This is a genomic window from Citrobacter sp. Cpo221 (genome assembly GCF_030332345.1).
Taxonomy (GTDB): Bacteria; Pseudomonadota; Gammaproteobacteria; order Enterobacterales; family Enterobacteriaceae; genus Citrobacter; species Citrobacter portucalensis.
The window spans coordinates 1-102,960 of the sequence record NZ_JAOWIA010000053.1; the positions used below are offsets into that span (position 1 = coordinate 1).

Consider the following 102,960-nt stretch of genomic DNA (forward strand, 5'->3'; position numbering starts at 1 on the left):
TCCCGGACGGTCGCTGGATAGATTTACGCCTGGAAATGCCGGACAGCAGTATCTGGAATCAGCGTCAGAAAGAAGCAATGGAAGCAGTAAAGGATACAGGTTCGTAAAAACGTACCCGAGAAACAAAGATGATGCACTATGCACATTTTATAAAAATTTACTGTGGGGATAAATAAGTAATGTTATGGCAGTCAGGGAATTCTGTGACTGCCTGACCATGTTAAAAAACTAATCTGGCGAATTGTCTAGAACTAAGAAAACAACCACATATCAGCTTCTTCAAACATTTCCTGGACAGTACGGCTTATCTGTTCCTTCTCATGCTTGCTGGCGTCAGTGTTGATCGCCGGCAGTGTCATCATCGGTTTAACCCGAACATCAGCGTCGGGGAAAATCCGGTGAACCCTCTTACTCAATTCGCCCAGGATGATATCTTTCGCACCGGGCAGACCATCAAAATTCCTTTTGTCATAAACGAGTTCAACGAACATGCTTTAACTCCTCTTTACTGTATGTAATCACAGTATATACTGTATATATGAACAGTATCAATATGAGTGAGTTTATCATGAAGTTTTATTCACCAACTGAGCTGAGCCAGATTGTAGCTCTCCCGTTGTTTAGCGATCCGGTGCAATGTGGATTTCCCAGCCCAGCGCAGGATTATGTTGAGCAACGTATTGATTTAAATAAGTTAGTAGTTCGGCATCCCAGCGCAACATATTTTGTTCGCGCCGCTGGGGATTCTATGAGTGGTGCGGGTATTAGCTCTGGCGATCTGTTGGTGGTGGACAGCGCTAAAACGGCCCAGCATGGGGATATTGTGATAGCCGCCTTCGATGGTGAATTCACGGTGAAAAGGCTACAAATGCACCCAACTGTGATGTTGGTGCCAGAAAACCCTGCGTTCAATCCGATTATGGTGGGCGGTGAGGATTCGCTGGATGTATTTGGGGTTGTTACCCACATACTGAAGACTGTCGACTGATGTTTGCTCTTGTTGATGCCAATTCATTTTATGCGAGCTGTCAGACAGCATTTCGGCCCGATCTCAAGGAAAAACCCGTCTGTGTTCTTAGTAACAATGATGGTTGTGTGATAGCTCGTAGTGCGGAAGCTAAGGCGCTTGGGATCAAGATGGGTACACCTTGGTTCCAGCTGAAAGATGCTCGTTTCCCACAAAGGGTCCACTATTTTTCTAGTAACTATGAATTATACGCGGACATGAGTTTGCGAATGATGACCACACTGGAAGAAATGTCACCGCGATGCGAAGTATATTCAATTGATGAATCTTTCTGTGATCTGACTGGTGTCAGAAATTGCCGCGATTTGACTGACTTTGGCCGGGAAATCCGTGCGACTGTACTTCAGCGAACACACCTGACCGTTGGTGTAGGAATTGCTCAAACCAAAACGCTGGCCAAACTGGCAAATCATGCTGCTAAGCAGTGGCAGCATCAGACTGGCGGGGTTGTTGATCTATCAAATGTAGAAAGGCAGCGAAAATTGATGGCTCTTTTATCCGTTGATGAAGTGTGGGGCGTTGGCCGACGTATTAGTAAAAAACTTGAAGCGATGGGTATTAAAACTGTGCTCCAGTTGGCGGATACTGATATCCGATTTATCAGGAAGCACTTCAACGTTGTCCTGGAGCGAACAGTACGAGAACTTAGAGGTGAGCCGTGTCTGGAGCTGGAAGAGTTTGCACCAGTGAAGCAGGAAATTGTCTGTTCCCGGTCGTTTGGTGAACGCATTACTGATTATGAAGATATGCGTCAGGCTATCTGCAGTTATGCTGTGCGCGCAGCAGAGAAGCTACGCGGGGAGCACCAGTACTGTAGGTTCATCTCTGCATTCGTCAAAACATCACCGTTTGCGGTAAGAGAGCAGTATTACGGTAATAGCACGTCAGTGAAATTGATTACCCCGACGCAGGATACTAGGGATATCGTTAATGCAGCCATGCGCTGCCTGGATACCGTATGGGAGAATGGTCACCGATATCAAAAAGCGGGTGTGATGCTCGGCGATTTTTTTAGTCAGGGTATCGCCCAGCTTGATCTATTTGATGATAACTCGCCGCGACAAAAGAGCACTCATCTGATGGAGGTCCTGGATCATCTCAACGCGAAGGGCGGTAGGGGCACACTCTATTTTGCCGGTCAAGGTATCCAGCAGCAGTGGAAAATGAAGAGGGATATGTTGTCGCCTCGGTACACTACAAGGTTAAGTGATTTGCTACAGGTCAGGTGATACCGTGATTAAACGTTTACAGCATATTGAAATTCGATACTGGTTAAGAAAAACTATTTTTGATTAACAGTTAGTTAGATGAAGTTGTAAGTTATATTTTAATAATTTAACTAAGGTACTATTCACTTTTTATTTTGCTCAGCTATAAATATTTATAGCATCTAATGCTTGGGGTTATCTTATGCAGGCTGAACTCAGAACATTTCCTTTTCTAATAGTCCTTGCTGTTCCTTGTTTTGCTATTGCAGACACTGATCCAATAACTGCAATAAATCAGGCTTTTATTAATGCGAAAGTAGAGATAACAAGGCAAAGAATGGTTGAGCATTATGAACGAACATGTTCCTGGAGCGGGGAGCCTGAGCCTGATAGATGCCACATGGAGAAAGTATTAAAACCAGAAAACTATAAAGAGGTTGCAACTGTAAAAAGTGCAGCCGTTGTTATTGTTAATAATTTCAAATTCCTAGAGTCTAAACAAGTAGCTTTACCGTCTACAGTTTTAATTAATGCTTATAGCTATAAAAATTGTGGGCCTCAAACAGTAACCGCTTCTGCAAACTTATCAGTATCAGGTGCGAAAGGCTGGAGTATCACGAAAACTCATAGTGTATCATCCTCCACGCAGGTAGGTATGAGCCAAACATTTACTGGCAAGACACCATTTGGTGGTTCAAATACAACATTTAGTATTTCTAAAACGTTTGGACTAAGTGACACAACATCTAATGGAGAAACATACTCAGAAACAGTAAGTCAGGGGAATAGCGTATCAGTTACCGCCATGAAAGGTGAATCAGGTTATGTACAGTTAATAGCATATCAAGTTGGGCTTGATATTCCATTTAAAGCAGACGTTGTATTAGATGGAGATTTGAGTAGTAATGTTGACGGAAAGAAAAAAGCAAGCGAGTTTCTTTCTCAAGAGCAAAGAACAGTTCCATTTGAGGGTGTATTGCATCTGACAGGTGTTACGAATGCAATTGTAAATAACTATGATACATCTCCTGCAAAATGTGATGATGGCAACAAGGTATTCTATGAAGATCAATATAATACTAATGTACCAGCAGATATATATAGAAAACCAAAATTCAAAGATGGGGCAAAAAAAATAAGAGGAGGTAAAAGTCAGGTTAGTTTATTAAGCTCTGATGAGGATGGGCCAGTTATAGGGGCACCTGATGGTATATCGTATACTGTAATATCGAGCTCACAAGCTGTTATTCCGTCGGCGGCGTGTGGCTACAATGATTTATCTATAGCCAATAACGCTAACTACACTATCGAAGAGAGGCGCTATGAACAGCATAATAAAGGAGTTTTAGTAGCATCTTGGAATGAAAGAGTTGAGATATTCAACGGTTGCGCATCTGGACCGTGATGGCACTATCGATCACCTTATATCAAGAACATACGTGAGATGATATGGAAAATTAATACAAAGGATTCTTTTACAATGTTGATACAATCAAAAGAATCCTGTTTTAAATGTGTACACATTTGAGTACATTTTAACAAATTAAAATTTATATAATTTCTTATTATTCATCGTGTTACTCTTTTCCAAACTCATATCCATTTAGATGCCAGGAACGCGGAGTTTGATGATTGCCCGGTGATGAATCACACTGGCTGTATCAGTTCGGAGCCCTGATTATTCACATTCCCTACGGCACGCGTCACGGCGTGCCATATAAAATTCTCAGCCGGTACGGAACCATCGGCCGCAATTTCCGCAGCTTCTTTCCCTCCAACGTCCTGCCTCATCCATTCGCGAGCAGCATCTGGTGACAGTACCAGTGGCCGCCTGTCGTGAATATCTACCAGTCCTTTGTCTGCAGCAGCCGTCACTATCAGGAATCCTTCTGCTTCATCTCCACGTTCGAATGGTGTGCTGCCGATCGCCGCCATGAAAATCGGCTGGCCATCGGCTCGATGAATAAAGTAGGGCTGCTGTATGTCACCTTCCTTTTTCCATTCGTACCAGCCATCAGCAAAACAGATTGCTCGGCCATGTTGCCACAGAGGCTTAAACATTCTGCTGGTGGCCGCAGTTTCAGAGCGTGCGTTAATTAGCGGTGGTTTATCCCACCATCCAGGGGCGTATCCCCAGATAACAGGATCAAGATGGAGTTTCTCGTCACGTTCACTCAGAAGTAGAACTTTGGTACCTAGTGCTACGTTGAAACGTCCGATCGGTTCAGGATCGTATGGAATGTCTCGTTCGATTTCGTCAGCGAGAAGGACGAGATAGTCTTCACGCGTCATCGACTGTGAAAAGCGTCCACACATAGAAACCTCCAGCCATATGTCAGACTGAAAGTATAGGGCAGGAAGAAAAAGTGGTGCGCACCGGTAATGATTTAAAAAGGAGCTTGTAAGGTAAGTCGGAATGATGGTTTTGTGAATTGATGAATTCTTAAAAATGGGTAGATGCTGGAACAATGCGATCCCGAATTTTTCCCGACGACACCACGAAACCAATAGCAACTGATTGATCTTGAATGGGTGCAATAGTAAGTATCAGGAGGTGTTTTTTAGTGGCTTTTTTGTGTTAAGTTATTGAAGTTTATAGATTATTACGTTTTGAGCTGTAAACAGGAATCGTATTCGGTCTCTTTTTATGTGGCGAATGCGATGCCATCCAGGGCAAAACACGGCGTATTGCATGCTGCATTCTCCATAAACCATACCATACTCCTGCCCACGATCGTCCAGGCTTTTTTACCAACATTGCTAAAATTATAATCAGGTACCCTTGTACTCTGGAGGCGACATGGGACGACCTGGCAATATCTATCAACGAATCGACGGTACGCAGTGGCGTCACGTCTGGGTGGTTGGGGATATCCACGGATGCTTCTCGATGCTGATGGCTAAGCTGCGCCAGTACCGTTTTGATCCCTGGCAGGATTTGCTGGTTTCAGTGGGGGATGTTATCGACCGTGGACCAGACAGTTTGCGTTGTCTGAAACTACTGCGTAAACACTGGATTGTCGCGGTCAGGGGGAATCATGAACAGATGGCGCTGGACGCGCTGGCGACGGGGGATCAATTCATGTGGTTTATGAATGGTGGCTCGTGGTTCGAGCAGGCGGAGCAACCGGCAGCGAAATTTGCTCTTGAAGGGGGTTGGCAGTTACCCTGGATTCTGGAGCTGCATTGTCAGAACGGTATACACGTTATTGCTCATGCCGATTACCCGGATGATGATTATCAGTGGCTAAAAGAGATCGATTTACAGCGCGTGCTGTGGGACCGCTCGAGACTGATGAACAGTGGTTGTGCGATTCGCGGCGCGGATCACTTCTGGTTTGGCCACACGCCGTTGCGCCATCGGCTGGATCGCGAGAATCTACACTATATTGATACCGGCGCTGTATTCGGCGGCGAGTTAACGCTGGTACAACTGCAATAATCAAAAATCGCTGTATTCCTGGGCCGGATGCCAGAAACTGTCGATGTAGTCGTCCGCAGGTAAACATCCGCCGTTACGAATACGTTGATCGTCCATCGATATCAGGCACTGCTGCTCAGTTTTGTAGACATCAACCACGATATCTTCACAACCGCCATCCAGATAGCACACAAAAAGAACCAGCGTGAACATTCCATCCTCAAATGGTAAAGCCATACCTGTAGTGTAGAAGATGTTGATAGATGAGGGAAATTAACCAAGAAATAACCCGTCTGGCGACGGGTTCTTTTTGAATCAGGCAAGGCGCATGATCCAGGCATCTGACTTACGATCGTAGTGTTCGCGAAATAGTACTGAATGTTCTCCGTTCAACAGGGCCGGGACGCTGGTGTCGGCATCCCAGGCATCCAGTTGCATACATAAATCTGGATCGGATTTACATGGAATGGTTAACATTCGGTCCCCCGGCGATTCGCCATGTAACTCGGCGTCGTCGATTTCAAAAGCGCCAATGCGCACACTGGTTTTCATCATCGTGCTCTCCGTTAATTTGCTGGTTGTGGTACGACCAGTTAGGCCGTCCATTTTTCAGCGTAGTCAACGTTAGCAAAAGCGCCAGTAAAAACGTGCGTTATCCCATAAAGAGTTTGCCATCCCGGACAAGATCGCGCGGATAGCTATTCTTCAGTCGCGATCCAATGCGTTTTGCCAGACCGATCGGCTGATACTGGAACGTAACCAGTACGTCGTCACTCGTCGGTGCGGTTTGCGGGTAAACATCTCTACCGCGATACCACTCTTCCGCTTCGGCAAGGGTCAGCTCGAATGCATGGCTGTGGTTCGGATCGGCGAGGGCGATAACGGCCTCATGCTGCCAGCGATACCCTTTATTGTGGGTTTCAGCCAGTTTGATCCCGAGTCGAGAAAAGCGAACCTTGCCAATCAGAGGTTCAATGTCAGTCGGGAACAGCCAGATCTCTTTATCGCGCTGCCACAGGCGTAAATTATCTTCCCACTGCAGTCCACAAGCGCTCGCGGCTTGCGCGACAAGCGCAGACTCGCGTCCCTTCAGCGGGCTAAACGGGAAGTTGCCGACTTTATATGTCGGCGCTGGTAGTGCAGGGATTGCAGCTGTTTTGCGCAAACGCGCCACGAAGAATCCTTCGCAATCGTAGATCTGCGGGAACACATGCAGGAACCCTTCCGGCGTCTGGGCGCGTTCGGCCTGCGGAAATAAATCGCCCAGAGGTAAAAACTCGACGGCATCCGGGTAAGTTTCAATCAACCACTGCATGATATTTTCATTTTCGTCACGATTAAGCGTACAGGTCGAGTAAACCAATGTGCCACCGGGACGCAGGGCGTGGAAGGCGCTGTCGAGTAGTTCGCGTTGGGTCGCGGCAATTTCCAGATTACTTTCTACAGACCAGTTTTTTAGCGCATCGGGGTCTTTACGCACCACGCCTTCACCGGAACACGGTGCATCGAGCAATATGGCATCAAATGATTCCGGCAACGCGGCACCAAATACGCGTCCGTCAAAATGGGTCAGGGCGACGTTGGCTATCCCGCAACGGCTGATATTGGCATGCAGGACTTTGACGCGACTGGCAGAAAACTCATTCGCCAGAATGGCACCTCGATTATTCATTTTTGCGGCAATTTGCGTGGTTTTGGAGCCGGGGGCGGCCGCAACATCCATTACGCGTTCCGGGGTATTGCCTGCGGCAAACAGCGCAGCGACTGGCAGCATTGAGCTGGCTTCCTGAATATAAAACAGGCCGCTTAAATGTTCTGCTGTGCTGCCGAGCGGCACTGACTCTTCATCATCGCGTTCGATCCAGAAACCTTCCGTACACCAGGGAATCGGAGTGAGAGACCAGTTGTAAGGTGCTGTCAGCGCGAGGAAATCGGCAACGGAGATTTTCAGCGTATTGACGCGAATGCTGCGGCGCAACGGGCGCTGACAGGCAGCGAGAAATTCATCGAATGAGAGCGTGGAAGGCATTGCTTCACGCATTTGAGTCAGAAAGGCGTCGGGAAAATAAGCCACTTGGTACCACCGGCAAAAAAACAGGTGCGCAGTGTAGCATAACTGCTCCGGCGTACGTACTCGCGCCGGAGCAGTGGATACATTAACGTGGCAGGGCGGTGCCCCATTCACGCCACTCTTTCGGTTCGCTTTCCAGCAACAGGAAGTGTTTACCTGCCTGTGCTTTAGGTGCCAGCGGTGTACCCGGTGGTGTCGCGAAGGCGATGCCGCCGCGGATGAACTGATTGAAGGTACCAGTCTTCACGACACCGCCGGTCAAACCGAAGTCGAGATTGTAGCCGGATGCCAGCCAGAACACGGAGTTGTTGCGTACCAGATGCTGATAGCGTTGGCTAATGCGCATGGCAACCATCACACGATCGGAAAGCGAGCCCAGCGTCAGCCCGGTGACGGTCCCCACTTCAATACCTCTGAACAACACCGGGGTTCCGATATTCAGCGAACCTGCTTCTGGTGCTTCAACCACAATACTCAGACCATCGAGGTAACGAGAGTCGGTAATGGTGGCTTCCTGCAGCTCAAAATCACGGCGCGGATTACCGCGTCCGGGTTCAACGTTGATATACGGCTGCAGGATTGTATCCAGATGCTCCACGCCCGCTGCCGAAATTTGTGGGGTGATCACAGAGAAACGGGTACCGCTTCGCGCAAAGGTCTGCACGTATTCCGGGTACAGAACCGCTTTTGCCTGAACTTCGTTACGGGCGGTGATCAGCTCAAGCGTTTGGATCTGGCCGATATCGATTCCCAGGTAGCGAATCGGCATGCCTGCAGCGAGTTTACCGGCATCGAACGCATGCAGCGTTATCTGGCCGCCGACCGCACGCGCCGCGGTTTCCGAAGCATACAGAATACGCTTGTCACCTTTGCGTTGGCTGGCGCTGGCACCGCTTAAATTATCGAAGCTGATCGCCCCTTTAAGCGCGCGTGAAAGGGGAGATGCCTGTACGGTTAATCCGCTGCCGTTAAGCTGAACTTTTGCTCCGCCTTCGGCCCAGAACACGCTGTTGCTGGTCAACAGGTTGCGATATTCCGGTTTGATATGCAGATCGATATCAAACGCATCGGCGCGAGGACGAACGCTAATCACTTCACCGACCTCGAATTTGCGGTATAGCACGACCGAACCGGCCTGCACATCAGGTAGCGTTTCGGCGCTCAGGCTGACCGTAGTGGTTGGCAGATCGCTCAGGCTGTTTTCAATGGCTTTCTCCAGGTTAGCGTAAAGCGGGTAGCTTTTTTTCATTTCGCCCTTGGTTCCGGGCAAAATACGAATGCCGCCGCTGAGCCACTCACTGGCGCTGGCGCCAAGGAACTCCACGCCATCAAGTCCAACTTTGACATCCACGCGGCTGTTCACCACGAACTTACTGTCACCCTGCACCAGGTCACGATGCTGTGGTTCAACAGCAACGGTAAATGAGACGCCTTTGCTGGAAAGCGTACGCTCAATCACCTGACCGACCTGTACGCCGTGAAGAATTAGCGGCTGGCCAGCATCAATACCGTAACTCTCCGGCGCTGTCAGCGTAAACGTCATGACGCCTGGGTCGTGTAACAACGACTTCTCAGCGGGGATAACGACAAACTGGTTACGCGGCTCGCCTTCGCCAGGTACCAGCTCGAAAGTTTTACCTGTCAGCAGCGAACTGAGATTCACATCGCTTAACGATAATTTAGGGCTGTGTAACTCAATTCGTGTGTTGTCACGCAGTAGCGTTACGACGCTGGGATCGACCGTCATTTCGCCGGTGACTTTACCGCCTGGGTTTAAATCCAGTTTTGTGAGCTGACCGACTTCTAATCCTTGATACATCAGCGATGTTGAGCCTGCTTTGAGTCCATCTCCGCTGGGTAAATCAAGCTTGACGATCACTCCACGTTGGCTGTGTGCGAGATCCTGATATAGACCAAACGTGTCGTCTGCCGCAGCGGGTTTTGAGTCTTCGGGTGAATCAAAAGCAATGGCGCCGTTGACCAGCGCCGCCAGACTCTCCAGTTTTACCTTCGCACCGCTAAGGCTGACATCCGCATCCACACCGGAGACGTTCCAGAAGCGGCTGCCTTTTTTCACCAGATTGGTAAAACGGCGTTCGATCAGCACGTCGATGGTTACACCTTGGTTATTTGGGTTAATGGTGTAGTCATAGACCCGGCCCACCGGAATCTTACGGAAATAAACCAGCGAACCGCTATTAAGCGATCCGAGATCAGGGGCGCGCAGATGCAGCATTAAATCGCCATTATCCAGGCGATACTTGGGCTGAGTGTCGAGGGCGACGAAATGATCCTCGGCCTCGCCAGTACCGGGCATCATGCCGATATAGTTGCCACCAACCAACGCATCCAGACCAGAAACTCCAGCCAGCGACGCCTTTGGCGTCACCAGCCAGAACTGGGTATCTTTGCGCAGAGCATCTTTCATGCTCGATTTGATGCTGACGCGAACTTCAATTTTGCGTAGATCTTTGCTGAGGTTGATATCCTGTACCGTGCCCACTTCAACGCCCTGATAGCGAACGGGAGTACGGCCTGGCACAATGCCGTCCGCAGACATAAAGTCAATGGTCACGGTATTGCCGCGATCTTCATAGCTTCCCCAGATAAGCCATCCTGCGATCATCAGCGCGATGAACGGCAGCAGCCAGAACGGGGAGATACGGCGTTTTGTTTTAATCTGCGCTTCAGTCTGCGAAGCGGGCGTTTCCTGACTCATGTGCATCCCAAAGTAAGCGGCTGTCCAGCCATTCCACAGCAAGAATAGTCAATATTACCGCTGCGCCGAAATAAAACGCAGCCGGTCCCATAGTAAAAGCAAGTATCTGATCGCGATTTATCAGCGACATGGTTAACGCGATAACAAAGAGATCCAGCATCGACCAGCGGCCAATCCAGGTCACCATACGCAGTAGTTTTATACGGGTGCGCAACCCTTGTTCACAATTAAAGTGGATGCTGAATAGCAACGTAAACATCACAATCACTTTGGTAAATGGCACTAATATACTGGCGATAAACACGATCGCCGCTACGCCGACATTACTGTTTGCCAAAGACATTATGCCTGACAGGATTGTGTCTTCCTGCCGGCCGCCGTTGACATAAATTACCGAGATGGGCAGCAGGTTAGCGGGTAAAAGCAGGACAATCGAGGCCAGCAGAGCCGCCCAACACTTTTGGATACTTTGATTTCTGCGCCAGCGCAACGGAATATGGCAGCGGGGGCAGCGACCGCGGGCGTCCGGATAACCTGTAAAATGGCAGCCAAGGCAGACGCGGAGCTTATCATCGGGCCGACGAGCCGGTCTTTGCGGGTAGAAACGGTCCCAAAGCTGTTCAACGTTAAGATGCGACAGCGTCAAAATACTGAGGATCACCAGCGCAATAAAAGCAAACAGCCCCACGCCAGGCTGCAAAAAAGCATAGTCCTGAACCTTGATTGATGCGACACCGATACCCACCAGGTAAATATCGAGCATCACCCACTCTTTGAGTCTTTCCAGCATCAGCAGCACCGGGCGCAGGTTCATCCCGAGAATATTACCAAACCACAGATAAGCGATTGAAGTCACAAGAATTAGCGGCGCACCAGCGACGCAAAAAAGCACGAAGGAGGCGGTAAGGGGGTCACCTTGTCGGGTCATTTGCCAGATGCCTTGCATCACATTGGCATCAATGCGCACGCCTAATAAATAGATGTGCAGAAGTGGCTCTCCCCAGGCAAAGGGCATCAGCAGCAACATGGTGAAAGCCATGGCCGCCAGTCGCGTTAACGACCAGTCGCGTCCGTCACGAATTTTTGCCTGGCAGCGTGGGCAAAAGGCACTTTGGTGCGAACGCATTTTAGGCAAGCTAAATATCAGGTCACATTCAGGGCAGCGATGATAATGTGCACGAGGTAGTGCCTCACCGATGGACCTGATGGCTATTTTTTTAGTTGGCGTGATGCGTGGTGTCGTTAAGGCCATGTATCGCGAATCAAATTGTTGAAGTAATGTTATCTTAACTCATGACGGGAATGATCTTGAGCATTAACGCATTTAATGTTTATTTTAGTAGGCTGCAGTTTTAAGTAAGACAACTAAGTGATTATATAATGAACAAAATAGAGCTATACACGGATCTGAACCGTGATTTTCAGGCATTGATGGCAGGTGAAACCAGTTTTCTGGCAACGCTGGCGAATACCAGCGCATTGTTGTACGAGCGTCTTGCAGAAGTGAATTGGGCCGGTTTTTACCTGCTTGAGGACGATACGCTGGTGCTTGGTCCCTTCCAGGGCAAAATTGCCTGCGTGCGGATCCCGGTAGGGCGCGGTGTGTGCGGTACCGCAGTGGCGCAGAACCAGGTTCAGCGTATTGAGGACGTACATGCTTTTGATGGGCACATCGCCTGTGATGCCGCCAGCAATGCTGAAATCGTCCTGCCGATCGCTGTCGACAATCAGATAATAGGCGTGCTGGATATTGATAGCACGGCATTTGGCCGCTTTACTGAAGAAGATGAACAAGGTCTGCGTACGCTTGTGGCACAGCTTGAAACCGTGCTTGCAACGACGGATTACAAAAAATTCTTTGCGCGCGTCGCAGGATAATCAACGGATAACGTAGCAATTACTGATGACGTCATTATAATGTCGCCTGTTCATGCCTGCGCTTGTTGGCTACGTCCGTTGTAATCAGGAAATTTCATGGAAAATCAACCTAAGTTGAATAGCAGTAAAGAAGTCATCGCGTTTCTGGCCGAACGCTTCCCGCAGTGTTTTAGTGCGGAAGGCGAAGCGCGCCCACTGAAAATTGGCATTTTTCAGGATCTGGTAGAGCGTGTTGAGGGTGAAATGAACCTCAGCAAGACTCAGCTCCGTTCTGCCTTACGTCTTTATACTTCAAGCTGGCGCTATCTGTATGGCGTTAAATTGGGCGCAACGCGTGTTGATCTCGACGGCAACCCTTGTGGTGAGCTGGATGAACAACATGTTGAACATGCTCGCAAACAGCTGGAAGAAGCTAAAGCCCGTGTTCAGGCGCAACGCGCAGAGCAACAGGCGAAAAAACGCGAAGCGGCCGCTGCCGCCGGTGAAAAAGAAGACGCACCGCGTCGCGAGCGTAAGCCGCGTCCTGCACCGCGTCGTAAAGAAGGTGCTGAGCGTAAACCTCGCGCTGAAAAACCAGCAGCAAAAGCACCGCGTGCTCCTCGCGAAGAACAGCATACCCCGGTATCTGATATTTCAGTACTGACGGTAGGGCAGTCTCTGAAGGTGAAAGCAGGAAATAATGCGATGGATGCCACCGTATTAGAAATCACCAAAGATGGCGTCCGTGTACAGCTGAATTCGGGTATGTCTTTGATTGTACGCGCAGAACACCTGGTGTTCTGAAACGGAGGCCAGGCCTGGCATGAACACTTTTTTTAGGCTTACTGCGTTAGCTGGTCTGCTTGCATTAGCAGGCCAGGCACTTGCTGTGGAAGACATCACGCGTGCCGATCAAATCCCCGTTTTAAAGGAAGAAACCCAGCATGCGACGGTAAGCGAACGTGTGACGTCGCGTTTTACGCGATCACACTATCGCCAGTTCGATCTGGATCAGGCGTTTTCGGCAAAAATTTTTGACCGCTATTTGAATTTGCTCGACTACAGCCACAACGTGCTGTTGGCGAGCGATATCGAACAGTATGCAAAAAAGAAAACGGTCCTCGGCGATGAACTGCGCTCCGGCAAGCTGGATGTCTTTTACGATCTCTATAATCTGGCGCAAAAACGCCGATTTGAACGTTATCAGTACGCATTAAGCGTACTGGCACGTCCAATGGATTTCACCGGTAACGACACCTTTAACCTCGACCGAAGCAAAGCGCCGTGGCCGAAGAGCGAAGCAGAGCTTAATGCGCTGTGGGACGGCAAGGTTAAATTTGACGAACTCAGCCTGAAGCTGACCGGTAAAACCGATGCGGAAATCCGCGAAACGCTGACGCGCCGCTACAAATTTGCGATTCGCCGTCTGGCACAGACCAACAGCGAAGATGTGTTCTCACTGGCGATGACAGCGTTCGCCCGTGAAATCGACCCGCATACTAACTATCTCTCTCCGCGCAATACCGAGCAGTTCAATACTGAAATGAGCTTGTCTTTGGAAGGTATTGGCGCGGTTCTGCAGATGGATGATGACTACACCGTCATTAACTCCATGGTGGCAGGTGGTCCGGCAGCCAAGAGCAAAGCGATCAGCGTTGGCGATCGTATTGTCGGCGTCGGACAGACGGGCAAGGGCATGGTCGATGTGATTGGCTGGCGTCTGGATGATGTCGTGGCACTGATCAAAGGGCCTAAAGGCAGCAAGGTACGCCTTGAAATTCTGCCTGCCGGTAAAGGTACCAAGACGCGCACCGTGACGCTAACGCGTGAACGTATCCGTCTCGAAGACCGCGCCGTTAAAATGTCCGTGAAAACCGTCGGCAAAGAAAAAGTTGGCGTACTGGATATTCCTGGCTTCTATGTAGGCCTGACTGATGATGTCAAAGTCCAGTTGCAGAAACTGGAAAAACAGAACGTCAGCAGTATCATCATAGATCTGCGTACCAACGGCGGTGGAGCGCTGACCGAAGCGGTTTCGCTTTCCGGTCTGTTCATTCCTTCCGGCCCGGTGGTTCAGGTTCGTGACAATAACGGTAAAGTGCGTGAAGACAGTGATACCGACGGCGTTGTGTACTACAAAGGCCCGCTGGTGGTATTGGTCGATCGCTTCAGCGCCTCAGCTTCAGAGATTTTCGCTGCGGCAATGCAGGATTATGGCCGAGCGCTGATCGTTGGTGAACCCACCTTCGGTAAAGGCACCGTTCAGCAGTATCGCTCCCTGAACCGTATTTACGATCAGATGCTGCGTCCGGAATGGCCTGCGCTGGGTTCTGTTCAGTACACGATCCAGAAATTCTACCGCGTAAACGGTGGCAGCACGCAGCGTAAGGGTGTTACGCCGGATATCATCATGCCGACAGGTAATGAAGAAACTGAAACTGGCGAGAAGTTTGAAGATAACGCGCTGCCGTGGGACAGCATTGATGCGGCGACCTACACCAAGTCAGATAATCTGACGCCGTTCGGACCTGAATTGCTGAAAGAGCACAATGCACGTATTGCGAACGATCCTGAGTTCCAGTACATCATGAAGGACATTGCGCGTTTCAATGCGATGAAGGATAAGCGCAACATCGCTTCTCTGAATTACGCTCAGCGTGAAAAAGAGAATAACGAAGATGACGCAATGCGTCTGGCGCGTATTAACGATCGGTTCAAGCGTGAAGGCAAACCGCTGCTGAAGAAACTGGACGATCTACCGAAGGATTACCAGGAGCCGGATCCATACCTGGATGAAACGGTAAAAATCGCGCTCGACCTGGCGCATCTTGAAAAAGAAAAGCCAGCGGAACAGCCCGCAACCAGTCAATAACCTCGAACAGGCACAAGAAATTGTGCCTGTTTTTTTAACAAGTGCATGAAGACGTCAGTCTGATACGATAAAATGTAAAGTTGTGTCTTTCTGGTGACTTAGCACCTATGGATGCTTGAAAATAGTCATAAGACCCATACGATATGGGTAATCGCATAGTGCGTTTTGTTAAATTGAGGTTAAAAGAGGATTATGATGCGAATCGCGCTCTTCCTGCTGACGAACCTGGCTGTGATGGTCGTTTTCGGGCTGGTATTGAGCCTGACAGGGATTCAGTCAAGCAGCGTTCAAGGCTTGTTGATCATGGCACTGCTGTTTGGTTTTGGTGGTTCCTTCATTTCGTTGCTGATGTCCAAATGGATGGCGTTAAAGTCCGTTGGCGGGGAAGTGATCGAACAGCCTCGCAATGAAAGAGAACGCTGGCTGATGAATACAGTTGCGAACCAGGCCCGCCAGGCCGGGATCGCTATGCCGCAGGTTGCAATCTACCATGCGCCAGATATTAACGCGTTTGCTACCGGTGCGCGCCGGGATGCCTCGCTGGTGGCTGTAAGTACTGGCCTGTTGCAAAACATGAGTCCGGATGAAGCCGAAGCGGTTATCGCGCATGAGATCAGCCACATTGCTAATGGCGATATGGTTACCATGACGCTAATTCAGGGTGTGGTGAACACCTTCGTTATCTTTATCTCACGTATTCTGGCGCAGATTGCCGCTGGGTTTATGGGCGGTAACCGCGATGAGGGAGAGGGTAGCAACGGTAACCCGTTAATCTACTTTGCGGTAGCGACGGTACTGGAGCTGGTATTTGGTATTCTGGCGAGCATTATTACGATGTGGTTCTCACGTCATCGTGAATTCCATGCGGATGCAGGCTCAGCGAAACTGGTGGGTCGTGAAAAAATGATCGCCGCGCTACAGCGCCTGAAAACCAGCTATGAGCCGCAGGAAGCGACCAGCATGATGGCGTTCTGCATCAACGGTAAATCCAAATCGTTGAGTGAGCTGTTTATGACTCACCCGCCGTTGGACAAACGTATTGAAGCGCTGCGCAGCGGTGAATACCTGAAATAATTGGCAGCAGACTAAAAATAAAAAGCGCGTCGACAGACGCGCTTTTTTTATGCCTGAACTCGCGGTTGTGTGATACGTAAGCCGCTCACGATTGCGGCCAGCGAAGCCAGAATACCCGCTGTTATCAGCGAGACGTGTGTTCCGCTGTCACCAAACTGATTTAGCATCAGCGCAACCAGTGCGGCCCCGGTACTCTGGCCCAGTAAACGCGCCGTTCCGAGCATACCGCTCGCGCCTCCGCTACGATCACGCGGCGCGGAGGTGATGATGGTGTGATTATTCGGTGACTGGAACAAGCCAAAACCCGCACCGCACAAAATCATTGGCCAGATGATATTAAAATCAGAAGGTGATGCGGGCAGCAACACCAGCGAAAACAGCCCACACGCCATTACTGCCATGCCCAGCGCGCCCAGCAGACCCGCATGAACACGTTCAATCAGATATCCCGCCAGTGGGGCCATCACCATGGTTGCCAGCGGCCACGGCGTCAGTAGCAGGCCCGTTTCAACCTCGCTGCGCCCGAGAACCGTTTGCATGAAAAAGGGGAGAGAAACCATTGCCAGCATTTGTGCGCTGAATGAACAGATTGAGGTGCAAATAGAGAGTGAAAACAGCGGAATGCGTAGCAGATCAACCGGCAATAACGGTACTGGCAATGCGAGTTGGCGGCGGATAAAGAAAAACCCTACCATGAGAAGCCCCACCAGTTCAGCACCAATCAATTTTAGCGACTGTCCCTGTGCAAACCCGCTGAGTGCCGTGATTAACAAACCGAATGTTAAGGCGTTCATTACTGCGCTGGGCAGATCAAAGCGCGGTTTATTGCTACGTGAAGAATTGGGGGGCAAAAAACGCATAGCCAGTAGCAGGGCGATGATCCCCAGCGGGACGTTAATCAGAAATAGCCATTTCCACGAGGCAATAGAGAGAATTGCCGCCGCAATAGTCGGACCCGCTGCCGAGGAGACTGCCACAATAAAGGAGTTAATACCCATTCCGCGGCCAAGCTGGCGCTGAGGATAAATGAGTCGGATCAATGCCGTATTAACGCTCATCAACGCCGCGCCCCCAAACCCCTGAGCCACGCGCGCTAACGTCAGCATATGTAGCGAGTCTGACAAGGCACAAAACAGCGACGCCAACAGAAACACGACCAGACCACACTTATAAATGCGTCGGTAGCCAAACATATCACCTAAAAAAGAGAGCGATAACAGAGAAACAACGATCGCAATTTGGTAGGCGTTCACAATCCAGATTGAGCTGGCGGGTGAGGCCTGAAGATCGGTGGCGATAGTGGGGAGGGCAACGTTCGCTATTGCGCCGTCGAGTACTGCCATAGAGATGCCAATAACAATGGTTAAAATTGCGCCATATCGCTGGGGCAATGGCAGACCATCGGTCTGAGTTTTTTCCATAGGAAGTCAATATTGTCGGAATTTATGATGAGAATAATAATTTTAGCATTGATATTCAGGCGTTAGGTCGCAGATTTGTAACTAAGTAAGCAAAGAGCGATTGCGAGGGCTGATACGTGAAATTATAATAAAAACCGGTTCTGATTTTTATAAAACACTCGAAAGGGGTGATAAATGGCAATCGCAGATCTGGATAAACAACCCGATTCTGTATCTTCCGTGCTGAAGGTTTTTGGCATCCTGCAGGCGCTGGGTGAAGAGCGCGAAATTGGTATTACCGAGTTGTCGCAACGCGTCATGATGTCAAAAAGCACCGTTTATCGCTTTTTGCAGACCATGAAAACGCTGGGTTATGTGGCACAAGAAGGGGAATCTGAGAAATACTCACTGACCCTGAAATTATTCGAGCTGGGTGCTCGCGCGTTGCAAAACGTCGATCTTATCCGTAGCGCTGATATTCAGATGCGCGAACTTTCGCGCCTGACCAAAGAGACAGTACACCTTGGCGCACTGGATGAAGACAGCATCGTCTACATTCATAAAATCGACTCCATGTACAATCTGCGCATGTATTCTCGCGTAGGTCGCCGTAATCCACTGTACAGCACGGCTATCGGTAAAGTTCTGCTGGCATGGCGTGACCGCGATGAAGTGAAGCAAATTCTGGACGGTATTGAGTACAAACGCAGCACCGACCGTACTATTACCAATACTGATGAACTGCTGGTACTGCTGGATAAAGTCCGTGAGCAGGGCTACGGTGAAGACAACGAAGAACAGGAAGAAGGTCTGCGCTGCATCGGTGTGCCGGTGTTTGACCGTTTCGGTGTGGTGATTGCAGGCTTGAGTATTTCATTTCCGACGCTGCGTTTCTCTGAGGAACGTTTGCACGAGTATGTGGCGATGCTGCATACGGCTGCGCGTAAAATTTCAGAACAAATGGGTTATAACGACTATCCGTTCTAATCTGGCGTAATAGCGTCAACATTAAAACCCCAGGTATTTTTGTATCTGGGGTTTTTTATGAACAGTCATAAAGTTAGTTGGTGCAAATAACGTAGCGTATGTATTGTTGCTATATTAACCGTTATCAATAATGACCGTACTTTTTCTTAACAAAGGGCAATCCGACAGGCCAATGATACCGCTGTTTGTGTGGACGTATTGTGCGGTGCTGGTTCCGCGGGCGGTCAGATATTGGCATTGCAAGCCCAGACCCGCTGCATTCTCCTTACTTCCAATCAAAATTCCATAGCCGCTCAGTAATAAACCGATCCAAACCAGAGCTAACAACACAATAGCGCGGATTATCAGACGCATTACAACCTCTTATCTTTTCTCGTTATTATTAGATTAGCCTGTACATGGGATGAAACAAGTGAATCATTCCTAAAAAGATTGAATGCCGATACAGTTAACGCTGGGTTTAGGTAACGCATGATAATTTATAGACATAAGATGTAGATTCGAAGAGTGGAGCTGGAGTGAAAAAAATTCGCTGGGTAGTGCTGATAGTTGTCGTGCTGGTATGCATACTGATGTGGGCGCAAGTGTTCAACATCATGTGCGATCAGGATGTACAATTTTTCAGCGGTATTTGTGCCATTAATAAATTTATTCCCTGGTAAGCGCATTTTTGCCACAGTTGATTACCTTCTTGTGTGGCAGTGGTAAACTACGCTGTCTACATTGAGGTGGTAAAATGAACGAAGTTTTGAATTCTGGCGCGTTGAGTTTGGCGTCTTTGGCTGTATCGGTGGTGATTCTGGTTGTCGGGCTTGTACTGTGGTTTTTCGTCAATCGGGCAAGTTCGCGTACTAATGAGCAGATTGAGCTGCTCGAAGCATTGTTAGATCAGCAAAAAAGACAGAACGCATTGCTCCGTCGCCTTTGCGAAGCTAACGAACCTGAAAAAGCGGCAGAGCCTGCTGCGGTCACAGCGAAGGATGAAGATGATGACATCATCCGCCTGGTAGCTGAGCGTTAAAAGTGGTATGACAGGGTGAAGATCTGTTGCTTTTGTTCTCAGATGCTTCATCCTGTCGCCAACGTGCCAGATTATTTTCTTCTGCACATGTCGTGTAATTAGCACTCTGATACGCGTGTAAACTCAGTATTTTCAGATGCTCCAACCAATTAATATCTTATCCCCGGTCTGATATAAATATAATTTCCCATACGATAAAAATATGATTATGTCATTTTTGTGATAGCGATCGTTTTATTAACAGCGAAACGTTTCTCTTACTTTTTTTGTGCATTGTCATCATTCTTTCATTATTTTGGTGCAAAAGCAGAAGGCGGATCTCATTTTTACGCTTGTGACATTTTATGCATTACTAAGCATAAAAAATGATATCCGGCACACCCTGTAACAGCTAATCTGGAATAACCGAAGCTATTGAGCTATGGTAGAAATGTCCCGGCAATGGTGCAAGCCAGGCGGGGGATGGGGCGAGCGGCGGGAATATAACACTACTCGGTGTGGCGCATAACTGTGCAGTTGCTGTTTGATGAACGACGGGATTTGTGCGACCGATCGAGACACGTTTAAAAATGGCTTGCCATTATTAACGTTGTATGTGATAACACGTTTTGGGTTAAACGAGGTACAGTTCTGTTTATGTGTGGCATTTTCAGTAAAGAAGTCCTGAGTAAACACGTTGACGTTGAATACCGCTTCTCTGCCGAACCTTATATTAGTGCCTCAAGCAGTAATGTCTCAGTTTTATCTATGTTATGCCTGCGGGCGAAGAAAATACTCTAAGGAATTTTGCAAATGGCAAAGATTAAAGGTCAAGTTAAGTGGTTCAACGAGTCTAAAGGTTTTGGTTTCATTACTCCGGCTGATGGCAGCAAAGACGTGTTCGTACACTTCTCCGCTATCCAGGGTAACGGCTTCAAAACTCTGGCTGAAGGCCAGAACGTTGAGTTCGAAATTCAGGACGGCCAGAAAGGTCCGGCTGCTGTTAACGTAACAGCTATCTGATCGACACCACTGATTTGAAGCGCATATGCGCAACCATCTCAGATATAAAGCCTCGCCTATGCGGGGCTTTTTAATTCAAAATACGTCTAAATATTTCTAAATGCCCTTCCATTAGCGCTTTGTTGCAAAGGCGTGATGTTCGTAGCATAGTTTTCCCCGCTTTCTTACGACATTTCTCGTTAAATCAGACACCTGAAAAACTATCTTGCTGGAGACCAGGTGAAAAAGAAAAACGACGGCGACGCGCGCAATTTTACTCCCGTACGTTTTGCCCTGCTTTGTGTGGCAATATTATTGAGTCTGGGATTGCTGCTGGGTCGGGTTGCGTGGCTGCAAATTGTCACGCCGACGAGTCTGGTGAAACAGGAAGACATGCGTTCGTTACGTGAGGTAACTATTGCCTCGCCGCGCGGGATGATTACCGATAGAGAAGGGCGACCGCTGGCGGTAAGTGTTCCGGTTAACGCCGTATGGGCCGATCCTAAGACCATCATCAGCAAGGGAGGCGTGGGTTACAACGAACGCTGGCAGGCTCTGGCAAGGACTCTGCATTTGTCACTTAGTACGCTGGCGGAACGCGTTAACAGTAATCCTGGCGGACGTTTTATTTATCTGGCACGACAAATTTCCCCTCAGCAGGCTGAGTGGGTCGATGATCTTAATCTCCCGGGCATCAACCTGCGCGAGGAATCCCGCCGGTTCTATCCCGCAGGCCACGTAGCGGCGAATCTCATTGGTTTTACCAACATTGATGGACAAGGCATTGAAGGGCTGGAAAAGAGCTTTAATAACCAGCTGATGGGTAAACCTGGCTCCCGTCTGGTACGTAAAGACAAATTTGGCCATGTCATCGAAAATATCACCGAAGTTACGCCTGTACCTGCACACGAATTACAGCTCAGCATCGACGAGCGTCTGCAGACGGTCACCGAAGATGCGTTGGACAATGCCGTTACGTGGAATAAAGCGGAATCAGGAGCCGCAGTGCTGGTCAACATTGCTACCGGTGAAATACTGTCCATGGCGAGCTTTCCTGACTTCAACCCCAATAATCGTGATGGCGCGGTACTGGATGATTTTCGTAACCGTGCAATTAGCGATACGTTTGAACCCGGTTCAACCGTTAAACCGCTGGTGATCATGACTGCACTCCAGCAGGGGATAGTACAACCCGACAGCGTGATTGATACCCATCCTTTTTACCTTGATGGGCATCGCATTCGCGACGTCGGATTTTACCCGGAACTGTCGCTGACCGGGATTTTACAGAAATCGAGCGATACCGGCGTGTCGCACCTTTCATTGGCTATGCCTGTCCAAAAATTGCTGGATACCTATAAAAGCTTTGGTTTTGGCGACCCAACCGGACTGGGATTAACCGGTGAAAGTAGCGGTTTAATGCCTCAACGCCGCTACTGGAGCGATTTGGATCGCGCGACCTTTGCATTTGGTTATGGATTAATGGTAACGCCGCTGCAGTTGGCGCACGTATATGCAACCATTGGTAGTTTTGGTATCTATCGGCCCCTTTCGATTACCCGTATTGACCCGCCGGTAATCGGTACCCGAGTGATGCCGGAGGCGCTGGTTCACCAGGTTGAACATATGATGGAAAGCGTTGCGTTACCCGGTGGTGGGGGAACTAAAGCCGCGGTCAGAGATTATCGCGTGGCGGTTAAAACAGGAACGGCAAAGAAAATTGGTGATGACGGTAAGTATGTCGATAAATACGTGGCCTACACGGCAGGTGTTGCGCCAGCGAGCGACCCGAAATTCGCATTGGTTGTCGTCATCAATAATCCGCAAAACGGTGCTTATTATGGTGGGGCTGTCTCTGCGCCTGTCTTCAGCCAGATAATGGGTGATGTCCTGCGTCTGGAGAACGTTAAACCGGATGGCATGCCTGCTGACTCCGATCATCTGCTGGTGATGCACGGCAGCAACGTATCCTCGCCGTCGCTGTAAGTTATTTTCCCAGGGCGCAATTCGCGTTACACTTGCGCCCTTAAGTCACCTGCCGGAGTTGTCATGTCGTTTTCCTGTCCTCTTTGCCACCAGCCTCTTACTCAAGCGAATAACAGTTTTGTCTGCCCCGGGCGGCACCAGTTTGACGTGGCGAAAGAAGGGTATGTCAACTTACTGCCGGTTCAGCATAAACGATCGCGCGATCCGGGTGACAGCGCTGAGATGATGCAGGCGCGACGGGCATTTCTTGATGCCGGGCACTATCAACCGTTGCGTGATGCGATTGTGAATGTGCTGAAAGAGAAGTCGACTTCAGAAGATGCAGCGATCCTGGATATTGGCTGTGGGGAAGGGTATTACACCCATGCGTTTGCCGACGCGCTGACGGGTTGTACAACCTTTGGTCTTGACGTCTCCAAAGTGGCAATTAAAGCCGCAGCCAGACGCTATCCGCAGGTGACCTTTTGCGTTGCCTCCAGCCATCGTCTGCCGTTCGCAGACGAGTCAATGGATGCCATCATCAGGATCTACGCGCCCTGTAAAGCGCAAGAGCTGGCTCGCGTGGTTAAACCGGGGGGATGGGTTATCACCGCCACGCCGGGACCGCGTCATTTAATGGAACTGAAAGGGCTAATTTATGATGAGGTGCGTTTGCATGCGCCCCATACTGAGCAACTGGACGGTTTTGTTCTGCAACAGAGTATTGCGCTGGGGTATCAGATGCAGCTTCAGGGCAGCGAGGCCGTTGCCTTACTGCAAATGACGCCGTTCGCCTGGCGGGCAAAGCCGGAAGTGTGGGAAACGTTAGCGGGGAAAACGACGTTTGACTGCCAGACCGACTTTAGTATTCATGTCTGGCAGCGCCTGAATTAACCGTGGAAGTGTGCCCAGAGGATCTGGGCACCGATACCTATCAGCACCACCCCACCCAAAATTTCTGCTCGTTTGCCCAGCATCGGGCCAATGAAACGACCGATCATCATGCCGAGCGTGGACATTATCAATGTGGCGCAGCCGATAGCCAGCGCGGTGGCAATAATGTTGACCTGCAGGAAAGCCAGACCCACCCCGACGGCCATTGCGTCAAGACTGGTCGCAATGGCGGTGGTAACCAGCAGCCAGAAACCGTGACGGCGCTGCGGCTCTTCATCTTCATCACCGTTGTCGCGAAAACCTTCGATTATCATTCGCCCGCCTAAAAAGATCAGCAGAATGAAGGCGATCCAGTGGTTCCACTCCAGCACGAATTTGCTGGCCAGCATCCCCATGCCCCAGCCAATCAGTGGCGTAAGTGTTTCAACTGCGCCGAATATCAGACCGGTGCGCAATGCTTCAGAAAATTTGGGTTTATGCAGGGTGGCGCCTTTGCCAATTGATGCGGCGAAAGCATCCATCGACATGCCGAAAGCGAGAAAAACGGTAGCGGTGAGATTCATAACAGCGTCCTGACCGGGGTATCCATAAAACACATCACTGCCCCCAGTAACCATGCACATAAGCTGGAATCACTGTAAATACAGCGCCATTCAAATATGCATTGCAGTTGATGTGCCTATGGTCTCGCCTGACTGAACCTGTAAGTTCAGTCCGTACGCGCCACGTTTTTCAACGAGTATGTTGACACGTACATTTCCGGAGTCTGGAAATCGGCTACTCCCCAACGACGGGCGCAACCTTAACATATTTTGAGAATATAAAACAAGAAACGCAGAAATAATATTTGACTTCTAATTGAAAACGATTTTCATTTGGATTTATTTTTAAATAAAACGTTAAAATAAATAACATTGCGGACAGTGAAGTATAGCCTTGGCTATGTTTACTTTTATGCTGATATATAAAAAACATAGTTCAGGCTATATTTATAACTTATTGATTTGAAATTAAAAGTTTATATATTCTCTCAAGATCGTCTATATTTCGTACGCGAATCAACAATCTTCGATGTTCTAATTGCATCACTAATACACCGTCTTCAGATAAATTCATCTCTTTAATGCGGTTATATTCAATCCAGACGTTGGCGAAGAAAAAACCTTTCTGCTTGAAGATGATTTTTGGCGTACGGATCCAGAACAGATACAACCCCATCAATACCAGTGCGCATAATAACCATGTGGTAAATTGCGCGCCGTGGCTGGTGATGTTGTTGTAGATAAGAATAGCTACCAAGCCAAGGAAGATAACGCTGTCGACTCTGCTGCGGGGAAGCAGGGCGACAGTAAGCAGAGTAGGGCCATTACGGCGGGGCATGATGAACTGATCGTAAATGGCATACGCCAGCAGCGAAAAGATAAATAGAACCAGCACCAGGTCCGTGATAGTCATGAATCCTCAACCCTCTAAATAGAAAAACCGGGGGCAAGCCCCCGGTGATGTACAACAGTCTTACAGGCCGAGCAGTCCGACAGCGTAGCCCGCGATACCGATGACGAAGAAGCCAACGATGATCCACAGCGGGTTCACTTTCTTACGCAGCAGCCACATACAGGCGAATGTCAGCAGCAGAGGAACCAGACCCGGCATCAGCTGGTCAAGGATAGTCTGCACGGTGGTAACACGAGTCTGACCATCCTGACCGGTGATAGTGGAAACCACCAGAGGGATGTTTACGTGCGTCCACTTGTTAACCAATGCTCCCATGACAAACAGGCCGAGGATTGACGCCCCCTCAGTCAGTTTCTGCAGGAAGCCGCCGCCCATATCTTTAACGATATCGACACCTTTACGGTAGCCATATGCCACACCGTAATAACGGGTTGCCAGACGAACCAAGTTAAACAGGATGAAGAACAGCAGTGGCCCCAGCAGGCTACCGCTCATCGCGATACCTGCGCCGAGTGCGGCGAATACCGGACGTACGGTACCCCAGAAGATCGGGTCACCGACGCCTGCCAGCGGACCCATCAGACCAACTTTGATACCGTTGATGGCACCATCGTCAATCTCTGCGCCGTTTGCACGCTGTTCTTCCATTGCCAGCGTAACGCCCAGTACTGGAGCCGCTACGTACGGATGGGTGTTAAAGAATTCCAGGTGACGCTTAATCGCTTGCTTACGTGCATCGTTGTTTTCCGGGTACAAGCGGCGGATAGCCGGTACCATGGAGAAACAGAAACCCAGCGCCTGCATACGTTCGAAGTTCCATGAACCCTGAAACAGGTTAGAACGAATGAACACGCCACGAATGTCACTCGGAGTGAGTTTTTTCTCGGTGGTAGTTTTAGTCATATCAACCATTTCGCTCACCTGCTAGTCCAGTTCGTTATCGAGATCGTTATTGCCAGCCGCCGCAGCAGGTGCACCGGCTACGCGGTTATATTTCGGGCTCAGCTGAATGTAGAGGATGGCCATGACTGCGCCAATCACACCCAGAGCAACCAGGTTGAAGTTAGTAAATGCCGCGGTGACGAAGCCGAGGTAGAAGAATGGCATCAGATAGCCTGCGCGCATCATGTTGATGACCATCGCATAACCAACCACTACGATCATACCGCCTGCGATGTTCAGACCACCGGTTACGACTTCCGGAATGGCGTTAAGCATGCTCTGAACTTCACTGGTACCAACAGAAATCGCTACGATTACCGCCGGGATAGCGATACGCATAGCCTGCAGGAACAGAGAGGATACGTGCAGCCAGGAGAGCGCCGTCAGGTTACCGTTTTCGGCCGCCTTATCCGCTGCGTGCTGGAATGCTACGGTGATAGTACGAACGATAATGGTCAGTACCTGGCCTGCTGCTGCCAGTGGGATAGCCAGCGCGATACCGGCACCAATGCTTTGGTGACCCGCGATAACCAGAACGGTAGAGATAATTGAGGCCAGCGCGGCATCTGGTGCAACCGCAGCACCGATGTTCATCCAGCCCAGGGCGATCATTTCCAGGGTACCACCGATGATGATACCGGTTTTCATATCCCCGAGAACGGCACCAATCAGCGTACAAGCCACCAACGGACGGTGGAACTGAAATTCATCGAGTACCGACTCCATACCCGCGATACATGCGACGATGAACACCAGCACAATCTGAAGAGTGGTAATCTCCATTGTACTTCTCCTATTGCTATACAGACTTAAGTGTGAAAACTAAGTAAATGCCAGGGAATTATTTCACTTTGGCAATCAAATCCATCATTTTCAGTTTCTGATCGGTAGAAACCTTACGGGCCTCAAGCTCAATACCGCGTTCGTTGAGTTTCTTGAAGGCTTCGATGTCTTTGTCATCGACAGAAATTGCGTTGTTTACCTGCGTTTTACCCTGACGGAAAGCCATACCGCCAATGTTTACGGAGGTAATTTTCACACCACCTTCAACGATACGTTCTACGTCGATTGGGTTGGTGAACAACAGCATCACACGCTCACCTGCATATTTCGGGTTGTTGTAGACGCGGATCATTTTCGCGACATCAACCACATGCGCCGTCACACCCGGAGGTGCTACCTGAGTCAGCAGCGTTTTACGCACGGTATCGGCGGCAACTTCATCACTGACGACGATAATGCGCGTTACGTTGGTTTCTTTGGTCCAGCGAGTTGCCACCTGACCATGGATTAAGCGGTCATCAATACGCGCCAGGCCGATCTGCATATAATCGTTCGGCCCCATCGGTTTCGCGGGGGTTGCTGCTTTCGGTGCCGCGACGGGGGCAGGAGCGGCTTTTTCCACCGGTTTTGCTTTCAGCGCTTTCACGCCTTCGCTACCGGTTTCAACGGCCAGTGCCACTAATTCATCGAAGCTCGGGTTGTCATCACGCGCCATGAAGGTCTCAACCAGCATGGGAATGTTCACACCGGCGATTACTTCGTAATGCTCTTTATCGACGACAATGCGGCTCGCAGCGTTAAACGGGCTGCCTCCCCATGTGTCAACGAGAAACAGCACGCCTTTACTGGTATCGAGTTTTGCCAACTGAGCGTTGTACTTTTCGATCAGCGTTTCAGCATTTTCGCCTGGAACGAAATCGATCCAGCCGACGTTTTCCTGCTCGCCTAACAGCATCTCTGCCGTCTTAAGTAACTGCTCTGCAGCCCAACCATGTGTGCCTATTACAATAGCAATGGTCACTTGCTACCTCCTTTATTATCGTTAACACATCAACGTGAAGATGTATTTGAATCGTCGTCCGCAATCGAATCGATTCAGATAAGGGTTACAAAGAAAAACCTATGATTTTCGTGAATTATTTTAGATATCGAAAAAAATATTTTATGTGATGAAGATCCGTAATTTAACTTCCGATAAAAAGAAATTTCGAAGGGTAAAATATCTCCGAAACAACTTATTGCAAAGGAAGGTAAATCTTTGCTAAAAACAGCTTCTCTCTGTTATGTTTAGCATCTGTTTAATTACTCAGGAGTATAGGGCAGTAGCCCACCATATGGATCGTCACCGACGTCATTTCACCTTCAGGCCGTATCAAGCCTGTCAGATTGGCACTTTTTGCCACAAATTTTCTCTGCATATCGCTTTAACGCCTGAGATCCTCAGCGCGCAGTTTGGTCATTCCTTAAGCAGGAGCTTGTCATGGAATTATTAATGGACCCGCAGATTTGGGTGGGTTTGCTCACGCTTGTCGTTCTCGAAATTGTTCTGGGTATTGATAACCTGGTCTTCATTGCGATCCTGGCTGATAAGCTGCCGCCGAAACAGCGTGATAAAGCGCGTTTAATCGGTTTGTCACTGGCACTGATTATGCGTCTGGGCTTGTTGTCCGTGATTTCGTGGATGGTGACGCTGACAAAGCCGCTGTTCACGGTAATGGACTATGCGTTCTCGGGGCGCGATCTGATTATGCTGCTGGGGGGTATCTTCCTCTTGTTCAAGGCTACGACAGAGCTGCATGAGCGGCTGGAAAACCGTGAACATGATGCCGGGCAGACGAAAGGGTATGCGAGCTTTTGGGTTGTCGTAACGCAGATTGTCATCCTCGATGCGGTGTTCTCGCTGGATGCCGTGATTACGGCGGTCGGCATGGTCAACCATCTGCCAGTGATGATGGCGGCAGTAGTGATTGCCATGGCCGTGATGCTGCTGGCCTCTAAGCCGCTGACACGATTTGTGAACCAACACCCGACGGTGGTGGTGCTGTGTCTGAGCTTCCTGTTGATGATTGGTCTGAGCCTGGTTGCCGAAGGGTTTGGCTTCCATATTCCGAAAGGTTATCTGTATGCGGCGATTGGTTTCTCGATCATCATCGAGCTGTTTAACCAGATTGCCCGTCGTAATTTTATTCGCCACCAGTCGACGCTGCCGCTGCGTGCACGTACTGCCGATGCAATCCTGCGTCTGATGGGCGGTAAACGTCAGGCCAGCGTGCAGATGGAATCCGATAACCCGGTGCCGGTTCCTGTCCCGGAAGGCGCGTTTGTGGAAGAAGAACGCTATATGATCAACGGCGTCCTCTCCCTGGCGTCGCGTTCGTTACGCGGCATTATGACGCCACGTGGTGAAATCAGCTGGGTTGATGCCGACCTGAGCGTGGCGGAAATTCGCGAGCAGTTGCTCTCTTCACCTCACAGCCTGTTCCCGGTGTGTCGTGGCGAACTGGATGAGATCATCGGTATCGTGCGTGCTAAAGAGCTGCTGGTGGCGCTGGAAGACGGTGTGGATGTGGCGGCGATTGCCTCTGCTTCTCCGGCTATTGTTGTTCCGGAGACGCTGGACCCGATCAATCTGTTAGGCGTACTGCGTCGTGCCCGCGGTAGCTTCGTTATCGTCACTAACGAGTTTGGCGTAGTGCAGGGTCTGGTCACGCCGCTGGACGTATTAGAAGCCATTGCCGGTGAATTCCCTGATGCCGATGAAACACCTGAAATTATTGCTGATGCAGGTGGTTGGTTGGTCAAAGGCGGTACCGATCTGCATGCGTTGCAACAGGCGCTGGACGTGGATACGTTAGTGAATGAAGACGAAGACATCGCCACGGTGGCAGGTTTAGTCATTGCGGCTAACGGCCATATTCCACGTGTAGGTGATGTTATCGAAGTCGCACCGCTGAGCATTACGATTGTCGAAGCGAATGACTATCGTGTGGATTTAGTTCGCATTGTTAAAGAACAACCCGCTCACGACGAAGACGAGTAACCGGGTTTAGCGAAACGGCATGACGGGCATACTGTGTCGCCCGTTATGTCGGGTGGGCGGCGGCGTGCTGCCCGCCAGCCATTTTGGGAAATCACGCAGCGGCATTGGCTTTGCGTACAAAAAACCTTGCAACAAATGTACGCCGTGTCGGCGCAAATGCTGAGCCTGCGCCTGGGTTTCAACGCCTTCCGCCACCAGTTCTATATTCAATTTTTTCCCCAAAGCGATAATGATGTCTGTGACGGTTGAGTTCACGGCGTCTGTTCCTATGGCCGAAGTAAATGATTTATCGATCTTCAGCACATCCGGGCGTAGTTTTTCCAGCCAGGAGAGCGAGCTGTTACCGGTACCGAAATCATCAATCGCCAGTTTTACGCCAAGCCGATTTAATTCGCGTACGACCCGATAATCCACATCCAGTAACGCATCGCGTTCGGTCAATTCGATAACCAACTGCTGGATTGGGTGCTGGCTGAACCAGTACTGATTAAGATCTTTTAGCAGCGTGCCGTTACGAAAATGGCTGGCGGCGACATTAATCCCAATATGAAACTGACTGCTCATCGGGAAAACGTGTCTTTGCTGAATGGTTTCTGCGATGACATGACGGGTTAGCGGCACAATCAGGTTGTGCTCCTCAGCGATGGGAATAAACACTTCCGGAGAGATCCAACCCTGGCGTGGGTTATTCCAGCGTAGAAGAATCTCCACGCCCATGCATTGCTGGGTTTGCGCATTAAGCAGCGGCTGGCAAAATAGCTCGAATTCCCGAGCAGCAAGGGCCAGATTAATCTCCCAGGAAAAACTCATTCTGCTGGCGGTCGCCAGCCATGCCAGGTAACCCACTAATAAACTTAGGATCACCGCCAGCGGCAGCTGTGTTGGCAGATGTTTAATCGCCAGTTCACTGGGACCGGGGCCGGTGACGCTAATGGTAAACGGGAAATGTTGAGATGACAGCTGGTAGCGTTTTTCATCATTTAGCTTAGGCAGAGTATCGACCACACCTTGATCATACAGTAGATGCCGATTACCAACGGTTAAGCTGGCATCGGTGATCTGCGGCGGCTGGGGTTCAAGCAACATAGACGACAATAAATCAATATTGACGATTTCCAGCACGCCATCTTCACCATCAGCAGAGGACGGGTACCACTGCGTCAAAATCGGACTCCCTTTAATCAGCGAATGGTCAGTAGACAGCAGCAGTTGCGGTTCCCGGCTGGGTAATTCGGGCTGTAGTTGACGAATGGGGACATTGCGATACCCAAAAATGCTGGAGCAATAGAGGATCCCGCTTTGAATCAGATTAATAGAACGCACCGTTTGCAGTCTTGCGGCATGTTTGCTTAAGGGTAAACGCGCCACTGAGCAGGGGAGGCCAATTAACGGCAGCAATACATCACGTCCGGTCTGTAAGGGTAAAAGCACGTCATCCAGTTCTTCTACAGCATGGTTGGCAAAGGTGACGATATTTCGGTGATTTAAATTACGCTCCGAAATAAATCGGACAGTTAATGTGAGGATGAGCGTCAGTAGTGCACATACTGTGCAGACGATTAAGCGATTCCGGCGATAATTTTTAATGATCCGTTGTGCTGTTTGCATGCGGGCCGCCCGATAAGCCGTTGGTCACAGAAGCCAACAGCAACAGAGCAAGTGTAGTGGGGAAAATTACAGTAGACGAGGGAGAGGGGGCAAATTCGCCCATCCGTCGCAGATGGGCGAAAATTAAGTATTAGTCACATTGAACTTTGATTGCCAGGCCACCGCGTGACGTTTCGCGGTATTTGGCGTTCATGTCTTTACCTGTTTCGTACATGGTCTCAATGACTTTATCCAGCGAGACGCGCGGCGCGCTGGTACGGCGCATTGCCATACGCGCAGCGTTGATCGCCTTCACTGAAGCAATGGCGTTACGCTCAATGCACGGAACCTGTACCTGACCGGCAACCGGATCGCAGGTTAAGCCGAGGTTATGTTCCATGCCGATCTCGGCAGCAACACACACCTGCTCAGGGCTCGCGCCCAACAGTTCAGCCAGACCAGCGGCAGCCATGGAGCAGGCTACGCCCACTTCACCCTGACAACCTACTTCTGCACCAGAGATTGAGGCGTTCATTTTGTACAACGCGCCAATTGCACCGGCCGCCAGGAAATAGCGGGTATAGATATCCGGGCTGACGGACTCGATGAAATGATCGTAATAGGCCAGTACCGCAGGCACGATACCGCAGGCACCGTTGGTTGGCGCTGTCACTACGCGACCGCCTGCGGCGTTTTCTTCGTTAACGGCCAGCGCGAACATGTTAACCCAGTCGATCACGTTCATCGGATCGTTGGATAGCTTATCGCTGGAAACCAGCATACGACGCAGAGCTGAAGCACGACGAGGAACGCGCAGCGGACCCGGCAACACACCTTCGGTGTTCATGCCACGATCGATACAGGCCTGCATGGTTTGCCAGACGTGGCCAAAGTACTCTTCAATCTCTTTTTTGCTGTGCAGAGCAAGTTCGTTCTGCATCGCCATGCCAGAGAGAGACAGGCCGGTGCTGTTGCAGTACTCCAGCATTTCAGTCGCGGATTTGAACGGATAAGGCACGCTGACCTCGCCCGCGGCATCCTGACCAAAATGTTCTTCATCAACGATGAATCCACCGCCGATGGAGTAGTAGGTTTTGCTATAAATGACGGTTTCGCCATTGTACGCATGGATCTGCATTCCGTTTTCATGCAGCGGCAGGTTGCCGTTGTGAAAACGCATCCCGTCATTCTGCGGGAAATCCACTTCGTGCTGACCCTGCGCAAGCAGCAGGCGTCCACGCGTTTCTACGTCGCGGATAAATCCGGGGATGCTATCAATATCCACGGTAGCAGGCTCATTGCCTGCCAGACCCATAATAATGGCGATATCGGTGTGGTGACCTTTACCCGTGAGCGACAGTGAACCATACACGTCGACGGCGACACGAGTAACGCTGTCCAGTAATCCTTTTTCGACCAGGTCATCGACGAACTGTTTACCCGCCTTCATAGGCCCTACGGTATGGGAAGATGAGGGACCAATCCCCACCTTAAACATGTCGAATAGACTAATCACGATAATACTCCTACAGGGCGACTGGGCTTTCCAGTAACGATGTTATAACTGCGCATAGTGTAAGAGGGAACGCGGCGATCGGCTTAACTATTCACATGAATTAAACTAATAGATAACCGCGGTTTTACTAATGTTGTGACCTGAGTTTCAAGTTGTCTATGGCGCGCGTAAAGATAAGTATAGTCAGGGCTTGACGCCAATTTGCAGCGCCAGCTCACGAATTATTCCGGCAGTCATTCCCCAGACGAAATATTGCTCATACCAGGAAAGCCATACGCGATGTGAATCGCCACGACGGTAAATATCCAACGGGTGGTAACGACCTAAATGCAGGGCCTGGGCCAGCGGCATTTCGAACACTGCTGAAACTTCATCTTCACTGGCGCGATACGGCAGATTAGGCGGGATAATGCCTACCACTGGGGTGACCTGGAAACCGGTCACGCTGTCGACCGGCGGCAGAACGCCGATCACTTCTACGCATGAAGGTGGGATCGCCACCTCCTCCTGTGCCTCGCGAAGGGCGGCGGCAATTAACGAGGCATCACTGCTATCCACCGCCCCACCGGGGAAGGCGACCTGTCCGGCGTGCTTGCGTAGGTGAACGGAACGCTGGGTTAACAACAACCCCGGCTGTGGACGACGCACGACGGGGATCAGTACGGCGGCCTGGCGCTGGTTTAACGCGGCATGATTGACCTGCGGACGCAGGAGTTGAAAGCGCGATAAGAAATCATCAAGCGTCAGGCTGCTGTATTCCACGTCTCAGTTCTCCAGTTGGTGCAAAATACGATTCACTTTATCAAATGTTTCCTGATATTCAGCGTCTTCCTGACTGTCCGCCACTATGCCGCCGCCAGCGGAACAATAAATTTGCCCGTTTGTGGCTGTCAGCGTGCGAATGGTGATGCTGGTATCCATATTGCCGCAAAAACTCAGATAACCGATGCTGCCACACCAGGCATTACGTCTTTGTGGCTCCAGTTCGTCAATAATTTCCATCGCCCGCACTTTCGGCGCACCGGTAATAGAGCCGCCGGGGAAGGCTGCGCGTAGCAGATCGGTGGCGTGTAATAACTCTGGCAGACGTGCGGTAATGGTGCTGACCAAATGATGAACGGCAGGGAACGGTTCTACGACAAACAGCTCCGGAACCTGTACCGAACCCGGTACGGCAACGCGGCCAATATCATTACGCATCAAATCGACGATCATCAGGTTCTCCGCACGATCCTTCGGCGAATTCGCCAGCCGCCGGGCCTGCTCACGATCGGCATCGGCATCTTCAAGCCTGGGCAACGTACCTTTAATAGGACGCGTCTGGATATGCTGATTCTCCAGCAGAATAAAACGTTCCGGCGAAAGACTGAGGATAACGCCTTCCTCAAGACGAATAAACGCGCTGAACGGGGCGCGGTTAGCGTGATTGAGTTTGACGAATGCCTGCCACTCATCTCCCTCGTAATGCGCTTGAAAACGCTGGGCAAGATTGACCTGGTAACAGTCTCCGCTGTGCAGATAGCCCTGCACCTGGCGGAATTTTTCGCCGTACCGGGCGCGGCTCATATTGGACTGCCACGCCGAGGTCAATGTAAACGGCTCACGCGTTGGCGGTTGTTGCGCATCGAGCCACTTCAGGCGAGCCTCGACATCGTTATGGCTGAGCAGCGATACGGTTTGCAACTGGTGATCGACAATCAGCGCCCAGTCGTAAATGCCAACGGCCATATCCGGTAGCGTAATATCGCGCTCTGCAATAGTGGGCAGAGATTCAAAGCGTCGGCCAAGATCGTAGCCAAACAGACCTAACGCACCGCCCTGAAACGGCAGGTCGGGGTGATATTCGGGGTGGATCTTGCGTGCGCTGAGAACTGACTGCAATACCGTCATCGGATCATCAAGCGTGCGCGTGATTGCGTGCCCGTTCTGCAATACGGTCTCTTCAGCGCGTGTAACCAACGTGGTGACGGGGTCCGCCACCAGAATATCAAAGCGGTTATGCGGATGGTCGGCTTGACCTGAATGCAACAGCATCGCCCAGGGCAGATGGCTTAATGTCGAAAAATAGCGTTCAGCGGCGTCCTGACGCCAGGGTAATGTGATTACTGCGGGAGATAACGTCTTCATCAGTCCTGACTCGTTGCTACTCTACTGGCTAACTGCCCGGTAGCATGAAATAATTAGCGCAGACAATTTAGCAGGAGTTAACAATGTTTGCAGGTTTACCTTCACTCAGTCATGAGCAGCAGCAAAAAGCGGTAGAGCGTATTCAGGAGCTGATGTCACAGGGGATGAGCAGCGGACAAGCCATTGCTCTGGTTGCTGAAGAGTTACGCGCCAGTCATACCGGTGAGCGGATCGTGGCGCGTTTTGAAGATGAAGACGAATAACGCCGCTTAAACTGCAGCGATTATCTTAATCTCAACTTTGTATTTCGGGTTCATCAATCCGGCCTGAACGGTACAACGTACCGGCGCGTGGCCAGCAACGACCCACGCGTCCCAGGCTTTGTTCATGGCGGCAAAATCGTTTTTGTCTGCCAAAAACAGGGTGGCATCAAGAATACGTGACTTGTTGCTGCCTTGTTTTTCCAGCACCGCATCAATTTGTGCCAGCGTATTTGCCGTCTGCTCAAAGGCGTCTGCATCCAGATTTTCCGGCACGCCGGTGTAATACAGCGTGTTGTTGTGGATTACCACGTCGGACCAACGCGCTTCGGCATCAATGCGCACAATCGTCATAAATCATTCCTCGTTTACGTTTTTTCATAATAGCTTTGGGTTGCGCCAAGACTGCCATAATGTTGTGCCCACGTCACCTCTTCAACTGGCGAAAGACCCGCTGGCCTGACATAATCCCTGTTCAAATGAACAGGGGGCAGTGTGACGGACGATTTTGCAGCAGACGGTCAGTTGGCTAAAGCGATACCGGGTTTTAAACCGCGAGAACCACAGCAGCAGATGGCCATCGCCGTCAGTCATGCCATCGAAAAATCACAACCGCTGGTGGTAGAAGCCGGAACCGGAACGGGTAAAACCTACGCTTATCTTGCCCCAGCGCTGCGTGCCGGAAAGAAGGTCATTGTCTCCACGGGCTCGAAGGCGTTGCAGGATCAGCTATACAGCCGCGACCTCCCGACCGTCGCTAAAGCACTGAAGTTCACCGGTAAACTGGCGCTGCTGAAAGGGCGTTCAAACTATCTGTGCCTTGAGCGTCTTGAACAGCAGGCGCTGGCGGGTGGCGACTTGCCGGTACAAACGTTAAGCGACGTCATTCTGCTGCGCTCCTGGTCAAATCAAACCCTTGATGGGGACATCAGCACCTGCGTCAGCGTGGCGGAAGACTCGCAGGCCTGGCCGCTGGTGACCAGCACTAATGACAACTGTCTGGGCAGCGACTGCCCGCTGTATAAAGAGTGTTTTGTCGTTAAAGCGCGTAAAAAAGCGATGGATGCGGATGTCGTCGTGGTTAACCATCATCTGTTTCTCGCCGATATGGTGGTAAAAGAGAGCGGGTTTGGCGAACTGATCCCGGAAGCTGATGTGATGATCTTCGATGAAGCGCATCAGTTACCGGATATCGCCAGCCAGTACTTTGGTCAATCGCTCTCCAGTCGCCAGCTGTTAGACCTGGCGAAAGACATCACCATTGCCTATCGCACCGAGCTGAAAGACACTCAGCAGCTGCAAAAGTGCGCCGATCGCCTTGCACAAAGCGCTCAGGACTTCCGCTTGCAGCTTGGTGAGCCGGGCTATCGCGGAAACCTGCGGGAACTGCTGGCCGACCAGCGCGTACAGCGCGCGTTTTTGCTGCTCGATGACACGCTGGAGCTGTGTTATGACGTGGCGAAGCTGTCTCTTGGGCGTTCGGCATTGCTGGATGCCGCGTTTGAGCGCGCCACGCTTTATCGTGCGCGTCTGAAGCGCCTGAAAGAGATCAACCAGCCAGGCTTCAGCTACTGGTATGAATGCACCTCCCGCCATTTCACCCTCGCGCTGACGCCGCTTACGGTGGCGGATAAATTCAAAGAAGTGATGGAACAAAAGCCGGGCTGCTGGATTTTTACTTCCGCGACGCTGTCGGTAAACGATGACCTTCATCATTTCACTGCACGACTGGGTATTGAAGATGCCGAGTCGATGCTGCTGCCGAGCCCTTTTGATTACACGCGCCAGGCGCTGCTGTGCGTACCGCGTAATCTCCCGCAAACCAACCAGCCGGGGGCTGCGCGTCAGCTGGCATCCATGCTGCGACCTATTATCGAAGCGAACAACGGTCGCTGTTTTATGCTGTGCACTTCGCACGCGATGATGCGCGATCTGGCGGAACAATTCCGCGCTACTATGACGCTTCCCGTACTGCTGCAGGGCGAAACCAGCAAAGGACAACTGCTACAGCAGTTTGTCAGCGCAGGTAATGCGCTACTGGTTGCCACCAGCAGCTTCTGGGAAGGCGTGGACGTGCGCGGCGATACCCTGTCGCTGGTGATAATCGATAAACTGCCGTTTACCTCGCCGGACGACCCGCTGTTAAAAGCCCGAATGGAGGATTGTCGACTGCGCGGCGGCGATCCGTTTGAAGACGTCCAGTTGCCGGATGCGGTAATCACCCTGAAGCAGGGTGTAGGGCGTCTGATACGTGATGCTGACGATCGCGGCGTGCTGGTGATTTGCGACAATCGTCTGGTTATGCGGCCATACGGCGCCACCTTCCTGGCGAGTCTTCCACCTGCTCCACGGACGCGTGACATTGCTCGCGCGGTTCGCTTTCTTGCCATACCAACGACTGAGTAATTTGTTACGGAGTGTGGTAAGATGCGCGCCAAATTTATTGATCTGATCACAAACACCCATGCGAATTCTGGCTATCGATACCGCCACAGAGGCGTGCTCTGTTGCCCTGTGGAATGACGGTACTATCAAGGCTCACTTTGAGCTTTGCCCACGAGAACACACCCAACGAATTTTACCGATGGTTCAGGAAATCCTGGCTGCTGGCGATCTCACGTTAACCGATATCGACGCCCTGGCGTTTGGTCGCGGTCCCGGCAGTTTCACCGGCGTGCGTATCGGTATTGGCATTGCTCAGGGGCTGGCGTTAGGCGCAAACTTACCGATGATCGGCGTCTCCACCCTGGCGACCATGGCGCAGGGCGCCTGGCGTAAGTCGGGCGCGACTCGCGTACTGGCGGCGATTGACGCGCGAATGGGCGAAGTCTACTGGGCCGAATATCAGCGTGATGACAACGGTAACTGGCACGGTGAAGAAACCGAAGCGGTGTTAACCCCCGAGCAGGTACATGAGCGTTTATTGCAGCTTTCTGGCGACTGGGTGACGGTCGGGACGGGGTGGCCGGCATGGCCTGAGCTTGGTAAAGACAGCGGTCTGACGTTCAGCGATGGTGACGTGCTGCTTCCAGCGGCTGAAGACATGCTGCCCGTCGCCACGCAAATGCTGGCTGCGGGTGAGACCGTAGCGGTCGAACACGCTGAACCGGTTTATTTACGTAACACCGTGGCGTGGAAGAAACTTCCCGGTAAAGAATGAATCTTAGTAGTAGAACCCCGGCTAAGACCTACAGTCGTCAGTGAACAGCATTGTGAACAGGCCGGGGCAGAAGCTAAGAAAAGGGAGTCACAATATGGCGGTGCAAAAGCAGTTAATAAAGGGTGTGTTGGCGGGGGCCTTAGCGTTAATGCTTAGCGGCTGCGTCACCATTCCGGATGCGATTAAAGGTTCGAGCCCGACGCCGCAGCAGGATCTGGTGCGGGTGATGAATGCGCCGCAGCTGTATGTCGGACAGGAGGCGCGTTTCGGCGGCAAAGTGGTGGATATTCAGAACCAGCAGGGAAAATCCCGTCTGGAAATTGCCACCGTTCCGCTCGATAGTGGTGCGCGTCCAGTGCTGGGTGAAGCCTCTCGCGGGCGGATATATGCTGATGTAAATGGCTTCCTCGACCCGGTGGATTTTCGCGGGCAACTGGTCACCGTCGTCGGTCCGATTAGCGGTACGGTGGACGGAAAAATCGGTAATACGCCGTATAAATTCATGCTGATGCAGGTAACCGGTTATAAACGCTGGCATATTACTCAGCAGATTATCATGCCGCCTCAGCCTATCGACCCCTGGTTCTACGGTGCGCGTGGCTGGCCTTACGGTGGCTACGGCGGATGGGGCTGGTACAATCCCGGCCCGGCACAGGTTCAGACCATAGTAACAGAGTAACTCTTTGTTTTATTGGTAAAAGAAACAGCGGCTCGTCCGCTGTTTCTGCATTAACGTGGATATAAGAAAAATAAATAGTGACGTGCTTCGCAACCTTGTCGTTGTGTAATAAACAAACTGGTACGCTGAGTTAATATTATGTTAACAGTTTGTTTATTGCCTGGGGTTGTGATGACGACGAATACGCATTTTAGAGGTGATGTATTGAAAAAGGTTTGGCTTAACCGTTATCCCGCTGGTGTTCCTGCGGAGATCAATCCTGACCGTTATCAATCCCTGGTGGAACTCTTTGAACACTCAGTAAGACGGTATGCCGATCAGCCCGCGTTTGTAAACATGGGGGAGGTGATGACCTTCCGCAAGCTTGAAGAGCGGAGCCGGGCATTTGCGGCCTATTTACAACAAGGCCTGGGGCTGAAAAAGGGCGATCGCGTCGCGCTGATGATGCCGAACCTGCTGCAATATCCGGTCGCACTGTTTGGGATTTTACGTGCCGGCATGATCGTCGTGAACGTTAACCCGCTTTACACGCCTCGCGAGCTGGAACATCAGCTCAACGATAGCGGCGCGTCGGCGATTGTCATCGTATCTAACTTTGCTCATACGCTGGAAAAGGTGGTCGACAAAACGTCTGTGCAACACGTGATCCTGACGCGTATGGGCGATCAGCTGTCGACCGCCAAAGGAACGCTGGTTAACTTTGTCGTCAAGTATATCAAACGGCTGGTGCCGAAATATAACCTGCCGGATGCCATCTCGTTTCGCAGTGCGCTGCAAAACGGTTACCGCATGCAGTATGTGAAACCCGAAGTGGTGTCGGAAGATCTGGCGTTCCTGCAATATACCGGCGGGACAACCGGCGTGGCGAAAGGCGCGATGCTCACGCACCGCAACATGCTGGCTAACCTTGAGCAGGTTCATGCTACCTACGGTCCGTTGCTGCATCCGGGTAAAGAATTGGTGGTGACGGCGTTACCGCTGTATCACATTTTTGCGCTAACGATGAACTGTCTGCTGTTTATTGAGCTAGGCGGTCAAAACCTGCTGATTACTAACCCGCGTGATATTCCGGGGTTGGTAAAAGAGCTGGCGAAGTATCCGTTTACCGCGATGACCGGCGTCAATACGCTGTTTAACGCGCTGCTGAATAACAAAGAGTTCCAGCAACTGGACTTCTCGTCACTGCATCTCTCGGCAGGTGGCGGAATGCCGGTTCAACAAGCGGTAGCTGAACGCTGGGTGAAGCTGACGGGGCAGTATCTGCTGGAAGGCTATGGCCTGACGGAGTGCGCCCCGCTGGTGAGTGTTAACCCTCACGATATTGACTACCACAGCGGAAGTATCGGTTTACCGGTTCCTTCCACTGAGGTCAAGCTGGTGGACGACGACGACAACGAAGTGCCACCGGGAGAACCGGGTGAGCTGTGTGTAAAAGGTCCACAGGTGATGCTGGGCTACTGGCAGCGACCAGACGCCACTGACGAAATCATCAAAGACGGCTGGTTGCACACTGGCGATATTGCGGTGATGGATGACGAAGGCTTTCTGCGTATTGTCGATCGTAAGAAAGATATGATCCTGGTGTCCGGCTTTAACGTCTACCCTAATGAAATTGAAGACGTGGTTATGCAACACCCTGGCGTGCAGGAAGTGGCTGCGGTTGGGGTTCCGTCCGGCAGCAGCGGTGAAGCGGTGAAAATTTTCGTGGTGAAGAAAGATGCCTCGTTAACCGATGAAGCGCTGGTCACTTTCTGTCGTCGTCACCTGACGGGCTATAAAGTACCGAAGCTGGTGGAGTTTCGCGATGAGTTGCCGAAATCTAACGTTGGTAAAATTTTGCGACGAGAATTACGTGACGAAGCGCGTGCCAAAGTGGACAATAAAGGCTGAGCGTTAAGTCAGCCAGTAGAAAACGCCGGGTAATCCGGCGTTTTTTTTGGCGCAAACCTAAGAGAGCACGATTTGAATTATCAAATGATCACCACGGACGACGCGTTGGCCACGCTGTGCGAAGCCGTCCGTGAATTTCCGGCGATAGCCCTGGATACAGAATTTGTTCGCACGCGTACCTATTATCCGCAGTTGGGACTGATCCAGCTGTTTGATGGCAAACACGTTGCTCTGATTGATCCGCAGGGGATCACCGACTGGTCGCCGCTGCGCGATATTCTGCGTGATACTGCCATCACCAAATTCCTGCATGCGGGTAGCGAAGATCTGGAAGTGTTTCTCAACGCTTTTGGCGAACTGCCGCAGCCGTTGATTGATACACAAATTCTGGCTGCTTTTTGCGGTCGTCCGCTGTCGTGGGGGTTTGCCGCGATGGTGGAAGAGTTTACGGGGGTGGCGCTGGACAAAAGCGAATCCCGCACCGACTGGTTGGCCAGACCGCTGACCGAGCGTCAGTGTGAGTACGCGGCGGCTGATGTCTGGTATCTATTACCGATCACCACAAAACTGATGGTCGAAACTGAAGCCAGCGGCTGGCTGCCAGCCGCACTGGACGAGTGCCGCTTAATGCAGCAGCGTCGCCAGGAGGTTCTGGCGCCTGAAGACGCATGGCGCGATATCACTAACGCCTGGCAGCTGCGTACCCGTCAGTTGGCCTGCTTGCAACTGCTTGCCGACTGGCGACTGCGTAAAGCACGTGAGCGCGATCTGGCAGTGAACTTTGTGGTGCGTGAAGAACACCTGTGGTCGGTCGCTCGTTATATGCCGGGGAGTCTGGGTGAACTGGACAGCCTAGGCCTTTCCGGTAGTGAAATTCGCTTCCATGGCAAAACGCTGATTTCTCTGGTAGAAAAAGCGCAGGCTTTACCGGAAGAATCACTGCCACAGCCGCTGCTGAATTTGATGGATATGCCAGGATACCGCAAAGCGTTCAAAGCCATCAAGGCGCTGGTTGCCGAGGTGAGTACTGAGCATAATCTTAGCGTCGAACTGCTGGCTTCACGCCGTCAAATCAACCAGCTACTCAACTGGCACTGGAAATTAAAGCCGCAGCAGACCCTGCCGGAGTTGGTTTCCGGTTGGCGTGGCGAACTGATGTCCGATCGTCTCAACGCGCTGCTGCAGGAATATCCGCAGTAAGTCACCAGGCTCGCCGGGTTGCGCCATTGCTAACCCGGCCTGCGCAACGCTACAAATCAAGCACCAGGCGCTTACCTTTGGCGCGAGAGCAGCAAATGAGCATGCTCTGCTGGCTGGCTTTTTCGTCGTCGCTGAAATACTGATCGCGGTGATCCGCTTCCCCTTCAAGAATCGTTGTTTCGCAGGTGCCGCACACGCCTTCCCGGCACAGGCACTCAACGCGCGCGGCTTTGTTATTTTCGATAACCTGCAAAATGGTCATCTCTTCCGGGATCACAAACTCGCGTCCTGAACGCGCCAGCACCAGGGTAAAGGCATCACCGCTTTTATCTTCCAGCGCAAATTGTTCGAAATGTAGCGTATTGCTGTCCAGTCTATGGAGGGAAGCCGCTTCTCTGACGGCATCGTTGAGCACTGCTGGCCCGCAGGTGTAAATATGTGTGCCGGGTTCGACATCGGCCAGCAGGCGAGATAAATCAAGGCGGGTTCCTGCGCTTGACAGATGCAGATGAATACGATCGACGCTGGGGTGCTGCAGGAGTTCGTCATAAAATGCGCAGTTGTCCTGACTGGGAGAGCAATAATGTAGCTGCCATTCTGCCTGAGAGTGTTCCAGCTCCGGGATCTGCGATAAAAACGGTGTGATGCCGATACCTCCGGCAATCAACAGATGTTGTTGTGCCTGAGGGGCGAGGGCGAACAGATTGTTAGGCGTAGAAATCGTGAGCGTGTCGCCGGGTTTCACGTTTTGATGCAGATATCGTGAGCCGCCTTTGGATGCTTCCTCCAGTCGTACGGCGATTTGCCAGGCGCTGGTATCGAAGGGTGAACTCATCAGCGAGTACGCATTGCTGTATAGATTCTCGCCATCGCGCATCTGCACGATGATATGGCTGCCACCCTGAAACGCAGGCAACGGCTGGCCTGAGGTCGCCATTAGGGTGAAGCGTTTTACCTGCGCGGTAATGGTCTCAATCCGACTGACCCGGACTTCTTGCATTTGATAATCAGACATTGCGGCACTCCCTAAAAAATCTGTCCGGCGCGGCTTAACGATGCGCCGGAACCTGTCGTTACAGCCTCTGGTTATTCCTGAAACACCTGCGCGACCAGATTATGGAAATGGGCAATGCCATGTTCGGAGATACCGCTGCCGCTGGTGTCCGCCATAATGCGGCCCTGACCGCGATATCCGCGCGATTTCAGCCCCTTTTGCACGCTTTCAACCAGACGTAAATCTTCAGGACGAAAGACGTTGCGATACCATTCGATCAGTTGTTTCTGCTCTTCGGTCAGCTCTTCGTTGGTGAAGTAAATGTCATAGTTTTGCAGCGTAGTTTCTGCATCCACTGGAAATTCATAGATAACGGTCATCATGCCTTTGATTGGCGTAACGTTGAGCATGGTGCACGGCCACAGCCAGAAACCGTGGAAGGCGGCATCAACACCTTCTTCGAACTTAAATGACTGCTCTGACGGTTTGGCGAAACCGTATTGTAGCGTCCAGTTGCCGTGCATAGTATGCCAGTAACGATCAACCTGAACCGAGTCGGAAAAACCAGGGTGAGCCGGGCCGCAGTGGTAGCACTCCAGATAGTTATCGACAATATTCTTCCAGTTGGCTGGAGTTCGGGTCGTAAAGCGCGCCGCCAGCTTCAGGTCATGCACATCAGGGCAGGCTTCGATAACTTTGTCTGCAAGACCTGGGAGTTGTTCTTCCACGCTGCCCGCGTTCGGATCCATGTTGATAAACACGAATCCGGCATACTCTTCCAGACGTACAGGTGTAAGGTGCGCTTTTTCGCTGTCGAAGTTGGCGACATTTTCGCAGTTACGCGCATGCGCCAGATTGCCGTCAAGTTTGAACGCCCATGCGTGGTAAGGGCAGGTAATTACATTTTTCGCTTTCCCTTCGCCGCTCAACAGCTGATGACCACGATGCGGGCAAACGTTGTAGAACGCGCGCAGCACGTTATCGCGACCCCGTACCAGCACGATGTTCTCGCCAATCACTTCCCGGGTAACATAATCATTGGGCTTTGCCAGCTCGCTACTGTGGGCGACGCAAATCCAGCTTTTAGCAAACACTTTCTCTTGTTCGTGCTCGAAGGCCTGATGGTCAGTATAGAACCGGGCAGGGATAGTCCAGGCGTCCTGCGGGTTGGCACAGAAATTTTGCGGCAGAATAAACTCAGGGCTCAGATTGCTCATTGGAATACCTTTAATTTGTGAGTAAGAGGATTTTTTACTGGCGCTTAATTGTCGCCTTTGAGTAATGTCCCGGCCGGTGGCGCAACGGGGGCGTTAACTGGCGTTTCGGGAAGATGACTTTCAATTTGATGCGCAGGAACGTGGGCATAGTCCTGCCGTACCCAACGAAGAAAACCGCCAACCTTCACCAACAGAATGGCGAGGAAGGGAAGTGCGGTCAGAACCACCGTGGTCTTCATGGTTTCCAGGGACGCGCCGGTGAATAAAATCGATAAGGGGATCAGGGTGATGACCACGCACCAGAACAGACGTAAGCTACGCTGCGGATCTTCCCCTTCCTGCAGGTTACGCGTGCTGGTGGCCGCCATGGTGTAGGCGACGGCATCCATATGCGAGGCGAGAAAAATAATCATGATCGCCAGATACGCCACCAGGAACAGTTTCCCGGCAGGCAACGACATCAACACTTGCTGTACGGCTGTTTCGCCGCCTAACGTGGCCATAACCTGCGGTACGTCGATCACACCGTTCACAAACTGGTGAATGGAGTAGCTTTCCATCACGCCAAAGAAGAACCAGCAGCCAACGGTACTACCTAAGATTAACGCCCAGATAACCTCTTTGATTTTGCGACCACGGGATACGCGAGTGACAAACATTGCCACGCCAGGGGTGTAGGAGATCCACCACAGCCAATAGAACACCGTCCAGTTGCGGGTGAACTCACCGTTGCCAAGTGGATCGGTGAACAGGCTCATCTGCAAAAAGTTTTGCGTCGTCAGACCAATGGCGTTGATGATGTTATTGGTGATGAATTCGGTCGGGCCGACAATCAGCACCAGCAGCGGCAGTAAAAACGCCCCCCAGCCGACCATTTTGCTCAGACGTTGCAAGCCGTTGTTGATGCCAATCCAGGAGCTCAGACAGAAAATGCCGCCAGAGAACAGGATAACAAACGCCTGTACGGTGAAGTTATCCGGTAAACCCGTGAGAGCAGATAAACCACGGGTAAAGGTGGCGGCGGTGACAACCAGAGAGATGGTTAACGCGCCAACTGTGGCGATCAGGAACATCAAATCAACCAGCCGGCCCCACACGCCCTGCGGATGCACGCCGGTGATAGCGGCGATTATTCCGGACAGGCTCAGCCCTTTGTTTTTCCGCACATGAAAGTGGTAGGCCATGGTTAATGAAGCCAGCGTATAGGTCGCCCAGGCGCTAATTCCCCAATGGAAAAAAGAGTAGGGTAAGCTGTATTCCAGCGCTTTTTGCGAGTGCGGAGCGATATTCAGACCCGGGGTCTGGTAATAATAGGCCCACTCAGCAACGCCCCAGTAGAGCGTGGAGGAACCTAGTCCGGCACAAATAAACATAAACAGCCAGGACAGCGTGCTGTATTCCGCTTTTCCTTCTCCCAGACGAATGTTGCCGTATTTGCTGGTGGCCAGCCAGACGACCAGACCCATCGCCATCAGAACGAGGATCTGCACGGCGGAACCCAGCATCCGGGTAACGCCGTTAAAAAGGGTATTTGCGACTTGTGCAGACTGCTGAGGGAAGAGACTAAGTGTGGCGGCGATGAAAAGAATAGCCACCAGGCTGATGGCTATCAGCGGCATGTCTTTTTTCTTTACGTTGCTCAACATGGGATCTCCTGGGCACAGTTGCCCGCGTATGGCATTAGCCTGTCGTTGTTATCATGCTGTAGGGAATTAGTGATTTTGTATTTAACAATTTTATTATTTGTTCTTTACATGAATTAAACAATTGCCCGATACGTGAAGCAATAAAACACGGAACGGAAATAATAAAAGGTGAATTGGCGCAGGTTTTTGGCGACATAAAACGCATAAAAAAGCCGCGTCAGTGACGCGGCTCATATTTCGTGGTTTGACCTCTAACGCAGTGCCTGAGCGATGGCTTCACCTACCTGTTGGGTGGTGGCGTTGCCTTTCATATCTGGCGTTTTCGGGCCGCTGGCAATAACCTGCTCAATTGCTGCCAGAATACCGTCGTGGGCGGCTTTATAGTTGGCATCACCGTTGCCAAGGAAGTCGAGCATCATGGCGCCAGCCCAGATAGTCGCTATAGGGTTGGCGATGTTCTTGCCGTAGATATCGGGGGCCGAACCGTGTACTGGCTCGAACAGGGACGGGAAGGTGCGTTCCGGGTTTAAGTTGGCTGAAGGCGCAATGCCAATCGTTCCGGTACAGGCTGGACCCAGATCGGAAAGGATGTCGCCAAACAGGTTGGAGGCAACCACCACGTCAAAACGCTCCGGCTGCATCACAAAGCGGGCGCAGAGTATATCAATATGCTGTTTATCCCAACTGATCTCGGGATAGTTAGCCGCCATTGCTTCCACGCGCTCGTCCCAGTACGGCATGCTGATGGCCAGTCCATTGGATTTAGTCGCCGAGGTCAGGGTTTTGCGCGGGCGGTTTTGCGCCAGCTCGAAAGCGTAACGCAATATACGATCCACGCCGCGACGGGTGAAGACCGACTCCTGGATAACCACTTCGTGTTCAGTACCTTCGCTTACGCGTCCGCCGAGTGAAGAGTATTCTCCCTCGGTGTTCTCGCGCACCACATAGAAATCAATGTCGCCAGGCTGCTTGCCTGCCAGCGGGCAAGGTACGCCTGGAAACAGGCGTACCGGGCGCAGGTTGACATACTGGTCGAATTCGCGGCGAAACTTAAGCAGTGAACCCCATAATGAGATGTGGTCCGGTACGGTTTCCGGCCAGCCAACGGCACCAAAATAGATAGCATCGAAGGATTGTAACTGCTCATGCCAGTCATCCGGCATCATCTTCCCGTGATGGGCGTAGTACTCGCAGCTGGCCCATTCCATTTGCTCAAAGCTGAGTGACAACCCCCAACGCTCGGCGGCTGCCTGCAACACCTGAATGCCTTCAGGCAGGACTTCTTTACCAATGCCATCTCCGGGGATAGCGGCAATACGACAGGTTTTCTTCATAGCAGCTCTCACTTGTACGCCATCAAAATTGACTTTCCCCGTATCCTATAATTGACTGATTAATAGTTAATCCCCCTAACTGGTGAAACATAAAACACAGATCATGAATAATCTGCCGCTGTTAAATGATTTACGCGTCTTTATGCTGGTTGCCCGTCGTGCGGGATTTGCCGCCGTTGCCGAAGAGCTGGGCGTATCTCCGGCTTTTATCAGTAAGCGCGTTGCCCTGTTGGAACAAACGCTGAACGTGGTGCTGTTGCACCGAACAACGCGGCGCGTAACCATCACGGAAGAGGGGGAGCGGATCTACGAATGGGCACAGCGGATCCTGCAGGATGTCGATCAGATGATGGACGAGCTGTCCGATGCCAGGCAGATCCCGCAGGGGATGCTACGAATTATCAGTAGCTTTGGTTTTGGCCGCCGGGTGGTCGCTCCGGCGCTGTCAGCGCTGGCAAAAGAGTACCCGCAGTTAGAACTGAGGTTCGATGTTGAAGACCGTCTGGTAGATATGGTCAATGAGGGCGTCGATCTTGATATTCGTATCGGGGATGATATCGCGCCGAACCTGATTGCCCGCAAGCTGGCGACTAACTACCGTATTCTGTGCGCCTCGCCGGAATTTGTGGCGCAGCATGGAGTGCCGAAACAACTGAACGATCTTTCTACTTTTCCCTGCCTGGTTATTAAAGAACGCGACCATCCGTTTGGTATCTGGCAAATGCGTAATAAAGAGGGCGCACACTCAATAAAGGTTACGGGGCCGCTGTCGTCTAACCATGGCGAAGTGGTACATCAATGGTGTCTGGATGGGCAGGGAATTGCTTTGCGTTCGTGGTGGGACGTTTGCGACAACATTGCCAGCGGACATCTGGTGCATATATTGCCTGAGTATTATCAACCCGCCAATATATGGGCGGTTTATGTCTCCCGGCTGGCGACGTCGGCAAAAATCCGTATTACGGTTGAGTATTTGCGCCGCTATTTTGCCGAAAACTACCCAAAGTTTACTTTGGAATAAATGCTCGATAGGTTAGTCAGAGACAGAAAATAAAAAAGGCAGAATAATCTGCCTTTTTCGTAACCATGATTTAGCGACAAAAGAGCTTATTTAGACTCTTCCGCTTCAGGTAATGTCACGTTAAGTTCGAGGATCGAAATATCGCCGTCTTTTTGTTCAAGTTGTACCGTGACCATTTCGGGATCAATTTGTACATACTTGCAGATAACGTCGAGAATATCCTTGCGCAGCTGCGGTAAATAATGTGGCTCGGCGTCACTACGACGACGTTCCGCAACAATAATCTGCAGTCGCTCTTTAGCGATGTTCGCTGTGCTCTTTTTCCGCGAGAGAAAAAAATCCAGTAATGCCATAACTTATCCTCCGAACAGGCGTTTGAGGAAACCTTTCTTCTCTTCTTCAATGAAGCGGAAAGGACGTTCTTCTCCCAACAGACGGTCTACGGTATCAGCATAGGCTTTACCGGCATCAGCATTGATGTCGAGAATAACCGGCTCACCCTGGTTAGACGCGCGCAGGACTGACTGATCTTCAGGAATCACGCCAACCAGCTTGATTCGCAGAATTTCCAGTACGTCTTCCATGCTCAGCATGTCACCTTTATTTACGCGGCCAGGGTTGTAGCGCGTAAGCAGCAGATGCTCTTTAATTGGATCTTCACCGTTTTCCGCGCGACGAGATTTCGACGCCAGAATACCCAGAATACGGTCAGAGTCACGTACAGAGGAGACTTCCGGGTTGGTGGTAATAATCGCTTCATCGGCAAAATAGAGGGCCATCAGCGCACCGGTTTCAATACCCGCCGGAGAGTCGCAGACGATGAAGTCGAATTCCATCGTTTTCAGATCGTCCAGAACTTTCGCGACGCCTTCACGCGTCAACGCGTCTTTATCACGAGTTTGTGAGGCCGGAAGAATAAAGAGATTTTCGGTACGCTTATCTTTGATTAGCGCCTGATTTAACGACGCATCGCCCTGAATAACGTTGACGAAGTCGTAAACGACACGGCGTTCACAACCCATAATCAGATCAAGATTACGCAGGCCGATATCAAAATCAATAACGACAGTTTTCTTTCCCTTCTGGGCCAAACCTGTAGCGATGGCCGCGCTGGAGGTGGTTTTGCCAACGCCCCCTTTACCCGAAGTAACAACAATAATGCGTGCCATAGAAATTCCTTGTTAAAAAGGGATCAATTCAACGGTTGAACTGTCAAAGCGTTTTCTGCTAATTGCAGACGTGCCGCTTTGCCATAAAATTCTGCTGGGATTTTATCACTCAGCCAATAAACACCTGCGATAGACACTAGTTCTGCCGTCAGATGGGTACAAAAAATTTGCGCTTCCCTGTCACCGCTTGCGCCTGCCAACGCACGGCCTCTCATCATTCCATAAACATGAATATTGCCATCAGCGATAAGCTCTGCGCCTGCACTGACGTGGCTTGTAACAATCAGATCACATTGTGGTGCATAAATGCGCTGACCGGAACGAACCGGCACATTTATTAATCGTGTTTTTGTGATGGGAGTAACGTTTTGTGGCGGAGCGACGGGAGCCGGGGCCTCAACGGGCGCAGGACGAATAGCTTTTTCTTTACCTTCAGTCAGTAAAGGAAGACCCATTTCGTCGATTTCAGCCTTGAGTCTGGCGTCTTTGCATCCGCTAACGCCGATAATGCGCAATCCGGTAGACGCGACAACCTTCTGCAGCGCTGACCAGTTTACCGGGCTTTCAAGACCACTCACGTTAACCACTACGGGAGCATGTTTTAAAAAAGCAGGTGCCTGCGCGATTTTGTCTTCCAACGCCTGACGAATAACCTCGGGTTCTGCTTCATGTAAATGAACCACTGATAAGGTGAAGCTACTGCCTTTAAGCTCGATTGGCGTGTTTGACATCCTGGCCTTACTCAATTTGCTATTTATCATCCCCAGCGCGGGGTGATATTCCGAAGACTATAAGGCATGTTATAGTCAGTATTATATTGAGGCAAGCCACCATTCCGTGAATTCAGAGTAAAAGATATGTTTTGTGTGATCTACCGAAGCAGTAAACGTGACCAGACCTATTTATATGTCGAAAAAAAAGACGATTTCTCGCGAGTTCCTGAAGAACTGATGAAAGGATTTGGTCAGCCTACGCTGGCAATGATGTTGCCGCTTGATGGCCGTAAAAAGCTGGTTAATGCCGATCTGGAAAAAGTAAAACAGGCACTCACCGAGCAGGGCTATTATTTACAAATACCACCGCCGCCAGAAGATTTACTTAAACAGCATCTGGCCACGACGAAACAAAATACACCAGACGATAAACGTTAAACTGCATCCGGCAGCAGCACGCCCCATCGATGCAGTACCTGAAATTGATAACTACGTTAGGGGAAAGTAATGTATCAACATCATAACTGGCATGGTGCTCTGCTGGATTATCCGGTGAGTAAGGTGGTTTGCGTAGGGAGTAACTATGCCAACCATATTAAAGAGATGGGTGGAACGCCTCCGGAAGAGCCGGTGCTGTTTATTAAACCGGAAACCGCGCTGTGCGATTTGCGTCAGCCGCTGGTTATCCCATCTGATATGGGTTCGGTTCACCATGAAGTTGAGCTGGCTGTTTTGATTGGCGCGACCTTACGTCAGGCGACGGAAGAACATGTGCGAAAAGCCATCGCGGGCTATGGCGTCGCGTTGGATCTGACCCTGCGTGATATTCAGGGCAAAATGAAGAAGGCGGGGCAGCCATGGGAAAAAGCGAAGGGTTTTGATAACTCTTGCCCGCTGTCAGGGTTTATTCCGGTGGCGGAGTTTAACGGCGATCCACAGGATACGATGCTCGGATTAACGGTCAACGGTGAACAGCGTCAGCACGGCACCACGGCGGATATGATCCATCAAATCGTTCCTTTGATTGCCTACATGAGTCATTTCTTTACCCTCAAAGCGGGCGATGTTGTGTTGACGGGGACGCCAGCGGGCGTTGGGCCGTTAAACAGCGGTGATGAACTGGCTATCAGTTTTCATGGTCAAACGCTGACGACACGCGTGCTGTAATCTCTTCTTGCCGCCTTTTCGGGCGGCAAAACTTGCATCAGCGTGCCAGACTGGTTATAAGGTGCAGCTTTATTGCAATAGCGGATACCCTGATGAGCGACATACCTTTCTGGCAAAGTAAAACCCTGGATGAAATGACCGATGCCGAGTGGGAGTCATTATGTGACGGGTGTGGTCAATGCTGCCTGCATAAGCTGATGGATGAAGACACCGACGAAATCTATTTTACTAACGTCGCGTGTAAGCAGCTCAATATCAAAACCTGTCAGTGCCGTAATTACGAACGTCGATTCGAGTACGAGCCTGACTGTATCAAACTGACGCGCGATAATCTGCCTACCTTTGAATGGCTGCCGATGACCTGTGCGTATCGTCTGCTAGCTGAAGGTAAAGGGCTGCCGGAGTGGCATCCACTGCTGACGGGATCAAAAGCGGCGATGCACGGTGAACGTATTTCAGTACGTCATATTGCGGTGAAAGAATCGGAAGTGCGTGACTGGCAGGATCATATTCTGAACAAACCTTCATGGGCGGACTAAGCCGCCCATCGATTAGCAGGCGTTAAGGCTTAAGACTTTTTCGCCTGATACATCTCATCTCCATGGTTGTCATCTTCAACCCAGAAATTGATGTTGAATTGGGCGTCGTCGCTTAATTCAACGCGATGCCAATACTGCGGTGGACTGGTCGCAAACTGACCGGCATTAATCACCACTTTTACTTCAGGCTCTTTTGCGTCTTCATTGGCAAAGCCGTAATACGTTACCGTACCTTCCATCACACAAAGCTGGCCAAAAACGCCTGCTGCAGTGTTATGGTGAGAAAGCAGTGCTGCAGGGACGTTGTCTTTGGTAAAGAAGGGAGTAGAGCGTTTAACTTTCCAGTTTGCCGGGATGCGTAAATGGGACATAAGACATCTCCTTGGTGTGGCATCTATAAGATGTATTTAATATACATCTTATAGATGCCAGCAGGCAATGAATTTAAGGCAAAAAAAACGCTCCCGAAGGAGCGTCTCTGTTAGCGACCGAAGAGGTCACGTTTTTTCGGTTTGAACGGCTGTGCTATCACCACCAGCACGGCGACCACCAGGTAGGCGGCGAAGATCCCCAACAGCCACTGCGGCATTTCCAGGGTTAAAAAAGACCACTGGCGCTCAGCACAGTCACCGGACGCTAAAAACACCTGCGGCAGCCATTTGTCCAGTGGCAGCCAGCTTGGGAAGCGTGCGGCAAAATCACAGGTCATAAACGGTGATGGGTGCAGTTGAATCATGGTGTGCTCATACGCTAACTGAAGTCCGCGCCAGGCACTGTAAATCCAGATTATCATCGCCACATAGCGCAGCGGTGTTTTTGGTGCGATAGCACCAACCAGCCCTGCACCCATCACGCCGAATAATGCGCTACGTTCGTAAATACACAACACGCAAGGTTTTAGCAGCATGACGTGCTGGAACCACAGCGCGACGAGCTCCAGCGCAAAGGCGGTTAACGCCAACAATAACCATGCCCCACGACCTCGGGAGCATTGGTTTAAAAATCGCAACATAATCATTTCCCTGCAACATGCGTAGAGACCGCAGTTTAAACCAATTCACTTTATGCGCCACTAGCGGGAATTGAAAATTTGCGTAATCGGATATTTATCATGCAAAAAGTCAAACCGGGCAGTGATTTGCCCGGTTAATTGTTATGAAAGTGTAGCTAACCAGCCCGTTTGAGTCATCCACTCGGTCACCGGTACCAGCGTGAACTCGACGCAAAGCAGACCAACGAGCGTCAGGACGAGAGTATACGGCAGAGCCATCCACACCATGCGGCCATAAGAGAGGCGAATCAATGGTGCCAGCGCGGAGGTCAGCAGGAACAGGAACGCCGCCTGACCGTTTGGTGTAGCCACGGAAGGCAGGTTGGTCCCGGTATTAATCGCTACCGCTAACAGTTCGTACTGGTTGAGGCTGATGGTCCCTTGTTCCAGTGCGGCTTTGGCTTCGTTAATGTAAATAGTGCCGACAAAAACGTTATCAGAGATCGAAGACAGCAGGCCGTTGAAGAGATAAAACAGCGTCAGTTGAGCATGCTCAGAAGACTGCAAAACAAACTGAATTATCGGCGAAAAGAGCTGTTGATCGATAATCACCGCGACAATTGAGAAGAACACGGTCAGCAGCGCGGTGAAGGGTAGCGACTCGGTAAAGGCTTTACCTATCGCATGTTCGTCGGTGACGCCGGTCAACGAGGTTGCCAGAATGATGACCGACAAACCGATCAATCCGACTTCTGCCAGGTGCAGGGCCAAAGCAACGATCAGCCAGACGCCAATAATCGCCTGGACAATCAGTTTGATTTTGTCCTGACGGGTACGTTGTTGGCGGCTCTGATCGTCAAACTGTTGCAGGACATCACGGACGGTCTCCGGCAGCGTTTCGCCATAGCCAAACCAGCGTAATTTCTCGACCAGCACACAGGTTAACAGGCCGCAAATCAGTACCGGGACGGTAACCGGCGACATGCGCAGGAAGAAGTCACCAAAATGCCAGCCAGCTGCTTTGGCGATAATCAGGTTTTGTGGTTCGCCCACCATGGTCATCACGCCGCCTAACGCCGTACCGACACCCGCGTGCATCATCAGGCTACGCAGAAAACCGCGGAACTGCTCAAGTACGACTTTATTGTGCTGATCGATATGGCTGTCATCGAGCATGTTGTTGTCTTCCGCGCGAGAAGAAGCAACGCGATGGTAGATACCATAAAAACCGACCGCAACGCTGATCACCACGGCCACGACGGTCAACGCATCGAGGAACGCCGAGAGGAAAGCGGCTGCAACACAAAAAGACAGCGACAGCAGCGTCTTGGAGCGAATAGTGAGCAGCAGACGCGTGAAAATAAACAGTAATAACTGCTTCATAAAGTAGATGCCTGCCACCATAAACATCAGCAGCAATAACACCTCAAGGTTTGCGGCAACCTCTTCACGCACATGCGTGGCGCTGGTCATGCCAATAATGACAGCTTCGATAGCCAACAGCCCGCCTGGCAGCAGTGGGTAGCATTTTAACGCCATCGCCAGCGTGAAAATGAACTCGGCCACCAGCAACCAGCCGGCGATAAAAGGGTTGATGAAAAAAATAATCGGGTTGACGACTAAGAAGACAAGCAGTGCAAGTTTGTACCAGTCTGGTGATTGACCTAAAAAATTGCGCCACATCGCGCGGCCCCATGATAGCTCCATGGTGATTTCCCTACCTTTAAAAATGAAATCATGTTTTTATGTTTGACCGCAAAGCTTAGCGGGAGGAGGGAGTACAGGCAAGCTATTCACGAGACTGGCAAGGTTGGCTGTACTGTAGCGTTATTTGGAAAATGAAGCCTTGATCCACTTTTTCTTCATTGCGTCAGCTATCAGCTAAGATACCCATCTGGTATGATGTGTGTAACTATGTTTTGCTGTGTAATGGAATTTTTACTATGGTCATTAAGGCGCAAAGCCCGGCTGGGTTCGCGGAAGAGTACATCATTGAAAGTATCTGGAATAACCGCTTCCCACCTGGCACTATTTTGCCCGCTGAACGTGAACTCTCCGAACTTATTGGGGTGACACGTACCACGCTACGCGAAGTATTGCAGCGTCTGGCGCGAGATGGCTGGTTGACCATTCAACACGGCAAACCGACGAAGGTGAATAACTTCTGGGAAACCTCCGGGCTGAATATTCTTGAAACGCTGGCGCGTCTCGATCACGAGAGTGTCCCGCAGTTGATTGATAATCTGCTGTCTGTGCGTACCAATATTTCGACGATCTTTGTTCGTACTGCGTTTCGCCAGCATCCTGATAAAGCACAGGAGGTTCTGGCGACGGCAAATCAGGTGGCCGACCACGCTGACGCATTTGCCGATCTGGATTATAACATTTTTCGCGGTCTGGCATTTGCCTCCGGCAATCCGATTTACGGTTTGATCCTCAACGGTATGAAAGGATTATATACCCGCATTGGTCGTCATTATTTTGCCAATCCGGAAGCGCGCGCGCTGGCGCTGAGCTTCTACCGTAAACTGTCAGAACTCTGCGAGCAGGGCGCTCATGAGCAGGTGTATGAAACGGTGCGCCGCTATGGTCACGACAGCGGCGAAATTTGGCATCGTATGCAGAAGAGCCTGCCGGGCGACTTAGCTATTCAGGGACGTTAATCGCTCCATGCCGGATGGCGACGCCAAAGCGTCTTATCCGGCCTACAATACGTGCACTTCGTAGGCCGGATATGGTGTTTACACCGCCTCCGGTAATAAGATTTACAGACCGTTCATCCTTGGCGGGCAACGCTCCAACAGCTCCACGCTGCCATCTTCATTCTGTTGCTCCAGCATCACGTCAAAACCCCAAAGCCGGTGTACGTGCTTGAGCACTTCTTTGCGTCCTTTATCCAGCGGCGCGCGGTTATGCGGAATATAGCGTAAGGTGAGCGAACGGTCGCCACGCAGATCGACGTTCCAGATTTGAATATTCGGCTCCAGGTTGCTGAGGTTGTATTGCGACGACAACCTGTTGCGGATCTCACGATATCCTTCCTCATTATGAATCGCAGATATCTCCAGGTAGTTGTGACGATCGTCATCCAGCACGGTGAACAGACGGAAATCACGCATTACCTTCGGTGACAGGAACTGGCTGATAAAGCTCTCATCTTTGAAGTCGCGCATCGCGAAATGCAGGGTTTCCAGCCAGTCGGAACCCGCTATATCCGGGAACCAGTATTTGTCCTCCTCGGTCGGCGACTGACAAATACGTTTGATATCCTGGAACATGGCAAACCCCAGGGCATAAGGGTTTATCCCGCTATACCACGGGCTGTTGTAGGGTGGCTGAAATACCACATTGGTATGGCTATGCAGAAACTCCAGCATAAACCGCTCGGTGACTTTACCCTCATCATAAAGGTGGTTCAGGATGGTGTAATGCCAGAAAGTGGCCCAGCCTTCGTTCATCACCTGCGTCTGTTTCTGCGGATAAAAATACTGGCTGACCTTGCGTACAATGCGCAACACCTCGCGTTGCCAGGACTCCAGCAGCGGGGCATTCTTCTCCATGAAGTACAGCAGGTTCTCCTGTGGCTCAGAGGGATAACGGCGGGCTTCCGTCACGGTTTTCTCTTCCTCTTTCTTCGGCAGTGTGCGCCACAACATATTCACCTGGCTTTGCAGATACTCTTCACGGCTTTTCTGACGGGCTTTCTCTTCCTGTAGGGAGATTTTTTGCGGGCGTTTGTAACGGTCAACGCCGTAGTTCATCAGCGCATGACAGGAGTCGAGCAGCTTTTCGACTTCATCCACGCCGTAACGCTCTTCACACTGGGTTATATAGTTTCGCGCGAAGATCAGGTAATCGACAATGGAACTGGCATCCGTCCAGCTTCGGAACAGGTAGTTGTTTTTGAAGAAGGAGTTGTGTCCGTAGCAGGCATGCGCCATCACCAGCGCCTGCATGGTGATGGTGTTCTCCTCCATCAGATACGCGATACACGGATTGGAGTTGATAACGATCTCATAGGCCAGCCCCTGCTGACCATGTTTATACAAGCGCTCGGTTTCAATAAACTTTTTACCAAACGACCAGTGAGGATAGTTGATCGGCATCCCGACGCTGGAGTAAGCGTCCATCATCTGTTCGGAGGTGATCACCTCGATTTGGTGCGGGTAGGTGTCCAGTCTGTAGAGTTTCGCCACGCGGTCTATCTCTGCCAGATAGACATCCAGCAGATCAAACGTCCAGTCGGGTCCATCGCTTAACCGTGTGCCGTCCTTGTTCATGGAATCAATCGTAGCCATTCGCGCACCCTCATTGTTGGCGGCACTCTCTGTCTGGAGTACCTCATGTCAAGCATAGATCATGGTGTTAAAAAACGTGCTGCGGCAGAAATTTTTTCTTTGCGATTTCACGTTAGCGAGGCGTCGAAAAATGGCATGGCCGCAAAATTTTATGCTGGATAAAAATAACGCACAGCAGGAGATGCCAAAGCGGAGAGTCCCCAGCCATCACCGCTATATGTGAGGTAAGTCACCATAAAAAAGCCATATGTTGAATAATATTTTCAACTGAGTTATCAAGATGTAATTAGATGATTGTTCTTTTACTGTTAACGGAGTGGCTATGCGAGTTGTCATACTGGGAAGTGGTGTCGTTGGCGTGACCAGCGCCTGGTACTTAAGTCAGGCTGGACACGATGTCACCGTCATTGATCGTGAGCCCGGTCCGGCACTGGAAACCAGTGCGGCGAACGCGGGGCAAATCTCTCCAGGTTATGCAGCACCATGGGCGGCACCAGGCGTACCGCTAAAAGCAATTAAGTGGATGTTTCAGCGCCACGCTCCGCTGGCCGTCCGTCTTGACGGAACCCAGTTCCAGTTGAAATGGATGTGGCAGATGCTGCGCAACTGCGACACCAGCCACTATATGGAAAATAAAGGACGCATGGTGCGGCTGGCGGAATACAGCCGTGATTGCCTGAAAGCGCTGCGCGCCTCTACCGGTATCGAGTACGAAGGACGTCAGGGCGGAACCCTGCAACTTTTCCGTACTGCCCAACAGTATGAGAACGCCACTCGCGACATCGCCGTGCTCGAAGACGCTGGCGTGCCATATCAACTGCTGGAAGCAAACCGTCTGGCGGAAGTCGAACCTGCACTGGCAGAAGTGGCGCACAAACTGACCGGTGGTCTGCGCTTACCGAATGATGAAACCGGCGACTGCCAGCTGTTTACCCAGCGTCTGGCGCAGATGGCGGAGCAGGCAGGCGTTAAGTTTCGCTTTAATACCCCGGTCGATAAGCTGCTGAGCGATGGTGAGCAGATTTATGGCGTCCAGTGCGGCGAAGAGATAGTTAAAGCCGATGCCTATGTGATGGCGTTTGGTTCGTACTCCACGGCAATGCTGAAAGGGATCGTTGATATCCCGGTCTATCCGCTCAAAGGCTATTCGTTGACCATTCCGGTGGCGCAAGACGACGGTGCGCCGGTTTCTACTATCCTTGATGAAACCTACAAAATCGCTATTACCCGCTTTGACAATCGTATTCGCGTAGGCGGTATGGCGGAGATTGTCGGCTTTAATACAGAACTGCTACAACCTCGTCGTGAAACGCTGGAAATGGTCGTACGCGATCTCTTCCCGCGCGGCGGTCATGTGGAGCAGGCAACCTTCTGGACCGGACTGCGTCCGATGACGCCGGACGGAACGCCGGTGGTGGGGCGCACCCGCTTTAAGAATCTGCTGCTCAATACCGGCCACGGCACGCTGGGTTGGACCATGGCCTGCGGCTCCGGTCAGCTGCTGAGCGATATCCTTTCTGGCCGCACGCCAGCCATACCTTATGACGATCTGAGCGTGGCGCGTTACAGTCCGGGGTTTACCCCCTCTCGTCCACGGCATTTACATGGCGCACATAACTGATAAGGACGTGAGATGACCCGCCCGATACTGGCCAGCATTGACCTGCAGGCGTTGAAACAAAATCTGACCATTACTCGTCAGGCCGCGCCGGACGCCCGCGTCTGGTCGGTGGTAAAAGCCAATGCGTATGGACACGGTATTGAACGCGTCTGGAATGCGTTGGGCACAACCGATGGTTTTGCCATGCTCAATCTTGAAGAGGCGATAACCCTACGCGAGCGTGGATGGAAAGGCCCGATACTCATGCTGGAGGGGTTTTTCCACGCTGAAGACCTGACTGTATATGACAATTATCGACTAACCACCTGTGTACACAGTAACTGGCAGCTAAAAGCATTGCAGAATGCGCGCCTGAAGGCGCCGCTCGATGTTTACCTGAAGGTGAACAGTGGTATGAACCGGCTTGGGTTTTTACCGGAAAGAGTTCCGACGGTCTGGCAACAGCTGCGGGCGATGCCCAACGTCGGTGAAATGACGCTGATGTCGCATTTTGCCGATGCAGAGCACCCGGAAGGTATTCAGGAAGCTATGGCGCGTATTGCGCAGGCAACTGAAGGGCTGGAGTGCAGACGATCGCTGTCGAATTCGGCCGCCACGCTGTGGCACCCTGAAGCGCATTATGACTGGGTTCGTCCGGGCATTATTTTGTATGGCGCATCGCCTTCGGGACAATGGCGAGACATCGCTAACACCGGCCTGAAGCCAGTGATGACTTTGAGCAGCGAGATAATCGGCATACAAACGCTGAAAGCTGGCGATCGGGTGGGCTACGGTGGACGTTACACTGCCAGCGGCGAGCAGCGCATTGGCATTGTAGCGACCGGCTATGCAGACGGTTATCCACGCCATGCGCCAAGCGGAACGCCTGTGCTGGTGGATGGTGTACGTACCGGGACGGTGGGGACAGTCTCAATGGATATGTTGGCGGTAGATCTGACACCGTGCCCGCAGGCAGGGATCGGCACGCCGGTAGAGCTGTGGGGCAAAGAGATTAAAATTGACGATGTGGCCACCGCCGCAGGTACGGTAGGCTACGAGTTAATGTGTTCTCTGGCGCTGCGCGTGCCAGTTGTGACGGTGTAACTTTATTTAGTGCATTTTGTAGGCCGGGTAAGGCGCAGCCGCCACCCGGCAAAAACATCCGCTTTACTCATCCTCATCTTCAGCAACGCGAACACCAACCTTCAGCACTGCATTATCTTCTTTCTCGGCCACAGTCCAGATCATACCAGCGAATTCCACCTGGTCACCGACGACCGGCGCGGCACCAAGCAGATGCTGGACAATTTCACCCAGCGTTTGCTGCTTATCACGATACTCGGTGCCATCATCCAGGCCATAAATCAGTGCCACATCGGCATATTTTGCGCTGGCTTCAAGAATAAAATCACCGAAGAAGCGCTGGTCTAACGACACAGGTGGCGACTGGCTGAACAGCTTGCCAAGAGCCGGGAGATCGCGCTCGCGGCCAATAACACACAATACATCGCCTTCGCGAAGACGCGTACTGCCGGAGGGGTGAAACAGCACGTTGTCACGAAACAGGGCGGCTATTCGCGTTTCTTCCGGCATATGCAGGTCGCGCAGTGCGGCGCCCACACACCACTTATCCGCGCTGAGCTGATAAACAAACTGCTCCCACGGGTTATCCGGATGAATATCCAGACCAATGCGCGACACGGGCCAGCCGACGGGAGGGACCACCACTTTGGCTTTTTTAGCAGCCCATGAAAGCGACGTTCCCTGAAACAGCAACGAGATAAGTACCACGAAGAAGGCGACGTTAAAGAACAGGCGCGCGTTCTCCAGACCCGCCATCATTGGGAAGACGGCGAGGATGATGGGTACCGCACCGCGCAGACCCACCCAACTGATGAAAATGCGCTCGCGCAGATTAAAGCCACGAAACGGCAGCAGTCCCGCGAAGACCGAAAGCGGGCGGGCAATGAATATCATCCACGCAGACAAAATCAGTGCCGGGATTGCGATAGGCAGCAGGTCGGATGGCGTAACCAGCAGTCCGAGCACCAGGAACATGGCGATTTGCGCCAGCCATGCCAGACCGTCGAAGTTTTGCAGAATGCCAAACCGGTTGCGAATAGGGCGATTCCCCAGCAGGAAACCACACAGATAAACCGCCAGAATACCGCTGCCTTCCAGCGCAGTGGTCAGGGCAAAAATCAGGATCCCACCGCTTAACGCCAATAGCGGATACAGTCCGGCAGGCAGCGAAATGCGGTTAATCATCTGCTGGAGCATATATCCACCGCCAAGACCGATAATGATGCCTAAGCCAAACTGCTGGATAATGTGCACCGCGAACATCCAGCTTAAACCGGTCTCGTGGTTTTGGATCATGGCGATGAGCGTGATGGTCAAAAACACGGCCATCGGGTCATTACTGCCGGATTCAATTTCCAGCGTAGAGCCAACGCGTTCGTTAAGCCCCTTACCGCCAAGCAGGGAAAAGACCGCCGCGGCGTCGGTTGAACCAACAATCGCGCCAATCAGGAGTCCTTCGATAAGATCCAGATGAAACAGCCACGCGGCCATCATGCCGGTGAGTCCGGAAGTAATCAGCACACCGACCGTCGCCAACGATAGCGCCGGGCCTAACGCAACGCGAAAAGAGCTGGCCTGGGTGCGCATCCCGCCGTCGAGCAGGATAACCGCCAGTGCCAGGTTACTCACCATGTAGGCGAATGGATAGTTATCGAAAGGTATGCCGCCTATACCATCCACGCCCGCTAACATACCGATAGCGAGAAATATCACCAGAATTGGGATACCGAGACGTGATGAGAATGAACTGAGTAAGATACTGCAGGTGACGAGAACGGAACCCAAAATAAAAAGGCTAATAATTGCTGCGGCATCCAACGTTCGGTTACTCCTGAATTACGCTGTTTCGTATTAATAAACCCTACCATAATAACGACAGAAACAGCGTTTTACTTAGCCCTATTAGCCGCTTTTTTTACGATTTTAGTACCGGATGCCCACTTAAGGTGAGCTGAGTGCCGTTTTTATCATTTTTCAGCACCGCATTGGCTCCCAAAGGCAAGGTGACAGTGCGTTGTTCATGGCCAAAATCGAGGCCGCAGATCAACGGTACTGATAATCTGGCGCGCAGAAAATCACAAACTGAATCAAGATTGTAACCGGCATCGTAATCATTGGGTGCGCTACCGCTAAAACTGCCAAGAATAATGGCGTTTTGCTGGGCCAGTATTCCGGCGTGGTACAGCTGCAGCAGCATACGCTCGACACGGAATGGATGCTCGTTAATGTCTTCCAGCACCAAAATGCCGTTTTTGATAGCCGGCATCCACGGTGTACCCATCAGCGAAATGATCATCGCCAGATTTCCGCCCCACAGTGTACCTTCAGTTGCGCACTGCGGACCCTCACCCTGCCATTCGAGGGTAAATTGGGCATTACGCAAAGCCTGCCAGAAATGGTACTCGGTGAATGCGTTCATTTCTTCGGCACCGAAGTTCGCCGCCAGCATCGGGCCGCTGAAGCTAATCACATTCCCCTGTGCCAGCAGACCACACTGGATCGCCGTAAAATCGCTGTGTCCGCACAGCAGCAACGGATCTTGTTGCTGGCGGGCTGCCAGCCCCTGCCAGTCAATTTCTGCCAGTAAACGGCTCGCGCCATAGCCGCCGCGTACCGCCATCACAATAGTATCGGGGGTTTTCAGATTAACGAGCGAGTTAACATCAGCAAGCCTTTCTGCCTCTGTACCTGCAAAACGCTGGCAGCGGCGCGCAATGACTGCTGAATTGTCGACCTGATGACCGGCCTCAGTAAGACGCGCAAGCCCACGTAAGGCAGCCTGCTGATTGATACAGTAGCCCGACGGGGCAATTAAGTGAAACCGGGACATGGCATTTCCTTGCTACAACTAAAACCAAATGTATATCATGCCGCGTAGGTATGTCGTTGTCACCTCAGCGACAGGTTCCGGCTATAAGGATAGATGACGTGAAATTGAGATGGTTTGCTTTTTTGGTTGTATTACTTGCGGGCTGTAGTTCAAAACATGATTACAAAAACCCGCCGTGGAATGCTGAAGTTCCGGTTAAACGCGCAATGCAATGGATGCCGATCAGTGAAAAAGCCGGTGCGGCCTGGGGTGTCAGTCCACAATTGATTACCGCTATTATTGCCATTGAATCAGGCGGAAATCCGAATGCGGTCAGTAAGTCCAATGCGATTGGTCTGATGCAGTTGAAAGCCTCAACTTCAGGACGCGATGTTTATCGTCGCATGGGATGGAGCGGAGAGCCGTCGACCAGCGAGTTGAAAAATCCCGAACGCAATATCTCAATGGGGGCCGCATACCTGAGTATTCTGGAAACCGGGCCGTTGGCAGGGATCGAGGATCCGCAGGTGATGCAATATGCACTGGTGGTATCGTACGCCAACGGTGCAGGCGCATTGCTGCGAACGTTCTCTTCCGACAGGAAGAAAGCCATCAATAAGATCAACGATCTCAGCCCGGATGAATTTATTGAACATGTTGCGGACAATCATCCGGCGCCGCAGGCTCCGCGCTATATCTGGAAGCTTCAGCAAGCGCTGGATGTAATGTAATTCAGGTGATGCTAATCGCGCACCTTGTTCGACTTTTCCCGGGCTTCGCGCTCAAGGGAAAAAATAATCCGCTGTAAGTTCCGCTCCACCGCCGGGCCGACGTTGAGAAAACGAAAGCTCAGGCGGGGAGTGGTAATGGTTTCGTTTTTACTGTCGATAACTTTGCGCTCGCTAATGGAAATGAGCTGGGCGTCAACGTGATACACCCCCCATTGCTCCATATTCAGTTCAACCTGCGCGAAGCGCATACCTTCAGCCAACCCCTCTGGTTTTGCCGTTTCTAACAGCCCGCCCATGCCGCCGAGAGATAAATCGAATAAGCGAAAGCACAGCGTGCTGTTGTCCGGCATTTTTGCCGTGCAGCGATAGGGAGGGTGCAGCGGAGCGCCGATGCGGAAATATTCGCGACGCTGCACAAACCACAGAGAAGGCGGCAAGGATGAAATAAACGCCGGCAGTTGCTGATACTCGCCTTTTTTCAGCTGTGGCAGGGTGAATTCTACTTTGGCTCCCTGCGTTTCGGCGATAATCGAGATCTGGCTGGCCCGCTGTACGGCCTGGTTTTCATATTCCTGGCTGCCAAAATCCATGACCAGCTCGTCCGGGCTGACGGCCAGAACTTTGCTGATGAACTGGCCGCCCGACCAGGAGATACGCAGTGGAACCTGCTGCGACTTTAAGTCCCGAAGTACACCTAACACCGCTAACGGATTTTGCTTCAGGAACTGCTCATTGTAGTTACTCACACCTAATGACTCCTGGATGCCTAGTTTGTCGTTGGGTTATCGGCATCAATCGACGGAACTTAATACAAATGGATGAAATTTTTTACCAAACCCAATGAATTAAGTCTGCGTGATAAAAGCATGTCGCGACGGCTTGCCTATACTTTAAGTGCTGGCGCAGGAATGTCTTGCGCGTGCGTTCACTGGAAAGAGGGCCTGAAAATGGGAATTATTGCCTGGATTATTTTTGGTCTGATTGCGGGGGTTATCGCCAAACTGATTATGCCGGGGCGCGATGGCGGGGGATTTATCCTGACCTGTATTCTGGGTGTCGTTGGTGCTGTGGTCGGTGGATGGCTGGCAACGATGTTTGGTATTGGCGGCGATGTCAGCGGGTTTAATCTCCACAGCTTCCTGGTGGCCGTGGTCGGCGCGATTGTTGTGCTGGGAGTTTTTCGGCTTGTACGACGAGATTAATCGAACGGCGCCCGAGCAGTAATGCTGTTCAGTTAAGCATGTCTGGTGAACATGTGATTCTTGCTTAGCGTTCCGTTCACCTTAGTTGTGCCATTTCTCTGAAGCGCAGATACCCGTGAACGTGCAAGGGTGGCTCACCGCCGCCTCCCTTGCATCCCAGGCTCCCGGCGGGAAAATCGTCGCTACGCGAGCTATTCGTCTTATTCCGTCTGCCTGTCGGGTCGGGGCCGAGCCTGCATCCGTGCAGGCCGTCCCCTCTGCCCGCATCCCTGCGGGCAGACCCGGTCAGTCGTCAACGCCTCATCGATTTTCAGCCGGACCGGGGTCATCGCTTCAACGCACTGACTTCCAGTTAAATCTTTTTTGCTGTTTAAACAAAAAAACGCAGATGGTCAGGTGTGGGCTGGTCCGGCTGAAAATTGCCGACGTGATTCCGTAAGGCCGGGAGAGCCAGCATGGATGCTGGCTCAGGGCGCGCTTTGCATGGATGCTACCTCGCGCCCGGCCCGGTAGCCTGAAGGAATAAGCGGAGGGTATTGCGCAGCAACAATTTTCCCGCCGGGAGCCGGGATTGTAAAGGGCGTGGCGGAGAACGCCCTTTACACGTTCACAGGAGCCGGCGTTTCAGAGAAGCGATGAACATGAGGTGAACGGAACCCTTTCTCTGAGAGTGCATATTCATAACTTCTACCCTCACAGGTGATACTTTCTGAAACTGAGGCGTTAACTGAACAGCATTACCCCGAGCGGGGCCGTTTCTCTGTATCGCTAAGTCAGAACTGGTACTCAATCCCAGCCCAGTAATTACGGCCTTCTTCGATAAATCCTTCGCTGTACACGTATTGTGTATCGAACAGGTTATTGACCGAAGCGTTGACGCTAAACCCGTGACCGATGGCGTAGTCGGCGCGTAAATGGGTAATGGCGAAACCTGCGGCTTTCTGCGAGCCGTCGCTATTGCTATAGCTCGATGAGCGGGCCTCTTCAGACAGCGTAATGCTCAACGGATCCCACGGTTTCAGCGTCATCCATGCGGTGAGGGTTTGCGTCGGCAAATCGGTTATTTTGCCGATGTCGCTGCGTTTGACATCCGCATGAATCAGGCCATAGCTCAGCCCAACATCCAGCATATCAAAGACTTTACCTTTAACGCCTGCATCCAGACCGGTGTAATCCACCCGGCCGCTGTTCTGATTCTGGATGGTATCGGCATCAATATTGTGCGAAAGAATGGCATCGCTGATGCGATTGTAATAGACGCTGGCTTCGAATCCCCAGTCTTTGCCAAGTGAACCATTCCAGGTCAGATCCACGCTGCGAGCGCGTTCCGGTTTAAGCTGCGGATTGACCAGCGCCACCTGGTTATAGGCCGGTTTCGAGGTGGTGTAGCGCTCTTTCAACGTCGGGAAACGCGTTCTGTCAGAGTAGGACAGCGCTAATGTGTCAGCATTATCGAAGTGATATTTGGTCATCATCTGCCAGTTGAAAGCTGACTGATTGTTGTCATCATAGTGGGTGACGCTGCCATTTTTCTCGTGCTTCATGCCTTCCAGACTGTCGCGCCAGTCATAGCTTATTCCCGCCACTACATCGACATTATCCGCCGCTGCCCACTGATATTCACTGGCAACGGACCAGGTGCGGTCTTCGTAACGGTCGTAAGCCGCATTAGGTGCGCCTTTCTCGCGGTGAACATCATCCTTCCAGTTCACCGCGAAAGAGAGCTGGTCGTTTTCACGCATATCCGCAGCGAGCTGCAGACCAGCCCCATCGCTATAGTCTGAATAATGACTGTAGCTGCCTTTTTTGTTTTTCAGATCGGCAAGCGAGTTGTACATCATCAACGTATTTTCAAATGTGTCGCGATACAGACGGCTTTTCAGGGTAAAACGGTCGCCCAGATGGGTAGTGCCCTGATAGTAATAGCTCTCTTTATCGTACTGTGGCCATTGCCAGTAGCGTGATTTCTGACTGCTGGTTCCAGCGTACGGCGGGTTATCTTTTTCACCGTCCTGATTAATATAGGTCAGCACATATTCGTCATCACCACGTGGGGTAAAGCCCAGCTTCACGATGCCGCGTTTGTCATCGGCAGAGGAGTTGATCATTTTGCCGTTGCTGCCCGCAACAGGGTTGTCCACGCCGTGCGGTAACCCAAGGAAATCCTGCTTCAACTGACTGCCACTGAGCTGGATGTAGCCGAGATCGTTGCTGGCGCCAAATGAAGCGTGCATATCGTGGGCATTGTCTTTGCTACGACTCCAGCCCTGGCGATAGCCAATGCTGCCTTCAATCGGTTTGGTAGGTCTTTTGGTGGTGATATTGATGGCGCCGCCCATCTGGTTCGGCCCTTGTAGCAGAGACGAGTAGCCTTTGGATACTTCAACCGAAGCGATATCGGAGGTCAGAAAACGGCCTAAATCGAGGTTGCCGTCATAGGGGATGTATACCGGCACGCCGTCAAAATAGACGGGAACCTGACGGCTGTCAAAACCGCGGACTTTCACCTGCTGCTCATTGCGGTTGCCTGACTTTTGCAGCACGACGCCGGGGACAACGCTCAGCGCCTGCGCCACGTTTTGCTTATCCAGTTGCTGCATCGTTTCCTGGCCGAGAACCGTAGTGGTTGCCGCGGAGGCCGGGCTTGACCAGACGGTCATGGTTTCGCTTTCCTGCCCAGCAAAAGCACTGTGCGCGAAAGCAAACGACAGGGCTGTGTAAAGACAACTTTTGTTGAAATTCATTATTTTTAGTCCATTTATTAATGTTATATGCCACGTGTGTCCGGGCTCAGGCTAACTTTGATATCCGCAGGCGGAGCGTAGTAAGGCGCGGAAGTGATGAAAAGTCTGATGCCACAGTCGAGATAACTCGCCAGCGAGGCGAGGGTAATGCCGCCAGTCAGCGCCAGCGTACAATGGGGGGCCAGAGAAGGGGCCTGGCGGACAATTTCTGTTGCTTGCTCAGGGGTAAATTTGTCGAGTTGCAGGACATCGGGCGCGGCGCGTAGCGCGGCTAATGCCTCATCTGGCGTATCTGCTTCAACCACGATCTTTTTTTCTGGCGCATGGCTGCGTAAGCGCGCAATCGCACCTGACCAGTCGTTTGGATTGGTAAGAAAATGGCGGTGATTAGCAAACAGCAGTACCGTTTCGGCGCATCCTCCGCGATGGATAATGCCTCCCGCGGCGAGTATTGCCTGAGTCGCCAACAAACGCGTGCCGGGAATGGCTTTGCGGGTGCAGGCAATCTGCCCATCAGGATAGCGTTGGCGCAGTTGGCTCAACATGCTCTCAAGATAGCCCGAAACCCCGCAGCTCCATTCCAGGACATTTTGTACCGCTTTCCAGCCCTGATGCAGCGCCGCCGCATTCCCATGTGCGCAAATCAATCGCTGTCCTGCACTTACCTGTTCACCATCGGCAACCATGTCGCTGATGGTCAGCCCTAATGAGGCGAGCATTTGCCTGGCAACGGCGGTGCCGCTAACGCACCCGCCCTGGCGATGGTAAAATTCCATAACGCCCGGCTGTGCGCCAATACCCAACGCGCGGGTAGTCAGGTCGCCGCCCTGAATATCTTCCAGCAGCAGCGCGTCGGTTTGCGCCTGCGAAAAGTAGATCATTGCAGTGCCTCCCGCGGAACGCTGTCCCACCAGATAAGCGCCCAGTCACGGCTGGCGGGGGCAATCGTGCGTGGATCCTGCTGTTGATACCAGGTTTCCAGACGTTCGACCTCGTCGGCGCTCAGTTCACCCATACTCCAGCGCACGTTTTCCAGAAAACGCGTCCAGGTGCTGTTGTCCTGCTGACAGTTGGGCCCGCGGATAAAATCAACATGCACGTGGATCCCCATCTGATACAGGACATTAAGCGCGTAGATATAGTTGGGAAGCTCAATCACTTCGCGGCCCAGCGCACGTTGAATGGTGGGGGAAACGAAAGATGAACTGACGAGATGAGTGGTGTAAACCCGCAGCCGGGCCTGATTATTCAGTTTGGTCATCGCCTGGCGCATATCGGCAACCAGCGTAGAGCGCGAAGCGACGGCGATATCGCACTGGGGTAAATCATCCCAGTGTTCCTCCCAGGCCCGCTGCACCCACTGTACGTGACGGGCGTTCATTTGCGCAGCGCGGCGGGCAGCTACGCTCAGCATTCCCTGGCTGTAATCTACTCCGTAAACTATTGGCATCTTTTTAGCCAACGCCAGCGAAACCGTACCGGGACCGCAGCCCATATCAAACAGCGACTCCGCCCCTTTCAGGTCGATTTTTCCCAACAGCTGTAGCAGATAGCTGTCGGTTAATGAGGCGCAATTCTCTGCCATTTTTTCCGCACGCTTATCCCAGTGCTCCGGTTTTTTCTCGGTTCTGTTCGCCAGCTGTAACTGTTTACGGTAAAGATCGGCAAAATCAATGTCGTCAATGAGCATTCTTATTCCTTAGTTGTGTGAGCCAAAGAGGTGATGGGCGATTTGTGACGGTGTAACGCGATACAGCGCTGCCAGACGATCGGTGGCGAGCTGCTGTTCAGGAAGCCCCTGCGACACTGCACCGTTCGGTTCAACGCGTACCACGCTGTCGGCGATTGCCCGGGCGTGCAACGGATGATGCGTTGACATCAGCAGGGCCATACCCGAATTTTTAAGTGTTATCAGCGTGTCGAGCAGACGGATCTGATGCCCAAAATCCAGGCTGGAAGCAGGTTCATCCAGCAACAAAAGGCGTGGGCGTTGCGCCAGTGCGCGGGCAATCAACACCAGTTGGCGCTCTCCGCCGCTCAGCGTGTTCCAGCGCCGGGGCGCAAGGTGAGAGATCCCCAGCATCGCCAGTTGTTGATGCGCAATTTCGCGTTCTTTAGCGCCGGGAACCGCAAATGCCGCCAGTTGCGGGGTCTGCCCCATCATCACCATGTCCAGCGCAGTGAAGGCAAACGCGCCGTCATGCGCCTGAGGGACCCAGGCGATGGCCGAAGCGCGTTGCCGATCGCTAAGATGATTCACCGCGACACCATCAAGCAGGATGTCTCCGTGAAGCGGCGGAAGAACGCCGAGAATGGTGCGCATCAGGGTGGTTTTTCCACTGCCGTTGGCCCCAATCAGACAACAAACGGAGCCGGGCGAAACCTGAAATGAAACATCGCGTAACACGGGCTGTTGACTGTGGTATCCCAACGACGCGTGGCGCAAGGTCAGTAGCGTCATGGGCGATTTCCCCGTAGCAAAAGCAGCAAAAAGAACGGTGCGCCAATAAATGCAGTCAGGATCCCCAGCGGAATTTCCGTGCTGCTCAGCGTACGGGCGAGAGTATCGGTGAGCAGTAGCAAAATGGCGCCGACCCCCATGGAAACCGGCAGCAACTGCTGGTGGTTATTGCCACAGAGGAGTCTGCCGATGTGCGGCACAACCAGCCCAATCCAGCCGATAATGCCCGCGATGGCGACGGTACAGGCGGTGATTAACGTTGCGCAGACGATCAGTCCCAGCCGCAATCGCGAGACGTTGATGCCAAGCGATCGTGCTTCATCATCCGACAGGGTGAGCAGGTTCATGCGCCAGCGCAGCAGCAATAGCGGGACGAGTCCTGCGAAGATCAGCGGTGCCGAGAACCACAGGTCGTGCAGCGTGATCGTCGATAAACCGCCAAGCAGCCAGAAAGTGATAGAGGGGAGTTGGGTATACGGGTCGGCCAGCGTTTTGATGAGTGAAATTCCCGCACCGCATACCGTACCCAGCGCAATCCCGACTAGCACCAGTGTTAACACCGGGTCGTGTCGCTTGACTCGTCGGGTAATTAACCAGACACCGGCGACCACGAATAAACCGCCCATGAACGCATACAGCTGAATGAACAGGATCGGTAAACCTAACAGGATTGCTAAACAGGCACCTAAACCCGCACCCGCTGCCACGCCGAGAATATCCGGCGAGACCAGCGGGTTGCGGAACATGCCCTGATAGGTGGTTCCTGCGCCCGCCAGCGCCGCGCCGAGCAGCAATGCAGCCAGTATGCGTGGCAGGCGGATTTGCCAGAAGACGATTTTGTCCTGCATTGGAACGCCATCTGTACCGGCCACGAGATTCAGAACCTGCTGTGCATCCAGGCGATACGCGCCTGATACTGCAGCGACGCTCGCGCAAAGCACCACCGCAGCAATCATCAGAAAACCGAGGGTTGATGTTTTCATCAAACTGCCACCAACCTTTGATACTGTGCGTCGCTTAGCGTGGTGTGCCAGAACAACTCACTGTAGCGCTGCATATCAGCTTTAAAGCTCGTGTTAACCTGAGGATCAAGCCAGGCGTGCAGGCGGCGTAACCCCAGTAAACGGTTGATGCCGGGAGGTGCATCCAGCCAGCCAAACGGCAGACCGCTGAGAAACAGAATGCGCCGGTCAGCAACCGCTTTGACTCCTTGCCAGACCGGATCTTCTCGTAGGAACTGCGCTGTCACCGCATCCTGTACCAGGATAATATCCGGCTGCCAGCTGAGCAGATTTTCCATTGAAACCTGTGTGAGTCCCTGTCGCCCGGGGATGTGCGCCACATTGTGCAACCCCAGTAGTTCTGCCGCTTCGGTATGCAGAGAACCTTGTAAACCAGTCTCCAGTCCTCTGGCACCGCGCGCGGCATAAAAACGCAGATTCGCCGCGGGTGAATGCGAGAAAGCTATTGCATCATCGATAAATCGACGGGCCAGCGCGGCCTGCATTGCGGTTCGCGAGACGACGCCCAATACTTCACCGACTGCGCGCAGCTGTTCTGGGGTATGGCGCAATTCGCCGTTAATCAGCAGCCAGGGAATGTGTGTTTGTGCGCTCACTTGTCTGGCCTGAGAAAGCCAGGTTTCATCGGCATTACCGCAGTCAATAACCAGGTCAGGTTTGAGCGCCAGGAGTGCTTCAAGCGAGAGTGTGCTGGCGCGCCCCGCCAGCCTGCCGAGTTTCAGCAAAGTCCGAATGTTATCGTTAAACGGGATGGCGGTCTGGCGAGAGAAATCAAAGGAGGAAAGCCCCACCAGTTTTTCCGGTGCGACGGCCAGCAGCAGCATGTCAGCAGGTGCGCCCGCGCTGACCACGCGTTGGGTCATTTCTGGCTTCGGAGAGTCTCCAATAGCTACAGTCAGCGAGGTTTGAGCAAACGCGGGAAGATGGCGGAGCAGCAGTGCAGATGCCACGAGTTGGGCAAACATCCGTCTTGTCAGTGGCATTATTGTTATCCTGAAGGTTACAAAATCGCTATATATTTACATATATATCGAATAAAAACATGTTCAGAATCAATTTCTCACGGATGAAAACCCCGGATACCCCATAAGGGCTAGAGGCCATAGAGACAGCTGGAAGGGGGAAATATAAGAAAGAAAAATCCGCGACGAAGCGCGGATTCAGGAAGTAAAACGGCTCAGGCTATGATGTTATGGCGTCGGTTGAGTCTGTTTTTTAGACTCGACTGGCGCTGTACTTGCAGGGGTAGGTCGCGACGCGGGTACGTTGTCACAGGGCTTTTCTTTGGCGCAAATCAGGTCGAGCATTTTCAGCGTTACGCCGTTGGTCCAGCCGAAACCATCCTGCAACGGATACTCACCGCCGCCACCGCCGGTTCCAGTGGTGCTCACGTCATACTTCTCAACCAGCTTTTTCTCGCGATCGTAGGTGTGTTGAACATTGGTGAGGAATCGCCAGGTCACGTCCATGGCGACAGTATCCTGACCGTAATTCTGTAACCCGGATGCTGCGACCCACTGGAGCGGGGCCCAGCCATTGGGGGCATCCCACTGCTGGCCGCTTTTCACCGACGTGGTAGCAAGGCCGCCCGGTTGCAGCAGATGTGCCTGGGTGGCCGTGGCGACTTTACTGGCGCGATCTTTTGCCGCTGCTTTGACATATAGCGGGAACAGGGCGGCAGCCGTGAGCTGGTTGCGTACTTTGTGGCTTTTCAGATCGTAGTCGGCATACCAGCCTTCTTTGTCGTTCCACAGGTTCTTCTCGATCCCTTTTTGTCGGGCATTAGCGAAGCCATCGTACTGCGCCGCTTTGGCATCATCACCGGCAGCCTTGCTGGCGAGGGCGATCATTTTTTCCATTTTGTACATCAACGCATTGAGATCGACCGGAACGATGCTGGTGGTGCGCAGAGTGCCCAGCTGATTAGGATTGTCCATCCAGCGGGAACTAAAATCCCAACCGGACGCGGCAGCTGAACGCAGGTCGCGGTAGATTTCTGTGGCCGGGCGGTTTGGGTTGCTTTTAGCGGTGGCAATATCCTCTACCCACGACTCTGGCCGAGGCGAATCGCGCTCATCCCAGTAGCGGTTCAAAATGGTGCCGTCATCCAGTTTAACCACGCGCTTATTTTGCTGACCGGGCTGGAGTGTTTCGATGCCTTCCATCCAGTAGCTGTACTCTTTGAGCATCTGCGGGAGGTATTTTTTCAGCGCATCATTCCCGTCGTGCTGCGCCAGCAGTTCAACCATAAAGGCAAAGAACGGCGGTTGCGAACGGCTCAGGTAGTAGGTGCGGTTACCGTTAGGAATGTGTCCCCAGGAATCAATCTCGTAAGCGAAGTTTGCCACCATGTCCGAGACTTTATCCCAGTGATTGCTCTCGGCAAGCCCCAGCATGGTGAAATAGCTGTCCCAATAATATATTTCGCGAAAACGCCCGCCAGGTACCACATACGGCTCCGGGAGCGGCAGCAGCGAATCCCATTTTTCAGCGGTGGTGGTCGAACGAGTGAGTACTGGCCACAGTCCGTCAATATGTTCGCGTAGTGATTGCCCGGCCGGGGGCACGTATTTCTCGCCGTCTTTCGGCAAGGTGAAATTCACTTGCACAAAATGGCGTAAGTCGAATCCGGACTGGTTTTTCTGCATCCGGTAATCGGCAAGGATCATTAATGGATCGCTGTTTGGCACCGCGTCGGCAAAGGTTTTCTGGTCAGGAAACAGTTTGGCTGTTTGTACATCGTTAAACAGGGGACCAAGCAGAATATCAGGCGGCGCAGGCGTAGCGGCTGGTGCGTCCTCGGCGTTGACGGTAAAAGAGGAAAGGGCAAAAAAGGTGCTTGCGAGCGTCAGTTTTATTGCAACAGAGAGCAGGCCAGGATGGCGAGTTGCTGGCGTTATCATCGGTTAATCTCCTTAGCGGCGTGCCGAAGTAGCGGCATTTACCATGAGAAAACCTTAGTTCAGGAATGACCGTTGCGCGTGATCGGCTCCCCATTTTGCGAATAAACAGACATTTCCCGACGTGAATAGAGAAGAAGCACACCCTTTGTTGGAAAGGGTGTGCTTCGGAATCAGTTTGCGCGGGTTATCCGCTGTGTGACACAGTCAATGGTCAGTGTATCGCCCATCTTGATGCTATCGAGAGCCGTGCCTTGCTGACACATCCAGCACAGATCCATTTCACGAGCGATAATCGCCGGATGCGAGGCTTCGCTGCCGTCCCGCAGGCAGATACCTTTGATGGTCTTCGGATCGAGTTGCAGTACCGTAGACGGATAAATGACATCAGCGACCAGGATAGTGGGGCGCAAAAATGCGGGAATTTGTGCGCTCTCTCCCGTCAAATGCTGCAGTGAACGAGACAGCAAATCTTCAATATCAATGTATCGCGCCTGCAGATAAGGATCATCGAGCTGTAAATACTGCTGGCTGAGATCGCTCAGCACCTGATGCCAGGCCCAGGCGGCGCTGCACTGCTTTTCGCGCATTACATCGCAGGCCATTTCAAAAAGTTCAGGATCGTCCAACAGCGTGTGGTGACCGGAGAAGATGGCAGCGATATCTGCGGAATATCGTTCTTCAGCAAGTGCGGTGAGTTCGCTCAGATCGTTCAGCGTACTTTGGATGGCAGCCTGTAATCGTTGCTGCTCAGCCTGGAGTGATGCGGCGGGTTGCGGATTTACCTCGGGCGAGAACGGCGTGTAACAAAATGCCGTCCCCGTGACTTTTGAGGGAGCCTGAGTTGCCTTGTTATCAGCATGCGCGGACTCGAGCGATTCACCAAAATTCTCTGCCGCCAGCTGTTTAAATGCGGCCAGCGCATCCTCTGCCTGTTCGCCTTTGGCAATCAGGCGCAGTGTGTCATTACAGCGTACCTGCAGCAGAGCTATCTGATTCAGGCTATCAGGAACCACACACTTGCCGTTTTTCTCCAGCCACATGTCGGCGTTAAAACCAGACAACGCGGAAACCAGCCGCGAAGCCGGGCGAACGTGGATGCCGTTAGGGTTTTTCACCACAATGGCAACAGAACGGGCATCTGCATCGGGAGACTGTACAGCAGATGCGGGTTTCGCTGCGGATGGCGAAGGTAAACCCAGTTGCTCACATTTGGCGTCGAGGGCGTTCATGGCATCACGGATGACCCGATCGATATCAGCACCCGCGGCGGCGCTAACCGTCGCGGCCAGTGTGCCTTCAACCAGTGGTGCTGCGCACAAACGCACTTTGGCGGCAATGCCAGGGTCGAGCAGTTCCAGCGCGGTTTCCGCACTCAGTAATGCACTACCGATATCCATCATCACCAGCACGTGGTCCGTATCGGCCACGGACTCGATGGCTTCCATCACCTTGATCGGATCGGTGCCAATCGGATTCTCAGGATCGTCAATGCCTGCGGCAATGGCGATTTTGCAATCACCGCCCATTAACATCTGCCGGGCCAGCGCGCCGACGCCTTCGCCCAGTTGGGCGCTGTGAGAAACAATAACCAGGTTTACCATCGCTTTATCCTTACTCTCTGGACGCCTGAGCCAGCATTTGCATCATAAACATCACCGATGTTGCGCCGGGATCCTGATGCCCAATACTGCGCTCACCAAGATAGCTGGCACGGCCTTTGCGAGCCTGCATGGTGATGGTGCTTTGTGCTGCGGCTTCCGCTTGCTGGCTTGCCGCTTCCAGCGCTGCTTGTACACTCAGTTTCTGCTCGCAGGACTGGCGTAAGGACTCGACTACTGGCAGCCAGACGTCGCACATGGTTTTGTCGCCAGGTTCAGCCTTACCGCGGCTAATCACACCTTCTGCGCCATCACGCATCATTTGATACAGCTCTTCAAGCGTCAGGCTTTGATGAGCCTGAGTCACCTGAGCGGCGCGAATAAAAAAGGTGCCAAACAGCGGTCCACTGGCCCCGCCGACGCTTGAGAGCAGCACCATACCGGTGTTTTTCAAAATAAAGCCGATGTCTTTGTCTGCGATGGACGGCAGCTTTTCAACGACTTTGCTGAAACCACGATGCATGTTCAGACCGTGGTCGGCATCGCCGATCTCCCGGTCAAGTCCGGTGAGAAAATCACTTTCTGTGGTGAAGATCTCGCCGCAACGATAGAGCCAGTTAACAATTTGCGTTCTGTTGAGGGACATCATAAATCTCCTTATTTACCCCAGTTGAGAGCAGGGGTGTGAACCGGTGCATCCCATAAGCTCAGCGTTTCGTCATCTACCTGTAACAGGGTGATCGAGAAACCGGTCATATCCAGAGAGGTACAGTAAGAGCCGATCAGGTTGCGCTCAATGACAATGCCTGCATCCTGACAACGGCTTTCGAGGCGGTTATATACGCCGAAGAGTTCAGACAACGGCGTCGCGCCGAGATTATTGACCAGCGCAATAACGCGATCGCCACTCTGTAACGCCCGCTTGCTTTCTTTACCTTCCTGCCACGCGCCCTGGACGTTGTCCCAGTGGCGGAGTGTACGGCTGTAGTTACCGTTTTCCAGCAGGGTATCGAACATTTCATCAACGGTCTGATCGAGAGAGGTGAAGGGGCGACGGTCTATGCCCGGTTCCCCGTGGATACCTACGCCAAATTCCATTTCGTTATCCTGCAGCGTGAAAGACGGTTGTCCGGCGGCTGGAACGGTACAGGCACCAATGGCTATGCCAATGGAGTGGCCCTGGTTATTCAGCTTACGGCCCAACGCCGCACAGGCTTCCAGCGAATCACCACGTTCGGCGGCCGCGCCGACCAGTTTTTCGATCAATACGGTATTCGCCACGCCACGTCGACCGGCGGTATACAAACTGTCTTTCACCGCCACGTCGTCATCCACCACCATGGTGGTGACTTTGACACCGCTTTCGTGCAGCAGCTCGGTAGCGGTTTCGAAATTAAGAATGTCGCCGGTGTAATTTTTGATTATCAGCAGCACGCCTTCGCCACCGTCAATTTGCATGGCGCATTCGAACATTTTATCCGGCGTGGGTGAGGTAAAAATCTCACCCGGGCAGGCGCCAGAGAGCATGCCCTGACCAATGTAGCCGCAGTGCATAGGTTCGTGTCCGCTGCCGCCACCGGAAAGCAGTGCCACTTTGCCCATCACCGGCGCATCTGCGCGGGTGACATATACCGGATCCTGATGCAATGCCAGGGAAGGATACGCTTTCGCCAGTCCGGCGAGTTGTTCATTCAGTACGTCTTCAACACGGTTGATCAATTTTTTCATTATTTATGCTCCGCAGACAGTCCTGGATGGCTGCCAAATTCGGGCAGGCATCTGATGTAGGGTATCGGTTGGTTCAACGTCACGGCGACCGCTCGCTGCCGATAAGGTAATTTTGCATACGGGTACGCAAAAGAAAATTGCTGTGAAGGGCGTTTCAATACGGAACATTAGCATCTTTTAATGTTCCATATTGAAACGTGGTGGTGCATAAAACAGCGGAAGTGAGAGATGCGGCAAAGTTTATGCTGACGGCATCATGATTAAAACGTTATTCCTTACTCTTCTTTGCCATTAAAATCGAAAAACCAGAACAAGATAAAACCAATAAAACCAAAAATTAGCAGAATAGCCAGGGTATAGACTTCATATCGCGCGGCATCTGCAGCAATCGCCTGTAACTTGTCCATTGCTGGGGCTGGCTGCTCTTTGAATAGCATGAGTTGCCATTCATAAAGGTTTGTTGTTTTTATCTCTTTAATCGGTTCCCAAATATGGTTAGCCGCCGCGCCGAGTGCTAAAGCAGAAAACAGTGCGCCGTAAATACGTTGGCGTTTTTCCTGACGCTGACTAATAGCCTGGCGCATGAGCTGATCCAATTGCTCTATCTGCGTCATGAGCTCCTGACGTTGCTCAGACAATCCCCACTGCCGAGAGAGATCTTCACTCAGCTGGTTATGTAGGGCATCGTTGCCGACTAAAGCACCTTTATTCATGGCTTTTAGCGCCTGGGCTTTGGTTTCCAGCATCATTTCGGACCAGTCAGATAGACGACGAATTTTTCCCTTTCGGTTGTGTTTTTGCTGCGACTCGAGCAGATCCTTGAGCCACTGTCCAATCTGTTGGGCAGAGTTCGCCAGAAAATTTTCATACTCATGGCTTACATCCGCTACAGAAATGGCCGCTTTAATCAGTATCGCCAGATGTTTATCCTCTTCTTCGCGACAGAAGATTGTGACGCCATGACGGTGAGCGACAACCAGAATATTGCTGTACCATTGGCAGTGGTACTCGCTGGTGGGGGGGAGATCCGCAGGACTCCTAACGACGCGCGTGCTATCGCTCTGTGCTGCCAGCCAGGCATGAAAGGTGGGGGTATCGATCATTCGCATCAGCGGGACGATCGTAATATCACCACCCTCCGGGATGCGATGCTGATAGACACGAATGCATTTACCTTTTGTGCGGCAATCAAGTTCGGGTAAAGCTATTGGCACAATGGCGTTATCAAGATAACGGGTAAAATAATTTTCCCAGATTGCGGGCAAAACGTCTTTTTGCCAGGTCAGTTTCGAGCCGGGCTCTCCGGGCGCAAGCTGCTTCGGTGCCGCAATTAGCGTCATTCTGCCTTGATCGTCGTACCAGGGTTGGTTCGGTGCGCCTGGGATCAATTTATCGCTTCCGGCCAGGCGATAGCTTTCGAGAAAACGCGGAGTATCGTGCGGGCGTAGTCCTTGCCAGGCCACATCTTCACGTTGTTCCAGAGCGGACCACAGGGCATCAAGGCGTGTCCCCTGAATCGGGTTGAGCGAAATAACGATATCATTTCCCGTACCCACTTCTCGCGGTCGATAAATGGCCAGCAACCCAAATCCATTGTGCGTCCAACTGCGTTCTTTATCGCAGCGCGCGAGAATTTTCAACATCCCAGAAGGGAGCGTTTCGGTAATAAACAATGCATCAACCACCGTTTGCCGCCGGCCTGTGCCGAGATCCAGCAGGAGTTGGCAGGTAACCGAACGCTTGATCACGTGTTGGTAAATCTGTTGCTCATACGCCAGACTTGCGACCGCACTTGCATAACATTGCGTGTGCATGGGCATAATGCCTGCGGTGGGGTCTGGGTTGGCTATCATCATATCGCTCAACAGGCGAAGGCAGGCCAGCATGTTGTGGCGAACAACGACAGTATCATCCATGGATTGCTCGCACAGTCTGCTATGCGCGAGTGCGGATAACAAGCAAGCGGCAGAACGAGTTGTATCATCACCGTCCAGATAAATACCGCTTTCCCATGCGGTGACGTATTCCAGCCACGGATGTGTTGATAGCGACAGCGAACCAGCGGCATCGAGATGGTTCAAAAACAGCAACAGCGTAAAACAGGTATCCAGAGAGAAATCTTCGATAACGATTCGTTGTATTCCCTGGACACTTGAGAGTTTACTGCGCCATATAGACCATTGACGATCGTCGGCATTTGCCACCAGTTCACTCACCGAATTGTAGTGACCTGCACGGTATCCTTTGTTATTGAGCGCGACACCCTTATGGCTTTCCGTATCATTGCCGTCGCCCAATCCGATCAGTAGGCTGCCTGCCGGTGCATCACGCTGCGACGGATTGAACTCGAAAGTAAACAGCGGCCATGCATTATTGAATGCGAACATATAATTCTCTTTCGATGAATGTGTTGTTGGATCGCTCATTATTTGACTACGTTATAAATGACCCGTTGTGAGCGACTCCAGTTATCGCCAATCGCAATATTGGGTTCATGGTTTTCTTGTTTTACGCAGTAGTTCTTAACCAGGCTTTTTAACTCTGCCTCGTTGAGTGTGCCGAACATCAGACGCGTATTCAGTTCTTTCAATAACACATCATGGAGTGAATAAGTGGTCGGTCTTTGCAGTGAAAATTGCGCCGCGTCAGCCAGTAACTCACGCGCATTATCGGCCATCAGACGGCGCTCACAGCGACCTGCAGGTTCATTTTTGGCCATTTCTTCATCGTAAGCTTTCTTCTGGGCTTTCTCAAAATTAAGCGCTCTGTCGAGTTCCGCTTTAATACCCTGAACATCCTTGGCAGAAGAACAGAATGTTTTTAAATAACGAATCTGTATGGGGGTCAGCGTGCCATTGTGGTCCGCTTGCTGACGTAATTTACCGGCCATTCTGAGGCAGCCGTTTTTTTCATCCATCAACGATGCTGATTGTAATAGGGCATTCAACGTTTCCTGGCGATCTTCCAGTAATGCGGCTTCGGCATAATACAGTTTCCAGCGCATGCCTCCGGCAAGAAACAGATTGACAACCTGGGTATCACCGCGATCGATAGCGGCGCGAAGATTTTTTTCATCCCAGGCAATGCCGATATTCGCCAGTTCTTTACGCGGATCGTTACTGGTTTCTTTTTTCGCCCCAGCAACCGTTTTACCCACTTCCCCGAGATCGCTACGGATGGACTCCGTATTCACCAGCGTCTTGGTTGAGGTTCCGAAAGTCAGTACTGAGCCAACAATAATGACGACGATACCGCCCAGCACCCAGGCTACTCGATTGCGAATGATGCGCGTATCAATTTTGATTTTTCCAATATCCTGAGCCTGAGCCACCAGATCATCCTTTATTTCCTGAACGTCACCGCCGAGATCTTCAATTTTTTGGGCTGTCTGTTCGAAATAGTGAGCAACCTCAGCATTGCTGTCATCAAAAAAGCGATCAGGGTTAACTTTTACCCGGCCTTCGTCGAAGGCCTCCTGTACCGGCTCAGTAATTTCTTGGTAATAGTAATTCACCAATGTTGTTTGGACGGAGGTTACCCGCTTATGATGCGCCAGACGGTTGCGAATTACGCGAATATCGTCAAGAAAGGTATTCAGTGTTCTACGTTTATCGTTAACAAAGCTGAGCAAAGGGGTATATTGATAAAGTGGAGAGTAGTGGATGGGATATTCGTCTTTATCAATAAATAGTGAGGCGAGTTCACTGAAAAGGGTACCGCTCAATACGTCATCACGATCGGCAACGTTGAGCCATTTTTTTACACGTTCCTGACCAAATAGTTTGTTTAAGTGCTCAAGTAGGGCTTGTTGGTTATTGTACGCTTCATTAATTAAACTACGAATGGTCAGCTCTAATGCTCGTACCTGCTGCAAACTACGTAACTGCTTTTCTTCGCCTTCGTTATGCAGCGTCGTTGAATAAGTTAATTGAGGCTGTTTTTCTCGCAAATATTCGAGCTGCCACAAAAAACGCAACGCGGCAATGGTCAGATTTCTGTCGGCAGGCTGGCCATCTGTATTTCTGCCGAGCCATTTGTTCAAGGTGCGTAATGCCGCAAGAAAGCTCGCCATTTCCTGCTCATTATAGTTAAACCGGGCCGCTACACTGCTCCAGTTGCCCAATCTCTCTCGGGCTTTATCAAGTGAATAATAAAACGTATCAGGCGAAAGTTGCGTGGGGGCTGGCATACCCAGCAGGGATAAGATTTGTGGAAATGCGCTGTCGAAAAGAGACAGGCAACGAGTAAAATCGTTGTGCTCAGAAGCAGATGAATGATCGACCATTATATTCTCACGTGGTTATTCGCTGAGTTTTCCCGGCCCGATCTAATCGCACTGTGTCAGGCAACTTTCCCTGCAGCCAGAATGCCATAATTCGACAATTATTCGGGATTTTTAATCAGTTCGTCAATATATATGGGGGGCGTAATATTGGTAGTAGACATTGCAACCAATAATGCGTTGCTATGGGTTCTTAACGCAAATTATGGTTGCAGCGATGGAATTTAATGTTTATTGGCTAACAAAATGCGCAGATATTGGGTAAGTAAAATGCAGAAAGCGGGGCAGATGAATCAGGCTACTACACGCCAATAATGCCACAAATAATGCAGCATTATTGGCGTAACTCACGACTGGCGTTTATCGTCGGTCAAAAACGTTGGCGTATCTGACGTCGTATTAGCCCGGATAAATTCCGCGATCTTTACGTGCCAGCAGAATGCGTTCGCAGGCAACAATGTAGGCTGCGGTACGTAGGGAGCAGGATTTCTCAGCTGCTTTTTCCCATACGTGCACCATCGCATCAGTCATGATTTTGTCCATGCGATTGTTGATCTCTTCTTCACTCCAGAAGAAGCTTGCCATATCCTGGACCCATTCGAAGTAGCTGACGGTTACGCCGCCTGCGTTACATACGACGTCAGGTACCACGATGATACCGCGGCTTGCCAGCATATCATCGGCATCCGGGTAAGTCGGGCCGTTAGCGCCCTCAAGTACCAGTTTGCAGGTCAGCATTTCTGCACGCTGACGGGTAATCTGTCCTTCCAGCGCGGCAGGGATTAGGATATCCATCTCCACGCTCCAGAAGGCTTCGCTGGCGATGGTTTCAGCGCCCGGGAAACCGGCAATCTGTTTGTGCTCTAACTGCCAGGCAGACAGCGCGGTCATGTCGATACCCGTGGAGTTAAACAGCGTTGCGGTGTGATCCTGAATAGCGACGACACGCGCACCCGCTGCGGCGAACAGGCGGGCGGCTTCGCTGCCGACGTTACCAAAACCTTGTACCGCCACGCGAGCGCCTTCAACTTCAATGTTCGCACGACGCGCGACTTCCAGACCGCTGACGAAAACGCCGCGACCGGTGGCTTTATCACGGCCTAACGAGCCGCCGAGGTGAATAGGTTTACCGGTGACCACACTGGTCACGGTGGTGCCGTGGTTCATGGAGTAGGTATCCATCATCCAGGCCATGACTTTTCCGTTAGTACCTACATCCGGCGCAGGAATGTCTTTCTGCGGCCCAATGATAATGCCGATTTCGCTGGTATAACGGCGGGTTAAACGCTCCAGTTCACCTTCAGAAAGTGAGAACGGATCGACGCGCACACCGCCCTTGGCTCCGCCGTACGGCAGATTCAACGCTGCGCATTTGATGGTCATCCATGCAGACAGGGCCATCACTTCATTAAGATCAACATCAGGATGATAACGCACACCGCCTTTGCCCGGACCGCGGGAAAGGTTATGTTGCACGCGGTACCCTTCAAAATGACGGATAGTGCCGTCATCCATCTGCACCGGGATATCGACAATCAGCGCGCGTTTTGGGTGGCGCAGGGTGTCCACCCAATGGGAAAGTTCGCCCAGGTAAGGGGCCACACGCTCGATTTGTTGCAGGTAGGTATTCCAGGCAGATGTGCTGCTATCTGAAGCGTAAGATAACTTATCCATGATAAACCTTAGTTATAAAAGTAATATGTTCTTAATTTGGCCGTGGTATACAGTGAATCTCACCATATAAACCTAAATTTAACATTTTTTTCATAGAACGGCCTGCCTGGCTAACACGGATTATCGGTATGAGTAGTGTGGGTTTTTGCTTGATGGTGAATAGTTATTCTTTGTTTTGGCTGTTATCGCGGTTTTTTTTGCGGTTTATGTAGTTTAATATGCATAACTTGTAAAAATCGCAATTTGTCAGATTTATGACGCACCTCTAAAAGTAAATAATATGATAATAAAATGTGTTTGCTTTATTGCTGTTAAGCTGGGCGTCAGTAGGTCACGGCGATGGTGACAGTATCGGCATAGTTGTCTGGCGTGTAGTTCGCGCTGGGAACGGTGGCGTAAACCGGGTAGGTAGTCGTTGTCCCCGTGCCGCTGCCCGCAACGGTATTAAGCGCAGTATTGCCCCAGATCGTACCGGAAGGACCTGGCGTCGAACTAAGCTGGTAGGGGACTTTATCCGTATTTGACCCCGTGCCTGCCATCACGCCGCTGCCTGCCGTATTGCCGTTGGAGGGTTGAAGTCCGATGGTGTAAGGCGTGTTATTAGAGCAGGCTACGCCTACGTTATTTGACGCCGCGAGATTACGACCCGTTCCGCTGGTGGGAGCAAAGCTGATGTTAGTCGCGGAGGTGATATTACACTGTTTGCTGACAGCAGCTGTGACGGTGAAAGGAAACCTGGCGGCAACGGTATCACCACAGGTGGTCGGCGGGAAAAGCAATCCAGGATTAAGGGTGACAAGGGCTGTCGCCGCCGTATAGCTATCCTGATAGTTTCCGGGGACGGCGGCGATTTGTGGCGTGACGATCTGCGCCGATACCGTGAGTGAACCTGTCACTGGCGTCAGATTCAGCAGGTTAAGCTGTACCATGGGAAAAGTGGTTCCCGACTGATACTGGCTGCCCCAGACTTTGGTGCGCCCGCTATCCTGGTAAAGCTGGTATGCCAGCGTTCTGGCAGGCGTGCCGATTAATGACATATTTCGCGGTGTCACCTGGCCACTGATGGCCGAGGCGCCAATATTAAAACAGAGATTGATCCCTGCCAGCGCGTCACCAAGCTCTTTGGTGCAAGTGTAACTGAACGTCATTGATGACGTTGCGCCTGTCGCAGACAGTGGATTGACCGAACCTAAATTTATGGGTTGCACATTGCTCACCGAACAGGTTACCGCATGGCTAATTGCCGGACAAAAAAGTACGGCAGCGATGAGTAGCAGATGTCTTAACCTCATGAGCGCACTCCTGTTAGTGTGGGCGACAAACCAGTGGGCCTATTTGCGTAATCCCCTTTGCTGACGCGGGATAGTCAAATTGCACGCGACAACTACCGGTGTCCGTCTCAACGCGCAGCGTGTTGTGCTGCTCCAGGGTGTCGAACCATGTCATTCCATCAAAGCCAACGACAGACGATTGTCCTTTTCCGTTGATGGCGTAAGCCATGCTGCCTTCAGGAATTGGCTTACCCTGATTATCGACGAGGATAATCTGCGCAGCGCGGACGGGGGTGATGCCAAAGCTAACCAAAGTACCGGAACGATCGGCTGGCGTGGCATTCGTCTCAACGCGTGCGATCCGCACATTGGTGGGGAGATCCATCGGGTCAATACTGATCAGGTTTTTTTGATAACTGTTGAGCGGCGTGACCAACAGTAGTCCCTGGTCATCGCTGCGACCAATCAGGTTATTTTGCAATTTGACCGGAACATCAGGCACGCCGTCAGTTGAAACCACGGCAAAACCATTATTGATTTCTCTTGCTGCAAACAGGCCGCCTCCCATGGTCACCAGCGATCCGGTTGCGCCTGCATAACCGTAATGGTTATCCGGTAAACGGCTGAATCCCGCGTACGCTTTACCATAACGTCCCAGATATCCCACTTCTCCCTGGCCACTTTGCCGGGAAGCCTGCTGATTGGCGGCCAGATTCCAGCCCCAGCCGCCGTCGGCAGGGGGCGTCAGGCTGGCATTGAGCTGGTAGCCGGTTTCGTCGTTGGTACGTTGTAGGGTGCTGCTGGCGCTCAGATTGTTGTCGGTCGTGATCGTCACCATCAAATAGAGACTGCGATCGCGGTTATCGTCAATGTTCTGATTGAATCCGGCATTAAGTGAGATGTTGTCTGTAACAGACTTAAACCAGCTGGCGTTGGCGTAGCGCACCGCATTTTCGTGTGGATAACGAAACTGCAAATAGCTCAGGCTGACATTACCGGCTGCTTCCAGCGAATAGCCAATAACAGTGTTGCTGTTAAGCGTGGGGGGCGGCTCGCCGTAATGGGTGGCGACATCGCGATAATCGCCGGAAGTTGCCGTGGTACTGGTACTGAAATTAAACCGTTCACCGGACCAACGGTAACCAAAACTGTACAAATAACCGTTCTTTCCTGAGTCGGTACTTGCGGCAAGTGAGGTCGAAAACGTGCCGCTGCGGGTTCCCGGGATCCAGTCGTTACTGAAGCCCGCGTTAATCAGTCCATCGCTGGTTTCCGCATGAGTCCCGGCGGTGAACGTATTGCTAAACCCGCGACGCCACGTAGCGCTCAATACTGGTGCGCTGGCATAATCAAAAGAGGAGTAACCATAATTTTCGCGTACCGTGCCTAATTCTGCCGACCAGGCGGTTAATCCTTCCCGCAGGAGTTGCTGATCGTTGTAGAACGAGAAATTTTGTACGCTCGTTCTGCCCAGCGCATCTGTCATCATTACCTGACCCGTTCCCGCGCCGCTGATGTTAGGCATTGTGTTGATCTGAAAGCTACCTGCGGGGACTTCTCCGTTGTAGTACCTGACGCCGTCGACGTACAGCTCAACGTTTGACGGTAACGTCGTGGATCCCAGATATGCTGGAAGCGGGGTGGTTGGCGTATAGGGCTGCAACCCAAAATCGGTGCCTATCTGAATGCCGCCGATTCGCGTCGGTCGGGACCAGATGAGTGAACTTGTCAGGGTATCGCCAACGGTTAACGCCAACATCGAATCAGGAAATGACGTACGCCAGCTGGTATCAAGGCGCTCAACGCTGTTATCGGCATATTCCTCGGTAGAGTACTGCGTCAACTGGGTGGTGCTGAGCACGCCGGCCGCATTGAAGGCGCGAATTTCGCTGAAGGTATTGATTGCGCTTTCATCCCCCTGTTGCGTATAGATATCATAATTGAGCAGCGCCCCGCGTGATGTTGTTGCCGTTGGCACGGTTTCGGTGGGCGAGTTAAGCTGCGTGGTCGCAAGATCGAGTGAACTGAGTGGCGCAGTAAGCGAGAGCGTTTGCAACTGAACGTTGTAGTCAATGGTTAGCTGGGGGATATCGTTCAGGCCGACGGCGTTAGTGGCGTCTGGAGCAAAGCGAAAGCCCATTTTACGCAGAGTATCTGCTCCTGCATAAAGCTTTCCATTATCGTAGCCAAAATGTACCAGCCCAACGGGATTTCCATTTAAGGTGACGTCGAGATACAAATCGACACCCGTAATCTGCGAGGCGCTATTAATAACACCACTTTCATTCTGGTTATTATTCAGCGTTTGTGCGCAAACCATTCCCGATATTAATACTCCATTGAGAAAGCAATATTTCACCAGAAGCCAGGATCTGTTACAGATCTTGTACTGTTTTTTGGCCATTGATTGTGACTTCAACTTTCCCGCCATAATGATTATTCCTGGCTGACGGGGAGACTATCCAGCGCATTGTTGAGCCGGGTAAAACGTAGCCTAATAGTCCGGGTGTAATGACTTTTTTAGTACCATCAGGGCTTATAAATGTTGCAGCAGATAACTGTGCATGCCCATTTCCCTGATTACTGACTTCAATAAGTTTTTTGCCATCCAGTTGTTGTAATTTCCATTGTAGTTTTGCCTGCGTTTGTGCCGCTGATGTTGGTTGAATGAAAACAGGAACAGAATAATGCAGCACAAACTGAAGCTTGTTTTTTTCGACTTTTGCAGGCGGTAACTCATCTATCGATAAACGATAAGCGTCTTCGGCATGTGCCGAGGGAGGGCTTGTGCGAATAACTCGAATCAACTGGCGTTCTCCTGGGGCTAATGCCAACATCGGCGGGCTAATCACCAGCCCCTGAGAGGGGGAAAGTTTGTCGTCATAAGCGCTTTGACTCCAGCGAAAAACCCGAACCTGGGCATTGAGCACATTTTCACCCGCGTTACTCAGCCAGATACCATCGGCATTTTGCGTCGCTTGCAACGTTAACGTGACCGGGGCTATTTGCAGTCCGCTGGCGGTGGCTAGATTGACGCTCGCAACCATCCCTAGCAGGCATGCGCAGGCACACTGCTTTACAGGCAGTTTTACTCTCATATGGCTTCCAGAAGTTAGTAGTTAACGTTAACCGTTACCGTATCGGCATAGTCGTCAGGAGTGAAGTTGGCGCTCGGTGCGGTGGCATAAACAGTATACGTTTGCGCCAGACCTGTACCCGTCGCCGCTACCCCATTTCCTGGTGCGGTGTCGGTGGCGGTATTCCCCCACACCGGACCTGTTGCTGACGTACGATTTAGCTGATAGGGCACTTTATCGGTATTGGTGGCAGCGTTAGCTACGGAGGACATGGCGCCAGATCCCGTTGTCGTCCCTCCATTGGCAGCCGACGGTGCCAGACCGATAAAATAGGGCGTGGTTTTTGAGCAATTAATTGAAATAGTGTTGCTTGCACTGGTATTTGTCGCCGTGGTATTCACCGGACCAAGTGTAATATTTGAAGCCGAACCGGCAGTCACGGTACAGGCCTTTTGAATCGTCATCAGCACCTGAAATGTTCCGTTAACGGTTGCTGCATTTGCCACAGAAATAATGGAAAAGGCGCAGCAACAAAGAATTAAGCGTTTGTCTAAGACTAGAGCCATATCCTTTACCTTTTTCAAATAACCACATTTATTACTTTAGAAAAACAATAATGTGGCACAAGAAGACATAATTTAACCCTAGAATAAGTATTAGACGTACGCCAGTTGATCTAATGAATTTTACTTAGGAAAAAGGTGATGTCGTCTGCAAAAAAATAATACCAATGGGTTAGTATATTGTTTTGTTTTTATGCTATGGCCGAGGTTAAGTCAGGAGGATAGAGGGCAACATATTCCTTGGATGGTACTCAAAATAACCACCCACAAAATGAGAGTTGTATGATTTATCTTACACGTATTACGTGTAAGTTATGGGCTGTGGAAAATGACCTTATAACCTTGCTCATTCCAGTGTTGGAGCAGTTCATTTTGTCTGCGGGTTGGCGTAATACCGGTCCAGACAAAAAGGGTTTGCCCAGGGAAAAGTTCGGGTCTTGGCGATTCAATGGGTTCAGCCAGAACGGCAATGTGCCAACCAGATTGCGATAAGCGCCAGGCTTCGAGCCACAGACGGGTTCTGTCTTCAACATCCCAGGCCATCAGGAGGGCATCCTTTCCTGACTTGCGCCGCGTTTCAGACAGCAGTGTGGCAACATATTCAATCAATGCGCCATCAAGCATGCTGTTCATTATGCGGGATGTATTATGGTCAAGTATCAGCCGTTGACGTACGGGGAGATAAACGTGATCGATCAGCGCATCTACAGGGTGAACACGACCGAGTGCGGTAATTTTGGCTCGCAGCTTCGGTGGATGCGCCATGCGAAGAATGCTCATCATCTCTTCTTGTAATTGATTCCAGTCGTCGTCAGCTTGACGGGTACTGGTTTCCAGCAATGCCTTAACTTTCCCAACAGGTATGCCATTGCTAATCCAACGTTTTATTTCTTCAATACGCTGAATATCTTCTTCATCAAAGAGTCGGTGGCCACCTTCACTGCGTTGAGGTTTGAGTAAACCGTAACGTCGTTGCCATGCCCGAAGGGTGACAGGATTTATCCCGCAACGTTCTGCGACATCCCCAATGCTGTAATAAGCCATAGTTCCCCCGGACACTCCTGATTCTCCGTCACCGATATGCGGTTCCTGTTACTTTGTACAACATGCATCAAATTGTACAAAACATACAGAGGATTCTAGCAAAATTAAGATTTACTTTACTATCACGCAGGGAGTAAATGCTGAATTTTTATGTTCAGCATGAGGGCGGTTGTTGTGATTGTTTATTTATAACAATGCGTTAGTTATTTTGACGCTGAGAAATCATTTTTCTCTGGCCATGCAACAGACGGAATACCATTCAGGCAGGCTTGTGCAAAAAGGTTACCCTGGAAGATTTCAATACCTGCGGACTCAAGCCACATCCACTCTTCAGGTTTTTCAACGCCGACTGCGGAAATCATGATTTCCAGTGAAGTGCAACATTTGATAATTGCCTGAATGATGGCCTGTCTTGGTCCACTTTTATGCACATCCGTGATCAGCTCGCGGCTTATCTTAATTCGGTCGGGTTGAAAACGAGACAGAAGCTGAAGCCCGGCAAAACCTGCCCCAAAATGATCTATCGCCACACAGATCCCCGCAGCCTTGAGTGACTTTACGGCCTGCGCGAACGTATCAAAGCGCGATATAACTTCGCTTTCGGTAAACTCTACAATGATTTGTTCAGGCACCAGTCCGTGCGCCGCGATTTCGTTTATCAGAAAGCTGACTGCATCGGGTTTGTTTACCAGGGTCATAGGGAGCAGATTGACTGACAGCATTTTGTCGTTAAGTCCCAGCGCGCTTGCCATTGCAAAAGCAGTCTTTTTGCTCTGCAGATCCGCGGTATACAGTTCTTCAGGATTTAAGTTGCCAAAATAAGTTGCGGGCGTTTCACCGTCTCTACCACGAATAAGTGCTTCCAGAGCAATGACGCGCTGCGACATAGGATCGATAATGGGTTGAAAAGCAAAGCTGAAATCGATATTGGACTGGAGTGTGCTTTCATCCAGGAGAGTACAAGAGTTGTCGGCAATAAAACTCCAGTAATCAGGCGCAGGTATTTCAAAATAACTCGATTTTTCCGTCGCAAGGACAAATGTGCGGAAAAACTGTAATGCCCGGTCATCATAGGTGAGCTGAAATTTTGATGTTCCCTTGTTAAGTACCGCTTGCAGGACGTCATTGCGTTCATGTTTTTGTAAATCAAATAACTCCATTCCCACCTTTCCGAATCTTCTCGCAGGCGCGTAATCACACATCAGCTCAACGATATTGTGGTGCCGTGGGTCGTTACATATACAACGATAAATCTCTTTTACCTGCTCCTCAGGTCCTTCAAGCAGTTGGAAAAAGTGGCGGCCATTAAAGAGTAAAATCCCCGTAACATCGGATCGCCGGTTTTTTAGATTTGCGGCTGTCACCATATCCTCAAGCGCTTTGAGGGGGGCGTCATCACGTAGATGGCTACGGTAAATAATGGTCGTGAGCATGGACAGTCCGGGATCAAGGGAGGGGAAGAGGTATGGACAGTATCAAACAATCCAGCTTATGTCCTGATTTTAATACATTATTCTAACTTTATCTTTACAAATAAACACCCTCAAACAGATCAAATTCATTCGTTAAACGAATTGAATTGTACAACTGAAGTTGATTTCATGCAGTTTGATATTGATTTAACTAACTGATTATATTGATTTAGCACTTTTTGCTAAAAATTGATGATTCGTGTTGTACACATTTTCGGTACAACTTTGCTACTGTTATAAAACTTAATATTCACCAGCATTTTGTTACAGGAGCATGACATGCAGCAGCATACCGTTCGCACTGATTCTGCAAGTGCGATTTCTCGTTACTTTGCGAAGGCGCATCTGCCAACTCAACAGGAAACATTGGGAGAAATCGTCACTGAGATACTCAAAGATGGGCGCAATCTGAACCGCAAATCACTTTGCACCAAGCTTCTGTGTCGTCTTGAAAAAGCATCAGGAGAGAAAGAGCAGAAACATTACAATGCGTTAATTGGCTTGCTTTTTGAATAAAACAAACCCCTTACTTATAGGGGTAAGTAGTGAAGGAGTTATGAAGAAAACTGATAGTGAACGCCTGAAACATGAAATTACAGGTTTGGCTGTGCTAGAAATTTTGCGAATGCATACAGACGTTTCGTTAGCTGCAGTGATTAAGCAAATGCGACTTATGCAGGCCAGTGAAACAGATGGCACACGCAAGCAATTAATTGACAGCGTTATCAATGATTTTACAAACATTAATCCGGGGAAGATAAGTAGAAAACCGGATAAAACCAGAGATGAGAGTGCTTTCAGTGCCAGCAAAAAACCTAAATTACATTAAAGATAATCTTCCAGACTATACAAGCGAGGTTACCATGCTTCATGAAATTAATGTCCACAGTGTAATGACGGATAAAGCTTTATCAAGTTACTTCCATAATGCAGGTGAGATATTAGCAGATGAGTCTGCGGTATTGGGGCAGGCGGTAACAAATGTAATTCTTGCAGGTGATAATGTTAATAATAAAAACATCATTTTAAGCCTGATTGGTTCTCTGGAGTCAACAGTTGACGTTGTTCAGGCCGATATTATCAGAAAGACCCTGGAAATAGTGTTACGCTACACAGCTGACGATGTCTAAAAAGTCTTCATATTAATATAATATGTACATCACCTTTGTTATATGCTGAAAGCACTCATGCTGAGCATTTTTTGATTAAGACTATACATAGCACCTTCTCTAGAAAAATTGTGATTTTTCATTGAGGCCATAATGATGAACATCGTTCAGGAATACACTGGAAACGCAGAGTTATGGATTGATGATATTTTTATCAGGCAAGGGTTAAAGAATATTCTTGCAGATATCGTTTTTGAAGATGATAAGGCGCGACTGGTGTTCTTTACCGCGAATCACTTTAACGCGGTAAAAAGACAAAATTACGATCTGAGTACGCATCGTCTGGTACTGCTGATTGATGGTCATCTGTACAGATATCTCAATGATTTATCACTTTACAGACTGCCAATAGATGTTAGCGTTGCCACATTCAAACAATTTATTATTGATATTACTCGTTCTGGCGGTATACACGACAATCAGTCGGAACTAAATATTTCTCTAACTGCGCGAGATAAATATATTTTAACGCAGTTAGGGGAGGGGCGAACTATTGTTGAGATATCCGCCTTGTTAAATCTACATTTAAAAACGATTTACCAGGCCAGGCAGAATCTGATCAAGAAGCTTGGTTGTTCTGGGCTGATTGATTTTCAGGGAATACTGCGAGCGAAAATATTCCGTAACTGGCTGGAACATGCCTGAGTAAATCGACAGTTCGTACTTACTGTTGGGGGATACGACAGGGCCAATGGCCCTGTCCGGTATATTTTAAACTTCGCTACTCTGTCACCAGTTCATTTCCCATCTTCTGCTGATGATGCTTTTTGCTCAACGAGAAGTAGCCAAATATTAGCGTTATTACCACAATGCTGGCCATAATCAGGAAGATTTCCTGATAGCCCACTTTATCAAACAACTTACCGACAGGCAGTGACAGCACGATGATGCCGATGGAACTGGCGATATTGAAGCCAATAAGGTATATCGTTGACGACAGGCGTTTATCAAAATTCGCTACGCTGAATTTAAACACTGAAATAACAAACAGTGGGACTTCCAGCGCATGGAGCATTTTAATCAAGGAGATAATATAGATATCGGTGAACAGTGCTGAACCCAGGATTCGACAGGTCATGATTGTGCCGCCCAGCAGCAATGCGGATTTAGGCCCGATGCGGTTAATCAGGAATGGAACCAGCGCCATACCGACGGCTTCCATAAAGACCTGTACCGAGTTGAGGTAGCCGTATACGCGTGGTGCCAGTTCGGGATCGTCAAATAAGCTGGCGTAAAACACCGGGAACATCTGCTGATCGTAGATGCTATAGAACGACCAGGTACCGACGACAAAGATGACGAAAAACCAGAACTGCGTATCTTTAAAGATAGTGAGAAAATCATTTCGGGTCAGCGCGTCGGGTTCAGGAGAGCACGTTTTTACAGAAGATGGGGCGGGTGAGTTGGTTTTGAACAACACGTTAATCAACAGGAATAATACCCCCATTACCGATACGCACCAGAAGTTAATGTGTGGGTTGATGCTGAAGAAGATACCGCCAACAAATGTCCCTGCGGCGTAGCCAAGCGATCCCCACAAGCGGGCGGTACCGAATTCAAAGTTGAATTTGCGGCTCACTTTTTCGACGAAGCTTTCTACCAGACCACAACCCGCGAGGTAGCCAAGGCCAAAGAAAATGGCTCCCAGCGCCATACCAAGCTTGAAGTTGGAGGTCAGCAGCGGTTCGTAAACATAAATCAGGAACGGGCCGCTGAGCGTGATGACTATCCCCATCAGCCAGATAAGGTGTTTGCGGGTGCCGAGCTTATCCTGCAGAAAACCGTAGACCAGCATAAACAGCATGCTAAAGAACTGGTTTGCGGCATACAGCATTCCCAGCTCCGTTCCGGACAGGCCAAGTTTATTTTTTAGCCATATCGCATAAAAAGACCACCACAACGACCAGGCGGCAAAGAAAAAGAGCAGATACCCGGATGAGTATCGATATTTGTCATTACTGAACGGCATATTTATCTTCATGATTTTTCCAATCCAGATCAGGTCATTGTAAGGTCTTTCTGATACGACGTAACGAGTGCGCTTTATTACGGGGTAATCGTTCTCCGTAGCGACGGTTGTGACTGAATAAAGCTGCTCAGGTGTTGGCTGTCAGGAAACGCGCTTAGCGCGCCACGCCGGGTGGTCGCCAGAGCACCACAAGCGCTGGCCTGCTCGATAAGTGGAAGTAGCGTTGACGTCGATGTGGGCCAGCCTTCCTCGGCGAGTGCCGCCAGCAGCCCGGCCATAAACGCATCACCGGCGCCAGTGGTATCGATACTTTCGACGTTATAGCCGCTTAAAGTTAGCTTGCTGTTTTGCCAGAAAGCGATAGCGCCGTCGGCACCGCGGGTGACGATTTTCAGGCGTGCAGGAAAATCAACCAGACGTTCGCAGGCGCTACTGAGACAGTTGGTCTGTGTTAGCCACAGCAGCTCTTCTTCTGACATCTTCAGAATGTCGCTCCGCCGGGCAAACTCGTTGACAAGATCAAACATCTGCATCTCGTTGCTCCACATCTGCGGACGCAGATTGATGTCAAAGCTCAGAGTACCGCCGGTCTGTCGCAATGCGGCCATTGCCTGGGCGAGGGTGGCGCGGCAGTCAGGGGCAACCAGCGCCAGCGAGCAGAAGTGCAGAATATCGGCACCAAAGTCGGGCAGACTCGCCGGGCTGAGAAATTGATCGGCAGACGGATTGACCAAAAACTCAAACTGCCGCTCGCCGTTGGGAGCCAGTGAAACCAGTACGGTACTGGTGTGCTGATGTGCATCAAACTCCAGACTTCCTGTATCCACCTGCGCTGTTTCCAGCGTCTGATGCAGAAAGCGACCAAAAGTGTCATTGCCCACACGGCCAATAAAACCGCTGGCGCGGCCAAGGCGAGCGACGCCGATTGCCACATTGAAGGGAGCGCCTCCCGCACAGGCTTCAAACTGCATATTGTCGCGCGGCAATAAATCCACCACGGCGTCTCCGAGCGTCCAGATAGTCATTATTTTTCCCCAAAGCAGTAAGACGGGTGTTTATTTGGCGCTGAGCGGCCAGGCCTGCCCTTGATTAAAAATGGCGTGTCCGTTCTGGCTGAATAAGGTCAGCTGGCGATCGTCCGGTTCAGGATAAATACGACTGCTAAGGGTATATTCACCGTGATTGACAAATACCTCTACCGAGGAGCTGTCGATAAATAAGCGCAGATCCAGCAGGTCACCAACTGGCAGCGGCACGCTGCGATAACCAGAGAGACCATGCTGCGGGTAGCGACGATCCAGCACCAGACGCTGTGCCTGGCTATCGACGTAGATGCGCATCCCGTCACCCAGCGCGATACCATATTCTTCAGCACTGCTGCGGGCGATATCGAGGCTCAGTTCGACTTCAATAGCGTGCGCCTGCTCCTCTACCATCAGGGTGCGATTGTGCAGTTCGCTAACTGGCCAGACATGGAGCGGACCGCGCAATGATTCCAGTTCTTTAATTGGGTTCATACGCAGCCGCTGATCGGTATCGAGCGTCACCTCGCGGGGGAGGGTAAGCATGCCCGCCCAGCCGTCGGCTTGTTCTGGCATTGGCGATTCCCACATCGACAGCCAGCCAATCACGATGCGGCGCCCATCCGGGGTGGTAAATGACTGGGGGGCGTAAAAATCATGCCCGTGATCCATCTCCTGGAAGGCGTGGGTGACGTGAAAATGGAGATTATCCTGCCATTCGCCGACCATATAGCCGCTCTGGAACAGGTTACGGCAATCGTATCCGTCTGCGGCGATGCCCTGCGGCGAGAACATGAAGACGAGCTTATCGTTGAGTGGGAAGAGGTCCGGGCACTCCCACATGTAGCCCATGCCGTCATCGGCCCTGCCGAGCGTGCTGGCAAACTGCCAGTGCTGTAGATCCTGCGAGCGATAGAGCTGCACTTCGCCCACGTCATCGACCCGGGCGCCCACCACCATGTACCAGCTGTCTCCCTCTTGCCAGACTTTCGGATCGCGAAAATGGTGTACGCCTCGCGGGGTATCCAGAATCATGCCCTGGCGTTCAAAGTGAATCCCGTCGGTGCTGGTGGCCAGGCACTGTACCTGATACAGGTTTTCCTCTTTCGCCTCGCCGTCAAACTTATGTCCGGTGTAGATCAGAGCCAGCTTATTGCCTTCAACCACCGCTGAACCGGAAAAACAGCCGTCTTTATCTTCCGGCCCTTCTGGTGCCAGTGCGATGGGCAAGTGCTCCCAGTTCACCATATCGCGGCTGCGCGCATGGCCCCAGTGCATTGGTCCCCAGACCGGCCGCCACGGATAGTGCTGATAGAACGCATGGTAGTAACCATCGAACCAGGACAGACCGTTGGGATCATTCATCCAACCCGCCGGTGGCGCCAGGTGATAGCGTGGATACCAGCGCGGGTTTACAAGGTCTTTCTGCTGGCTTAAGGCTTCGTTGGCTTTGGAAAGTAGTGACGTCATTTGCTTGTCCCTGTAAGTGAATTGATCAAAAGATAACGTTAACATTCTCGGTTTTCTCGCAGATTTGATGGTAATATCGATGTTAATCACAAAAGTTAACGTTAACATTTTGCGGGCGTTATCGAGATCGCATTTTCAGACCCCGGCAAAGTGAACATCGGCGAAGGAGAGGGTATGGCATCTTTAAAGGATGTGGCGCAGCGGGCTAACGTCTCGTTAATGACCGTATCGCGGGCGATTAACGAGCCCGAACGACTACGGCCTGAAACCTATAAAAAGGTGATGGAAGCGGTAGATGCGCTGGGGTATGTCTCCGATCTCTCCGCTAAAAAAATTCGTGGTGCGAAAACCACGGCTAACACGATTGGGGTGCTGGCGCTGGACACCATGACTACGCCATTTTCCGTGGAGATAACGCTCTCTATCGAAGAGACCGCGCGGGCGCACGGTTGGAATAGCTTTGTGGTGAATATGTTCAGCAATGACAAGCCAGAGAAAATGGTTGATCTGCTGTTGGCGCATCGCCCGGACGGTATTATCTACACCGCGATGGGACTGCGCCGGGTACCGGTACCGGAAAAGCTGCATAAGTATCGCTGCGTGCTGGCGAACTGCGAAAGTACAAGCGGCCCTTTTCCCACCTATATTCCCGATGATGAACAAGGGCAATATCTTGGCGTGAAAGCGCTGTTGGCCGCAGGCTATCGCCGACTGCTGTGCATCCACCTGCCGAAAGGAATTGTGGCGACCGATCGCCGTCGGGCGGGAATGGAGAGGGCTTGTCGTGAAGCGGGTGTCGACCCTGATGCAATGTTCCACCACTATCTTCCGCCGGGCGAGCGCCACCATATTGATGCGGCGGAGATTGCCGGGCATTACCTGAGAGGCGCGTGCCCGATGTTCGATGCGGTGGTGTGCGGTAACGACCGCGTGGCTTTTGTTATCTACCAGCTCTTGCTGGGGCGAGGGCTGCGCATTCCGCAGGACGTCGCTGTGCTGGGCTATGACAATATGGTGGGCACCGGCGAGCTATTTTTGCCGCCGCTATCAACGATACAGTTGCCGCACTATGAAATTGGCCGTCTCAGTGCACTGCATCTTATCCAGGGGCTCGATCACCGGGATACCGTGCGGGTAGACAGCCCCTGGCTTCCGCGCGCCTCAATATGAGTACGCTCACGTGGCTACTGCTGTTTTGCCAAAATAGCTCAGCCTTTTTGGTCATCGTGTTTGGTGCCAACTTTCAGATGCGCAGCAGCGGGAGCCTCTGAGATGCTATGAAATGAAAAATCCACGCAATTGCGTGGATTTTATAGAGTTTTACCGTTGTCATGAGATTCAGTGAAACCTCATGAGACAACAAAACTTATTTAGACGTTGAACAAGAAGTTCTAAAATATACGTTTTCACTCTGTGTCTGCCTGTATCAGGATTTACTGTTATTTTGTTTTTATATCATGTGCTTATATTGACTTGCTTTGTCATGTTGTTTCACCGATAATCACCCCTAGTCAGGTTTTTTCTGTACGCGAGTTTGTACGCGGATGGGGGCAGTTATGGCATTGAGGACAGACAGAGAGATAGCCAACCTCAAAAGTGAGGACGGTAAGCGAAAGGTATTAGCTGTGAGCAGCGGAGCAGGCGCAGGGCTGTGTATTGAGGTACGTCCAGACGCCGTTTCTAAATCGTGGCTATACCGATACCAGTTTGCGGGCAAGGCTAAGAAGATGACACTGGGTAGCTATCCAGCAATGTCGCTGACGGAAGCCCGCAAAGCGCACACGCAAGCGATGGCTATCCTGAAGTCAGGGCAAGACCCCTTGGCAGTCGCTCGTGCAGACAAGCACAAGCGCAGTTCCGTCCCTACCTTTGCTGAGTTGTTCCAGGAGTGGATGGAGTGGAAAACCGTCGCTAAGCCGCTAAAGCCTCGCAGCCTGAAAGCATACAACTACACCTTTGACAATTACATGGTGGAACTCCACAAGCTACTTGTCACAGACCTGAGCAGAAGCATTTTGTTCAATCACTTAGCAAAGCTTCGAAAACAAACCGTTTCCGGCACTAAGAAAGCACTAACCATTCTTCAACAGAGCCTCGATTACGCCGTGAACATTGGCGCTATTACCATTAACCCATCCAGAACGATTCGCCCCATTGATATTGGTGCGACGACTGCTGCACCTCGTCAGAGATGGCTGGAGCGTGAGGAAATCGCAGCATTCTGGAAAGGGCTTGAGGAAACCGGTGCGCACCCGGCGCAGGTGAACTGTTTAAAGCTGATTTTATTAACTGGAGCACGGAGGACGGAAACAAGCGAGATGAGGTGGGAGGAAATTGTCGGTAATAAATGGATTATCCCCGCCGAACGTAGCAAAAACAGTAAAAGCCACACGGTCACGCTGAATGAAATGGCTCAGGATATTATCGCCCACCAGCGTGGAATCAGCGGCGGTAGTGAGTTCGTATTTGAAGCGATACGCACTCACGACGTTGGGAAAGCACATATCGACGGTAATGCGCTCCGCTGGGTGCTTGAACGTGTTAGAAACCTGCATATGCCTCAGAGCGAACCATTCACATGTCATGACCTACGCAGGAGCTTCGCCAGCGGATGTGCTGAGTATCTGGACGCCAACGAGGCGATAATTGAGCTGGCTCTGAACCACGCGAAAAAAGACCGTCTTGTGGCTACGTATCAGGCTGGTAAGCGAGCGGCTAAGGTGGAACAGCTTTTTCTGGAGTGGGGAGAGTTTATTAAAACGCACACGCAATCAGAAGCAGTTGAGGCGGGTAATGTCGTGCAAGTGAATTTCGGGAGACGCTAAGAGTGATGGATTATGATGAATGGCCGGAATTACTTGAATGGTATCTTGAGCTGGGATTTGATGACGATGATATAAGTTTAATTAAAGCAGAACGAGACGGCATACCACTCTACACGGACCAGAAAAGCGCACTTGCCATGGTTCAGCGGCTAGACGCTTGTGCAAAACGCTATGGCGTAAAATGGGGGATGTATCCAGACATTAAGATGCTAATAACCGCCTGCTTAACGGAGCGTGCATTAGACTTTCTTAAACAGAAGGATTTTGCTGATAATTTACTCAATCGTTACCGTCGAAAAGTTTTATTTCCAAGATATGCGCAGGAAAAATACAGTGAACGGCAAAGCAAAGCAGGCAGCAAACCCCGCGAAGAGCGAGCAGTCAACTCACAAAAGACACTTCTGGAAGCTGCAATAAAAGAAGAGTTGCCTAACTGGACTCGCAATAGCGCATCAAAACTGGCGAAAAGATTTGAAGTTACACGCCAGTATATTGGCAAAATAAAAGCGAAACTCTAACCTGTGGAGTTTCGCTTCAAATCATTATTGTGATCTCCATGATACAGCATGACGCTGTACGCAACCGGAGATCACAAAATGCTTTTAACCATCAAACAATTGTCCAGCCGTCTCGGTGTTAGCCGCGCAACCGTTGAGCGCCTTCGCCGTTCTCCCGAAGCTTCCTTTCCGAAATCAATCCGTATCGGTCCATCATCAATTCGCTTCGACGAAAGCGAGATTGAGCAATGGATTGAATCTCGCCGTCAGTCAGTGGCTGCATGAATACCAAAAAAAAAGCCCCGACAGTAATGTCAGAGCTACATTTTCAACCGCTGGTGAATGTTTGGCGACAGAACCAGCGTTTTACGGATATATATAACATGACTAATTTAGCATCACATGACGTGCGCGTCAAACCTCATAGTGGCTTGCCGCAATTAAAACAGTACATTCCTTACTCGCTCATTAAAGTGGGTAACAAAACAACTAAGCGTCCACATGGTTCTACAACCAATCCAGATGACTGGTTGATGTATAGCGACGCGGTTGCCAGAAATGCGGACGGTGTTGGTTTTGTGTTTACAAATACAGACCCGTATTTTTTCATTGATATCGACCATTGTCTGGTTGATGGGGCGTGGTCTCCGTTAGCTGTGGAACTGTGTCAGACTTTCGCTGGGTGCTATGTTGAAATTTCACAGAGTGGAACAGCATTACATATCATCGGACGATATTCTTCCATCCCCGAACACACTTGTAAAAACATACCGCTCGGTATTGAGTTATACCACACCGAAAGATTCGTCGCCTTAACTGGTTCAAGTGCGCAAGGGTCGTGGGAACACGATGCCACGGGGGCGCTAAATACAGTTATTGCGCGTTATTTCCCGAAAGAAGAATCTACGGTGTTGGCGAAATGGACTAACTCGCCGCAGGAGGGTAGTAACCCGATTGAAGACGACACCCGTCTCATCGAAAAAGCCTGTTCAAGTAAAGGCGGTGTCGCAGCTGTTTTCGGTGGTAAAGCGACATTTAAAGACCTGTGGAACGGTGTGGTATCGGAAGACGACGACCGTTCATCGCTTGACTCATCTCTCGCCACCCGGCTTTTATGGTGGACAGGTGGGGACTGCGAAAGAACTAAGTCACTGATGTTGCAGAGTGGCCTCAAAAGAGATAAATGGTTCACCAATAAGTCGTATCTGGAGCGCACCATCCTCAACGCCGCTGGACTCCTTACAACTTATTACAGCGTCGGTGCACCAATTGAACTGGTGACACCTGCGCAGGTTATTGAAACGGGTGCACCGGTTATCCGCAGTGGTTATCAGTTCATCGGCGGCTCACAGTTTGTCGAGCACTTCAAAGGCTGTGTATATATCATTCAGCAGCATCGCATGATGACCCCGAGCGGCGTAATGTATCGTCCTGAACAGTTTAACGCTGCGTATGGCGGTTACGTGTTCGCGCTGGATGATGGCAATGGCTCTACCACGCGGAAGGCTTTTGAGGCATTTACCGAATCACAGTTTGCCAGCCTACCAAAAGTTGATTCGCTCGCATTCCGACCTGAACTCCCTCAGGGAAAGATGTTCACAGAGGCTGGTGTGAGTTACGTGAACTGCTATGTGCCGACGCATGGCGAGCGTGCAGAAGGCGATGTAACGCCGTTCCTGAACCATGTGCAAAAGCTGATTCCCGATGAAGGGGACCGCAAGATTCTCCTGACGTGGATTGCATCGTGCATCCAGAACCCCGGAAAAAAGCATCAGTGGTCACCGGTGCTGGTTGGTGCTGAGGGTAACGGTAAATCACTGGTTGCTCAGATTGTTAAGCATGCAATCGGTAAGCGATGGGTTGCTGAGCCACGCTCTAACCAGATTGGAGGACGTTTCAACAGTTGGATTGAAAATAAGCTATTCGCCGTCATTGAAGAAATCCACATGAACAACCGCCGTGAAACGCTCGACACCATGAAGCCTTTAATTACCAACACCACTGTTGAGGTTGAAGGTAAGGGGCGTGACAGCTACGACGCTGAGAACCGCTGCAACATTCTTATGTGTACCAACTATAAAGACGCTGTAATTAAAACCCGTGATGACCGCAGGTATGCGATCATTTACACAGGACAGCACAGCCGTGAGGATAAATTGCGCGATGGTATGGATGACTCATATTTCGCCTCTTTGTATACGTGGCTCCAGAACGGCGGTTATGCGGCTGTCGCTAACTGGTTTGATAAATATACCGATGTATCATGCAACGTGATGGGAGTAGCGCCGCAAACTAGTTCGACAGATGCTGCAATCATTGAGAGCCTGGGTGGGGCTGAGCAGGACATTATTGAAGCAGTGGAATTGGAAAAGGTTGGCTTCCGTTCGGGTCTGATTTCTTTGCTGGCGCTGGACCATCTGCTAAATGAGAAGGGACACAGGTTGCAGACGAAACGCAAAGCAAAAGTACTAACCGATTTAGGTTATATAAAACACCCGAGCCTGCCGAACGGTAGAATAAAGATGCTGGGTAGCTATGTGCGTGTGTACGTGAAGAAAGGGCATCCGATGGAAAGCGCCGAGGTAGATGTTATTAGAGAGAGATTAACGAGCGTGGTCGATATTGACCCCACCGAGCACTTCGGCGCTGCAAAATAATCACGCTGATGACGAAGCCCCGAAAGGGGCTTTTTCATGGGTCTGAATAATGAAAAGGGTCTGAATATTTCTATTTGGAATTACTATTCGGAACGGTAATGACTCCAACTTATTGATAGTGTTTTATGTTCAGATAATGCCCGATGACTTTGTCATGCAGCTCCACCGATTTTGAGAACGACAGCGACTTCCGTCCCAGCCGTGCCAGGTGCTGCCTCAGATTCAGGTTATGCCGCTCAATTCGCTGCGTATATCGCTTGCTGATTACGTGCAGCTTTCCCTTCAGGCGGGATTCATACAGCGGCCAGCCATCCGTCATCCATATCACCACGTCAAAGGGTGACAGCAGGCTCATAAGACGCCCCAGCGTCGCCATAGTGCGTTCACCGAATACGTGCGCAACAACCGTCTTCCGGAGCCTGTCATACGCGTAAAACAGCCAGCGCTGGCGCGATTTAGCCCCGACATAGCCCCACTGTTCGTCCATTTCCGCGCAGACGATGACGTCACTGCCCGGCTGTATGCGCGAGGTTACCGACTGCGGCCTGAGTTTTTTAAGTGACGTAAAATCGTGTTGAGGCCAACGCCCATAATGCGGGCGGTTGCCCGGCATCCAACGCCATTCATGGCCATATCAATGATTTTCTGGTGCGTACCGGGTTGAGAAGCGGTGTAAGTGAACTGCAGTTGCCATGTTTTACGGCAGTGAGAGCAGAGATAGCGCTGATGTCCGGCAGTGCTTTTGCCGTTACGCACCACCCCGTCAGTAGCTGAACAGGAGGGACAGCTGATAGAAACAGAAGCCACTGGAGCACCTCAAAAACACCATCATACACTAAATCAGTAAGTTGGCAGCATCACC

General features: G+C 51.2%; 96 protein-coding genes and 2 pseudogenes. 42 read left to right on the forward strand and 56 right to left on the reverse strand.

Going from position 1 to position 102,960, the window contains the following annotated elements; all coding sequences use genetic code 11:
• Positions 1 to 251: 251 nt before the first annotated feature.
• Positions 252 to 491 carry a DinI family protein gene (locus OGY72_RS13210; RefSeq protein ID WP_286547859.1) on the reverse strand — a complete coding sequence of 80 codons (240 nt, stop codon included), beginning with the start codon at positions 489 to 491 and terminating at the stop codon, positions 252 to 254.
• Positions 492 to 568: 77 nt separating this feature from the next.
• On the opposite strand from OGY72_RS13210, the gene OGY72_RS13215 reads away from it, so the two are divergent.
• From OGY72_RS13215 to OGY72_RS13225, 3 genes are all read left to right on the forward strand, one after another.
• On the forward strand, positions 569 to 988 hold the full coding sequence (locus OGY72_RS13215; RefSeq protein WP_286547920.1) for a translesion error-prone DNA polymerase V autoproteolytic subunit: 420 nt from the start codon (positions 569 to 571) through the stop codon (positions 986 to 988).
• On the forward strand, positions 988 to 2,256 hold the full coding sequence (locus OGY72_RS13220; RefSeq protein WP_286547861.1) for a Y-family DNA polymerase: 1,269 nt from the start codon (positions 988 to 990) through the stop codon (positions 2,254 to 2,256). The genes OGY72_RS13215 and OGY72_RS13220 overlap by 1 nt, the downstream gene beginning before the upstream one ends.
• Positions 2,257 to 2,437: 181 nt before the next feature.
• Positions 2,438 to 3,640: a hypothetical protein gene (locus OGY72_RS13225; RefSeq protein WP_286547863.1), complete on the forward strand. Its 1,203-nt coding sequence runs from the start codon at positions 2,438 to 2,440 to the stop codon at positions 3,638 to 3,640.
• Positions 3,641 to 3,882: 242 nt separating this feature from the next.
• Here OGY72_RS13225 and OGY72_RS13230 read toward each other — a convergent pair whose 3' ends face one another.
• Entirely contained in the window at positions 3,883 to 4,551 is a 669-nt protein-coding gene (locus OGY72_RS13230; RefSeq protein WP_286547865.1) for an SOS response-associated peptidase, read from the reverse strand.
• A 484-nt stretch (positions 4,552 to 5,035) separates the two neighbouring features.
• On the opposite strand from OGY72_RS13230, the gene pphA reads away from it, so the two are divergent.
• On the forward strand, positions 5,036 to 5,677 hold the full coding sequence (gene pphA / locus OGY72_RS13235; protein ID WP_286547867.1) for a protein-serine/threonine phosphatase: 642 nt from the start codon (positions 5,036 to 5,038) through the stop codon (positions 5,675 to 5,677).
• Here the strand turns inward: pphA and OGY72_RS13240 are convergent, their stop codons facing one another.
• From OGY72_RS13240 to yebS, 5 genes are all read right to left on the reverse strand, one after another.
• Positions 5,678 to 5,869: a YdfD/YebW family protein gene (locus tag OGY72_RS13240; protein WP_003034941.1), complete on the reverse strand. Its 192-nt coding sequence runs from the start codon at positions 5,867 to 5,869 to the stop codon at positions 5,678 to 5,680.
• Positions 5,870 to 5,971: 102 nt separating this feature from the next.
• Positions 5,972 to 6,208: a DUF1480 family protein gene (locus OGY72_RS13245; protein ID WP_286547921.1), complete on the reverse strand. Its 237-nt coding sequence runs from the start codon at positions 6,206 to 6,208 to the stop codon at positions 5,972 to 5,974.
• 100 nt (positions 6,209 to 6,308) lie between these two features.
• Positions 6,309 to 7,730, reverse strand: coding sequence for a 16S rRNA (cytosine(1407)-C(5))-methyltransferase RsmF (rsmF, locus tag OGY72_RS13250; RefSeq protein ID WP_286547869.1), 1,422 nt, complete (start codon positions 7,728 to 7,730; stop codon positions 6,309 to 6,311).
• 82 nt (positions 7,731 to 7,812) lie between these two features.
• Positions 7,813 to 10,446 carry a PqiB family protein gene (locus OGY72_RS13255; RefSeq protein WP_279275845.1) on the reverse strand — a complete coding sequence of 878 codons (2,634 nt, stop codon included), beginning with the start codon at positions 10,444 to 10,446 and terminating at the stop codon, positions 7,813 to 7,815.
• Positions 10,415 to 11,698 carry a membrane integrity lipid transport subunit YebS gene (gene yebS, locus OGY72_RS13260; RefSeq protein ID WP_003833783.1) on the reverse strand — a complete coding sequence of 428 codons (1,284 nt, stop codon included), beginning with the start codon at positions 11,696 to 11,698 and terminating at the stop codon, positions 10,415 to 10,417. Before yebS ends, OGY72_RS13255 begins: the two co-directional genes overlap by 32 nt.
• Positions 11,699 to 11,826: 128 nt before the next feature.
• Between yebS and msrC the strand changes: the two genes are divergently transcribed.
• The 4 genes from msrC to htpX all read left to right on the forward strand — a co-directional run bounded on the left by msrC (position 11,827) and on the right by htpX (position 16,249).
• Positions 11,827 to 12,324: a free L-methionine (R)-S-oxide reductase MsrC gene (gene msrC / locus OGY72_RS13265; RefSeq protein WP_003833782.1), complete on the forward strand. Its 498-nt coding sequence runs from the start codon at positions 11,827 to 11,829 to the stop codon at positions 12,322 to 12,324.
• 96 nt (positions 12,325 to 12,420) lie between these two features.
• Positions 12,421 to 13,107: an RNA chaperone ProQ gene (gene proQ, locus OGY72_RS13270; protein ID WP_003833781.1), complete on the forward strand. Its 687-nt coding sequence runs from the start codon at positions 12,421 to 12,423 to the stop codon at positions 13,105 to 13,107.
• 19 nt (positions 13,108 to 13,126) lie between these two features.
• A complete protein-coding gene (gene prc, locus OGY72_RS13275) occupies positions 13,127 to 15,175 on the forward strand; it encodes a carboxy terminal-processing peptidase (protein WP_286547875.1) in 2,049 nt (682 codons plus the stop codon).
• A gap of 192 nt (positions 15,176 to 15,367) precedes the next feature.
• Positions 15,368 to 16,249, forward strand: coding sequence for a protease HtpX (gene htpX, locus OGY72_RS13280; RefSeq protein WP_003034964.1), 882 nt, complete (start codon positions 15,368 to 15,370; stop codon positions 16,247 to 16,249).
• 47 nt (positions 16,250 to 16,296) lie between these two features.
• Here htpX and OGY72_RS13285 read toward each other — a convergent pair whose 3' ends face one another.
• The gene (locus OGY72_RS13285) at positions 16,297 to 17,670 is read right to left on the reverse strand and encodes an MFS transporter (RefSeq protein ID WP_286547876.1); all 1,374 of its coding nucleotides are present in this window, start codon (positions 17,668 to 17,670) and stop codon (positions 16,297 to 16,299) included.
• A 174-nt stretch (positions 17,671 to 17,844) separates the two neighbouring features.
• On the opposite strand from OGY72_RS13285, the gene kdgR reads away from it, so the two are divergent.
• Complete coding sequence (gene kdgR, locus OGY72_RS13290) at positions 17,845 to 18,636, forward strand: DNA-binding transcriptional regulator KdgR (RefSeq protein WP_003833778.1); 792 nt, start codon at positions 17,845 to 17,847, stop codon at positions 18,634 to 18,636.
• A gap of 114 nt (positions 18,637 to 18,750) precedes the next feature.
• Here the strand turns inward: kdgR and OGY72_RS13295 are convergent, their stop codons facing one another.
• Positions 18,751 to 18,990: a YobH family protein gene (locus OGY72_RS13295; protein ID WP_003034975.1), complete on the reverse strand. Its 240-nt coding sequence runs from the start codon at positions 18,988 to 18,990 to the stop codon at positions 18,751 to 18,753.
• A 164-nt stretch (positions 18,991 to 19,154) separates the two neighbouring features.
• On the opposite strand from OGY72_RS13295, the gene mgrB reads away from it, so the two are divergent.
• The 6 genes from mgrB (at position 19,155) to rlmA (ending at position 23,497) form a co-directional block, all read left to right on the forward strand.
• Positions 19,155 to 19,298, forward strand: a complete 144-nt coding sequence (gene mgrB, locus OGY72_RS13300; RefSeq protein WP_003034977.1) for a PhoP/PhoQ regulatory lipoprotein MgrB — start codon at positions 19,155 to 19,157, stop codon at positions 19,296 to 19,298.
• A gap of 74 nt (positions 19,299 to 19,372) precedes the next feature.
• Complete coding sequence (locus tag OGY72_RS13305; RefSeq protein WP_003833774.1) at positions 19,373 to 19,657, forward strand: YebO family protein; 285 nt, start codon at positions 19,373 to 19,375, stop codon at positions 19,655 to 19,657.
• 636 nt (positions 19,658 to 20,293) lie between these two features.
• Positions 20,294 to 20,437 carry a DUF2627 domain-containing protein gene (locus tag OGY72_RS13310; RefSeq protein ID WP_003034983.1) on the forward strand — a complete coding sequence of 48 codons (144 nt, stop codon included), beginning with the start codon at positions 20,294 to 20,296 and terminating at the stop codon, positions 20,435 to 20,437.
• A gap of 12 nt (positions 20,438 to 20,449) precedes the next feature.
• Positions 20,450 to 20,659: a transcription antiterminator/RNA stability regulator CspE gene (gene cspE, locus OGY72_RS13315; protein WP_001062678.1), complete on the forward strand. Its 210-nt coding sequence runs from the start codon at positions 20,450 to 20,452 to the stop codon at positions 20,657 to 20,659.
• A 219-nt stretch (positions 20,660 to 20,878) separates the two neighbouring features.
• Positions 20,879 to 22,624, forward strand: coding sequence for a peptidoglycan DD-transpeptidase FtsI2/PBP3(PARA) (gene ftsI2 / locus OGY72_RS13320; protein ID WP_003833773.1), 1,746 nt, complete (start codon positions 20,879 to 20,881; stop codon positions 22,622 to 22,624).
• A 63-nt stretch (positions 22,625 to 22,687) separates the two neighbouring features.
• A complete protein-coding gene (gene rlmA / locus OGY72_RS13325; RefSeq protein ID WP_003833772.1) occupies positions 22,688 to 23,497 on the forward strand; it encodes a 23S rRNA (guanine(745)-N(1))-methyltransferase in 810 nt (269 codons plus the stop codon).
• Here the strand turns inward: rlmA and mntP are convergent.
• The 5 genes from mntP to manX all read right to left on the reverse strand — a co-directional run bounded on the left by mntP (position 23,494) and on the right by manX (position 27,698).
• Complete coding sequence (gene mntP / locus OGY72_RS13330; RefSeq protein ID WP_149384882.1) at positions 23,494 to 24,060, reverse strand: manganese efflux pump MntP; 567 nt, start codon at positions 24,058 to 24,060, stop codon at positions 23,494 to 23,496. The genes rlmA and mntP overlap by 4 nt on opposite strands.
• Positions 24,061 to 24,493: 433 nt before the next feature.
• The gene (locus OGY72_RS13335) at positions 24,494 to 24,952 is read right to left on the reverse strand and encodes a DUF986 family protein (RefSeq protein ID WP_003021010.1); all 459 of its coding nucleotides are present in this window, start codon (positions 24,950 to 24,952) and stop codon (positions 24,494 to 24,496) included.
• Between the two features lie 60 nt (positions 24,953 to 25,012).
• On the reverse strand, positions 25,013 to 25,864 hold the full coding sequence (locus OGY72_RS13340) for a PTS mannose transporter subunit IID (RefSeq protein ID WP_003833769.1): 852 nt from the start codon (positions 25,862 to 25,864) through the stop codon (positions 25,013 to 25,015).
• Positions 25,865 to 25,876: 12 nt separating this feature from the next.
• Positions 25,877 to 26,677 carry a PTS mannose/fructose/sorbose transporter subunit IIC gene (locus OGY72_RS13345; protein ID WP_003021004.1) on the reverse strand — a complete coding sequence of 267 codons (801 nt, stop codon included), beginning with the start codon at positions 26,675 to 26,677 and terminating at the stop codon, positions 25,877 to 25,879.
• Positions 26,678 to 26,735: 58 nt separating this feature from the next.
• The gene (manX, locus tag OGY72_RS13350) at positions 26,736 to 27,698 is read right to left on the reverse strand and encodes a PTS mannose transporter subunit IIAB (protein WP_286547879.1); all 963 of its coding nucleotides are present in this window, start codon (positions 27,696 to 27,698) and stop codon (positions 26,736 to 26,738) included.
• Positions 27,699 to 28,011: 313 nt separating this feature from the next.
• Between manX and OGY72_RS24940 the strand changes: the two genes are divergently transcribed.
• Complete coding sequence (locus OGY72_RS24940) at positions 28,012 to 28,170, forward strand: protein YoaL (protein ID WP_370766360.1); 159 nt, start codon at positions 28,012 to 28,014, stop codon at positions 28,168 to 28,170.
• Positions 28,158 to 29,717, forward strand: a complete 1,560-nt coding sequence (gene yoaE, locus OGY72_RS13355; RefSeq protein WP_286547880.1) for a CNNM family cation transport protein YoaE — start codon at positions 28,158 to 28,160, stop codon at positions 29,715 to 29,717. The genes OGY72_RS24940 and yoaE overlap by 13 nt, the downstream gene beginning before the upstream one ends.
• A gap of 6 nt (positions 29,718 to 29,723) precedes the next feature.
• Here the strand turns inward: yoaE and pdeD are convergent, their stop codons facing one another.
• From pdeD to pabB, 4 genes are all read right to left on the reverse strand, one after another.
• A complete protein-coding gene (gene pdeD, locus OGY72_RS13360; protein ID WP_008785025.1) occupies positions 29,724 to 31,325 on the reverse strand; it encodes a cyclic di-3',5'-guanosine monophosphate phosphodiesterase PdeD in 1,602 nt (533 codons plus the stop codon).
• 130 nt (positions 31,326 to 31,455) lie between these two features.
• Complete coding sequence (gene sdaA, locus OGY72_RS13365) at positions 31,456 to 32,820, reverse strand: L-serine ammonia-lyase (RefSeq protein ID WP_003833765.1); 1,365 nt, start codon at positions 32,818 to 32,820, stop codon at positions 31,456 to 31,458.
• Between the two features lie 183 nt (positions 32,821 to 33,003).
• Positions 33,004 to 33,582: a CoA pyrophosphatase gene (locus tag OGY72_RS13370; protein WP_003020991.1), complete on the reverse strand. Its 579-nt coding sequence runs from the start codon at positions 33,580 to 33,582 to the stop codon at positions 33,004 to 33,006.
• Positions 33,583 to 33,585: 3 nt separating this feature from the next.
• The gene (gene pabB / locus OGY72_RS13375) at positions 33,586 to 34,947 is read right to left on the reverse strand and encodes an aminodeoxychorismate synthase component 1 (RefSeq protein ID WP_286547881.1); all 1,362 of its coding nucleotides are present in this window, start codon (positions 34,945 to 34,947) and stop codon (positions 33,586 to 33,588) included.
• 83 nt (positions 34,948 to 35,030) lie between these two features.
• Here pabB and OGY72_RS13380 point away from each other — a divergent pair, with 83 nt between their 5' ends.
• The gene (locus OGY72_RS13380) at positions 35,031 to 35,210 is read left to right on the forward strand and encodes a YoaH family protein (RefSeq protein WP_003020986.1); all 180 of its coding nucleotides are present in this window, start codon (positions 35,031 to 35,033) and stop codon (positions 35,208 to 35,210) included.
• A gap of 6 nt (positions 35,211 to 35,216) precedes the next feature.
• Here the strand turns inward: OGY72_RS13380 and OGY72_RS13385 are convergent, their stop codons facing one another.
• Positions 35,217 to 35,561 (reverse strand): RidA family protein, encoded by a 345-nt coding sequence (locus tag OGY72_RS13385; RefSeq protein WP_003020984.1) that lies wholly within the window; start codon positions 35,559 to 35,561, stop codon positions 35,217 to 35,219.
• A gap of 141 nt (positions 35,562 to 35,702) precedes the next feature.
• Between OGY72_RS13385 and yoaA the strand changes: the two genes are divergently transcribed.
• From yoaA to rnd, 5 genes are all read left to right on the forward strand, one after another.
• Positions 35,703 to 37,613, forward strand: a complete 1,911-nt coding sequence (gene yoaA, locus OGY72_RS13390) for a DNA repair helicase YoaA (RefSeq protein ID WP_286547882.1) — start codon at positions 35,703 to 35,705, stop codon at positions 37,611 to 37,613.
• A gap of 58 nt (positions 37,614 to 37,671) precedes the next feature.
• Positions 37,672 to 38,367, forward strand: a complete 696-nt coding sequence (gene tsaB, locus OGY72_RS13395; protein ID WP_003833757.1) for a tRNA (adenosine(37)-N6)-threonylcarbamoyltransferase complex dimerization subunit type 1 TsaB — start codon at positions 37,672 to 37,674, stop codon at positions 38,365 to 38,367.
• A 94-nt stretch (positions 38,368 to 38,461) separates the two neighbouring features.
• A complete protein-coding gene (locus OGY72_RS13400; protein WP_149281068.1) occupies positions 38,462 to 39,046 on the forward strand; it encodes a Slp family lipoprotein in 585 nt (194 codons plus the stop codon).
• 204 nt (positions 39,047 to 39,250) lie between these two features.
• Entirely contained in the window at positions 39,251 to 40,936 is a 1,686-nt protein-coding gene (gene fadD, locus OGY72_RS13405; protein WP_122973958.1) for a long-chain-fatty-acid--CoA ligase FadD, read from the forward strand.
• A gap of 84 nt (positions 40,937 to 41,020) precedes the next feature.
• Positions 41,021 to 42,136, forward strand: a complete 1,116-nt coding sequence (gene rnd, locus OGY72_RS13410; RefSeq protein ID WP_003833751.1) for a ribonuclease D — start codon at positions 41,021 to 41,023, stop codon at positions 42,134 to 42,136.
• A gap of 49 nt (positions 42,137 to 42,185) precedes the next feature.
• On the opposite strand, the gene OGY72_RS13415 is transcribed toward rnd, so the two are convergent.
• The 4 genes from OGY72_RS13415 to OGY72_RS13430 form a co-directional block, all read right to left on the reverse strand.
• Positions 42,186 to 43,151: a PDR/VanB family oxidoreductase gene (locus OGY72_RS13415; RefSeq protein ID WP_286547883.1), complete on the reverse strand. Its 966-nt coding sequence runs from the start codon at positions 43,149 to 43,151 to the stop codon at positions 42,186 to 42,188.
• Between the two features lie 71 nt (positions 43,152 to 43,222).
• Positions 43,223 to 44,347 (reverse strand): carnitine monooxygenase, oxygenase subunit YeaW, encoded by a 1,125-nt coding sequence (gene yeaW, locus OGY72_RS13420; protein ID WP_003833746.1) that lies wholly within the window; start codon positions 44,345 to 44,347, stop codon positions 43,223 to 43,225.
• 44 nt (positions 44,348 to 44,391) lie between these two features.
• Positions 44,392 to 45,993, reverse strand: a complete 1,602-nt coding sequence (locus OGY72_RS13425) for a BCCT family transporter (RefSeq protein ID WP_003833745.1) — start codon at positions 45,991 to 45,993, stop codon at positions 44,392 to 44,394.
• A 251-nt stretch (positions 45,994 to 46,244) separates the two neighbouring features.
• Entirely contained in the window at positions 46,245 to 47,327 is a 1,083-nt protein-coding gene (locus tag OGY72_RS13430) for a tartrate dehydrogenase (RefSeq protein ID WP_286547885.1), read from the reverse strand.
• A gap of 103 nt (positions 47,328 to 47,430) precedes the next feature.
• On the opposite strand from OGY72_RS13430, the gene OGY72_RS13435 reads away from it, so the two are divergent.
• Positions 47,431 to 48,348: a LysR family transcriptional regulator gene (locus OGY72_RS13435; protein ID WP_003833741.1), complete on the forward strand. Its 918-nt coding sequence runs from the start codon at positions 47,431 to 47,433 to the stop codon at positions 48,346 to 48,348.
• A gap of 86 nt (positions 48,349 to 48,434) precedes the next feature.
• Here OGY72_RS13435 and minE read toward each other — a convergent pair whose 3' ends face one another.
• From minE to minC, 3 genes are read right to left on the reverse strand one after another with little or no spacing between them, the layout of a single operon-like run.
• Positions 48,435 to 48,701, reverse strand: a complete 267-nt coding sequence (gene minE, locus OGY72_RS13440) for a cell division topological specificity factor MinE (RefSeq protein ID WP_003833739.1) — start codon at positions 48,699 to 48,701, stop codon at positions 48,435 to 48,437.
• Positions 48,702 to 48,704: 3 nt separating this feature from the next.
• Positions 48,705 to 49,517, reverse strand: coding sequence for a septum site-determining protein MinD (minD, locus tag OGY72_RS13445; protein ID WP_003020956.1), 813 nt, complete (start codon positions 49,515 to 49,517; stop codon positions 48,705 to 48,707).
• A 23-nt stretch (positions 49,518 to 49,540) separates the two neighbouring features.
• Complete coding sequence (gene minC / locus OGY72_RS13450; protein ID WP_003833736.1) at positions 49,541 to 50,248, reverse strand: septum site-determining protein MinC; 708 nt, start codon at positions 50,246 to 50,248, stop codon at positions 49,541 to 49,543.
• Positions 50,249 to 50,374: 126 nt separating this feature from the next.
• Here minC and OGY72_RS13455 point away from each other — a divergent pair, with 126 nt between their 5' ends.
• The 3 genes from OGY72_RS13455 (at position 50,375) to ycgN (ending at position 51,936) form a co-directional block, all read left to right on the forward strand.
• Positions 50,375 to 50,668: a YcgL domain-containing protein gene (locus OGY72_RS13455; protein WP_198579571.1), complete on the forward strand. Its 294-nt coding sequence runs from the start codon at positions 50,375 to 50,377 to the stop codon at positions 50,666 to 50,668.
• Between the two features lie 69 nt (positions 50,669 to 50,737).
• The gene (locus OGY72_RS13460; protein ID WP_198579572.1) at positions 50,738 to 51,397 is read left to right on the forward strand and encodes a fumarylacetoacetate hydrolase family protein; all 660 of its coding nucleotides are present in this window, start codon (positions 50,738 to 50,740) and stop codon (positions 51,395 to 51,397) included.
• Between the two features lie 92 nt (positions 51,398 to 51,489).
• The gene (gene ycgN / locus OGY72_RS13465) at positions 51,490 to 51,936 is read left to right on the forward strand and encodes a cysteine cluster protein YcgN (RefSeq protein WP_003020944.1); all 447 of its coding nucleotides are present in this window, start codon (positions 51,490 to 51,492) and stop codon (positions 51,934 to 51,936) included.
• Between the two features lie 29 nt (positions 51,937 to 51,965).
• Here the strand turns inward: ycgN and OGY72_RS13470 are convergent, their stop codons facing one another.
• The 3 genes from OGY72_RS13470 to nhaB all read right to left on the reverse strand — a co-directional run bounded on the left by OGY72_RS13470 (position 51,966) and on the right by nhaB (position 54,634).
• Positions 51,966 to 52,307, reverse strand: coding sequence for a TehB family protein (locus tag OGY72_RS13470; protein WP_003020940.1), 342 nt, complete (start codon positions 52,305 to 52,307; stop codon positions 51,966 to 51,968).
• A gap of 110 nt (positions 52,308 to 52,417) precedes the next feature.
• A complete protein-coding gene (gene dsbB / locus OGY72_RS13475) occupies positions 52,418 to 52,948 on the reverse strand; it encodes a disulfide bond formation protein DsbB (RefSeq protein ID WP_003844060.1) in 531 nt (176 codons plus the stop codon).
• Positions 52,949 to 53,089: 141 nt separating this feature from the next.
• Positions 53,090 to 54,634 (reverse strand): Na(+)/H(+) antiporter NhaB, encoded by a 1,545-nt coding sequence (nhaB, locus tag OGY72_RS13480; protein ID WP_286547887.1) that lies wholly within the window; start codon positions 54,632 to 54,634, stop codon positions 53,090 to 53,092.
• 236 nt (positions 54,635 to 54,870) lie between these two features.
• Here nhaB and fadR point away from each other — a divergent pair, with 236 nt between their 5' ends.
• A complete protein-coding gene (gene fadR, locus OGY72_RS13485) occupies positions 54,871 to 55,590 on the forward strand; it encodes a fatty acid metabolism transcriptional regulator FadR (protein ID WP_003833559.1) in 720 nt (239 codons plus the stop codon).
• Between the two features lie 102 nt (positions 55,591 to 55,692).
• Here the strand turns inward: fadR and OGY72_RS13490 are convergent, their stop codons facing one another.
• Entirely contained in the window at positions 55,693 to 57,225 is a 1,533-nt protein-coding gene (locus OGY72_RS13490) for a SpoVR family protein (protein WP_286547889.1), read from the reverse strand.
• Between the two features lie 322 nt (positions 57,226 to 57,547).
• Here OGY72_RS13490 and OGY72_RS13495 point away from each other — a divergent pair, with 322 nt between their 5' ends.
• From OGY72_RS13495 to OGY72_RS24945, 3 genes and pseudogenes are all read left to right on the forward strand, one after another.
• Positions 57,548 to 58,846 (forward strand): D-amino acid dehydrogenase, encoded by a 1,299-nt coding sequence (locus OGY72_RS13495; RefSeq protein WP_003833553.1) that lies wholly within the window; start codon positions 57,548 to 57,550, stop codon positions 58,844 to 58,846.
• A gap of 12 nt (positions 58,847 to 58,858) precedes the next feature.
• The gene (gene dadX, locus OGY72_RS13500) at positions 58,859 to 59,929 is read left to right on the forward strand and encodes a catabolic alanine racemase DadX (protein ID WP_003833552.1); all 1,071 of its coding nucleotides are present in this window, start codon (positions 58,859 to 58,861) and stop codon (positions 59,927 to 59,929) included.
• Positions 59,930 to 59,938: 9 nt separating this feature from the next.
• Positions 59,939 to 60,052: pseudogene (locus tag OGY72_RS24945) on the forward strand (hypothetical protein); the annotation flags it as partial.
• Here the strand turns inward: OGY72_RS24945 and OGY72_RS13505 are convergent.
• Positions 60,011 to 61,726, reverse strand: a pseudogene (locus OGY72_RS13505) (potassium/proton antiporter); the annotation flags it as partial. The pseudogenes OGY72_RS24945 and OGY72_RS13505 sit on opposite strands and share 42 nt — an antisense overlap.
• Before the next feature lie 97 nt (positions 61,727 to 61,823).
• A complete protein-coding gene (gene ldcA, locus OGY72_RS13510; protein WP_003833548.1) occupies positions 61,824 to 62,738 on the reverse strand; it encodes a muramoyltetrapeptide carboxypeptidase in 915 nt (304 codons plus the stop codon).
• Between the two features lie 98 nt (positions 62,739 to 62,836).
• On the opposite strand from ldcA, the gene emtA reads away from it, so the two are divergent.
• Positions 62,837 to 63,448, forward strand: coding sequence for a membrane-bound lytic murein transglycosylase EmtA (gene emtA, locus OGY72_RS13515; RefSeq protein WP_003020914.1), 612 nt, complete (start codon positions 62,837 to 62,839; stop codon positions 63,446 to 63,448).
• Positions 63,449 to 63,459: 11 nt separating this feature from the next.
• Here emtA and ycgR read toward each other — a convergent pair whose 3' ends face one another.
• Complete coding sequence (ycgR, locus tag OGY72_RS13520; RefSeq protein ID WP_286547890.1) at positions 63,460 to 64,194, reverse strand: flagellar brake protein YcgR; 735 nt, start codon at positions 64,192 to 64,194, stop codon at positions 63,460 to 63,462.
• Between the two features lie 201 nt (positions 64,195 to 64,395).
• Between ycgR and OGY72_RS13525 the strand changes: the two genes are divergently transcribed.
• Positions 64,396 to 64,650, forward strand: a complete 255-nt coding sequence (locus OGY72_RS13525; RefSeq protein ID WP_003020908.1) for a GlsB/YeaQ/YmgE family stress response membrane protein — start codon at positions 64,396 to 64,398, stop codon at positions 64,648 to 64,650.
• Positions 64,651 to 65,423: 773 nt separating this feature from the next.
• Here the strand turns inward: OGY72_RS13525 and OGY72_RS13530 are convergent.
• The 19 genes from OGY72_RS13530 to OGY72_RS13620 form a co-directional block, all read right to left on the reverse strand.
• On the reverse strand, positions 65,424 to 67,394 hold the full coding sequence (locus OGY72_RS13530) for a TonB-dependent receptor plug domain-containing protein (protein WP_149384889.1): 1,971 nt from the start codon (positions 67,392 to 67,394) through the stop codon (positions 65,424 to 65,426).
• Between the two features lie 23 nt (positions 67,395 to 67,417).
• The gene (gene modD, locus OGY72_RS13535) at positions 67,418 to 68,275 is read right to left on the reverse strand and encodes a ModD protein (RefSeq protein ID WP_191235519.1); all 858 of its coding nucleotides are present in this window, start codon (positions 68,273 to 68,275) and stop codon (positions 67,418 to 67,420) included.
• Positions 68,272 to 69,084 carry a class I SAM-dependent methyltransferase gene (locus OGY72_RS13540; protein ID WP_191235518.1) on the reverse strand — a complete coding sequence of 271 codons (813 nt, stop codon included), beginning with the start codon at positions 69,082 to 69,084 and terminating at the stop codon, positions 68,272 to 68,274. Before OGY72_RS13540 ends, modD begins: the two co-directional genes overlap by 4 nt.
• A gap of 9 nt (positions 69,085 to 69,093) precedes the next feature.
• Positions 69,094 to 69,855 (reverse strand): ABC transporter ATP-binding protein, encoded by a 762-nt coding sequence (locus tag OGY72_RS13545; protein WP_286547892.1) that lies wholly within the window; start codon positions 69,853 to 69,855, stop codon positions 69,094 to 69,096.
• Entirely contained in the window at positions 69,852 to 70,811 is a 960-nt protein-coding gene (locus OGY72_RS13550; RefSeq protein WP_502872611.1) for a FecCD family ABC transporter permease, read from the reverse strand. Before OGY72_RS13550 ends, OGY72_RS13545 begins: the two co-directional genes overlap by 4 nt.
• Positions 70,812 to 70,837: 26 nt before the next feature.
• A complete protein-coding gene (locus OGY72_RS13555; RefSeq protein WP_286547894.1) occupies positions 70,838 to 71,860 on the reverse strand; it encodes an ABC transporter substrate-binding protein in 1,023 nt (340 codons plus the stop codon).
• 207 nt (positions 71,861 to 72,067) lie between these two features.
• Positions 72,068 to 73,780: an alpha,alpha-trehalase gene (locus OGY72_RS13560; protein ID WP_286547895.1), complete on the reverse strand. Its 1,713-nt coding sequence runs from the start codon at positions 73,778 to 73,780 to the stop codon at positions 72,068 to 72,070.
• A gap of 170 nt (positions 73,781 to 73,950) precedes the next feature.
• Positions 73,951 to 75,381, reverse strand: coding sequence for a dihydroxyacetone kinase phosphoryl donor subunit DhaM (gene dhaM, locus OGY72_RS13565; RefSeq protein ID WP_279275856.1), 1,431 nt, complete (start codon positions 75,379 to 75,381; stop codon positions 73,951 to 73,953).
• A 10-nt stretch (positions 75,382 to 75,391) separates the two neighbouring features.
• A complete protein-coding gene (dhaL, locus tag OGY72_RS13570; protein WP_020996617.1) occupies positions 75,392 to 76,024 on the reverse strand; it encodes a dihydroxyacetone kinase subunit DhaL in 633 nt (210 codons plus the stop codon).
• A gap of 11 nt (positions 76,025 to 76,035) precedes the next feature.
• Positions 76,036 to 77,106, reverse strand: a complete 1,071-nt coding sequence (gene dhaK, locus OGY72_RS13575; protein ID WP_003833521.1) for a dihydroxyacetone kinase subunit DhaK — start codon at positions 77,104 to 77,106, stop codon at positions 76,036 to 76,038.
• A gap of 275 nt (positions 77,107 to 77,381) precedes the next feature.
• Positions 77,382 to 79,493, reverse strand: a complete 2,112-nt coding sequence (locus tag OGY72_RS13580) for a hypothetical protein (RefSeq protein ID WP_149384895.1) — start codon at positions 79,491 to 79,493, stop codon at positions 77,382 to 77,384.
• A gap of 38 nt (positions 79,494 to 79,531) precedes the next feature.
• Positions 79,532 to 81,391 carry an STY4199 family HEPN domain-containing protein gene (locus OGY72_RS13585; protein WP_126317872.1) on the reverse strand — a complete coding sequence of 620 codons (1,860 nt, stop codon included), beginning with the start codon at positions 81,389 to 81,391 and terminating at the stop codon, positions 79,532 to 79,534.
• A 396-nt stretch (positions 81,392 to 81,787) separates the two neighbouring features.
• Positions 81,788 to 83,062 (reverse strand): Glu/Leu/Phe/Val family dehydrogenase, encoded by a 1,275-nt coding sequence (locus OGY72_RS13590; RefSeq protein ID WP_020996616.1) that lies wholly within the window; start codon positions 83,060 to 83,062, stop codon positions 81,788 to 81,790.
• A 323-nt stretch (positions 83,063 to 83,385) separates the two neighbouring features.
• Positions 83,386 to 84,354, reverse strand: coding sequence for a Csu type fimbrial protein (locus tag OGY72_RS13595; protein WP_286547898.1), 969 nt, complete (start codon positions 84,352 to 84,354; stop codon positions 83,386 to 83,388).
• A 13-nt stretch (positions 84,355 to 84,367) separates the two neighbouring features.
• Positions 84,368 to 86,653, reverse strand: coding sequence for a fimbria/pilus outer membrane usher protein (locus tag OGY72_RS13600; RefSeq protein WP_286547899.1), 2,286 nt, complete (start codon positions 86,651 to 86,653; stop codon positions 84,368 to 84,370).
• 55 nt (positions 86,654 to 86,708) lie between these two features.
• Positions 86,709 to 87,431 carry a fimbrial biogenesis chaperone gene (locus tag OGY72_RS13605; protein ID WP_286547900.1) on the reverse strand — a complete coding sequence of 241 codons (723 nt, stop codon included), beginning with the start codon at positions 87,429 to 87,431 and terminating at the stop codon, positions 86,709 to 86,711.
• 14 nt (positions 87,432 to 87,445) lie between these two features.
• On the reverse strand, positions 87,446 to 87,976 hold the full coding sequence (locus tag OGY72_RS13610) for a Csu type fimbrial protein (protein ID WP_003833507.1): 531 nt from the start codon (positions 87,974 to 87,976) through the stop codon (positions 87,446 to 87,448).
• Between the two features lie 309 nt (positions 87,977 to 88,285).
• Positions 88,286 to 89,017, reverse strand: coding sequence for a MerR family transcriptional regulator (locus OGY72_RS13615; protein ID WP_008784993.1), 732 nt, complete (start codon positions 89,015 to 89,017; stop codon positions 88,286 to 88,288).
• A gap of 203 nt (positions 89,018 to 89,220) precedes the next feature.
• Positions 89,221 to 90,450, reverse strand: a complete 1,230-nt coding sequence (locus OGY72_RS13620) for a diguanylate phosphodiesterase (protein ID WP_286547901.1) — start codon at positions 90,448 to 90,450, stop codon at positions 89,221 to 89,223.
• A 318-nt stretch (positions 90,451 to 90,768) separates the two neighbouring features.
• On the opposite strand from OGY72_RS13620, the gene ycgZ reads away from it, so the two are divergent.
• From ycgZ to OGY72_RS13640, 4 genes are all read left to right on the forward strand, one after another.
• Positions 90,769 to 91,005, forward strand: a complete 237-nt coding sequence (gene ycgZ / locus OGY72_RS13625; protein ID WP_198579625.1) for a regulatory protein YcgZ — start codon at positions 90,769 to 90,771, stop codon at positions 91,003 to 91,005.
• Between the two features lie 40 nt (positions 91,006 to 91,045).
• Entirely contained in the window at positions 91,046 to 91,318 is a 273-nt protein-coding gene (locus OGY72_RS13630) for a hypothetical protein (RefSeq protein WP_198579626.1), read from the forward strand.
• A gap of 34 nt (positions 91,319 to 91,352) precedes the next feature.
• Positions 91,353 to 91,619, forward strand: a complete 267-nt coding sequence (locus OGY72_RS13635) for a biofilm/acid-resistance regulator YmgB/AriR (protein WP_286547924.1) — start codon at positions 91,353 to 91,355, stop codon at positions 91,617 to 91,619.
• 132 nt (positions 91,620 to 91,751) lie between these two features.
• The gene (locus OGY72_RS13640) at positions 91,752 to 92,303 is read left to right on the forward strand and encodes a LuxR C-terminal-related transcriptional regulator (RefSeq protein WP_003833493.1); all 552 of its coding nucleotides are present in this window, start codon (positions 91,752 to 91,754) and stop codon (positions 92,301 to 92,303) included.
• 76 nt (positions 92,304 to 92,379) lie between these two features.
• Here the strand turns inward: OGY72_RS13640 and OGY72_RS13645 are convergent, their stop codons facing one another.
• The 3 genes from OGY72_RS13645 to OGY72_RS13655 form a co-directional block, all read right to left on the reverse strand.
• Positions 92,380 to 93,639 (reverse strand): MFS transporter, encoded by a 1,260-nt coding sequence (locus tag OGY72_RS13645; RefSeq protein ID WP_286547902.1) that lies wholly within the window; start codon positions 93,637 to 93,639, stop codon positions 92,380 to 92,382.
• 65 nt (positions 93,640 to 93,704) lie between these two features.
• Complete coding sequence (locus OGY72_RS13650; protein ID WP_286547903.1) at positions 93,705 to 94,652, reverse strand: PfkB family carbohydrate kinase; 948 nt, start codon at positions 94,650 to 94,652, stop codon at positions 93,705 to 93,707.
• 30 nt (positions 94,653 to 94,682) lie between these two features.
• Positions 94,683 to 96,119 (reverse strand): glycoside hydrolase family 32 protein, encoded by a 1,437-nt coding sequence (locus tag OGY72_RS13655; RefSeq protein ID WP_286547905.1) that lies wholly within the window; start codon positions 96,117 to 96,119, stop codon positions 94,683 to 94,685.
• Positions 96,120 to 96,293: 174 nt separating this feature from the next.
• Here OGY72_RS13655 and OGY72_RS13660 point away from each other — a divergent pair, with 174 nt between their 5' ends.
• The 5 genes from OGY72_RS13660 (at position 96,294) to OGY72_RS13680 (ending at position 102,098) form a co-directional block, all read left to right on the forward strand.
• The gene (locus OGY72_RS13660) at positions 96,294 to 97,289 is read left to right on the forward strand and encodes a LacI family DNA-binding transcriptional regulator (RefSeq protein WP_166465437.1); all 996 of its coding nucleotides are present in this window, start codon (positions 96,294 to 96,296) and stop codon (positions 97,287 to 97,289) included.
• Between the two features lie 386 nt (positions 97,290 to 97,675).
• Positions 97,676 to 98,944, forward strand: coding sequence for a tyrosine-type recombinase/integrase (locus OGY72_RS13665; protein WP_286547909.1), 1,269 nt, complete (start codon positions 97,676 to 97,678; stop codon positions 98,942 to 98,944).
• Positions 98,945 to 98,949: 5 nt separating this feature from the next.
• Positions 98,950 to 99,462, forward strand: a complete 513-nt coding sequence (locus OGY72_RS13670) for a hypothetical protein (protein ID WP_286547912.1) — start codon at positions 98,950 to 98,952, stop codon at positions 99,460 to 99,462.
• 78 nt (positions 99,463 to 99,540) lie between these two features.
• Complete coding sequence (locus OGY72_RS13675; RefSeq protein ID WP_286547915.1) at positions 99,541 to 99,726, forward strand: helix-turn-helix transcriptional regulator; 186 nt, start codon at positions 99,541 to 99,543, stop codon at positions 99,724 to 99,726.
• Between the two features lie 98 nt (positions 99,727 to 99,824).
• Positions 99,825 to 102,098, forward strand: a complete 2,274-nt coding sequence (locus tag OGY72_RS13680) for a phage NrS-1 polymerase family protein (RefSeq protein ID WP_286547917.1) — start codon at positions 99,825 to 99,827, stop codon at positions 102,096 to 102,098.
• 109 nt (positions 102,099 to 102,207) lie between these two features.
• Here OGY72_RS13680 and OGY72_RS13685 read toward each other — a convergent pair.
• Positions 102,208 to 102,905 (reverse strand): IS1-like element IS1A family transposase gene (locus OGY72_RS13685; RefSeq protein WP_103215986.1). Its coding sequence is split into 2 segments (ribosomal slippage): positions 102,208 to 102,656 and positions 102,656 to 102,905, totalling 699 coding nucleotides; the frame shifts between segments, so codons are not numbered across the junction.
• Positions 102,906 to 102,960 lie beyond the last annotated feature (55 nt).

Bases quoted from the DNA above. Each gene is read 5' to 3' on its own strand.
- OGY72_RS13210 (WP_286547859.1), bottom strand. From the start codon at position 491: ATGTTCGTTGAACTCGTTTATGACAAAAGGAATTTTGATGGTCTGCCC.
- OGY72_RS13215 (WP_286547920.1), top strand. From the start codon at position 569: ATGAAGTTTTATTCACCAACTGAGCTGAGCCAGATTGTAGCTCTCCCG.
- OGY72_RS13220 (WP_286547861.1), top strand. From the start codon at position 988: ATGTTTGCTCTTGTTGATGCCAATTCATTTTATGCGAGCTGTCAGACA.
- OGY72_RS13225 (WP_286547863.1), top strand. From the start codon at position 2,438: ATGCAGGCTGAACTCAGAACATTTCCTTTTCTAATAGTCCTTGCTGTT.
- OGY72_RS13230 (WP_286547865.1), bottom strand. From the start codon at position 4,551: ATGTGTGGACGCTTTTCACAGTCGATGACGCGTGAAGACTATCTCGTC.
- pphA (WP_286547867.1), top strand. From the start codon at position 5,036: ATGGGACGACCTGGCAATATCTATCAACGAATCGACGGTACGCAGTGG.
- OGY72_RS13240 (WP_003034941.1), bottom strand. From the start codon at position 5,869: ATGTTCACGCTGGTTCTTTTTGTGTGCTATCTGGATGGCGGTTGTGAA.
- OGY72_RS13245 (WP_286547921.1), bottom strand. From the start codon at position 6,208: ATGAAAACCAGTGTGCGCATTGGCGCTTTTGAAATCGACGACGCCGAG.
- OGY72_RS13255 (WP_279275845.1), bottom strand. From the start codon at position 10,446: ATGAGTCAGGAAACGCCCGCTTCGCAGACTGAAGCGCAGATTAAAACA.
- yebS (WP_003833783.1), bottom strand. From the start codon at position 11,698: ATGGCCTTAACGACACCACGCATCACGCCAACTAAAAAAATAGCCATC.
- msrC (WP_003833782.1), top strand. From the start codon at position 11,827: ATGAACAAAATAGAGCTATACACGGATCTGAACCGTGATTTTCAGGCA.
- proQ (WP_003833781.1), top strand. From the start codon at position 12,421: ATGGAAAATCAACCTAAGTTGAATAGCAGTAAAGAAGTCATCGCGTTT.
- prc (WP_286547875.1), top strand. From the start codon at position 13,127: ATGAACACTTTTTTTAGGCTTACTGCGTTAGCTGGTCTGCTTGCATTA.
- htpX (WP_003034964.1), top strand. From the start codon at position 15,368: ATGATGCGAATCGCGCTCTTCCTGCTGACGAACCTGGCTGTGATGGTC.
- OGY72_RS13285 (WP_286547876.1), bottom strand. From the start codon at position 17,670: ATGGAAAAAACTCAGACCGATGGTCTGCCATTGCCCCAGCGATATGGC.
- kdgR (WP_003833778.1), top strand. From the start codon at position 17,845: ATGGCAATCGCAGATCTGGATAAACAACCCGATTCTGTATCTTCCGTG.
- OGY72_RS13295 (WP_003034975.1), bottom strand. From the start codon at position 18,990: ATGCGTCTGATAATCCGCGCTATTGTGTTGTTAGCTCTGGTTTGGATC.
- OGY72_RS13305 (WP_003833774.1), top strand. From the start codon at position 19,373: ATGAACGAAGTTTTGAATTCTGGCGCGTTGAGTTTGGCGTCTTTGGCT.
- OGY72_RS13310 (WP_003034983.1), top strand. From the start codon at position 20,294: ATGTGTGGCATTTTCAGTAAAGAAGTCCTGAGTAAACACGTTGACGTT.
- cspE (WP_001062678.1), top strand. From the start codon at position 20,450: ATGGCAAAGATTAAAGGTCAAGTTAAGTGGTTCAACGAGTCTAAAGGT.
- rlmA (WP_003833772.1), top strand. From the start codon at position 22,688: ATGTCGTTTTCCTGTCCTCTTTGCCACCAGCCTCTTACTCAAGCGAAT.
- mntP (WP_149384882.1), bottom strand. From the start codon at position 24,060: ATGAATCTCACCGCTACCGTTTTTCTCGCTTTCGGCATGTCGATGGAT.
- OGY72_RS13335 (WP_003021010.1), bottom strand. From the start codon at position 24,952: ATGACTATCACGGACCTGGTGCTGGTTCTATTTATCTTTTCGCTGCTG.
- OGY72_RS13340 (WP_003833769.1), bottom strand. From the start codon at position 25,864: ATGGTTGATATGACTAAAACTACCACCGAGAAAAAACTCACTCCGAGT.
- OGY72_RS13345 (WP_003021004.1), bottom strand. From the start codon at position 26,677: ATGGAGATTACCACTCTTCAGATTGTGCTGGTGTTCATCGTCGCATGT.
- OGY72_RS24940 (WP_370766360.1), top strand. From the start codon at position 28,012: ATGGATCGTCACCGACGTCATTTCACCTTCAGGCCGTATCAAGCCTGT.
- yoaE (WP_286547880.1), top strand. From the start codon at position 28,158: ATGGAATTATTAATGGACCCGCAGATTTGGGTGGGTTTGCTCACGCTT.
- pdeD (WP_008785025.1), bottom strand. From the start codon at position 31,325: ATGCAAACAGCACAACGGATCATTAAAAATTATCGCCGGAATCGCTTA.
- pabB (WP_286547881.1), bottom strand. From the start codon at position 34,947: ATGAAGACGTTATCTCCCGCAGTAATCACATTACCCTGGCGTCAGGAC.
- OGY72_RS13380 (WP_003020986.1), top strand. From the start codon at position 35,031: ATGTTTGCAGGTTTACCTTCACTCAGTCATGAGCAGCAGCAAAAAGCG.
- OGY72_RS13385 (WP_003020984.1), bottom strand. From the start codon at position 35,561: ATGACGATTGTGCGCATTGATGCCGAAGCGCGTTGGTCCGACGTGGTA.
- tsaB (WP_003833757.1), top strand. From the start codon at position 37,672: ATGCGAATTCTGGCTATCGATACCGCCACAGAGGCGTGCTCTGTTGCC.
- OGY72_RS13400 (WP_149281068.1), top strand. From the start codon at position 38,462: ATGGCGGTGCAAAAGCAGTTAATAAAGGGTGTGTTGGCGGGGGCCTTA.
- rnd (WP_003833751.1), top strand. From the start codon at position 41,021: ATGATCACCACGGACGACGCGTTGGCCACGCTGTGCGAAGCCGTCCGT.
- OGY72_RS13415 (WP_286547883.1), bottom strand. From the start codon at position 43,151: ATGTCTGATTATCAAATGCAAGAAGTCCGGGTCAGTCGGATTGAGACC.
- yeaW (WP_003833746.1), bottom strand. From the start codon at position 44,347: ATGAGCAATCTGAGCCCTGAGTTTATTCTGCCGCAAAATTTCTGTGCC.
- OGY72_RS13425 (WP_003833745.1), bottom strand. From the start codon at position 45,993: ATGTTGAGCAACGTAAAGAAAAAAGACATGCCGCTGATAGCCATCAGC.
- OGY72_RS13430 (WP_286547885.1), bottom strand. From the start codon at position 47,327: ATGAAGAAAACCTGTCGTATTGCCGCTATCCCCGGAGATGGCATTGGT.
- OGY72_RS13435 (WP_003833741.1), top strand. From the start codon at position 47,431: ATGAATAATCTGCCGCTGTTAAATGATTTACGCGTCTTTATGCTGGTT.
- minE (WP_003833739.1), bottom strand. From the start codon at position 48,701: ATGGCATTACTGGATTTTTTTCTCTCGCGGAAAAAGAGCACAGCGAAC.
- minD (WP_003020956.1), bottom strand. From the start codon at position 49,517: ATGGCACGCATTATTGTTGTTACTTCGGGTAAAGGGGGCGTTGGCAAA.
- minC (WP_003833736.1), bottom strand. From the start codon at position 50,248: ATGTCAAACACGCCAATCGAGCTTAAAGGCAGTAGCTTCACCTTATCA.
- OGY72_RS13455 (WP_198579571.1), top strand. From the start codon at position 50,375: ATGTTTTGTGTGATCTACCGAAGCAGTAAACGTGACCAGACCTATTTA.
- OGY72_RS13460 (WP_198579572.1), top strand. From the start codon at position 50,738: ATGTATCAACATCATAACTGGCATGGTGCTCTGCTGGATTATCCGGTG.
- ycgN (WP_003020944.1), top strand. From the start codon at position 51,490: ATGAGCGACATACCTTTCTGGCAAAGTAAAACCCTGGATGAAATGACC.
- OGY72_RS13470 (WP_003020940.1), bottom strand. From the start codon at position 52,307: ATGTCCCATTTACGCATCCCGGCAAACTGGAAAGTTAAACGCTCTACT.
- dsbB (WP_003844060.1), bottom strand. From the start codon at position 52,948: ATGTTGCGATTTTTAAACCAATGCTCCCGAGGTCGTGGGGCATGGTTA.
- nhaB (WP_286547887.1), bottom strand. From the start codon at position 54,634: ATGGAGCTATCATGGGGCCGCGCGATGTGGCGCAATTTTTTAGGTCAA.
- fadR (WP_003833559.1), top strand. From the start codon at position 54,871: ATGGTCATTAAGGCGCAAAGCCCGGCTGGGTTCGCGGAAGAGTACATC.
- OGY72_RS13490 (WP_286547889.1), bottom strand. From the start codon at position 57,225: ATGGCTACGATTGATTCCATGAACAAGGACGGCACACGGTTAAGCGAT.
- OGY72_RS13495 (WP_003833553.1), top strand. From the start codon at position 57,548: ATGCGAGTTGTCATACTGGGAAGTGGTGTCGTTGGCGTGACCAGCGCC.
- dadX (WP_003833552.1), top strand. From the start codon at position 58,859: ATGACCCGCCCGATACTGGCCAGCATTGACCTGCAGGCGTTGAAACAA.
- ldcA (WP_003833548.1), bottom strand. From the start codon at position 62,738: ATGTCCCGGTTTCACTTAATTGCCCCGTCGGGCTACTGTATCAATCAG.
- OGY72_RS13525 (WP_003020908.1), top strand. From the start codon at position 64,396: ATGGGAATTATTGCCTGGATTATTTTTGGTCTGATTGCGGGGGTTATC.
- OGY72_RS13530 (WP_149384889.1), bottom strand. From the start codon at position 67,394: ATGAATTTCAACAAAAGTTGTCTTTACACAGCCCTGTCGTTTGCTTTC.
- modD (WP_191235519.1), bottom strand. From the start codon at position 68,275: ATGATCTACTTTTCGCAGGCGCAAACCGACGCGCTGCTGCTGGAAGAT.
- OGY72_RS13540 (WP_191235518.1), bottom strand. From the start codon at position 69,084: ATGCTCATTGACGACATTGATTTTGCCGATCTTTACCGTAAACAGTTA.
- OGY72_RS13545 (WP_286547892.1), bottom strand. From the start codon at position 69,855: ATGACGCTACTGACCTTGCGCCACGCGTCGTTGGGATACCACAGTCAA.
- OGY72_RS13550 (WP_502872611.1), bottom strand. From the start codon at position 70,811: ATGATTGCTGCGGTGGTGCTTTGCGCGAGCGTCGCTGCAGTATCAGGC.
- OGY72_RS13555 (WP_286547894.1), bottom strand. From the start codon at position 71,860: ATGCCACTGACAAGACGGATGTTTGCCCAACTCGTGGCATCTGCACTG.
- OGY72_RS13560 (WP_286547895.1), bottom strand. From the start codon at position 73,780: ATGATAACGCCAGCAACTCGCCATCCTGGCCTGCTCTCTGTTGCAATA.
- dhaM (WP_279275856.1), bottom strand. From the start codon at position 75,381: ATGGTAAACCTGGTTATTGTTTCTCACAGCGCCCAACTGGGCGAAGGC.
- dhaL (WP_020996617.1), bottom strand. From the start codon at position 76,024: ATGTCCCTCAACAGAACGCAAATTGTTAACTGGCTCTATCGTTGCGGC.
- dhaK (WP_003833521.1), bottom strand. From the start codon at position 77,106: ATGAAAAAATTGATCAACCGTGTTGAAGACGTACTGAATGAACAACTC.
- OGY72_RS13580 (WP_149384895.1), bottom strand. From the start codon at position 79,493: ATGTTCGCATTCAATAATGCATGGCCGCTGTTTACTTTCGAGTTCAAT.
- OGY72_RS13585 (WP_126317872.1), bottom strand. From the start codon at position 81,391: ATGGTCGATCATTCATCTGCTTCTGAGCACAACGATTTTACTCGTTGC.
- OGY72_RS13590 (WP_020996616.1), bottom strand. From the start codon at position 83,062: ATGGATAAGTTATCTTACGCTTCAGATAGCAGCACATCTGCCTGGAAT.
- OGY72_RS13595 (WP_286547898.1), bottom strand. From the start codon at position 84,354: ATGAGGTTAAGACATCTGCTACTCATCGCTGCCGTACTTTTTTGTCCG.
- OGY72_RS13600 (WP_286547899.1), bottom strand. From the start codon at position 86,653: ATGGTTTGCGCACAAACGCTGAATAATAACCAGAATGAAAGTGGTGTT.
- OGY72_RS13605 (WP_286547900.1), bottom strand. From the start codon at position 87,431: ATGAGAGTAAAACTGCCTGTAAAGCAGTGTGCCTGCGCATGCCTGCTA.
- OGY72_RS13610 (WP_003833507.1), bottom strand. From the start codon at position 87,976: ATGGCTCTAGTCTTAGACAAACGCTTAATTCTTTGTTGCTGCGCCTTT.
- OGY72_RS13615 (WP_008784993.1), bottom strand. From the start codon at position 89,017: ATGGCTTATTACAGCATTGGGGATGTCGCAGAACGTTGCGGGATAAAT.
- OGY72_RS13620 (WP_286547901.1), bottom strand. From the start codon at position 90,450: ATGCTCACGACCATTATTTACCGTAGCCATCTACGTGATGACGCCCCC.
- ycgZ (WP_198579625.1), top strand. From the start codon at position 90,769: ATGCAGCAGCATACCGTTCGCACTGATTCTGCAAGTGCGATTTCTCGT.
- OGY72_RS13630 (WP_198579626.1), top strand. From the start codon at position 91,046: ATGAAGAAAACTGATAGTGAACGCCTGAAACATGAAATTACAGGTTTG.
- OGY72_RS13635 (WP_286547924.1), top strand. From the start codon at position 91,353: ATGCTTCATGAAATTAATGTCCACAGTGTAATGACGGATAAAGCTTTA.
- OGY72_RS13640 (WP_003833493.1), top strand. From the start codon at position 91,752: ATGATGAACATCGTTCAGGAATACACTGGAAACGCAGAGTTATGGATT.
- OGY72_RS13645 (WP_286547902.1), bottom strand. From the start codon at position 93,639: ATGAAGATAAATATGCCGTTCAGTAATGACAAATATCGATACTCATCC.
- OGY72_RS13650 (WP_286547903.1), bottom strand. From the start codon at position 94,652: ATGACTATCTGGACGCTCGGAGACGCCGTGGTGGATTTATTGCCGCGC.
- OGY72_RS13655 (WP_286547905.1), bottom strand. From the start codon at position 96,119: ATGACGTCACTACTTTCCAAAGCCAACGAAGCCTTAAGCCAGCAGAAA.
- OGY72_RS13660 (WP_166465437.1), top strand. From the start codon at position 96,294: ATGGCATCTTTAAAGGATGTGGCGCAGCGGGCTAACGTCTCGTTAATG.
- OGY72_RS13665 (WP_286547909.1), top strand. From the start codon at position 97,676: ATGGCATTGAGGACAGACAGAGAGATAGCCAACCTCAAAAGTGAGGAC.
- OGY72_RS13670 (WP_286547912.1), top strand. From the start codon at position 98,950: ATGGATTATGATGAATGGCCGGAATTACTTGAATGGTATCTTGAGCTG.
- OGY72_RS13675 (WP_286547915.1), top strand. From the start codon at position 99,541: ATGCTTTTAACCATCAAACAATTGTCCAGCCGTCTCGGTGTTAGCCGC.
- OGY72_RS13680 (WP_286547917.1), top strand. From the start codon at position 99,825: ATGACTAATTTAGCATCACATGACGTGCGCGTCAAACCTCATAGTGGC.